Annotated in this window: 103 protein-coding genes (2 of these 103 only partly in view); 35 read left to right on the top strand and 68 right to left on the bottom strand. The window is 63.9% G+C overall.

Annotation, left to right across the window (positions count from 1 at the left end; genetic code table 11):
* Both ASE26_RS23170 and ASE26_RS23165 read left to right on the top strand, forming a co-directional pair.
* A protein-coding gene (locus ASE26_RS23170) for a metalloregulator ArsR/SmtB family transcription factor (RefSeq protein WP_055924846.1) crosses the window boundary here: on the top strand, positions 1 to 298 show its 3' portion. Its footprint begins 323 nt before the window's first position; only the last 298 of its 621 coding nucleotides appear in the window; its start codon lies beyond the left edge, outside the window; it ends in the stop codon at positions 296 to 298.
* Positions 299 to 348: 50 nt separating this feature from the next.
* Positions 349 to 606 (top strand): hypothetical protein, encoded by a 258-nt coding sequence (locus ASE26_RS23165; RefSeq protein WP_055924842.1) that lies wholly within the window; start codon positions 349 to 351, stop codon positions 604 to 606.
* On the opposite strand, the gene ASE26_RS23160 is transcribed toward ASE26_RS23165, so the two are convergent.
* Entirely contained in the window at positions 576 to 1778 is a 1203-nt protein-coding gene (locus ASE26_RS23160; protein ID WP_057247016.1) for a multidrug effflux MFS transporter, read from the bottom strand. The two genes, ASE26_RS23165 and ASE26_RS23160, sit on opposite strands and share 31 nt — an antisense overlap.
* A gap of 126 nt (positions 1779 to 1904) precedes the next feature.
* On the opposite strand from ASE26_RS23160, the gene epsC reads away from it, so the two are divergent.
* The gene (gene epsC, locus ASE26_RS23155) at positions 1905 to 2822 is read left to right on the top strand and encodes a serine O-acetyltransferase EpsC (RefSeq protein WP_055924837.1); all 918 of its coding nucleotides are present in this window, start codon (positions 1905 to 1907) and stop codon (positions 2820 to 2822) included.
* Here epsC and ASE26_RS23150 read toward each other — a convergent pair.
* From ASE26_RS23150 to ASE26_RS23115, 8 genes are read right to left on the bottom strand one after another with little or no spacing between them, the layout of a single operon-like run.
* Positions 2819 to 3547 (bottom strand): ABC transporter ATP-binding protein, encoded by a 729-nt coding sequence (locus ASE26_RS23150; RefSeq protein ID WP_055924833.1) that lies wholly within the window; start codon positions 3545 to 3547, stop codon positions 2819 to 2821. The genes epsC and ASE26_RS23150 overlap by 4 nt on opposite strands.
* Positions 3540 to 4400 (bottom strand): ABC transporter permease, encoded by an 861-nt coding sequence (locus ASE26_RS23145; RefSeq protein WP_082591458.1) that lies wholly within the window; start codon positions 4398 to 4400, stop codon positions 3540 to 3542. Before ASE26_RS23145 ends, ASE26_RS23150 begins: the two co-directional genes overlap by 8 nt.
* Positions 4397 to 5380, bottom strand: coding sequence for an aliphatic sulfonate ABC transporter substrate-binding protein (locus tag ASE26_RS23140; RefSeq protein ID WP_055924830.1), 984 nt, complete (start codon positions 5378 to 5380; stop codon positions 4397 to 4399). Before ASE26_RS23140 ends, ASE26_RS23145 begins: the two co-directional genes overlap by 4 nt.
* Entirely contained in the window at positions 5377 to 6765 is a 1389-nt protein-coding gene (locus ASE26_RS23135) for an LLM class flavin-dependent oxidoreductase (RefSeq protein WP_055924827.1), read from the bottom strand. The genes ASE26_RS23140 and ASE26_RS23135 overlap by 4 nt, the downstream gene beginning before the upstream one ends.
* A 4-nt stretch (positions 6766 to 6769) precedes the next feature.
* Positions 6770 to 7597 carry a MetQ/NlpA family ABC transporter substrate-binding protein gene (locus ASE26_RS23130; protein WP_057247015.1) on the bottom strand — a complete coding sequence of 276 codons (828 nt, stop codon included), beginning with the start codon at positions 7595 to 7597 and terminating at the stop codon, positions 6770 to 6772.
* Positions 7598 to 7609: 12 nt separating this feature from the next.
* Positions 7610 to 8272: a methionine ABC transporter permease gene (locus tag ASE26_RS23125; RefSeq protein ID WP_055924822.1), complete on the bottom strand. Its 663-nt coding sequence runs from the start codon at positions 8270 to 8272 to the stop codon at positions 7610 to 7612.
* Positions 8265 to 9071 (bottom strand): methionine ABC transporter ATP-binding protein, encoded by an 807-nt coding sequence (locus tag ASE26_RS23120; protein WP_055924817.1) that lies wholly within the window; start codon positions 9069 to 9071, stop codon positions 8265 to 8267. The genes ASE26_RS23125 and ASE26_RS23120 overlap by 8 nt, the downstream gene beginning before the upstream one ends.
* A gap of 3 nt (positions 9072 to 9074) precedes the next feature.
* Complete coding sequence (locus ASE26_RS23115; RefSeq protein ID WP_057247014.1) at positions 9075 to 10262, bottom strand: acyl-CoA dehydrogenase family protein; 1188 nt, start codon at positions 10260 to 10262, stop codon at positions 9075 to 9077.
* Between the two features lie 130 nt (positions 10263 to 10392).
* On the opposite strand from ASE26_RS23115, the gene ssuE reads away from it, so the two are divergent.
* The 8 genes from ssuE (at position 10393) to ASE26_RS31725 (ending at position 17504) form a co-directional block, all read left to right on the top strand.
* On the top strand, positions 10393 to 10953 hold the full coding sequence (ssuE, locus tag ASE26_RS23110; RefSeq protein WP_057247013.1) for an NADPH-dependent FMN reductase: 561 nt from the start codon (positions 10393 to 10395) through the stop codon (positions 10951 to 10953).
* Between the two features lie 8 nt (positions 10954 to 10961).
* A complete protein-coding gene (locus ASE26_RS23105; RefSeq protein WP_055924808.1) occupies positions 10962 to 11942 on the top strand; it encodes a sulfonate ABC transporter substrate-binding protein in 981 nt (326 codons plus the stop codon).
* 10 nt (positions 11943 to 11952) lie between these two features.
* Positions 11953 to 13101, top strand: a complete 1149-nt coding sequence (gene ssuD / locus ASE26_RS23100) for an FMNH2-dependent alkanesulfonate monooxygenase (RefSeq protein WP_057247012.1) — start codon at positions 11953 to 11955, stop codon at positions 13099 to 13101.
* 1 nt (position 13102) lies between these two features.
* Complete coding sequence (gene ssuC / locus ASE26_RS23095; RefSeq protein WP_057247011.1) at positions 13103 to 13861, top strand: aliphatic sulfonate ABC transporter permease SsuC; 759 nt, start codon at positions 13103 to 13105, stop codon at positions 13859 to 13861.
* Between the two features lie 9 nt (positions 13862 to 13870).
* On the top strand, positions 13871 to 14677 hold the full coding sequence (locus ASE26_RS23090) for an ATP-binding cassette domain-containing protein (RefSeq protein WP_057247010.1): 807 nt from the start codon (positions 13871 to 13873) through the stop codon (positions 14675 to 14677).
* A gap of 126 nt (positions 14678 to 14803) precedes the next feature.
* Positions 14804 to 15370: a YceI family protein gene (locus tag ASE26_RS23085; protein ID WP_055924797.1), complete on the top strand. Its 567-nt coding sequence runs from the start codon at positions 14804 to 14806 to the stop codon at positions 15368 to 15370.
* 5 nt (positions 15371 to 15375) lie between these two features.
* A complete protein-coding gene (locus tag ASE26_RS23080) occupies positions 15376 to 17136 on the top strand; it encodes an amidohydrolase (protein WP_057247009.1) in 1761 nt (586 codons plus the stop codon).
* Between the two features lie 164 nt (positions 17137 to 17300).
* The gene (locus tag ASE26_RS31725; RefSeq protein WP_082507069.1) at positions 17301 to 17504 is read left to right on the top strand and encodes a hypothetical protein; all 204 of its coding nucleotides are present in this window, start codon (positions 17301 to 17303) and stop codon (positions 17502 to 17504) included.
* Positions 17505 to 17790: 286 nt separating this feature from the next.
* Here the strand turns inward: ASE26_RS31725 and ASE26_RS23070 are convergent, their stop codons facing one another.
* From ASE26_RS23070 to ASE26_RS23060, 3 genes are all read right to left on the bottom strand, one after another.
* Positions 17791 to 18489, bottom strand: a complete 699-nt coding sequence (locus ASE26_RS23070) for a hypothetical protein (protein ID WP_229207032.1) — start codon at positions 18487 to 18489, stop codon at positions 17791 to 17793.
* A 293-nt stretch (positions 18490 to 18782) separates the two neighbouring features.
* Entirely contained in the window at positions 18783 to 19400 is a 618-nt protein-coding gene (locus ASE26_RS23065) for a hypothetical protein (protein ID WP_055924789.1), read from the bottom strand.
* Positions 19397 to 21031, bottom strand: coding sequence for an ATP-binding protein (locus ASE26_RS23060; RefSeq protein ID WP_255356974.1), 1635 nt, complete (start codon positions 21029 to 21031; stop codon positions 19397 to 19399). The genes ASE26_RS23065 and ASE26_RS23060 overlap by 4 nt, the downstream gene beginning before the upstream one ends.
* A gap of 179 nt (positions 21032 to 21210) precedes the next feature.
* On the opposite strand from ASE26_RS23060, the gene ASE26_RS23055 reads away from it, so the two are divergent.
* Positions 21211 to 21840: a LysE family translocator gene (locus tag ASE26_RS23055; protein ID WP_055925319.1), complete on the top strand. Its 630-nt coding sequence runs from the start codon at positions 21211 to 21213 to the stop codon at positions 21838 to 21840.
* Here ASE26_RS23055 and ASE26_RS23050 read toward each other — a convergent pair.
* On the bottom strand, positions 21824 to 22390 hold the full coding sequence (locus ASE26_RS23050) for a YceI family protein (protein ID WP_229208205.1): 567 nt from the start codon (positions 22388 to 22390) through the stop codon (positions 21824 to 21826). The two genes, ASE26_RS23055 and ASE26_RS23050, sit on opposite strands and share 17 nt — an antisense overlap.
* Positions 22391 to 22657: 267 nt before the next feature.
* Positions 22658 to 23860, bottom strand: a complete 1203-nt coding sequence (locus tag ASE26_RS23045) for an ISL3 family transposase (RefSeq protein WP_082591456.1) — start codon at positions 23858 to 23860, stop codon at positions 22658 to 22660.
* Between the two features lie 348 nt (positions 23861 to 24208).
* On the opposite strand from ASE26_RS23045, the gene ASE26_RS23040 reads away from it, so the two are divergent.
* From ASE26_RS23040 to ASE26_RS23030, 3 genes are read left to right on the top strand one after another with little or no spacing between them, the layout of a single operon-like run.
* Positions 24209 to 24907 carry a glutathione S-transferase family protein gene (locus tag ASE26_RS23040; protein WP_057247008.1) on the top strand — a complete coding sequence of 233 codons (699 nt, stop codon included), beginning with the start codon at positions 24209 to 24211 and terminating at the stop codon, positions 24905 to 24907.
* A gap of 24 nt (positions 24908 to 24931) precedes the next feature.
* The gene (locus ASE26_RS23035) at positions 24932 to 25555 is read left to right on the top strand and encodes a glutathione S-transferase family protein (RefSeq protein ID WP_057247007.1); all 624 of its coding nucleotides are present in this window, start codon (positions 24932 to 24934) and stop codon (positions 25553 to 25555) included.
* Positions 25556 to 25558: 3 nt separating this feature from the next.
* Positions 25559 to 26350, top strand: coding sequence for an ABC transporter substrate-binding protein (locus ASE26_RS23030; RefSeq protein WP_055924776.1), 792 nt, complete (start codon positions 25559 to 25561; stop codon positions 26348 to 26350).
* On the opposite strand, the gene ASE26_RS23025 is transcribed toward ASE26_RS23030, so the two are convergent.
* Genes ASE26_RS23025 through ASE26_RS23000 form a run of 6 tightly spaced genes read right to left on the bottom strand, consistent with a single transcriptional unit; the run spans position 26319 to position 31897 of the window.
* Entirely contained in the window at positions 26319 to 27386 is a 1068-nt protein-coding gene (locus ASE26_RS23025; protein ID WP_057247006.1) for a branched-chain amino acid ABC transporter permease, read from the bottom strand. The two genes, ASE26_RS23030 and ASE26_RS23025, sit on opposite strands and share 32 nt — an antisense overlap.
* A 1-nt stretch (position 27387) precedes the next feature.
* Positions 27388 to 28362 carry a branched-chain amino acid ABC transporter permease gene (locus ASE26_RS23020; RefSeq protein ID WP_055924770.1) on the bottom strand — a complete coding sequence of 325 codons (975 nt, stop codon included), beginning with the start codon at positions 28360 to 28362 and terminating at the stop codon, positions 27388 to 27390.
* A gap of 14 nt (positions 28363 to 28376) precedes the next feature.
* A complete protein-coding gene (locus ASE26_RS23015) occupies positions 28377 to 29099 on the bottom strand; it encodes an ABC transporter ATP-binding protein (protein ID WP_055924767.1) in 723 nt (240 codons plus the stop codon).
* Positions 29092 to 29841, bottom strand: coding sequence for an ABC transporter ATP-binding protein (locus ASE26_RS23010; RefSeq protein ID WP_229207048.1), 750 nt, complete (start codon positions 29839 to 29841; stop codon positions 29092 to 29094). The genes ASE26_RS23015 and ASE26_RS23010 overlap by 8 nt, the downstream gene beginning before the upstream one ends.
* Positions 29842 to 29854: 13 nt before the next feature.
* Entirely contained in the window at positions 29855 to 31027 is a 1173-nt protein-coding gene (locus tag ASE26_RS23005) for a substrate-binding domain-containing protein (protein WP_055924761.1), read from the bottom strand.
* A gap of 3 nt (positions 31028 to 31030) precedes the next feature.
* Positions 31031 to 31897, bottom strand: coding sequence for an alpha/beta fold hydrolase (locus ASE26_RS23000; protein WP_055924757.1), 867 nt, complete (start codon positions 31895 to 31897; stop codon positions 31031 to 31033).
* Between the two features lie 137 nt (positions 31898 to 32034).
* Between ASE26_RS23000 and ASE26_RS22995 the strand changes: the two genes are divergently transcribed.
* Entirely contained in the window at positions 32035 to 32937 is a 903-nt protein-coding gene (locus ASE26_RS22995; protein ID WP_055924754.1) for a LysR family transcriptional regulator, read from the top strand.
* Here ASE26_RS22995 and ASE26_RS30895 read toward each other — a convergent pair.
* The 5 genes from ASE26_RS30895 to ASE26_RS22975 form a co-directional block, all read right to left on the bottom strand.
* Entirely contained in the window at positions 32823 to 33431 is a 609-nt protein-coding gene (locus ASE26_RS30895) for a hypothetical protein (protein WP_156397822.1), read from the bottom strand. The genes ASE26_RS22995 and ASE26_RS30895 overlap by 115 nt on opposite strands.
* Before the next feature lie 2 nt (positions 33432 to 33433).
* Positions 33434 to 34312: a DUF692 family multinuclear iron-containing protein gene (locus ASE26_RS22990; RefSeq protein ID WP_055924751.1), complete on the bottom strand. Its 879-nt coding sequence runs from the start codon at positions 34310 to 34312 to the stop codon at positions 33434 to 33436.
* Positions 34296 to 34550, bottom strand: a complete 255-nt coding sequence (locus tag ASE26_RS22985; RefSeq protein WP_055924748.1) for a hypothetical protein — start codon at positions 34548 to 34550, stop codon at positions 34296 to 34298. The genes ASE26_RS22990 and ASE26_RS22985 overlap by 17 nt, the downstream gene beginning before the upstream one ends.
* 149 nt (positions 34551 to 34699) lie before the next feature.
* Positions 34700 to 37348, bottom strand: coding sequence for an AAA family ATPase (locus ASE26_RS22980; protein WP_055924745.1), 2649 nt, complete (start codon positions 37346 to 37348; stop codon positions 34700 to 34702).
* A 66-nt stretch (positions 37349 to 37414) separates the two neighbouring features.
* The gene (locus tag ASE26_RS22975; protein ID WP_055924742.1) at positions 37415 to 39751 is read right to left on the bottom strand and encodes a TonB-dependent receptor; all 2337 of its coding nucleotides are present in this window, start codon (positions 39749 to 39751) and stop codon (positions 37415 to 37417) included.
* A 213-nt stretch (positions 39752 to 39964) separates the two neighbouring features.
* Here ASE26_RS22975 and ASE26_RS22970 point away from each other — a divergent pair, with 213 nt between their 5' ends.
* Entirely contained in the window at positions 39965 to 42196 is a 2232-nt protein-coding gene (locus ASE26_RS22970) for an alpha-galactosidase (protein ID WP_055924739.1), read from the top strand.
* Between the two features lie 40 nt (positions 42197 to 42236).
* Here the strand turns inward: ASE26_RS22970 and ASE26_RS22965 are convergent, their stop codons facing one another.
* From ASE26_RS22965 to ASE26_RS22935, 7 genes are all read right to left on the bottom strand, one after another.
* Positions 42237 to 43034, bottom strand: a complete 798-nt coding sequence (locus ASE26_RS22965; protein WP_055924737.1) for an SDR family NAD(P)-dependent oxidoreductase — start codon at positions 43032 to 43034, stop codon at positions 42237 to 42239.
* 27 nt (positions 43035 to 43061) lie between these two features.
* On the bottom strand, positions 43062 to 43496 hold the full coding sequence (locus ASE26_RS22960) for an SRPBCC domain-containing protein (RefSeq protein WP_055924734.1): 435 nt from the start codon (positions 43494 to 43496) through the stop codon (positions 43062 to 43064).
* The gene (locus ASE26_RS22955) at positions 43489 to 43848 is read right to left on the bottom strand and encodes a helix-turn-helix transcriptional regulator (protein ID WP_055924731.1); all 360 of its coding nucleotides are present in this window, start codon (positions 43846 to 43848) and stop codon (positions 43489 to 43491) included. Before ASE26_RS22955 ends, ASE26_RS22960 begins: the two co-directional genes overlap by 8 nt.
* A 59-nt stretch (positions 43849 to 43907) precedes the next feature.
* Positions 43908 to 44756, bottom strand: a complete 849-nt coding sequence (locus tag ASE26_RS22950) for a CheR family methyltransferase (protein WP_055924728.1) — start codon at positions 44754 to 44756, stop codon at positions 43908 to 43910.
* Positions 44756 to 49651, bottom strand: coding sequence for a HAMP domain-containing protein (locus tag ASE26_RS22945; RefSeq protein ID WP_057247005.1), 4896 nt, complete (start codon positions 49649 to 49651; stop codon positions 44756 to 44758). The genes ASE26_RS22950 and ASE26_RS22945 overlap by 1 nt, the downstream gene beginning before the upstream one ends.
* Positions 49652 to 49881: 230 nt before the next feature.
* Positions 49882 to 51948 (bottom strand): prolyl oligopeptidase family protein, encoded by a 2067-nt coding sequence (locus ASE26_RS22940; protein WP_057247004.1) that lies wholly within the window; start codon positions 51946 to 51948, stop codon positions 49882 to 49884.
* Between the two features lie 17 nt (positions 51949 to 51965).
* Positions 51966 to 52844, bottom strand: coding sequence for a neutral zinc metallopeptidase (locus ASE26_RS22935; RefSeq protein ID WP_057247003.1), 879 nt, complete (start codon positions 52842 to 52844; stop codon positions 51966 to 51968).
* Positions 52845 to 52918: 74 nt separating this feature from the next.
* Between ASE26_RS22935 and ASE26_RS22930 the strand changes: the two genes are divergently transcribed.
* On the top strand, positions 52919 to 53596 hold the full coding sequence (locus ASE26_RS22930) for a hypothetical protein (RefSeq protein ID WP_156409998.1): 678 nt from the start codon (positions 52919 to 52921) through the stop codon (positions 53594 to 53596).
* On the opposite strand, the gene ASE26_RS22925 is transcribed toward ASE26_RS22930, so the two are convergent.
* Positions 53583 to 55013, bottom strand: coding sequence for a CehA/McbA family metallohydrolase (locus ASE26_RS22925; protein WP_229207029.1), 1431 nt, complete (start codon positions 55011 to 55013; stop codon positions 53583 to 53585). The genes ASE26_RS22930 and ASE26_RS22925 overlap by 14 nt on opposite strands.
* Before the next feature lie 321 nt (positions 55014 to 55334).
* On the opposite strand from ASE26_RS22925, the gene ASE26_RS22920 reads away from it, so the two are divergent.
* The 4 genes from ASE26_RS22920 to recD are packed head-to-tail and all read left to right on the top strand — an operon-like array spanning position 55335 to position 67416.
* Positions 55335 to 58397: a CHASE domain-containing protein gene (locus ASE26_RS22920; RefSeq protein WP_057247001.1), complete on the top strand. Its 3063-nt coding sequence runs from the start codon at positions 55335 to 55337 to the stop codon at positions 58395 to 58397.
* A gap of 48 nt (positions 58398 to 58445) precedes the next feature.
* Positions 58446 to 61844, top strand: coding sequence for an exodeoxyribonuclease V subunit gamma (gene recC / locus ASE26_RS22915; protein WP_057247000.1), 3399 nt, complete (start codon positions 58446 to 58448; stop codon positions 61842 to 61844).
* Positions 61841 to 65473, top strand: coding sequence for an exodeoxyribonuclease V subunit beta (gene recB, locus ASE26_RS22910; protein WP_055924705.1), 3633 nt, complete (start codon positions 61841 to 61843; stop codon positions 65471 to 65473). The genes recC and recB overlap by 4 nt, the downstream gene beginning before the upstream one ends.
* The gene (gene recD, locus ASE26_RS22905) at positions 65470 to 67416 is read left to right on the top strand and encodes an exodeoxyribonuclease V subunit alpha (RefSeq protein WP_057246999.1); all 1947 of its coding nucleotides are present in this window, start codon (positions 65470 to 65472) and stop codon (positions 67414 to 67416) included. The genes recB and recD overlap by 4 nt, the downstream gene beginning before the upstream one ends.
* On the opposite strand, the gene ASE26_RS22900 is transcribed toward recD, so the two are convergent.
* Together ASE26_RS22900 and ASE26_RS22895 are read right to left on the bottom strand one after the other, a co-directional pair.
* A complete protein-coding gene (locus ASE26_RS22900) occupies positions 67396 to 69726 on the bottom strand; it encodes a histidine kinase dimerization/phospho-acceptor domain-containing protein (protein WP_055924699.1) in 2331 nt (776 codons plus the stop codon). The two genes, recD and ASE26_RS22900, sit on opposite strands and share 21 nt — an antisense overlap.
* A gap of 33 nt (positions 69727 to 69759) precedes the next feature.
* A complete protein-coding gene (locus ASE26_RS22895) occupies positions 69760 to 70626 on the bottom strand; it encodes a serine hydrolase (protein WP_057247046.1) in 867 nt (288 codons plus the stop codon).
* Positions 70627 to 70827: 201 nt separating this feature from the next.
* Between ASE26_RS22895 and ASE26_RS22890 the strand changes: the two genes are divergently transcribed.
* The 3 genes from ASE26_RS22890 to ASE26_RS22880 are packed head-to-tail and all read left to right on the top strand — an operon-like array spanning position 70828 to position 77785.
* Positions 70828 to 72330: a cache domain-containing protein gene (locus tag ASE26_RS22890; RefSeq protein ID WP_156409997.1), complete on the top strand. Its 1503-nt coding sequence runs from the start codon at positions 70828 to 70830 to the stop codon at positions 72328 to 72330.
* A gap of 9 nt (positions 72331 to 72339) precedes the next feature.
* Complete coding sequence (locus ASE26_RS22885) at positions 72340 to 76635, top strand: response regulator (RefSeq protein WP_057246997.1); 4296 nt, start codon at positions 72340 to 72342, stop codon at positions 76633 to 76635.
* A gap of 1 nt (position 76636) precedes the next feature.
* The gene (locus ASE26_RS22880; protein WP_055924691.1) at positions 76637 to 77785 is read left to right on the top strand and encodes a two-component system response regulator; all 1149 of its coding nucleotides are present in this window, start codon (positions 76637 to 76639) and stop codon (positions 77783 to 77785) included.
* Positions 77786 to 77788: 3 nt separating this feature from the next.
* On the opposite strand, the gene ASE26_RS22875 is transcribed toward ASE26_RS22880, so the two are convergent.
* Positions 77789 to 78799, bottom strand: a complete 1011-nt coding sequence (locus ASE26_RS22875; RefSeq protein WP_055924687.1) for a sulfate ABC transporter substrate-binding protein — start codon at positions 78797 to 78799, stop codon at positions 77789 to 77791.
* A gap of 173 nt (positions 78800 to 78972) precedes the next feature.
* On the opposite strand from ASE26_RS22875, the gene ASE26_RS22870 reads away from it, so the two are divergent.
* Both ASE26_RS22870 and ASE26_RS22865 read left to right on the top strand, forming a co-directional pair.
* A complete protein-coding gene (locus ASE26_RS22870) occupies positions 78973 to 79491 on the top strand; it encodes a GNAT family N-acetyltransferase (RefSeq protein WP_055924684.1) in 519 nt (172 codons plus the stop codon).
* Positions 79449 to 80237: a ThuA domain-containing protein gene (locus ASE26_RS22865; protein WP_055924681.1), complete on the top strand. Its 789-nt coding sequence runs from the start codon at positions 79449 to 79451 to the stop codon at positions 80235 to 80237. Before ASE26_RS22870 ends, ASE26_RS22865 begins: the two co-directional genes overlap by 43 nt.
* Here the strand turns inward: ASE26_RS22865 and ASE26_RS22860 are convergent, their stop codons facing one another.
* Complete coding sequence (locus tag ASE26_RS22860; RefSeq protein WP_055924679.1) at positions 80238 to 80462, bottom strand: 2-hydroxymuconate tautomerase family protein; 225 nt, start codon at positions 80460 to 80462, stop codon at positions 80238 to 80240. It abuts the gene before it with no gap.
* On the bottom strand, positions 80450 to 81814 hold the full coding sequence (locus ASE26_RS22855; RefSeq protein ID WP_055924675.1) for an MFS transporter: 1365 nt from the start codon (positions 81812 to 81814) through the stop codon (positions 80450 to 80452). Before ASE26_RS22855 ends, ASE26_RS22860 begins: the two co-directional genes overlap by 13 nt.
* A 95-nt stretch (positions 81815 to 81909) precedes the next feature.
* Between ASE26_RS22855 and ASE26_RS22850 the strand changes: the two genes are divergently transcribed.
* Positions 81910 to 82776, top strand: a complete 867-nt coding sequence (locus tag ASE26_RS22850) for a LysR family transcriptional regulator (RefSeq protein WP_055924672.1) — start codon at positions 81910 to 81912, stop codon at positions 82774 to 82776.
* 94 nt (positions 82777 to 82870) lie between these two features.
* Here ASE26_RS22850 and ASE26_RS22845 read toward each other — a convergent pair whose 3' ends face one another.
* The 4 genes from ASE26_RS22845 to ASE26_RS22830 all read right to left on the bottom strand — a co-directional run bounded on the left by ASE26_RS22845 (position 82871) and on the right by ASE26_RS22830 (position 87357).
* Positions 82871 to 85099, bottom strand: a complete 2229-nt coding sequence (locus ASE26_RS22845) for an NADP-dependent isocitrate dehydrogenase (RefSeq protein WP_055924663.1) — start codon at positions 85097 to 85099, stop codon at positions 82871 to 82873.
* A 121-nt stretch (positions 85100 to 85220) separates the two neighbouring features.
* Positions 85221 to 86057 (bottom strand): sterol desaturase family protein, encoded by an 837-nt coding sequence (locus tag ASE26_RS22840; RefSeq protein ID WP_057246996.1) that lies wholly within the window; start codon positions 86055 to 86057, stop codon positions 85221 to 85223.
* 44 nt (positions 86058 to 86101) lie between these two features.
* Positions 86102 to 86860 carry a helix-turn-helix transcriptional regulator gene (locus ASE26_RS22835; protein ID WP_055924659.1) on the bottom strand — a complete coding sequence of 253 codons (759 nt, stop codon included), beginning with the start codon at positions 86858 to 86860 and terminating at the stop codon, positions 86102 to 86104.
* A complete protein-coding gene (locus tag ASE26_RS22830) occupies positions 86845 to 87357 on the bottom strand; it encodes a DUF1697 domain-containing protein (protein ID WP_057246995.1) in 513 nt (170 codons plus the stop codon). Before ASE26_RS22830 ends, ASE26_RS22835 begins: the two co-directional genes overlap by 16 nt.
* Position 87358: 1 nt before the next feature.
* Here ASE26_RS22830 and ASE26_RS22825 point away from each other — a divergent pair, with 1 nt between their 5' ends.
* Both ASE26_RS22825 and ASE26_RS22820 read left to right on the top strand, forming a co-directional pair.
* Positions 87359 to 87649: a 2Fe-2S iron-sulfur cluster-binding protein gene (locus ASE26_RS22825; protein ID WP_082591454.1), complete on the top strand. Its 291-nt coding sequence runs from the start codon at positions 87359 to 87361 to the stop codon at positions 87647 to 87649.
* Positions 87650 to 87741: 92 nt separating this feature from the next.
* Positions 87742 to 88329, top strand: a complete 588-nt coding sequence (locus ASE26_RS22820) for a DUF882 domain-containing protein (RefSeq protein WP_055925307.1) — start codon at positions 87742 to 87744, stop codon at positions 88327 to 88329.
* A gap of 29 nt (positions 88330 to 88358) precedes the next feature.
* On the opposite strand, the gene ASE26_RS22815 is transcribed toward ASE26_RS22820, so the two are convergent.
* Positions 88359 to 88544 (bottom strand): DUF3460 family protein, encoded by a 186-nt coding sequence (locus tag ASE26_RS22815; protein ID WP_055924650.1) that lies wholly within the window; start codon positions 88542 to 88544, stop codon positions 88359 to 88361.
* Positions 88545 to 88579: 35 nt separating this feature from the next.
* On the opposite strand from ASE26_RS22815, the gene ASE26_RS22810 reads away from it, so the two are divergent.
* The 4 genes from ASE26_RS22810 to ASE26_RS22795 are packed head-to-tail and all read left to right on the top strand — an operon-like array spanning position 88580 to position 92692.
* Positions 88580 to 88984, top strand: coding sequence for a hypothetical protein (locus ASE26_RS22810; protein ID WP_057246993.1), 405 nt, complete (start codon positions 88580 to 88582; stop codon positions 88982 to 88984).
* A 10-nt stretch (positions 88985 to 88994) separates the two neighbouring features.
* Entirely contained in the window at positions 88995 to 89765 is a 771-nt protein-coding gene (locus tag ASE26_RS22805; RefSeq protein ID WP_055924641.1) for a transporter substrate-binding domain-containing protein, read from the top strand.
* 2 nt (positions 89766 to 89767) lie between these two features.
* Entirely contained in the window at positions 89768 to 90430 is a 663-nt protein-coding gene (locus tag ASE26_RS22800; RefSeq protein WP_057246992.1) for an amino acid ABC transporter permease, read from the top strand.
* Positions 90431 to 90472: 42 nt separating this feature from the next.
* The gene (locus tag ASE26_RS22795; RefSeq protein WP_229207028.1) at positions 90473 to 92692 is read left to right on the top strand and encodes a bifunctional diguanylate cyclase/phosphodiesterase; all 2220 of its coding nucleotides are present in this window, start codon (positions 90473 to 90475) and stop codon (positions 92690 to 92692) included.
* A gap of 13 nt (positions 92693 to 92705) precedes the next feature.
* Here the strand turns inward: ASE26_RS22795 and ASE26_RS22790 are convergent, their stop codons facing one another.
* The 13 genes from ASE26_RS22790 to flgB all read right to left on the bottom strand — a co-directional run bounded on the left by ASE26_RS22790 (position 92706) and on the right by flgB (position 103515).
* Positions 92706 to 93560, bottom strand: a complete 855-nt coding sequence (locus tag ASE26_RS22790) for a transposase (RefSeq protein ID WP_055924636.1) — start codon at positions 93558 to 93560, stop codon at positions 92706 to 92708.
* Between the two features lie 81 nt (positions 93561 to 93641).
* The gene (locus ASE26_RS22785) at positions 93642 to 94676 is read right to left on the bottom strand and encodes a hypothetical protein (protein WP_055924632.1); all 1035 of its coding nucleotides are present in this window, start codon (positions 94674 to 94676) and stop codon (positions 93642 to 93644) included.
* A gap of 5 nt (positions 94677 to 94681) precedes the next feature.
* Positions 94682 to 95593 carry a flagellar hook-associated protein FlgL gene (gene flgL / locus ASE26_RS22780; RefSeq protein WP_055924629.1) on the bottom strand — a complete coding sequence of 304 codons (912 nt, stop codon included), beginning with the start codon at positions 95591 to 95593 and terminating at the stop codon, positions 94682 to 94684.
* Positions 95594 to 95603: 10 nt separating this feature from the next.
* The gene (gene flgK / locus ASE26_RS22775; protein ID WP_055924626.1) at positions 95604 to 96995 is read right to left on the bottom strand and encodes a flagellar hook-associated protein FlgK; all 1392 of its coding nucleotides are present in this window, start codon (positions 96993 to 96995) and stop codon (positions 95604 to 95606) included.
* An 85-nt stretch (positions 96996 to 97080) separates the two neighbouring features.
* Complete coding sequence (locus ASE26_RS22770) at positions 97081 to 97488, bottom strand: rod-binding protein (RefSeq protein ID WP_082507063.1); 408 nt, start codon at positions 97486 to 97488, stop codon at positions 97081 to 97083.
* The gene (locus ASE26_RS22765) at positions 97488 to 98579 is read right to left on the bottom strand and encodes a flagellar basal body P-ring protein FlgI (RefSeq protein ID WP_055924623.1); all 1092 of its coding nucleotides are present in this window, start codon (positions 98577 to 98579) and stop codon (positions 97488 to 97490) included. The genes ASE26_RS22770 and ASE26_RS22765 overlap by 1 nt, the downstream gene beginning before the upstream one ends.
* Before the next feature lie 10 nt (positions 98580 to 98589).
* Positions 98590 to 99249: a flagellar basal body L-ring protein FlgH gene (flgH, locus tag ASE26_RS22760; RefSeq protein WP_055924620.1), complete on the bottom strand. Its 660-nt coding sequence runs from the start codon at positions 99247 to 99249 to the stop codon at positions 98590 to 98592.
* Complete coding sequence (gene flgG / locus ASE26_RS22755) at positions 99249 to 100040, bottom strand: flagellar basal-body rod protein FlgG (RefSeq protein WP_200953743.1); 792 nt, start codon at positions 100038 to 100040, stop codon at positions 99249 to 99251. Before flgG ends, flgH begins: the two co-directional genes overlap by 1 nt.
* 13 nt (positions 100041 to 100053) lie before the next feature.
* Positions 100054 to 100782 (bottom strand): flagellar basal-body rod protein FlgF, encoded by a 729-nt coding sequence (gene flgF / locus ASE26_RS22750; protein ID WP_055924618.1) that lies wholly within the window; start codon positions 100780 to 100782, stop codon positions 100054 to 100056.
* Between the two features lie 11 nt (positions 100783 to 100793).
* Positions 100794 to 102041: a flagellar hook protein FlgE gene (locus tag ASE26_RS22745; protein WP_055924615.1), complete on the bottom strand. Its 1248-nt coding sequence runs from the start codon at positions 102039 to 102041 to the stop codon at positions 100794 to 100796.
* Between the two features lie 15 nt (positions 102042 to 102056).
* A complete protein-coding gene (locus ASE26_RS22740) occupies positions 102057 to 102725 on the bottom strand; it encodes a flagellar hook assembly protein FlgD (protein ID WP_055924611.1) in 669 nt (222 codons plus the stop codon).
* A complete protein-coding gene (flgC, locus tag ASE26_RS22735; RefSeq protein WP_055924610.1) occupies positions 102725 to 103141 on the bottom strand; it encodes a flagellar basal body rod protein FlgC in 417 nt (138 codons plus the stop codon). The genes ASE26_RS22740 and flgC overlap by 1 nt, the downstream gene beginning before the upstream one ends.
* 11 nt (positions 103142 to 103152) lie before the next feature.
* Positions 103153 to 103515 (bottom strand): flagellar basal body rod protein FlgB, encoded by a 363-nt coding sequence (flgB, locus tag ASE26_RS22730; RefSeq protein ID WP_055924607.1) that lies wholly within the window; start codon positions 103513 to 103515, stop codon positions 103153 to 103155.
* A 54-nt stretch (positions 103516 to 103569) separates the two neighbouring features.
* Between flgB and flgA the strand changes: the two genes are divergently transcribed.
* Positions 103570 to 104286, top strand: a complete 717-nt coding sequence (gene flgA / locus ASE26_RS22725) for a flagellar basal body P-ring formation chaperone FlgA (protein ID WP_229207027.1) — start codon at positions 103570 to 103572, stop codon at positions 104284 to 104286.
* On the opposite strand, the gene ASE26_RS22720 is transcribed toward flgA, so the two are convergent.
* From ASE26_RS22720 to fliJ, 12 genes are all read right to left on the bottom strand, one after another.
* Positions 104246 to 105061, bottom strand: coding sequence for a glycoside hydrolase family 73 protein (locus tag ASE26_RS22720; protein ID WP_156409996.1), 816 nt, complete (start codon positions 105059 to 105061; stop codon positions 104246 to 104248). The genes flgA and ASE26_RS22720 overlap by 41 nt on opposite strands.
* Positions 105048 to 105449, bottom strand: a complete 402-nt coding sequence (flgN, locus tag ASE26_RS22715; protein ID WP_055924601.1) for a flagellar export chaperone FlgN — start codon at positions 105447 to 105449, stop codon at positions 105048 to 105050. The genes ASE26_RS22720 and flgN overlap by 14 nt, the downstream gene beginning before the upstream one ends.
* Positions 105450 to 105472: 23 nt before the next feature.
* Positions 105473 to 105745, bottom strand: a complete 273-nt coding sequence (gene flgM / locus ASE26_RS22710) for a flagellar biosynthesis anti-sigma factor FlgM (protein WP_055924597.1) — start codon at positions 105743 to 105745, stop codon at positions 105473 to 105475.
* A 22-nt stretch (positions 105746 to 105767) separates the two neighbouring features.
* Positions 105768 to 106754: a flagellar motor protein MotB gene (locus ASE26_RS22705; protein WP_055925292.1), complete on the bottom strand. Its 987-nt coding sequence runs from the start codon at positions 106752 to 106754 to the stop codon at positions 105768 to 105770.
* Positions 106738 to 107652, bottom strand: coding sequence for a flagellar motor stator protein MotA (gene motA, locus ASE26_RS22700; protein WP_055924594.1), 915 nt, complete (start codon positions 107650 to 107652; stop codon positions 106738 to 106740). The genes ASE26_RS22705 and motA overlap by 17 nt, the downstream gene beginning before the upstream one ends.
* Positions 107653 to 107692: 40 nt before the next feature.
* The gene (locus ASE26_RS22695) at positions 107693 to 108409 is read right to left on the bottom strand and encodes a FliA/WhiG family RNA polymerase sigma factor (protein ID WP_055925289.1); all 717 of its coding nucleotides are present in this window, start codon (positions 108407 to 108409) and stop codon (positions 107693 to 107695) included.
* Positions 108410 to 108414: 5 nt separating this feature from the next.
* Positions 108415 to 108870, bottom strand: a complete 456-nt coding sequence (locus tag ASE26_RS22690; RefSeq protein ID WP_055924591.1) for a flagellar basal body-associated FliL family protein — start codon at positions 108868 to 108870, stop codon at positions 108415 to 108417.
* Positions 108871 to 108877: 7 nt separating this feature from the next.
* On the bottom strand, positions 108878 to 110110 hold the full coding sequence (locus ASE26_RS22685) for a flagellar hook-length control protein FliK (RefSeq protein ID WP_057246990.1): 1233 nt from the start codon (positions 110108 to 110110) through the stop codon (positions 108878 to 108880).
* Positions 110111 to 110112: 2 nt separating this feature from the next.
* A complete protein-coding gene (locus tag ASE26_RS22680; RefSeq protein WP_055924585.1) occupies positions 110113 to 110424 on the bottom strand; it encodes a hypothetical protein in 312 nt (103 codons plus the stop codon).
* The gene (gene fliS, locus ASE26_RS22675; RefSeq protein ID WP_055924582.1) at positions 110417 to 110803 is read right to left on the bottom strand and encodes a flagellar export chaperone FliS; all 387 of its coding nucleotides are present in this window, start codon (positions 110801 to 110803) and stop codon (positions 110417 to 110419) included. The genes ASE26_RS22680 and fliS overlap by 8 nt, the downstream gene beginning before the upstream one ends.
* A 12-nt stretch (positions 110804 to 110815) precedes the next feature.
* The gene (gene fliD, locus ASE26_RS22670) at positions 110816 to 112207 is read right to left on the bottom strand and encodes a flagellar filament capping protein FliD (RefSeq protein WP_055924578.1); all 1392 of its coding nucleotides are present in this window, start codon (positions 112205 to 112207) and stop codon (positions 110816 to 110818) included.
* Between the two features lie 88 nt (positions 112208 to 112295).
* On the bottom strand, positions 112296 to 112679 hold the 3' portion of the coding sequence (gene fliJ, locus ASE26_RS22665; protein WP_055924575.1) for a flagellar export protein FliJ. The gene runs 48 nt beyond the window's last position; the window shows 384 of its 432 coding nt (coding positions 49–432); its start codon lies off the right edge, out of view; the stop codon is at positions 112296 to 112298.

Genomic DNA, 112679 nt, shown 5'->3' with positions numbered 1-112679 from the left:
GGCCTTTTACCGCGAGGCCATCGGCGACGGTGCGACGCTGCCGGAGCGGGTGCAAGCCCTGGCCCTGGCGCGCGACGTGGAAGGGTATATGGCCGAAGTCGCGCCGCAAAACGACGGCACGCTGCTTCTGCTCGAAAACCATTGCCCGATCTGCGCCGCAGCCCGCGAATGCCAGAATTTCTGCCGCTCGGAACTCGAGGTGTTCCAGCGTGTGCTGGGCCCCGGCTGCGAGGTACGGCGCGAGGAGCACATCCTGGCTGGCGAACGCCGTTGTGCCTACCGGATCAAGCCTGTGTGACAGCATTCCCGCCACTGGTGTAGAGTAGGGGAAACCCAACGGAGGCACCAATGGACGATGAAACCAGGCGGAAATTTGTCACCGAAGTGTGGAAGCGGTTTGTCGAGGTGCAGAACTGGGCCATTGCCAACTGGCCGGACAGCGAACATCCGCTCAGCTCTTCCGATTTTGTCGAGGGCAGGAAGGAAATCCTCGGCCTTGGCCTGCCCGCCAACCTCAGGCTGGGCCACGAGAAGCCCCAGCCAGCTCCCGAGCCGGAACAGGGCGGCCCACAATATCAGGAAGTGACGCCCGCCCCCTGGCCCTGATGTTGGCCATGCGTGGCGCCGCGGTAGGTGGCATAGCTCACCACCAGGCATGCCACCAGGCCGAGCGCCAGGTGCAGCGCGCTGTCGAACAGCAGCGGCGCAACCAGGCCTGACACCAGCGCAAACAGCATCATCTGCAAGAAGGACTGCATCGACGCGGCCAGGCCGCTATTCTGCGGGAACAGGTTCATGCCGGCCAAGGTCAATGGCGGCATCGCCAGGGCCAGTGAGAACGAGAACAGGAAAAGCGGCAATACGGCCCAAGGAATGGTCGCGGCGAAGAACCAGTTGTAGCCCACGTTGAGCGCAGCAGCGATGGCCATCAGGCCGAAACTCAGGTTGATCAATGTCGACGGCGCCATGCGGTGCGCCAGCTTGCCGCTTACGGTGGCGCCCAGCACGTGGCCGCTGATCAAGGGGATAAACAGCCAGGCGAAGGCCGTCTCCGGCAGCTTCAGGATGTGCATGATGAAGTACGCGGCGGAGCCGATATACAGGGCAAATCCGCCGAAGGCCGCCCCGAGCGACACCGACAGCAGCAGGAACTGGCGGTGCTTCAGCACCATCCAGTAGTTGCGTGCGATGGCGCCCAGGTGCAGCGGGTGGCGCTTTTCCTGCGGCAGGCTTTCCGGCAGCCAGCGCCAGACGGCAACCCACATCAGGACGCCAAAGGCGGTCAGGAACCAGAAGATGGAGCGCCAGCCGAAGGAAACCTGCAGCCAGCCGCCCAGCACGGGAGCAATGGCTGGCGCCAGGCCGAACACCATCATGATGTTGCCCAGCATTTTCTGGGCTGCCATGCCCTCAAAGCGGTCTTGCACGATGGCGCGGCCGATCACCGAGCCGGCTCCGGAAGCCAGGCCTTGCAGGATGCGGGCCCCGAGCAGGAAGCCGAACGAACCGGCCAGGGCGCCCCCCAGCGAAGCCAGGACGTACAGCACCAGGGACCAGAGGATGACCGGGCGGCGGCCAAAGCTGTCCGACAGGGTGCCGTAGAACAGCATCATGAAGGCGAAAGTGAACAGGAACAGGCTCAGGGTCTGCTGGATCGCCATCGGGCTGGCGTTGAAAGTCTGAGCAATCGCCGGGAAAGACGGCAAATAGGTGTCGATTGCCAGCGGGCCGACCATGGTCAGGCCGGCAAGCAGCAGGGTAAGCAGGATGTTCTTCATGTGGTGCCCGAGAGTGAGCGCGCTATTTTAAGGGAATCCCGAACTATCTGCTTATGACTGGAAAGCATAAGCTTGTGCAAACAGTTTCTTTCGCTTCTTAATGTAATTTCGATATTCTTGTGCCTTATGGCTATCGACTCTTACGGCGCCTCGAGCGGCGCAGCGCGTTGGGACCTCGACGAGGTGGTTAACCAATTGCGCGTGTCGCGCGAAGCGACCCACAATATCCGACACCAGCGCAGGGTGCGCGAGCTGCCTTCGCGCGCGGAGCTGGTGCAAATCCTCGAAGGCTTGTCGGCGGCCTTGTTCCCCACGCATTACGGGCGCCCGAACCTGACCGACGAGAGCATCGACTATTTCGTCGGCGATACGCTGAATACCACGCTGGACCGCCTGCATGAACAGGTTCGGCGCGGCCTGCAGTTCGGCGCCGCGGTGGCGGAGACCGAGGAGGCGCAGATCGCCACTGCGCAGGGCATTACGCGGGCGTTCGCTGCCTCATTGCCGCAGATCCGCGCGCTGGTCGTGTCGGACGTGCAGGCCGCCTATGCCGGCGATCCTGCGGCCACCTCGATTGCGGAAATCCTGCTGTGCTACCCGGGCATGGTCGCCATTCTGCATTACCGCCTGGCGCATAGCCTGCACAAGCTCGGCGCCCCCTTCATCGCGCGCATTGTCAGCGACATCGCCCACTCGCGCACCGGCATCGACATCCACCCGGCGGCGCAAATCGGCGCCAGCTTCTTCATCGACCATGGCACCGGCGTCGTGATCGGCGAAACCACCATCATTGGCGAGCGCGTGCGCCTGTACCAGCATGTCACACTTGGCGCCAAACGCTTCCCGGCCGACGAATCCGGGCAGTTGATCAAAGGGACGCCGCGCCATCCGATTGTGGAAGACGATGTCGTGATCTATGCCGGCGCGACAGTGCTGGGCCGGATCACCATCGGCGCCGGTTCCACCGTCGGCGGCAATGTCTGGCTGACCCAGAGCGTAGCGCCGAACAGCAATGTCTCCCAGGCCCAGATGCGCAGCGACTAATCCGCTTGCTCTGCAAGGTTCAGCAGCTCGAGGATGCGGTGCTTCAGCGGCTGCAGGCTGGCGTCGCCGCGGCTGCGCGGCCTGGCCGGTGGAAGGCGGAACTCCCCGCGCAGTGGGCCGCCGCCGCCCGGCAGGACCAGGATGCGGTCGCTCAAGTAGAGCGCTTCGTCGATATCGTGGGTGACCTGCAGGATCGTCAGGTGGTGGTGGGCTGCGATGCGCAGCAGGAGGTCCTGCAATTTCATCCTGGTGAACGCGTCAACGGCCGAAAACGGCTCGTCCAGCAGCAGCAAGCGCGGGCGGCGCATCAGGCCGCGCGCGATGGCTGCACGCTGGGCCTGGCCGCCTGATAGCTGCTTGGGCAGGCGCCGGCCCAGGCCTTGCAAGCCGGTTTCTGCCAGCAGCAATTCAAGTTCGCAGCCGCAATCGTCCGCGGAGGGCAGACCGAAACGCAGGTTCTCGGCTACCGTCAGCCAAGGGAACAGGCGCGGCTCCTGGAATACCAGGCTGATGGCCGGGTGCACGCCCTGCAAGGGGGCGCCGTTCAGTTGCAAGCTGCCGCGCCATTCCCGATCCAGTCCAGCAAGGATAGAGAGCAGGGTGCTTTTGCCGCTGCCGCTGGCGCCCAGCAGGCTGACGACTTCGCCCTGTTTCAATTGAAGCTGCAAGGGTCCCAGCACTTGCTGGTCGCCGTAAGATTTGCTGTCGATGCGGATATCAAGCATGGCTGGGGCTTTCAAAACTGTCGCGCCAGGCGAGCAGGCTTTGTTCGAGGCGGAGCATCAAGCTGTCGCTGGCCTTTCCAAGTATGGCAAGCAGCAGGATGGCTGCCAGCATGATGTCGGCGCGGCCGGTTTCGCGGCCGTCGCTAAGGAGGTAGCCCAGGCCCCTGCTTGCAGCGATCAATTCTGCCGCCACCATGAACATCCAGGCCAGGCCCAGGCCATTGCGCAGGCCGGTCAGGATGGCAGGCAAGGCGGCAGGAAGCAGCACCTGCCTTGCCTGTTGCGAGGGTGACAGGCGGTACAGCCGTGCCACTTCAACCAGCTTGCGGTCCACGCCGCGGATGCCGGCGCCGACGCCCATGTAGACTGGGAAAAAGGCGCCGATGGCAATCAACACCAGTTTCGGCGCCTCGTCGATGCCAAGCCAGAGCAGCAGCAACGGCACCCAGGCGAGCGAAGGAATGGCGCGCAGGGCCTGCACCGTCGGGTCGAAAATGGCGTGGCTTGGCCGGTGCAATGCGGTGGCAGCGCCGAGCAGGATCGCGGCCAGGGCGCCGGCCGCGAAGCCGATGGCCACCCTGGCCGCGCTGGCGGCGACGTGGCCAGCCAGCCCGCGCTGCGCCAGCTCCGCAATGGTCTCCAGGATGGCGCTTGGCGGCGGAAGCAGGTTTGGCGCCAGGATGCCTGTGCGCACTGCCAGTTCGGCGCAGGCCAGCAGTGTGGCCGGCAGCAGCAGGCCAAGCAGCGGGCCTGGGAGGGGCCGGCGGCGGGCGGGCAGGGGCGGGCCGCCTTCGGTCGCTTGGCCCGCGTGGGAGCCACCTTGGCCGAGGTGGATTGCTGCCTGGTCGCTCATAAGCGTGCGGTCAGTGCTTGGGCGAAGCGGGTATCGACCAGCTCCGCGATCAGGCGCGGCAAGTCGCTACCGGGCTTGACCAGCGCTTCCTCCAGCAGGATCGGCGCCGCTGCCTGCAAGGCCTTGACATGCTCGCTGGATGGTTGCGGGGTGGAGAAGTCGGTGCGCAGCTTGAGCTGCAATAGCGCTATCGGCAGCGAAACCTTGGCCTCTTCTGACAGGATGCGCGCTGCTTCGCCCGGGTTGGCGCGAATCCAGCCACGTGCCTTCTCATAGCCCTGGATCACGCGGCTGACAGCACCCGGCTGGCTGGCCAAAAACTCTTCCCGCACATTGAGGAAGCCGTAAGTATTGAAGCTTATATTGCGGTAAAGGAGGCGCGACCCGCCTTCCAGCTCGCTGGCCGCCATATGCGGGTCCAGCCCCGCCCAGGCATCCACCTTGCCCTGCTCGAGCGCCGCGCGGCCATCAGCGTGCTGCAGCGAGACGTGCTCGATGTCGCTGCGCTGCAGCTTGACCGAATGGAGGGCGCGCAGCAGGAAGAGGTAGGGATCGGTACCCTTGGTCGCTGCGACCTTCTTGCCTTTCAGGTCGGCCAGGTTGCGGATCGGGGAATCCTTGCTCACCACCAGCGCAGTCCATTCCGGGCGCGAGAAGATGTAGGGCGTGCGGATAGGGTTGCCGTTTGCTTTTGCCAGCAGGGCCGCAAGCCCCGCGCTCGAGCCGATATCGATGCTGTTGGCATTCAGGTACTCGAGTGCGCGATTGCTGCCCGCGCTGAGCACCCATTTGACTTGCGTGCCGCTGGCCGCGAAGTCCTGCTCGAGCCAACCGAAGCGGCGTAGTACCAGGCTGGCTGGCGAGTAATAGGCGTAATCGAGCCGCAGTTCCTTGAGCGGCGCGGCCGCGTGCGCAAAACGCGGTACGACATTCAGGGCCGCACTGGCGGCAGCGGCTTGCAACAGGGTCCTGCGTTTCATGGTGCTTCCTCGGCTGACAGGGTGGAAATGGCAACTTGGGTGCCGGGGTGGCTGGCGGCCAGGCGCGGGCCGTGGCCTGCCAGCTTGTGGCGCAAGGTGCCTGGCGTGTAGGCCGCTCGGTAGCGGCCGCGGCGCTGCAGTTCGGGCACGATGTAATCAACCACGTCGCGCATCGATTCATGGGCGACGGCAAAGGCCAGGTTGAAGCCATCGATACCGGTGCTGTCGACCCAGTCTTCCAACTGGTCGGCCACCTCGCCGGCGTCGCCAACCAGCACCGGGCCGCGCCCGCCCAGGCCGATGAAGCGGGCGGCGTCGCGTACCGTCCATTGGCGGTCGGGATCGGCGCTGGTAAATGAGGCGAGCGCCGAACGGCCGGCATCGGAATCGATGTAATCGATCGTCGCGTCCAGCGGCACCCGGCTGAAGTCGACGCCGGTCCAGCCCGATAGCAGGGCCAGGGCGGCTTCAATGTCGACATGCTCCAGGTACTCGGCATGCCGCTCGCGTGCCTGCTGGCTGCTCGCTGCGGTGATAATCAGCGCTTGTCCATACACCAGCAAGCCAGCCGGGTCGCGCCCGGCTGCGGCTGTCGCGGCGCGCAGCTTGTCGACATAGCCTTTGACCACGCCTTTGCCCGGGCCGCTGACGAAAGCTGCTTCGGCATGGCGTCCGGCAAACACGTTGCCGCGCGGCGAACTGCCGGCCTGGTACAGGAAGGGAGTGCGTTGCGGCGACGGTTCGCTGAGGTGGATGCCGGGAACGCTGTAATAGCGGCCCTCATGCCCGATGGGATGCACGCGGCGCGGGTCGGTATAGATGCCGCCAGCCTTGTCGCGCAGCACAGCGCCGTCCTCCCAGCTCTTTTCCCATAATTTGTAGACCACCTCCAGGTATTCGTCGGCAAGGTCGTAGCGCTCGTCGTGCGCCAGCTGGCGTTGCCGGCCGAGGTTGCGCGCCGCGCTGTCGAGGTAGCCGGTGACGATGTTCCAGCCGATGCGGCCCTTGGTCAGGTGGTCCAGCGTCGACAGGCGACGGGCGAATGTGTAGGGATGTTCATAGGTGAGGGCGGCCGTCACGCCAAAGCCAAGGTGTTCGGTGACGCTTGCCATGACGGGAACCAGGGCCAGTGGGTCGTTGAGCGGCACCTGCACGCCGCGCGCCAGGGCCGTCTCGTGGCTTTGCTTGTAGACGTCGTACACGCCCAGTACGTCGGCCAGGAATACGGCGTCGAACAGGCCGCGCTCCAGCAGCTGCGCCAACTCGGTCCAATACTGCGGGTCGGTATAGCGGTGGCTGTTGTCGCGCGGGTGCCGCCACAGTCCGGGCGACTGGTGCCCGGCCGTGTTCATCTGGAAGGCGTTGAAGCGGATTTTCCTGGTCATCGTGCTACTGCGCCTTTTCCAGGGCGAGCTGGTAGTCGGTCTTGGCGTAGTCCCGGAAATGCTTATTGGTCACGGCAAGGAATTCCTTCGACTTGTAGGCAGCTTCGATATCGCGCGCAAACTGTTTGTCCTTGTCGGCGGTGCGGACCGCGACCAGGTTCACGTAGTTGGGCGAAATCTTTTCAGTAATCAGGGCTTCGTTCAATTTGAGGCCCGACGCCAAGGCGTAGTTGCCGTTGATGAAGGAATAGTCGGCATCCTGCAGCGAGCGCGGAAGCTGGGCCGCTTCCAGCGGCAGCAGCCTGACCTTCTTCAGGTTCTGTGCAACGTCACGCTCGGAGGCCCGCAGAGGATCGACGCCTGCCTTCAACTTGAGCCAGCCAAGCTGCTCCAGCAGCACCAGGGCGCGTGCCTGGTTGGCTGGATCGTTGGGCAGGGCTACGGTGCTGCCGTCGCGGACTTCGGTCAACGCCTTGTGCTTCCTGCTGTAGATGGCGATCGGCGCGGTCGGGATGGTAACCAGCGGCGACAGGGCGAGCTTATGTTCGGCCGCAAACTTGTTCAGGTAGACGATGTGCTGGAATACGTTGGCATCCAGCGAACCCTCGGCCAGCGCAATATTCGGCTGCACATAGTCGTTGAACTCCACCAGTGTGACCTGGTAGCCCTGCTTTTCGAGGATGGGTTTGATGCCAAGCTTGATCTGGTCGGCATAGGGACCGGCGCTGGTGCCGATCACAAGTTGCTTCGGGTCTTTGGCGGCTGCGGTGCCGCCAGCGAGGGTCAGTGCGGCCAGCGCGGCCAGCAGTACGGAACGTCGTAATACAGTCATTTTCACTCCTTGTTATCGTTTATCGAGGCGGCGCGCCAGGCGGTTGCCGGCGAACTGGATTGCCTGCACCAGCACCACCAGCAGGGCGACGGTGGCGAACATCACGTCGGTCTCAAAGCGGTAATAGCCATAGCGGATGGCGAGGTCGCCGATGCCGCCACCGCCCACCACCCCGGCCACTGCGGAATAGGACAGGAAGCTGATTGCCAGCACAGTCAGGGCCAGCACCAGGCCTGAACGCGATTCGACCAGCAGCACGCGCAGCACGATCTGCAGCTCACTGGCGCCTATTGCATGGGCCGCCTCGATCACGCCGCGCGGCACTTCGCGCAGGTTCTGTTCGACCAGGCGCGCGAAGTAGGGAATGGCTGCCACCGATAGCGGCACGGCTGCCGCCAGTGGGCCGATCGAGGTGCCGGCAATCGCCCTCGTAAACGGCACCAGAGACACCAGCAGTATGATGAAGGGGAAGGAGCGCACCGTATTTACCAGCCAGCCGAGGAGGGCGGACAGGGGCCGGTTCTGCAGCGACTGGCCGTCTCCGACCAGGAACAGCAGGATGCCGAGTGGGCCTCCCAGCAATACCGCCACCGACAAGCCGATGCCAAGCATGGTGCCCGTTTGCGTCAGCGCTTCGGCCAGTTCGGGCAGCAGCGAAAGGAATTTTTCAAACATGAACTGGCTCCTTGCGCAGGGACACGTCGGTGGCCAGCGCAGCTTGCGCCGACAGGGCTGCGAGTTCGCGGCCGAGCGCGGTCCGGCGCGGAGCCTGCCAGTCCGCGACGCGGAACTGTTCGGCGACGACTCCATTCTCGATGACTGCAACGCGCTGGCAGATCGAAGCCAGCACATCGAGTTCGTGGCTGACGATGACGATGGTCACGCCGAGCCTCCGGTTGACGTCCTGTAAGGTCGCCAGCAGCGCGCGAGTAGTTTCGGCGTCCAGCGCCGAGGCAGGTTCGTCGCAAAGCAGGACTGCCGGTTTGCTGGCCAGGGCGCGGGCAATTGCCACCCTTTGCTGCTGCCCGCCGGACAGGCGCGAAGGGTAGCTGCTTGCCTTCTCTTCAAGGTCCACCAGGGCCAGGCATTCCTGCACGCGGAGGGCAATCTCCTGCGGGCTTTGAGCACCGTGGATACGCAAGGGGAAAGCGACGTTCCCGGCCACCGTTGCGTTTCGCAGCAGGTTGAATTGCTGGAAGATCATGCCGATATTCTGCCGTGCAGTGCGCAATTCGCGCTTGCCCAGAGCAGTAAGGTCGTCACCATCCACCACGACACGGCCGCTGTCGGGGCGCTCCAACAGGTTGATCATGCGCAGCAGCGTCGATTTGCCGGCGCCGCTCTTGCCAGCCAGGCCGAATATTTCACCGCGCTGTATTGACAGGCTGATGCCGCGCACTGCATGCAGGCGCTCGCCAGGCCCGTGCGCAAAACTGCGCTCGACCTGGTCCAGTTGAATAAGTGGTGTGGTCATGGATCAGGAATAGGCAGTCGGTTCCGGCAAGGTGCGGTGCAGGGCGTAGCGCCCGAGGTCGCGGTATTTGTAGTCGATCGGGTCGTGCAGGGTATGCACGCGCACGTTGCGCCAGAAACGGTCCAGGCCCAGCTTGTTGGAAGTTGCACGGGCCCCGGTCAGCTCGAACAGCTGGTTCGATACTTCGATGCCGGCGCGGTGCGACAGGACCTTGGCTTCGGCCACGGAGATGGCCAGTTCGCCGCGTTCACGCTCGGTCAGCAAAGCGCCTTTGCCCAATGCCGCATCGAGCTCGTGCGCGGCATGGTCCGCCAGTACGGCGGCGGGGCGCAGCAGCGTCCATAACTCGCCGTAGCGGTGCTGAACGAACGGATCTTCGGTGGCGGCGGCTACGTTGGATGCGAACCAGGGCCGTGATTGCTCGCTGGTGAAGCTGCGGGCCGCTTCGAACGCGCCTTCTGCGATGCCGAGGTAAAGGTTGGTCATGATCAGTTGCGCTACCTGCGAACGCAGGGTGGCGCGCGGCGCCGGTTTTTCGCCCGGCGGCAGCAGGACAAGGCTGGCCGGCAGCGCGACATCGCGGAATTCCACGGTACCGCTATCTGTCTGCTTCTGGCCGAAGGCATCCCAGTCGGCGCGGATCGAAACTCCTGCGGTGGTGCTGGGGAGTACTCCGATCAGCGCACTTTGTGTTGGTGCATGCCATGCCGAGATCGTGAGCCAGTCCGAACCCACCGAGCCTGAGCTGAAGCTTTTCACGCCCTTCAGCACAAATCCATCACCCTGTTCGTTCGCGACGGTGCGCTGGTCGAGCGGGTTCAGTGCATTGCCCCAGAACAGGCCTTGCTCAACAGTGGCCGTTAGCAGTTCGCGCTGCTGGCGCGCATTGCCGTACAACTGGATGCCCGCAAGTTGCAGGTGGTGGAAGCCGAACAGGTGAGCCAGCGCGCTGTCGGCGCGCGCCAGGATGCGGATCACCTGGTTCACCGTGCTCCAGTTGGCGCCGGCGCCGCCGAATTCGCGCGGCACAGAGAGGGTAAGTAGTCCGGATTCGCGCAGCAGGCGGCGTTCGCGTGCCGCATGGCCGCCCTGGCGGTCGCGTTCTACGGCGCTGGCAGCGAAGGTGCTTGCCAGCTCCTCGGCAATTTGCAGGGGATCGGGTGGTTGCGGCTTGAATAGAGCGCTGGTCATGGGATGTCTTTCGGGTTGCGATGCTTTTTAGTATTGCCTCCGACGCAAGCAAGCGTCCACGAAGAAAATTGAATAACCATTTGCGAAACAATTCGTTTGCCTTGCGAACCGTGCGCCTTACGCTAGGCCCATGACTATCTTGCTTATCAGCGGCAGCCCCGCACAACCATCCAGTTCCAGCCGCCTGCTGCAGCACATCGGCGAGCGACTCGCAGTGCTCGGACACCGGTATAACCGCATCCACGTCCGCGACCTGCCGCCGCGCGCCTTGCTGCATGGGTTGACGGAAGATCCTTCCGTACAGCGTGCCTTGCAGGCAGTGCGCGATGCCGATGCGGTGGTGATCGCAACGCCGGTGTACAAGGCTTCGTTTGCCGGCATACTGAAGGCCTTCCTCGACCTGCTGCCGCAGGACGGGCTGGCAGGCAAGGTGGTGCTGCCCATCGCGACCGGCGGCAGCCAGTCCCATTTGCTGGCCCTCGATTACGCGCTGCGGCCCGTACTGCAGGCCCTGGACGCGCGCCATGTTCTGGCCGGTATTTTCGCCACGGCGCAGCAGCTGCAATGGAACGAAGAGCACGGCCTGCTGCTCGCGCTGCCGATAGCTGCGCGGGTCGATGGCGGTGTTGCGGCGCTCTCGCAAGCATTGCTGCCGCGGCACGGTGAACTCAACGATTTTCAATCTGCATAAGGAATGCCATGAACCAGTACCAGCTAGCACGGGTGGCGCGCCGCCGCACCCTTGGACTCTTTGCCGTGGGCATTTTCCTCGCCGGCGTAGCGGCCGGCCTGCTGCCTTCCGCCGCGCTGGCGCAAGACAGGCCTGTGCTGCGCATCGGCTACCAGAAATACGGCACGCTGACTTTGCTCAAAGGCCGAGGCACACTGGAGACGCGCCTTGCGGAGAAGGGCGTCGATGTGAAATGGACCGAGTTCCCGGCCGGCCCGGTGTTGCTGGAGGGCCTGAACGTGGGCAGCATCGATTTCGGTACGGTTGGCGAAGCGCCGCCGATTTTCGCGCAGGCCGCAGGCGCCAACCTGGTCTATGTCGGCAATGAGCCGCCATCCCCGGCCAGCGAAGCGATTGTCGTGCCGAAGCAATCCACGTTGCGCAGCGTGGCCGATTTGAAGGGCAAGAAGATCGCGCTGAACAAAGGTTCGAATGTCCATTACCTGCTGCTCAAGGCGCTCGAGAAGGCCGGCCTGCAATACAAAGACGTGCAAACCGTGTTCCTGCCGCCAGCCGATGCACGTGCCGCATTCGAGCGTGGCAGCGTGGATGCCTGGGTCATATGGGATCCCTTCCTTGCCGCAGCCGAAAAGCAGCTGGGCGCACGTGTGATCGCCGATGGCAAAGGCCTGGTGGCCAACCACCAGTTCTACCTGGCGTCGCGTGGCTATGCGCAAAGGAATCCTGAAATCGTCGGCATCGTGATCGACGAACTGGCCAAGGTGGATGCATGGGGCGCAAAGAATACGAAGGAGGTGGCGGCCATTCTGTCGGCGCAGACGGGCCTGGCGCCGCCTGTCGTTGAACTGGCAGCAACCCGCTATGCCTACGGCGTGCTTCCCGTGACCCCGCAAGTCATCCAGGAACAGCAGAAGGTGGCAGATGCCTTCGCCGCGCTCAAGCTGATTCCGAAACCGATCATTGTCAGGGAAGCCCTGCTCAAGCCTTGAAGGACAACAAATGACTTCCGATATTTTCTGGTTCATTCCAACCCACGGCGACAGCCGCTACCTCGGCACTGCGCAAGGTGCGCGCGCGGTCGATGCCGATTACCTGCGCCAGGTCGCCGTAGCGGCCGATACCTTGGGTTATGACGGCGTGTTGTTGCCCACAGGCCGATCCTGCGAGGACGCCTGGGTGGTCGCCTCCACGCTTATCCCGGTGACGAAACAGCTCAAATTCCTGGTCGCGGTGCGCCCTGGCCTGTCCACGCCTGGCCTGGCCGTGCGAATGGCTTCCACCTTCGACCGCTTGTCGAATGGCCGCCTGCTGGTAAACGTCGTCACCGGCGGCGACCAGCAGGAACTGGAAGCAGACGGCGTATTTGCCGACCATGCGCAGCGCTATGAGATCTCCGACGAATTCCTGCGTGTCTGGCGCGCCGCGCTGGCAGGCGAGGGCGGAGAGGCGGGCTATGACTTCGACGGCAAACACATTACCGTCAAAGGCGCGCGCACCTTGTACCCGCCGGTGCAGAAACCCTACCCGCCGCTGTATTTCGGCGGCTCCTCCGAAGCGGCGCACCAATTGGCGGCGGAGCAGGTCGACGTTTACCTGACCTGGGGCGAGCCGCCGGCAGCCGTGGCCGAAAAGATCGCCGATGTGCGCGCCCGCGCCGAACGCCATGGCCGCAAGATTCGCTTCGGCATCCGCCTGCATGTGATGGTGCGCGAAACCAATGAGGAAGCCTGGGCCGCTGCCGACAAGCTGATCAGCCACCTGAGCGACGACGTCATTGCCAAGGCGCAGGCGGCATTCGGCAAGATGGACTCGGTGGGGCAGCGCCGCATGGCAGCACTGCACAGTGGCAGCCGCGACAAGCTTGAAGTCTCGCCGAACCTGTGGGCTGGCGTGGGCCTGGTGCGCGGCGGTGCGGGAACTGCATTGGTAGGAGATCCGGAAACCGTGGTGGCGCGCATTCGCGAATATGAAGCGCTCGGCATCGAAAGTTTCATCTTCTCTGGCTACCCGCACCTGGAAGAATCCTACCGCTTCGCCGAACTGGTATTCCCGCTGCTGGGCAAAGGCAAGGCGCCTGGAGAACAGTCGCTGAGCGGTCCATTCGGCGAAGTCATGGCGTCGAACATCGTGCCAAAAAAGGCGGCCTGAGATGGACTGGCGCAAGGCGCTGGCGCCCTGGGCACTGCCGCTTGCTTTGCTGCTGGCCTGGGAGCTGGCGGCGCGCATCGGCTGGCTGTCCAGCCGCATCCTGCCCGAACCGCTGGCGGTGGTGCAAGCCTTCTGGACGCTGGCAGTATCGGGCGAACTGTGGCAACACCTGAAAACCAGCTTATGGCGCGCCACCAGTGGCTTCGCCATCGGTTCCAGTGCAGGCCTGGCGCTCGGCCTGCTGACCGGGACCTGGCGCCTTGCCGAGACGCTGCTCGATATCACGCTGCAGATGGTGCGCAACATTCCCGCCCTGGCCCTGATACCGCTGGTGATCCTGTGGTTCGGCATCGATGAGACGGCCAAGCTGTTCCTGCTGGCGGTAGGGGTGTTCTTCCCCGTCTACCTGAACACCTTCCACGGCATCCGCTCCACCGATGCCGGACTGGTTGAAATGGCGCGCAGCTACGGATTGCGCGGCTGGCCGCTGTACCGCGAAGTGATCCTGCCGGCGGCCTTGCCTTCGATACTGGTTGGAGTTCGTTTCTCGCTTGGACTGGTGTGGGTGCTGCTGATCGTTGCCGAAACTATTTCCGCGCAAGCCGGCATCGGCTACATGACGATGAATGCGCGTGAATTCCTGCAGACCGACGTGGTACTGGTCGGCATCCTGCTGTACGCGGTGCTGGGCAAGCTGGCCGACATGCTGGCGCGCGGACTCGAAAAATACTATTTGCGCTGGAACCCAGCCTACCGATAAGGAGCACCCATGTTGCTGGCACCCACCTCCATCGACTGTGATCTGCTGGCCTATGCGCGCCAGGAAAATTCCCCGCCTGAGCGGAAGCCAGTAGCGCGGCTGGGTGCAAGTATCGCGCTGGAAGGACTGGGCAAGGCCTACGGGGCGCGGCGCGTGCTGCACGGCGTCGACCTGCACCTGAAGGCCTGTGAATTCGTCGCAATAGTAGGGCGCAGCGGCTGCGGCAAAAGCACGCTGCTGCGCGCAATTGCCGGCGTCGAAAAGGCCGACGAGGGCACCGCCCATGTCGGTAACGGCGTCGCGGATGCCAGCCTGCGCATCATGTTCCAGGAACCGCGCCTGCTGCCATGGAAGACGGTGCTGCAGAACGTCGCGCTCGGGCTGCCATATGGCCTGGGGCGCGCCGCTGCAGCGCTTTCCACCGTAGGCCTGGCTGAACGCGCCGACGACTGGCCGGCCGAACTGTCCGGTGGCCAGCGTCAGCGCGTGGCATTGGCGCGCGCGCTGGTGCACGAACCGAACGTGCTGCTGCTGGACGAGCCGCTGGGCGCGCTCGATGCACTGACGCGTATCGAAATGCAGCAATTGGTCGAATCCCTGTGGCGCCAGCGCGGGTTCACCGCCGTCCTGGTGACGCACGACGTGCAGGAGGCGCTGGCCCTGGCCGACCGCGTGCTGCTGGTGGAAGACGGCCGCATTGCCCTCGACCTGCCGGTACCGTTGCCGCGTCCCAGGCAGCGCGGCGGCGCCGCCTTTGCCGCCCTCGAGCAGCGCTTGCTGGCGCGCCTGCTGCAGCCCACTACCTCGAAAGGGTGATTGTTTTTCGCTCCAGGCTAGTGCCTACTATCGAAAAAGCCGATCAGTAGCGCGCACATTATGCGTTTTACACTGATCGGCAGTCGTCGCATAATGGGCCACCATCCCCTACTTGGAGTCTAGACAATGAAAAAACTGATCGCCTTTGCCCTCGCCGCTGGTTTCTCGCTCGCCGCATCGGCCGCCCCTGAAACCTACAATATCGATCCAACTCATTCCTTCTCGCGCTTCGAATACAGCCATTTCGGCTATTCGACCCAGGTGAACAAGTTCAATAGCACCACCGGCAAGATCCAGCTCGACCGCGCCGCCAAGACCGGCTCGGTGGAAGTGAGCATCGACCCGAAATCGGTCAATACCGGCTCCGACCTGTTCAACGGGCACCTGCAAGGTCCTGACTTCCTCGATTCGGCCAAATATCCCGCCATTACCTACAAGTCGACCAAATTCCTGTTCAACGGCGACAAGGTGGTCGGCGTGGAAGGCAACCTGACCATCAAGGGCGTGACCAAGCCAGTAAACCTGGAAGTGACTTCCTTCCAATGCATGCCGCACCCGATGGTGAAGAAAGACGCTTGCGGCGCCAATGCGATCGCCAAGATCAAGCGCTCCGACTTCGGCGCCGGTAAGTACGCACCGCACGTCAGCGACGACTTGACCCTCGGCTTCTCGATCGAATCGATCAAGGAATAAAGTCCATGACCAGACCGTTGCTGGCCGCAGCCTTGCTGGCTGCCGGCCTGTCGCATGCCCATGCGACGGACATCATCATCACCAATGGCAAAGTCGCCACGATGGCGCGTGAAGGCAGCTTCGCGCAGGCAGTAGCCGTCAAGGGCGGCGTGATTGCCGCGGTGGGCAGCAATGCCCAGGTGCTCAAGCTGAAGAAGCCGGGCACGCAGGTAATCGACGCCGGCGGCCGCACGGTCATTCCTGGTCTGAACGACTCCCACCTCCACATCATCCGCCAGGGCCTCAACTACAACGCCGAGCTGCGTTGGGATGGCGTCACCTCGTTGAAACGCGCCATGCAGATGCTGCGCGAGCAGGCGGCCCGTACGCCGGACGGTGCGTGGATCAAGGTGGTGGGCGGATTCAATGAATTCCAGTTCGAAGAAAAGCGCCTGCCGACGCTGGAAGAGCTGAATGAGGCGGTGCCGGATAAGCCGGTGTTCATCCTCTACCTGTACGGCCTTGGCTTTGTGAACAGGAAGGGCATTGAAGTCCTGGGCTACGACAAGGACACCAAATACAAGGACGGTGTGGTGGAACTGGGCGCCGACGGCAAGCCGACCGGCCTGTTGGTGGCCAAGCCGAACGCTATGGTGCTGTACTCCACGCTGGGCAAGACCGGCGCGCTGCCGCGCGAGCAGCAACTGAATTCCACCGTCCAGTACTACCGCGAGATGAACCGACTTGGCGTGACCAGCGCTATCGACGCGGGCGGCGGCGGCCAGGCCTATCCCGACGATTACGCAGTCAGCCTGGAGTTGGCCAAGGGCGGCAAGCTGACAGTGCGCACCTCCTACTACCTGTTCGCGCAAAAGCCGGGCAAGGAGCTGGAAGACTACCAGCGCTGGCTGGCCATGACCAAGCCTGGCCACAACGACCATATGTTCTACCCCAACGGCTACAACACCGAAGGGGCGGGGGAGAACCTGGTGTGGAGCGCAGCAGACTTCGAGAACTTCCTCGAACCGCGTCCCGACATGCCGGGCCATATGGAAAGCGAGCTGGAACCCGTCTTGCGGCTGCTGGTGAAGAACCGCTGGCCGTTCCGCATCCACGCCACGTATGGCGAATCGATCGAACGCGACCTGGCCGTGATCGAAAGGGTCAACCGCGACATGCCGTTCAACGGCTTGCGCTGGTTTTTTGATCACGCCGAGACCATCACCGACGAACAGCTGGCGCGTGTGAAGAAACTGGGCGGCGGCGTCGCGGTGCAGGACCGCATGTACTTCCAGGGCGAGCATTACTGGAAACGCTATGGCGAGCAGGCGCGCCAGATGCCGCCGATCCGCAAGATGCTGGAGATGAAGATCCCCGTCGGCCTCGGCACGGACGGCACGCGCGTGTCGAGCTACGGGCCATGGCCCTCGATCTACTGGGCGGTGACCGGCAAGACCGCGGGCGGCCTGCCGATGTGGCAGGCCAAGGACCGCCTGAGCCGCTACGAAGCGCTCAAGCTGATGACCCAAGGCAGCGCCTGGTTCAGCGGCGAAGAAAAGCTGAAGGGCCAGATCGGCAAAGGCCAATATGCCGACCTGGTGATCCTGCCGAAGGACTATTTCAGCATTCCCGAAGCCGAGATCAAGACACTGGAAAGCGCGCTGACGGTTGTGAATGGCCGCATCGTCCACGCCGGCGCCGACTTCGGCCAATACGCCCCCGAACTGCCCCCCGTGCAGCCGGAGTGGAGCCCGGTCAAGCACTATGGCGGTTACCAGAACCGCTAAGTCTCCACGGCCCCGGCTGTTATACGGCTGGGTTCGTGTCACACCTAGGGTGTGACCCCATGGTGTGACACGGCCTCGGCTGTTGGTGTTGCGGGCGGGCTATTGACTTATTGGCGTCATGGTCAATACTTCCCTGACCGCCCATCCCGCCTGAAGGTGTCCTTATGGATCTGTTGCAATTCCTGCCTCGCGTCGATTCTGCGCGCAGTGAAATCGTCGACCGTGGCATTGAGGTGCAAGCCAGTTTCAGCACCTTGTGCGCAGTCGAGTATATGAAGTCCCATAACATCGCTCCCCACATCATCCAGCGCGTCCTGCTGCAACCCGCCCAACGGCGTACAGCTGCTCAGGTTATGCACAAGAATTGACGACAAGTAACGAGCGACTTTAATTAGTTAAAGAACGCTTGTGATAATTCGTGAGATTTTAAGTCGTTGATTTTTAAGGTGATTTTTTCTGCACATTGAACAGGCAGTTTGTTGGAAATGGCGTCGTTGAGGGCTGTTTGCCTTGTCAAGACCCTCTTATCAACAAAGATATCCACAAACAATGTGGATAATCGGAAAAGGCCTTTTCAATCCGCCACTTACGGCAACTTGCCGGGTATTCGAGGGCAAATCACTGCAGGATAGCTACTGTACGTGCATACAGTGATTACTTCAGGATGTGCCCGGAGGCCTTGAAACTGCCCGATTCGGCGCCCGGCTGGACCTGGATATCCACAGTTGAGGCAGGCTGGCCGATCACGAGCTGGCCCGACCAGGCTTCACCCTTCTGCAGGCCTTGCAGGATCGCCGCGAACTGTTCGCGGTGCTGGTTGTACTTGGCCAGTTGCGACTGCAGGATTTGCAGGTCGGAGTAGTTGCGCAGCGAAGAAATCACCGTGGTGAACAGCTTGCGCGTGGTGAGGTCGGTCTTGCACCAGAAATCGTTGATGTCGTAGTCGAGGATAATGCTGTGCTCGAGCGCCTGGCCCGGCTGGCCGGTACGCAGCACAATGCGCACCAGTTCATTTTTCAGTTCGGAGCGGATCTGGTTCGCCACGCGCAGGCCGGCATCGCTGGTTTCCATGATCACGTCGAGCAGCACCAGGGCCACGTCGGGATTGTTGCGCAGGGTAGTCAAGGCTTCTTCGCCGGAGTAGGCATGCAGGAAGCTGAGGCGGCGCCCCATGAAGCATGCATTGCTGAGCGAGAATTTCGTGACCACGTGGACGTCGACGTCGTCGTCAACGATCAGCACCCGCCACGGGGCGGGATTGGCGCCTGGAGCCTGCTCGGCGGAGCTGGCTTGCGCCTCGTCGTCGATCATCCATCCTTCGCTTGAATCGTCGTCAGGAACTTTCACGTCCATGCATTTTCCTTTGTCGGTTGTGGACACACTATTCCGCGCCAGAACTTTTGTCAAAATATTTTCCGAAGGCTCAGTGAGTTGCAAAATGGCATGCACTCGACTTGGCTAAGTCATTGATTTTATTGATACTAATCGATTGCCAAAGAATTGGGCAATTTATTGAAAGCCGCGCCGTTACAGGCGAAACGGGCTGTCAAGCCCGGCTTCTCCACACGTTTATCCACAGTAGAAGTGGATAACTGTAATTTCGTCTTTAAAAACTTCGTATTACAGCAATTTTATCATCCGGACTATCAAGCTGCCGCCTTGAGCCGGTTCAGTTCGTCGAGGAAGCGCTCGCAGGCCAACCCTGGCGGCCAGGGCTCCCACGCCGGCTCGCCGTACAAGGCCTGCAGTGGATCTTCAGCGAGGGGCACGGCGGTGATTTTCAGTGTGCGCCGCACTTCCTCGTCGCTCCAGCCCACCACGTGGACCGCTTCGCTGGCGGCGGCCAGGCGGTCGGCACGCTTGTGGACCTGGTATTCCTTCGGCGTCCAGGCCGGCAAGCCGTAGCGCAGGAATACGGCCTGTTCCAGGCGTTGGCTCAGTTCGCGGAAGCTGTCGCCGAGGAAGGGTTTCAGCACCGAGATGCAGTCAAAGCCCAGCAAGCCTTCTTCCGCATCGTGCAGCAGTTCGCGCAAGGAGCGCAGCGGGTCGAGCGGGGTGGGCGACCATAGGCGCCGCAATTGCAGTACCGTGATCGAATGCTGGGCGACGGAGAGCGGCAAGGGCCAGGCCGAGTGGCCACCCCAGCGATAGGTGCGCGCCAGGCCCAGAGCGAGGTCGGCGTCGTCCCAATCGAAGGGCGTGGGGTCCAGCAAGTCCAGCCGGCGGCCGGATGGCATGCGCACCCAGGCGCGTTGTGTCGTCATGCAGCTATCGTATCGTCGCGACGCAGGTCGGCGCAAGCTTGCAGGATCAGTGTCCCGAGTTCCGGCAACAGGGCGGTGGCTGCTTCCAGGTCGCCGGCCGCGCTGGCCTTTTCCATTTGATGGCACAGGGTGTGCAGTTCGGGGGCGCTCAGGTAGCCGCAACTGCCTTTCAGGGCGTGGAAGGCGCTGGTGGCGCCCTCGCCATCGCCGTTCTGCAGCGCCAGGCGGCCTTCGTCGAGCCGGCGCGGGGCTTCTTCCAGGAAGGCTTGCGCGATGCGCTGCTGGTGGCGCGCGGTCATGCCGCTGAGCGGCAGGATGTGGATGGCCGGGCTGGCTGGCTCCACGCCGAACATGTCGTCCAGTTCCGCCAGGGTGGGCGTGGTGCGCGGCAGGCTGCGGCCGCGATTGAGCAACTGGGTGATGGTTTTTTCAAGCTGGTCGAACAGCAGCCGTTCGTCGACCGGCTTGCTGAGGAAGGCGTCCATGCCGGCCGACAGGTAGCGTGCGCGATCGAGGTCGCTGGCATTGGCGGTGAGGGCGATGATCGGTATCAGCGGGTCGCGTGAGGGGTAGTCCTGGCTGCCGCCGCGGCGTATCAGGCGCGCCGCCTGTTCGCCGTCCATTTGCGGCATGCGGCCATCCATCAGCACCACGTCGAAGTCCTTTTCATTCAGGGCACGCAGGGCTTCCAGGCCGTTTTCGGCGACAGTTACTTCGTGGCCCATGCCTTCCAGCAGGGTGCTGATGATGATCTGGTTGGTGCGCACGTCTTCCGCGCACAGCACGCGCAAGCGGTAGGCATGGCGCAGGTGGGCCGGGATCTTGACCGGATCCTGCTCCGGCGGTCCGCCCAGGGCCAGCGGCAGCGAGAAGCGCAGCGTGGTGCCTTTGCCGAGGCGGGTATCGGCTTCGATCTGGCCGCCCATCAGGTCGACCAGCTCTTTGCAGATGGCCAGGCCCAGTCCTGGGCCGTCGGCGCGGCGGGTGGACGAGAGGTCGGCCGGCTCGAATTTGCGGAACAGGCGCGGCAGCATTTCCAGCGGGATGCCGGGGCCGGTATCGCTGATGCTGAAGCTGACGCGTGCCAGGCCGTCGGTCGTCTCGCCGGAGGCGCGCAGCCTTACTTCGCCGCGTTCCGTGAATTTGATGGCGTTGCCCAGCAGGTTGAGCAGGATCTGGCGGATGCGGTTGGGGTCGCCCTGCACGTGGCGCGGCAGGCCCGGCGCCAGCTCGCAGCGCAGCAGCAGGGCCTTGGCATCGGCTTGCGGGCGCAGGATGGTGATGGCTTCGTCGATGATGTCGATCAGGTCCAGGTCCTGGGTGTTGATCGACAGGCGGCCGGCGTCGATGCGGGAGAAATCGAGCAGGTCGTTCAGGATGGCCAGCAGGGCTTCGCTGTTCTTCAGGCCGATGCGCAGGTATTCTCCTGTGCGGTCGGCGATGGTGCGGTCGCGCAGGGCAAATTTCAACATGCCGATCACGCCGGCCAGTGGCGTACGGATGTCGTGGCTCATGGCCGCCAGAAAGTCGATGCGGTGGCGGCCCAGTTTCTCATTTTGAATCTGGGTTTGCCTCAGCGCGGCTTCCCGCGCTTGTAATTGCTTCTTTAGGCTGCGGTTCTCCCATATCAACAGGATAAGCGCCGCCAACCCCAGAATTAATAAGAGGGGCGCAACTAGTTCAATAGACGATGCAAACGAAGAAAGCAAAATATTAATGATCTCCTCAATAGTAATTATTGTAATGGACAAATAAACATGGTGTGATACTGAATTGTTATGCCCCGGCGCACTCGTGTATGATCCCGGCTATGTTAATTACTCCTGAACAAGGGCTGGCCTTCCTGGCCGCCGCCATGCTGATTACTGTTTCCCCAGGGCCGGATAACCTGATGGTATTAAGTATGGGCATGTCTCGTGGACGCCAGCAGGGCGTGGTTTTCGGCCTGGGCTGCGCCCTGGGTTGCCTTAGCCATACCCTGCTGGCTGCGCTGGGCGTGGGCGCGCTGATTGCCGCATCCCCGACAGCGTTTACCGCGCTCAAGGTTGCGGGTGGACTCTACCTGATCTGGATGGGTTATGGCGCACTGCGCAGCAAGGGCGGTGCGCAGGTGGGCCAGGTGGCCTTGCCGCAGGAGTCTTTGGGCAAGCTGTTTGCCAAAGGTTTGTTCGCCAATGCGATCAATCCGAAGGTGGTGCTGTTCTTCCTGTCCTTCCTGCCGCAGTTCGTGGTGGCAGGGCGCGGAGATGCCAGCTGGCAGACCGCCCAGCTCGGCCTGGTCTTTACTTTGCAGGCTTGCCTGCTGTTCGGGATGCTGGGCTACTTCTCCGGCGCCGTGGGCAAGTGGATCAACCGCAACCCGCGCGCCGGCTTGTGGCTGGATCGCGGCGCCGGTGCGATTTTTGTCGGCCTGGGCCTGCGCCTTATCGTCGCGCGCTGATCGCGAATCTCAGTTCCAGCTCGTCTTTCACGGCCAGTGCCCCGCCGAAGACGGCAAACGGCGTGATGCCGAAGTCCGTCTGCCTGACTGTGAAGGTGCCGCTGGCCAGCACTGTGGCGCCTTCTTCGCGCAGGTGCAGAGGCACTTTGTACTCGCGCGTCACGCCGTGCAGGGTGATTTCGGCGCGCAGCCTGTCCTTCGTTCCCGCTTCAAATGCGGCGCGCACCAGCACCCAAGGGTGGGCCTGCGCTTGCAGCACCTTGCTGAACATGTTGCGGCGGGTGCCATCGATGGCATCGAGCGACGGTTGTGTATCCAGCCCGGCTTCCTTGCGCAGCGCGGCCTCATCCACAGTGAGCTGGTCGAGGCGGAAGCGCAGTTCAGTACGGCCCTGGTCCAGGTCCACGAAACCTTCAAGCTGGCGGGTGGCGACGACGTGATCGTGGCCCATGCGCGCCAGAGGCCCGCCGCGGCGAACGGTGATGGCGACCAGCGAGTCGCCGGCCACAATGCGGTGCGCGGACTGGCTGGCCTGCAGCGCCGGAATCACCGCTGCAGCTTGGGCGGCAGGTGGCGCGGGCGGCTGTGTAGCGCAAGCGGAAATGGCCAGAACTGCCGCTGAAATCGCGGCTCGAAAAGTCCATTTGCAAATTTTTTTTCGCATTGTGACTATTGGAGAGTTTCTATTATAAAAATTGTACTATCTTAAACGAAGTCGTGATGTTTTCGCTGTTGAGAATATCCCCCTTGCACTTTCAAATCTCTCCCGATTTGAATTCTTTTACCCGCGCAAAGACGCGGGTATTTTTTTGGTTCATCACGGATTTCCGGGAAACGCGGCTTTGATTTTCATAAAGAAGAATTCTGAGTCGCGGTATCCGTAAGCCATCCTCTTCATCACCTTAATCCGGTTGTTGATACCCTCAAGCTGGCCGGTATGCATCGGCCAGTACATGCGTGCCAAGATGCCGCGCCAGTACAAGCCCAGGCGTTTGGCGAAGCGCTGCAGGGATTCAATGCCACTGGCTTGGGCCATTGCCAGCCAGTTGCGCCACGCCGCTCGCCAGCGCCAAGGGCAGGTTGGCTGCCAGAGCTCCTTAAGGCTCGCCTTCATGACATAGACGGTCATCAGGTCGCGGTTTGCCGCCAGCAGTTTCTCCAGCACGGGCACTTGATCAGCAGGCACATTCTGCGGATTGCGTAACACCAGCCAGCGGCCACGTTTGACAAATTGGCGCGCCGGCTTATCGTTTCGATGTCGGTTGGCCTCATCGACACGCACACGGTCGATCACTTCACGGCCATATTTGGCAATAACATGAAACAGGTCATACACGACCTTAGCCTTACGGCAGTGTTTCTTGACCTCCAGGTCGAAGGCTGTATTCATGTCCATGGCGACGGCCTGGATACGGGCGCAGCGCTCAGCGCCCAGCCATTCAAAGAAGGGGCGAATTGCTTGTCGGCTGCGTCCTTCGCCGACCCAAAGCACTTGTCGTGAATCGCCGTCGAGTACCACGGTGGCGTAGCGATGGCCCTTAAAGAGCGCGAATTCGTCCATTACCAGCTTAGTTGGCTGAGCCTCTGGCAGGGCGTCCAACTGCGTGGTCAGGCGCTGCCGCTCGATACGACGCACGGTCTCCCAATGCAGGCCCGTCAGCTTGCAAACGTGGGCCACGGGCAGCTTGTCGCACCACATGCCGGTAAAGTCAGCCAACCGTTTGGTTACTCTCGCGTGTCGATCAAGCCAGGAGACGCGCTCGGCGCATGTGCCGCACTGGCTACATTTGACTCGGCGCAGCCGTACCTGGAGCCAAACTGCTTCGCCAAACATGGGCATCTCGCGCACGGTGCGCCAATAAGTGCCATGCACCTGATCACAGCGAGCATCGCACTTCGAACAATTAGCTGGGGTATTCGGCTGGGGTACGAGGGAAATCCAGATTCCGTCTGCTCGACGGTCGAAATTCCATACCCCAAAACCTTCCCAGAACGGGAGGTCGAGATTATTATCCTGCATGAAAGCGGTGGGTTAAGTTGAGAACTGTTGGTCGCACAACAAGTCTAACTTTTCTTCACCGCTTTCCTGCTTTCTGGCTCAAATCACAGCAATCCGTGAAGAACCATTTTTTTGCCGGGTTTATTTATTCCTTAATGAACTCCTAAGCCTTGGGCGCGGAAAAGCTGGCAAAGTACGTCCATAGCGTACAGCATCCCTGTACGCCGGGTTGCCGGATTCCTCAATCCGGCACGATTTCTTCAATCCCCACGCCCTGAAAAGCGTTTTCACCGGCCGCTCCAAATTGGCCGGTTTTTTTTTGCCTGTGCGGGTTATCCTTTGCGCCTCGACGCGAATTAAGGATTCACGATGATCGACCTGTATACCGCTGCAACGCCGAACGGCCATAAGATTTCTATCGCGCTGGAAGAGCTGGCGCTGCCTTACGAGCTGCACCTGCTCGAACTGGGCAGGAATGAACAGAAGGAGCCATGGTTCACGGCCATCAACCCGAATGGCCGCATCCCGGCGATCATCGACCGCGCGAACGACAGCTTCGCGGTATTCGAATCCGGCGCCATCCTGATCTACCTGGCCGAAAAGACGGGACGCCTGATGCCGCAGGACGCCAAAGGCCGCTCGCTGGTGCTGCAATGGCTGATGTTCCAGATGGGCGGGGTCGGCCCGATGATGGGCCAGGCTAATGTGTTCTACCGCTATTTCCCTGAAAAGATCCAGCCGGCTATCGACCGCTACCAGGGCGAGTGCCGCCGCCTGTTCCGCGTGCTGGACGACCGCCTGGCGCGTCACGAGTTCCTGGCCGGCGACTATTCAATCGCCGATATCGCCAATTGGGCCTGGGTGCGTACCCACCGCTGGTCCGGCGTTGAAACCGAAGGCTTGCCGCACCTGCAGCGCTGGATTCGCCAGATTCGTTCCCGTCCTGCCGTGCTGCGTGGGATCGAGCAGCCGCCCAGCAATGTGTTGGAACGGGCGGACAGCCAGGATAAAGTCGAGCAATTTGCCGCCGAGGCGCGCAAAATGCTGGAAACCGGCCAGTCGCGCTGATTAATTAAAGCAAAAGGAGACTTGATGAAGCTGTACACCGCCCCCCGTGCCCCCAATCCGCGCCGCGTCGCCATGTTCATGGCGGAAAAGGGCATCGAACTGGATTCGCAAGCGGTCGACCTGGGCAAGGGCGAACATCGCGGCGACGCTTACCTGGCGGTGAACCCATTCGGCCGCGTGCCGGCGCTGGAGCTGGACGACGGCCGCATCCTGTGCGAAACGCGCGCCATCTGCACCTACCTGGAAGGCCTGCATCCGGCGCCGAACCTCATGGGAGAGGGCGCCGAGGAGCGTGCCTTCATCGAAATGGCCGACCGTCGCATGGAACTGCACCTGTTTGCCATCGCGGCCAACAGCATCCGCCACTCGCATCCCGGCTTTGCGCCGATCGAGAATCCCCAGTTCCCGGATTTCGGCGCATCGCAGGGCGAGAAGTTCCATGAGAACGCGAAGTGGCTGGACGGCGTGCTGGCCAGGCAGCCCTTCGTGGCGGGGCAGCGTTTCACGATTGCCGACATCACCGGTTTTTGCGCAATCGAGTTTGCGCGCGGGCTGATGAAATTCCGTCCGTCCGACTACGGTCTGGCGCACTTGCAGGCCTGGCGCGACCGCATCGCCGAGCGTCCAAGCGCCACTGCCGGGGCCTGAGCGATGAAAGCGGCGCAGCGCCGGCGCTGGCTGGGCCGCATGGCCCGCTGGTCCGGCGCTGCCGCTTCTTTTGCTGCAATGGCGGCGGCAAGCTGGCCGCTGCGCGCTGTCGCCAAGCCGCGGCCATTGCGCGCCGTGGCCTTGGCCATAGCTCCTTTCGCCATGCTTGACGCGAGCGGCCGCAAGACCGGCCTTTTCGTGGAGGCCATTGAGTTGATCGGCCGCGAGTCGCAGCGCCAGATCGAAATCACTGTCGCCCCGTACGCCCGCGCCGTCGCCATGCTGCGTTCGGGCGAGGCCGACCTGATGATCGCGACATCAAATTCCGCCATTGCGGGGACGGCCGAACCCATGGGCATGCTGTGGACCACGGAAGTCATCGCCATCGGCCGCGCGGGCGTCAAGCTGGAAGGCTTGCAGGACCTGCGGGGCCGCACGGTGGGCATGCTGCGCGGCTCGGATTACGGCGCCGCCTTCCTGGACGACCGCGAATACCGCAAGCACGAAATTACCGACCAGCTGCAGGGTGTACGCATGCTGCTGGAAGGCCGGCTCGATGCATCGATCGGTACCCGCCTGGCGCTCTTCCACGCCATGCGCCTGCTGGGCGTGCCGCGTGCGCGGCTGGGGGCCACGCTGGCGGTGCAATCGCGTGAAATCCACCTGCACCTGAGTCGCCATAACGCCGATGAAGCGCTGGCGACGGAGTTGCGGCGCGCGGTACATGAATTGCGCAGCAGCGGCAAGGCCGATGCTCTTCTGGCTAAGTACCTTGCCGGGCTGCCTTCTGCCTGAATTTCCCGACAATCCCGCTGGGGAAGAAGTAGATGGCCAGGATGAACAGGATGCCAAGCCACAGCAGCCAGCGATCCGGATGCAGGGCCGCTTCCAGCAACGGCACGCCGGCCACGGCACCCGCTGCTTGCGCCATCAGGGACTTGAGGTAATTATTCGCCAGGATGAACAGGGCGGCGCCGATCACCGAGCCATACAGGGTGCCCATGCCGCCGATGACGACGATCAGCAGGATGTCGGTCATCACTTCAAAGCCCAGCGTGGTCCTGGGGCCGACGTAGCGCAACCACAGCGCCATCAGAGCGCCGGCCAATGCCGCGGCGACCGCGCCAATGCAGTTGGCGGCGATGCGGTACACCACGGTGCGGTAGCCCAGCGCTTCGGCACGGAATTCATTTTCGCGGATGGCCTGCAGCACGCGCCCGAACGGCGAGTTCACCACCCGCAGCAGGGCCAGGAAGATCAGCACCGCGCAGACAAACACGATGTAGTAGGTCAGCACCTTGCCGTCCACGATGCGCCCCATGAATTCGCCGAACTCGTTGGCCGGCGATAGCAGGTCGGGCACGTCGAAAGTCTTGCCGTCTTCGCCGCCGGTCCATCCAGACATCTGCGATGCCAGGACGGCAAACGAAGACGCCACCGCCAGTGTAATCATGGCGTAGAAGATGGCGCGCACGCGCAGAGCAAACAGGCCGATGATGAGAGCCATGACCAGCGTCAATGCCAGCGCCGCGACAACGCCCAGCGCCATGGCGCCCCAGGCTGGCGTCGGGCTGTCGAACCCGAGCCCGACGCCGTAGGCGCCAATGCCGAAGAACATGGTATGTGCGAAGGACACGATGCCAGTGTAACCGATCAACAGGTCGTACGAGGCTACCAGCACGATGTAGATGCAAATGGTGGCGGCGGTGTTGAGCGGGCGCGCGCCGCTGGTGATGAAGGGCGCCAGCGCGAGCCCCAGTACGACCACGAGCAGCAGTATGGACAAGGTTCGGCTGCGCGGCAGGTCGCCGGAGAGCAGGGAGTTCAGCATTTCATTTCCTCGACAGGCCGGCGGGACGCCACATCAGGATGGCGATCATCAGCACGATATGGGACACGAGCGCCAGTTTGGGCGCCAGGAAGCCGGCGTAGTTGGCGCTCAGCGCCATCAGCAGCGCGCCGATGAAGCAGCCTCCGACCGAACCGAGGCCGCCAATAATGATGGTGATGAAGACCATGACCATCACTTCACCGCCCATGGAGGCGGTCAGCGTTTCCTTGTACAGGCCCCACATCACGCCGCCCAGGCCGGCCAGTGCGGAGCCGGCTGCAAACACCGCCACGAACAGGCGGCGGATGCGGTAGCCAAGTGCTTCGACCATTTCGCCATTTTCGACGCCGGCGCGTATCAGCAAACCTAGCTTGGTGCGGTTCAGTACCAGTGTCAGTGCAATGAATACCAGGATGCCGACGGCGACGGCCAGCAGGCGGTACTTTTCGATGGCGGCATCGCCCAATACAAAGGCCCCGCGCAGGGCGGTTGGCAGCGGCATTGGTTTATGGTCGGCGCCCCAGACGACGTGGATCAATTGCTCAACCACGATCATGCCGCCCATGGTGACCAGGATCTGCTTCAGGTGCTGGCCGTAGACCGGCATGATGATGATGCGCTCAAAGACCAGGCCCAGTGCCGCGGTCACGGCCATCGCCATCGCTATTGCCAGGCCGAGCGCAGCGAGGTTCATGGCGAGCGAATCGGCCTCCATCCAGCCTTGCATCGGCACCAGTACCAGGGTGGCGGCGAAGGCGCCGACGGAAACGAAGGCGCCGTGGCCGAAATTGAGCACGTCCATCAGGCCGAACACCAGGGTCAGGCCGCTGGACATGATGAAGATCATCATCCCCATCGCCAGCCCGGCCACGGTGAGCGTGATCCAGGTCGGCATGCTGCCCACCAGCGGCAGCATGGCCAGCATCAGGACCGGCACCAGCAGCATGGGAATGTAGTCGCGCGGGACCGTAGGCATTGTCGAACGACTCCTTATTGGTGTGAATCGAGGGCCAGGCCGAGCAAGCGCTCTTGCAGGGCGCGGTCGGCAGCCAGTTCGGCCATGGAACCGCTGTGGACGATGCGGCCGTCGTCCATCACGGCCACGGTGTCGCCGAGCTGGCGTACAAAGTTGAAATTCTGTTCGACCAGCAGCACCGTGGCCTGGCCCTTGAGCTGACGCATCGCATCGGCCAGGCTTTGTATGATGGCGGGGGCCAGGCCCTTGGTCGGCTCGTCGATCAGCAGCAGTTCGCGCGGTTCGATAATGGCGCGCGCGATGGCCACCATCTGCTTCTGGCCGCCGGACAGGTTGCCGGCCGGGTAATTCCAGAACTTCTTCAGTGCGGGGAAGAACGAAAAAATCCATTCCAGGCGCGCGGTATCCATTGGGCCGCTGCGCGCAGCAAGGTAGAGGTTTTCGCGTACTGTCAGCTCGCTGAACACGGCCATCGATTCCGGTACGTAGGCGATGCCGGCCTGCGCGATGTCGGGCGTGCGCAGCTTGCTGATGTCGCGGCCATGGAATTCGACTTTGCCGGCGCTGGCCTGCCACAGGCCCATGATGGTACGCAGCGTGGTGGTCTTGCCGGCTCCATTGCGGCCCAGCAGGACTGCCAGCCCACCGCGCGGCACGGCCAGGTCGACGCCTTGCAGGATGTGGTATTCGCCGATGTGCGTGTGCACGCCGGATAGTTTGAGCAGGGCGTCAGTCATGGCTAGCGGTTCCCAGGTAAGCTTCCTGCACGATGGCCGAGGACATGACCGTGGCCGGTTCGCCATCGGCCACCAGGGCGCCGTTGTGCAGTACGATGATGCGGTCGGCCAGCGCGCGCACTACGTCCATCTTGTGCTCGACCAGCAGCACAGCCTTGTTGCGCTCCGCCTTCACCTGGTGGATCAGGTCCAGCACCACCGGCACTTCGTCCACGCTCATGCCGGCGGTCGGTTCGTCGAACATCATCACTTCCGGCTCCAGGGCGAGCATGATGGCCACTTCCAGCTTGCGCTTGTCGCCGTGCGACAGCGCCGCCACCGGCGTATCGCGCCGCGCAGCGAGCGACACGCGTGCCAGGTAATGGTCGGAGCGCTCGATCAGCTCCTTGTGGCTGGACCAGATCGACCACAGCTTCATGCCGGCGTTGGCGCGCGCCTGTACCGCCAATCGTACGTTCTCGTGGACGCAAAGATGAGGGAACAGGTTGGTGAGCTGGAAGGCGCGGCCGATGCCTTTGCGGGTCCGGGACGCCGGGCCGCTGCGCGTGATATCTTCGCCGCGCAGCAGCACCCGGCCGCTGGTGGCCGGCAACTGCCCCGACATCAGGTTGAAATAAGTCGTCTTGCCGGCGCCGTTCGGGCCGACGATCACCGTCAACTGGCCCGCATGGAAATCGGCGCTGACGTTGTCAACGGCCGTGTGGCCGCCGAAGCGGATAGTCAGCCCGCGTGTGGACAGCAATGGAGTCATCAGGTCAACGCCGCTTGTTCTTGATTGGGACCGGCAACTCGGAGGCCGGAATCTCGCGCACCAGTTCCAGCAAGTCCCATTCGGTCTTCTGGTCCTTCCTGATGCGGAAGTGGTACATCGGCTGCATGGCCTGGTGGTCGTCCTTGCGGAAGCTCATTTTCCCCTTGGGGGTGTCGAACTCCATGCCCTCCATGGCGGCGATCATCTTCTGCGTATCGCCGCCGCCGGTCTTGGCAAGGGCGGTGTAGACCGCGCTGGCTGCCGTGAAGCCGCCTGCCGTGAACATATCCGGCGGTTTCCCGTAGCGTTTCCGGTGTTCGGCCACGAACCAGTCGTTCATTTTATTTTTCGGAAAGTCGTAGTAGTAATAGATCGTGCCTTCGGTGCCGCCGAACGACTTCCAGGTCTTCAGCACCGGCAGGATATTGCCGCCCGGCGCCAGTGTGATGCCGTAGCGCTCCGGCTTCATGTCGGCGATCTTGTTCATCGGGTTGGGACCGGCCCAGATGATCTGCAGCACGCGCGGCGGCGGCGCATCCTTCAGCTTGTCGAACAGGCGCTGCGCCGAAGCGGTGAAATCGGTCGCATTCTGCGGCGCGAATTCCTCGTGCACGATGTTGGCTTTGGATCCGGTCAGCTGGAGCGCTTCACGCGCGGCCGCCACGGCATCCTTGCCGAAAGCATAGTCCTGCGCCAGGAAGGCGACGCTGCCTTGCTTGAACGTGGAGGCCGCGGCCAGGCCGTCCTGCATGGAATTGCGGGCGGTGCGGAAGATGTATTTGTTCCATTTTGCGCCGGTGATCGCGTCGGCCACTGCAGGTTCCACGATCAGGATCTTTTTGTACTCCGCCGCGATGGGCAGCATGGCGATGGCCGAGCCGGAGGAGCTGGTGCCGACAGCGATATCGACCTTGTCGTCGCCATAGGCCTCGGCCAGCAGGGTGCGGCCCTGGTCCGGCTTGCTCTGGTCGTCCTTGACCAGGACTTTCAGTTTGCGCCCGTTGATCTCCATCCTGCCGTTGGTCAGGTACTCAAGGCCCATCATGAAGCCGGCCTCGGTTTCCTTGGCGTATGGCTCGAGGATGCCGGTTTTTCCGGCGATGAGTGCGACTTTGAGTTCCTGTCCTGTGGCCGCGAGCGGCGCCAGGGCGAGCGCCAGGGAAATCAGTTTTTTCATCAATCAGTCCACACTGGCGAGGAAGTTGCGCAGCGCTTCTTGCGCAGCGGGCTCGGACAGCATCGGCGCGTGGCCGACGCCGGGCACCTCAGCATACAGCATGCGCGGGGCTGCTGCGCGCATCGCATTGGCCTGCGCCGGTTCGATCAGGTCCGACAGCGCGCCGCGAATCAGCATGGTCGGGCGGCGTCGCGCCAGCCGGCGGAAAGCGAAGTGCGCAGCCATCGACGTGGAGCGCAGTTTGTTGGCGCGGATAGGCACGGCGATATTCGGGTCGTAGCGCATGGCCAGCGTGCCATCGCGCTCTTCGCGGAAGGCGCGGCGCGCCCAGCGCTCCCATTCCTGGGCGGTATTGTGGGGGAAGGCGACCGCGTTGATGCCGCTGATGTAATCGGCCGCCTGCCGCCAGCCGGTAAACTGTTCGTCCTTGCCGGTATAGCCCCGGATGCGCGACAGGCCGCGTTCGGACAGCGTGGGGCCTACGTCGTTCAGGACCGCAGCTGCGATCAGGGTCGATTTGCGCAAGGCCAGGGTCATGGTAATCAAGCCTCCCATCGAGGTGCCGATGAATACGGCGCGCTCGATGCCCAGGTCGCGCGCCAGCTTGACCACGTCGTTGGCGTAGACCACGGGCGTGTAGCGGTCCGGCTGCGAATCGTATTCGGAATTGCCCCGGCCGCGCACGTCGACGGCGATCACGCGCCGGCCCTGGGCCGCGATCCACGGCGCGACGTCTTCGAAGTCGGCGGAATTGCGCGTCAGGCCGTGGATGCAGATCACGGGCAGGCGCGCAGGGCCGCTGGCGGCCGGGTAGTCGCGCGCATACAGGCGCAGGCCGTCTTCGCTGGTGTAGCTGATCTCGGAATACATAGTCCTCGTGGGCAGCGTTGCAGGAGCGTGCAGTGTGCAAGAAATGCATCAAGGCGGGAACCGGAGGCGGCGCCCACTGTGTGTGCAATTTTGCACAGCGGCACTGCGGGGCGGGAAAATGATGCACAATAGGCCGCATGAAAACACTGCCCGAATGGACTGACCTGCGCTTCTTCCTGGAGCTGGCGCGCTCCGGCACCCTGTCCGGGGCGTCGCGCCGGCTGGAGGTGGAGCACACCACCGTCTCGCGCCGCATCGACCGCCTGGAACAGCAGTTGGGCACCACGCTGTTCGACCGCTCGCGCGAAGGCTATGAACTGACGGAAATGGGGCATGCGGTGCTGCCGCATGCGGAGGCGATGGAAAGCGCGGTGCTGGCCGCGCAAGGCCAGTTGTCCGGCACCGAAGTCGCGATTCGCGGCGTGGTGCGCCTGGGCGTGCCGGAAGCCCTGGGCGTACGCTTCATCACGCCGCTGCTGGCGCAGTTCCTGCAGGACTATCCTGAGCTGTCGGTCGATCTGCTGGTGCAGCCGCGCTTCGCCAACCTGGCCAGCCGCGAGGCCGATCTTGGCGTGACGCTCGATGCGCCCAACACCGGGCGCTATATGGTGACGCGCCTGGCGTCCTTCCGCCTCTATGTGTACGGCTCGCCCGACTACCTGGCGCGCCACGCGCCGATCCTGAAGCGCAGCGACCTGGCAGGGCACGACTTTGTCGACTACGTGCAGGACCGGCTGGCCAGCAACGAGCTGAACTTCCTCGATGAACTGGGCGTGAATCCGCGCCGCCGCCTGTGCTGCACCGGCATGCTGGCGCAGGCCGAAGCCGCCGCCGCCGGCCTGGGCCTGATGATGGCGCCGCCGTATATGGCGACCGATGGCCGCCTGGTGCCGGTGCTGCAGGACGAAGTGTTCGTGGAGCGCGCTTACTGGCTGGTGGCGCCGGTCGACTTGTACAGGCTGCCGCGCGTCAGGGCCGTGTGGAATTTGCTTCGCTCGTTCGCCGAATCGCGCGCCAGCCTTTTCATCTCGAACAAGTAAGGCAGTTCGCCCGAGATCTCGGTCCGGTGCAGGTCGGGCTCGGCCCGATCCGGCAGCGCCTCCCGCTGCGCCAGCGCTTGCAGGATCGGTGCGGGGTCGTAGCTCCAGTCCACCATGTAGCGGCAAGGATCTCCTTCGCGCACCTTCATCAGGGCCAGTTCGAACCGGGATACCGACACCACCAGCGGGTCTTCGTGGCCGGCCAGGAAATCGAGGAAGGCCAGCGGCTGGTATTCGCGGAACGGCGAAATGTTTTCCTGCCGGATGAAAGCTTGCAGCGCGTCTTCCAGCAAATCGGCCTGGCGCAGCAATTCGACTGTCAGCACGCAAGTGCGCTCCAGCACATAGATGCGCCATAAGAGCACGTTGCCGCGCGCTTCCTGCAAGTCCGGTGACCCTGCAATGCGGTGGTAATAGGGCGCGTCGGCGGCGCCGGGCTGGTAAGTGGCGCGCATCAGGCCAAGCAGGATGCGCTGGTGGCTGGCCAGGTCCATGTCTACCTCCATTCTCGTTGCCGCATATGCTGCAGGGTGTTTGCGATAGCCGCATTGCCCAGGCCGGGCACGGCTTCCGGCATGAATTCGTACACGATCACCTCCGCCTCGGTCGCCACTTCGCGCAGTACCTGCTGCGCCAGGTCCATGGTGCAGGGGCGCGGCAGGCGCGAATGCACGTCCAGCATCAGGCCGTTATGCTGCACGCCGCAGGCGACATGCAGCTCTTTCACATGGCGGCCATCGAGTTCCGCGAGGAAGGCGTGGATATCGAGCGCGTGGTTATGTTCATCGCATTCCAGGTTGTACACGTCCAGGATCAGCCCACAGCCGCTGTCGCGTGCAACCGCGTTCAGGAAGCCGGCATCGCTGTAGTCGGCAGGGCAGTCGGGAACCACGTGCACGATGTTCTCCAGCAGGAAGGGCAGGCCGTAGCGTTGCTGCAGGCACCAGGCCCTTTGCGCCACCAGCTCCGCGGCCTGCTCGGTGCGCGGCATGGCCAGCATGATGCCGAGGTGTTCGCCGTCGACCCGCGTGTAGCCAAGGTGTTCGCTGTGCCAGCGCACCCGCACCTGGTCCATCAGTTCATCCAGTAAATGAAGGTAGGTCGGCGACCAGCCGTCATGCGAGCCGATGGACAGGCTGACCCCATGCACCACGATGGTTTTCTCGCGGTCGATATTTTTGAGTTCCGCCAGGATGCCCTGGTCCAGCGAAATCCTGTCGCCGTCGGCCACCGACATGGTTTCCGGCGTCACTTCGATGATGTCGACGTGCGGCAGCATCATCTCGAGCAAGGCCGGATCGCGCCCCTCGTAGCTGACGCCCACGCCCAAGGCAGGGCGTGGGGCAGGCGAAAGCAGTTCAGCCGCGGAATTCATTTTCCAGCACCGCGCCTTCGATGTGCGGCACCTCGCGCAGCACGCGGCCGATCGACGGGTCGCCGCGCAGGAAGGTCAGGTCGAAACCCGTCAGGCCGCAGTTGCAACCGCCCTTGGGCACCATCTGGGCAACGGCGATATCGAGTGCCTTATGCAGTTCTTCCAGTGTGACCTTGCCTTCGCTGACGACGATTTTGATATGGTTTTTCTTGGAATTGATGTGGCGCAGCTCTTCCATGACGTTCTCCAGTCGGTCCGGTATTGAAGAGGGGCGGGCCCTTCGGACCAGGCTATGGACCGCGCCCCGTGCTTTCCATGGAAGTCACTTTAGGCGCAGGGACGGCGCGGCGAATTGGTACTGGCACCCAGATTCCGGGGCGCCAGCACCTAAATTTTATGTAGTGGGGCTGGCGAGCGGCGCAGCAGGTCAAGGCGCGTGGTGGCGCCCAGTTTGCCAAGCAGGGTTGAAACGTGGTGTTCGACGGTGCGTTCGGAGCGGCACAGGCGCTGGGCGATCTCGAGGTTGCTGAGGCCATCGAGCAGCAGCTCCAGCACCTGGGCTTCGCGGCGCGTCAGGCCGCTCGGGTGTTCGCGTGCCGCCGCATACGGGCCGCGCCGCGACTTGGGCAACTGCGCTTGCGCGCCGCAGGCGCGGGCGCGCTGCCGCGCCAGCGCAGCTGCCGGCGCGGCGCCGATCTGTTCCAGCAGCGCGACGGCCTTGGGCATGGCCTGCGCGGCAGCATCGCCAGGCAGGTCAAGCAGGGCAAGCGCCGCCTCGAACGGCAGTCCCAGTGCCAGCCAGTTGTCGCACGCGGCCTGGCCGTTGCCGGCTGCCTCCGCGGCGCGCGGCGGCGGGGCTGCTGCAGCCTGTTCGCCATCTGGCCGGGCTGCCACGGCCACCCGGCGCCGCCAGGCACCGACTTCCGCCAGGTCCCATGCGTTGACGCCGGACAGGTCGAATTGCCCGATTTCGCCCAGCCAGCGGCGGCAGCTCTCCAGGTCCTGCACTTGCCAGGCCGCTTCGGTGAGGGCCAGCAGCACCGGCAGCAAGCGTTGCGATTCGCCCGTGGCGCGCGCCCATTGCAGTGCTTCCTGCAGGCAGCGCACGGCATCCTGCCCGCCCTGGCGCGACAGGGTACGCCCGAGTACCGTCAATGCCGGCAGCCGCATCACGAGGCTCAGGTCGGGCAGGGCGAGCACCTGCCGTGCCAGCGCGGCGGCTTGGGCAAATTCGCCCTTGTCGAGGTGGAGTTGCGCCTGCCAGCCCGTCAGGTAATGCACCCAGGCGTCCAGCTCATGCTCGCAGTGATAGGCCAATCCTTCGGCCAGCAGGCGTTCGGCCAGTGCAAACTGCTTGAATACGACAGAAAATTCAACCCAGTTGCTGTAAATGCGGGCCGCGTGTTCGTGCAGGTGCTGCTCCAGGGCGCATTGCAGTCCCTCGGCCAGGTCTTGCTGGCCGCTGTCGTCGCCCAGGAACAGTTTTGCGCTGCCGATATTGGTCAGCGCATGGACGCGGGTGTCATGGTCATCGAGCGCCGTCGCGAGTTCCAGCGCCAGCCGGCCCCACTCGATGGCCGATGCGGGATGGTCCTGCAACAGCTGGTGCTGGGAACGCATGCTGTAGGCCATGGCCAGCTCTTTGCTGTTTGGCAGTTGCTCGAGCGTGCGGATCGCCTCCAGTCCATAGCGCTCGGCTTCTTTCGCTTCGCCGCGGTACCAGTGGGTGCGCGCCAGCCAGCGCAGGTTCAAGCCGACCTTGTCCGGGCGCTCCACGCTTTGCCACAGGGCGATGGCTTTCTGCCGTGCTTCAATCAGGCGCTCGTCGATGCGCAGCAGGCCCGCTTCGTAGGCCCAGTCTTCGTAAAGCTGGGCAGCTTCGCCGGTCCAGCCTACCGCGTCGACGAATTGCAGGGCGCTGGCCAGGTGGGCCGCTGCCTGGCGATGTGCGCCCAGCCGTGCCGCCTGGCGGGCTGCACGCGGCGCCAGTTGCAGCACCATGTGCGCATCCTGGGCCCCGGTCGCATGATGCACCAGCCGTGCCAGTTCAATGCGCGCATGGGCCGGCGCCTGTTCGGTCAAGGCCTTGCACAAGCGCTTGTGCAGGGCGCGCGTGGCGCCGGGACGCAGGCCGCTCAACACCGCCTGGCGCGCCAGTTCGTGGCGGAACGACAACAGGCCGGGACTGGCGCGCTGCAGCAAGCCGCTATCGACGCTGGCGTCGATCACGTCGTGTCCATCGTCGCCCAGCAAGGTTTCCAGCAGGCGCTCCTCCAGGGCCACGGGACTGACGCTGACCAGTTCCAGCACGGTGCGCACCTCAGCCTCCAGACGGGATGTGCGTGCCCAGACGGCGTCGCGTACCGAGGCAGGCAAATGGCCGGGATCACGGCTGCAGTCGGTCAGCAGTTCGGAGAGGAAGAAGGGGTTGCCGCCGGTGACGCGGTATAACTCGCAGGGATCGCAATCGGTGTCGCGCGCCAGCGTGGCGACAGCGTCGGGCGACAAAGGCGGCAAGTCGAGGCGTTGGGTGCTGGCTGGCGGCAGGTCGCCGGCCCAGCGCCAGAAGGCGTGGTCGGGCGGCAGCTCGTCATTGCGGGCGCTGGCCAACAGCATGATGTGCTGGTCGGCGATGCGGCGGGCCAGGTATTTGAGCAAGTCCAGCGTAGCCTGGTCGGCCCAATGCAAATCCTCGCACATCACCAGCACCGGCCGCGGTTGGGCGGCCAGGTGGCCCAGCAGCATAGGCATCAGGATATCGGGGCTGGCCGCGTTATCGATGGTGGACACCACGTCCGCACCCAAAGCAGGCGCGAAGTCGCGCAAGGGGCCGAGCACGCGCGGCGTGGACAGGTCTTCGCAGGCGCCTTGCAGGACGAAGAACTCGCCCTTCAACGGCGCAGCAAAGGCTTGCAGCAATGAAGACTTGCCGATGCCGGCTTCACCCAGCACCAGGGCCATTCCGCCCGCACCTGAGCTAACGCGGCTGGCAAGCCGCTGCAAATCCTGCAATTGCCTTTCGCGCTCGAGCAGCATCTGGCTCTCCTCACTGCCATCATATTCCTGTCAGCGCAAAAGGATTCTCACCAATCGTAACGCGCGTTAGAACTTGTACGAAGCGGTCAGCTTGTAGGTGCGTGGATCGCCGTAATACGTTGTAACGGTGTTGAAGAATCCGCCGAAGGCATAGCCGGCGACCTTGTAGCGCTTATCCGTCAGGTTGCGGCCGTGCAGGCCGATCTGCAGGCGGCGGTCGGCACTCGTCCATACCAGGCCGGCGTCCCACAAGGTGAAGCCGCCTTGCGCCAGCATCAGGTTTTGCGCTACCAGTGCGTCCATCGATGCGATCCCGGTCGGGCGGACAATCTCGGCCTGGTACACCTTGTCCTTGTAGGACAGGCTGTTGTTGAAGCTCATGGTGCCGCCGCGGCCGAACAGGCTGACCGGCCATTCATACGTCGCGCCGACGTTGGCCGACTTTTTCGGCGTGTTCTGGAACTCCGCACTTTTCGCCACATTGACCAGCGTTGCCCCGCTGGCCACCATCCATTCCTTGTACTCGGCATCGATGTAGCTCAACATGCCGTTGAGCGACAGACCATCCGTCACGCGGGCAATCGCTTCCAGTTCCAGGCCTTTGAGCTTGGCCTTGCCGGCGTTGGTCAGGGTGCCGGCGAAGCCGTTAACCTGGCCTTGCGCATTGAAAGTCGGGATCGAGCCGGGGATCTGCACATTCTTGTAGTCGGTATAGAACACGGCCGCATTGGTCTGCAGGCGGCCGCCGTTCAGCGACGATTTCAGGCCCAGTTCAACCGAGTCGACCTCCTCCGGATTCACACCCTTGCGCTTCTCCAGCGAGGCCGGGGTATTCGGGCCGCCGGTTGCCGCCAGGTCCATGCGCGGGTCGAACATGCCGCCTTTGAAGCCGCTCTGGTAGGTGCCGTACACGTTGTGTTCCGGCGACAGCTTCCAGCCAAAGCCCAGTTTCGGGGTGAATTTCTTGTCCTTGCGCCGCAACTCGCCCTTGCCGAGGTCCGTGTTCGGCGCCAGGCCCACGGCTGCAGGGTTGCCCAGGTTGGGCGAACCGGCCAGGCCGAGGTAGGTGCGCTTGAAAATGGCGGCTTCGCGCTCGTCATCGGTCCAGCGGCCGCCTGCGCTGACGCTGAAGGTGTCCGATACGCTATAGCTGGCGTCGGCATATACGGCCCAGGTTTTGGAGTCGATATCGTCGCGGGTCAGCAGCGACAGGCCGCCGGCGGCGTTGTACAGCACATCGAATTCGTTGAAAGCGTTGGTTTTCATGTAGAACAGGCCCGCCACGCCTTGCCATTTGGAGCCGCTATAGGTGAGCTGAAATTCCTGGCTGTCCTGCTTGTCGCTGTAGATGGCGGGCGCTTCCCACAGTGGCGCGCTCAGGGAATCGAAATCAATCGGCGCATACGACTTGGACGAGCGGTGCGCGGTCACCGATTTGAACATCGTTTCGGCGTTGATGCTGTAGTCGATGGTCAGCGAAGCGCCCTTTGTGGTGACCTGCTGCTCATGGCCATTCACTTTATAAAGGTTGGCGCGCGTGTCGTAGGCGCCTGCCAGCGGCGCCTCATTGCCCGGTGGCGGGCCGTTCAGCAGGCGGTAGCCTTGCTTCGGCTCTGAATCGTCCTTGGTGTAATCGGCGGCGAGGCGGATAAACAGGTCGCTGTTCGGTACCAGTTCAGCGCTGATGCGGGCGGCGTTGACGTCTTTGTTGTAGTTCTCGCGGCCGTTGATCACGTTTTTGCCGAAGCCGTCGCGGTTGAAGGTACCCACCGTGCCGCCGACGCGCAGGATATCGCTGAGCGGGGTGCTGCCCTTCAGCACCAGGTCGCGCTGGCTGTGGTTGCCCAGCGCTCCCTTGATTTCAAAGGTCGGGTTGGGCGACAGCTTGCGGGTCACGTATTTGACCGCGCCGCCAATGGTGTTGCGTCCGTACAGGGTGCCTTGCGGGCCGCGCAGGACCTCGATACGCTCCAGGTCATAGATGTCGGTCAGCGCGCCTTGCGGGCGGGCCAGGTAGACGTCATCGAGGTAGATGCCTACGCCTTGCTCGTAGCCGGCCACCGGGTCTTGCTGGCCGATGCCGCGAATGAAGGCGGTGAGGGTGGTGTTGGTGCCGCGTGAAGCCTTGAGCGTGGTGTTGGGCACAATGTCGGTCAGCGCGGTAATGTCAGGCAGCGCCTTTTTTTCCAGCTGCGCGCCGGACAATGCGGTCACGGCGCCCGGTACGTCCTGGATCAGCTCTTCGCGCTTGCGGGCGGTGACGATAACCCGGTCCATCGCGCCTTCGGCTTTCTCACCGCCGGCGCTTTGCGCCAGGGCAGGGTGGGAATAAATGGCGGGAAGCGTCATCATCACCGCTGCTACTGAGCGTCGCAGCATGAAATTATCTTTCGACACACGCATCAAAGTCTCCTCAGGTTTTGTTATGCGAGGAGTGTGCATGTTTTGCCAACTGTGCGAAACTGACAGGGTTGCACTCACGTTGTGCAATTTTGCACAGATTCGCCACTAGTGATATTTCAAATTCAGAAAGAGCTAATCCGTCCTGATATAGCTGGGAGTTTGCGGTATGCCCGCTTGCTATCCTCTGCCGCAAATACATGGCGGAGGAGGCATATGGCGGCGACAAATGAAACCCGGCGCAAGCTCTTTCTGGGCTTGCTGGGCGGGGCCGCAGGCCTGGGCTTCGGCGGTGGTGCCGCGGCCCGCGTGCTGGTCGATGAAGCCAGCAAGGTATTCCGCCTGGACGGTGGCGGCGTGACCTATGCTTTTGGCGTCAATGCGGTCGGACAGGTGCAAACACTGTATTGGGGGGCCGCGCTGGCTGCCAGCGACAAGCTCCCGGCGGCGGTCCTGGCCGAAGGCAATTCGTCGAACGAGATGCCGGTGAGCGTTTCGCCCTACGAGTATGCCGGTTTTGGCGGCGGCTTGACGACCGAGCCGGCATTGAAGGTACGCTTTCCGGACGGCGTGCGCGACCTGGACCTGCGCTATGCCGGCCACCAGGAGCAGGGCGATCGCCTTATCCTGCAATTGAAAGACATGAAACGGGCAGTCCACGTCGCATTGACTTACGCGATGGATGAGGCTACCGGCATCCTGGCTCGCTCCGCCGTGGTGGAAAACAGGACCGGCAACTGGCTTCAGGTAGACCAGATGGCCGCAGCCTGCCTGAACCTGCCTTACAGTGATGATTACCATTTATCCTTCCTGTCCGGCAGGTGGGCCGGCGAATTCATGCTGCAATCCCGCGCGATGTCGCCGGGCGCATTCGTGCTGGAGAGCCGCAAGGGCGTCACCTCGCACCAGGCCAATCCATGGATCGCAGTGAGCCATGCCGCGACCGGCGAGGAATCCGGTGCGGTATGGTTCGCGGCGCTGGGTTGGAGTGGCAGCTGGCGTATCCACGTTGAGATGGATGCAATGGGCGGCGTGCACGCAAGCGCCGGCTACAATCCATTCGACTTCAATTACCGCCTGAAGCATGGCGAGAGCCTGGCATCGCCCGTCTTCCACGCTGGCTTTTCCGATGAAGGTTTCGGCGGTGCGTCGCGTGTTTTCCATCGCTACCAGCGCGAGAAGATCCTGCCGCACGCGCCAACACCGCGCTTGCGCCCGGTGCTTTACAACTCATGGGAAGCGACTTTCTTTGACATCACCGAAGCAGGGCAGATGGCGCTTGCAGAAAAGGCGGCCCGCATCGGCGTTGAACGCTTCGTCGTTGATGACGGCTGGTTTGGCGAGCGCAATAGCGACAGGCAAGGCCTGGGCGATTGGGTGGTCAACCGCAAGAAGTTCCCGAATGGACTGACGCCGCTGATCAAACGCGTCAATGACCTCGGTATGCAGTTCGGGCTCTGGGTTGAGCCGGAGATGGTAAATCCGGACAGCGAGCTGTATCGCGCCCACCCGGACTGGGTCATCAACTTCCCCGGCCGGCAGCGCTCCGAAGCGCGCAACCAGCTGGTGCTCAACCTGGCGCGCAAGGAGGTCTGCGAGCATTTACTGAAAGTGCTCGATGGGCTGCTCGCCAGCCACAATATCGCGTATCTGAAGTGGGACCATAACCGGGCCTGGTCGGAACCCGGCTGGCCGCAAGTAGCACCTGACGAGCAGCAGAAGCTTTACGTGGCCTACGTGGATAACCTGTACCAGCTGCTGGCCCAATTGCGGCGCCGCCACCCGACGCTGGAAGTCGAATCCTGCGCCAGCGGCGGCGGGCGTGTGGACCTGGGAATCATGCGGCTCACCGAGCAGGTCTGGACCTCGGACAATACGGACCCCTATGACCGCCTGGTGATCCAGGATGGCTTCAGCCACGCCTACGCCCCAGCGGCGATGATGGCATGGGTGACTGATTCGCCGAACTTCGTAAACAAGCGCGAGACTTCGCTGGAGTACCGCTTCCTGTCGGCGATGCAGGGCGGACTGGGAATCGGAGCGAACCTCAAACACTGGGGCGAAGGGGATTTCGCGACGGCCAGCCGTATGGTCGGGGAATACAAGCGGATCCGCGCCACGGTGCAGTTGGGGAACCTGTACCGCCTGGTGTCCCCCGGGAACGGTTCGCAGCGCTCAGCCACGCTTTCGGTTTCGCAGGACCGGCGGCAGGCGGTGTTATTCACCTTCCTGCATTCGAGCACGATGCGCAGCGCGCAGCACATCATCCAGTTGCGCGGGCTGGAGCCTGGCACCCTCTACTCTTTGCGCAGCATCGCCGGCGCTGCTGCGCCCAGAACGGTGGGCAAGGCCAGCGGCGCGTATTGGATGGGGCATGGCATCAAGGTGATGCTGGAGGGGGACTTCCAGGCTGCGGCCTTCGTGCTGGAAGCGGATCCGGTTGCATGACTGGGCGCTGGCATGAGCGGTGCTCCTCTCATCGGGAAGGCTAATCCGGCAAGGAGCCGCAGGTAAGATTGGCAATGGCGCCGGTCATAGCGCCCGCGCCGTCGGATGCCGCGAAAGCCGCGAATGCGCCGATCTGGGCCAGCGTGGGCAAGCGCCCGAGCAGGGTGGCGCTGTCCGCGCGCGCCTGCAGGAACTCTGCCACGCTGATGCCCATCTTGCGCGCCATGCCCTCGAAAGCTGCCCTGGCATGGGAAACGGGAACGGCCTCCGGGATGGCATCGGAACGGATGCATACCACCCGGATTCCCTGGTGCCCCAGTTCGCCGGCCAGGATGCGCGACATGGCTTCGACCGCCGCGCTGCTCGTGCCGTTGCCGAGAAAACCGGCCCCTGAGAGACGTGCACCCGGCGTGGACAGGGTCAATATGACGCCCGACTGCCGCGGTGCCATATAAAACGCCGCCGCCTGCGCGGTGAGGAAGATGGTGCGTGTGCAGGCTTGCACTGGCAGTTGGAAATCATCGTATGACAACTCCGCAAACGGAATGCCCTGGACATGGGGGAAGCCTACCGCATTGAGCATGACGTCGATGCCGCCAGCCTGTTCGGCGACGGCACGGGCGTGCAGCCGGACCGATTCCTGATCGAGCGCGTCGACCCGGGCGGCGTGGACGCTGCCGCCTTCAGCTCGCAATTCCCGTGCTAATGCTTCGAGTTTCTCCAGTGTGCGGCCGGCCAGGAACATTTGGCCGCCTTCGCGCGCAAATGCGCGCGCAACAGCACTGCCGATGGCGCCGGCGGCGCCGTGGATGATGCAGCGTTTGCCTTGCAAGATCATGGCGGCCTCCAGGATGACAGGCGTGCTTCAGTGTGGGAGCAGTTGGGCAAGCAGTATCAGCACATCGCCCCATCCATCGATATGCGATTCATATGTCTGGCCTGGGAGCTGGCGATGGGTGACGACGACCTCGGTGGAGCCGGCGTGGCCGAAGAATTCGACAGTGACAAGCGAATCACGCTGGCCGGTAGCGGGTGAGCGCCAGGTGAATACCAGCTTGTGCGGCCTGTCGATAGTGAGGTATTGGCCGCTATGATGTATTGCGCCATCGGGCGCGTGCATCACGATCTCGAATGCCCCCCCTTCGCGGGCGTCGCATTCGGCGGTGGCATGCGTAAAGGCGCGGGTCTTCATCCATTGCGCCAGCAAGTTGGCATCCAGCCAGGCATCGAACACTTCCGCCGCCGGTGCGCCTATCGTGTGGCGCACGCAGACCTGGTGCCGCGCTGCATGTTCAGCCATGTGCCTTCCCCTTCGCCCGCTTGCGGCGAGCGCTGACCAGGTGATCAAGCGCAGCCAGGCGCTCTTCCCAGAAACTTTCGAAGTGTCTTACCCAGTGTGCCGCTTCGGCCAGCGGCGCAGCGTTCAACGACAGCAGGTGGTCGCGTCCGTGGATGGTACGGATGACCAGGCCGGCCCGCTCCAGGATCTTGATGTGTTTCGAGGTGGAGTTGAGGGAAATGGGAAACTCGCGCGCCAACTCCGTTACCCGTGCGCTTTCATGGGTCAGCCGCGCCAGGATCGCGCGCCGGGTCGGGTCGGCCATCGCGGTGAACATATTATCGAGCCGCTGGTCTGCATTATATTCATCCATATGGGTGAATTTAGGCCGCCCAATGGCGCATGTCAAGCAGAATGCGCGGCCGGACTCGATCAGGCGACGCGCTTATACCATGGCTGGCCGGCCTGAAGCAGCTGGTAGTCGGAACCGATGGATTCTGAAGGGTCAAGTTCGCGGTCCAGGCCGAGGGAGCCGAACGGGACCAGGCTGTCGTGGAACAGTTGCAGTACGCGCTGGCGCAGCAATGGACCGAAGTCGGGTAGGGCGCGCTGGCAGGCAATCAGGTTGAATTCGTTGAACGAAGCGTCGGTGACCAGGTTGTACTGGGCCCAGGTGATGTGGCTGCGCAGCGATGGCGCCAGGATGGCGCGGCCGCCCTGGAGGTTGAAGTAATTGGCCAGCCGGCCTTTTCCGCCAGCCAGGACGTAGCGCTCCTGCGCCCGTTCGAGGTCGGTTTCAGGGAGCCATGCCGAGGTGGCTTCGTCCAGCATGTCGTCGCTGGCAACAGTGGCGTGGATTTCGGCGTGGGACAGCAGGCCCATTTCCGCCAGGATGATGGCCAGCGTCCAGGCTTGTCCGGCCCCGGCGCAGTCGGCCAGCCAGATGCGGGGCAAGGCGACGCCGCGCAAGGAATGCTGGGCGGCTTCGCGCAGCATCAGCACTTCCGCCGCATCGTCGAACATGCCGGAGGGCGGCACGTGCAGGGCGCGCAGCAGGTCACCGGCTGTGGCAGGATCGTGCAGCACGCGATCCTGCAACTGCGACAAGGTGGAAAGCCCACGCTGCTGCATGAAGCCGAACAGCTTGCGTTTCAGCGGCGCGCGTTCGTGTAGCCGGAAGTCGAAGCCGAAGCGGCGCACAACCGCCTCCAGCAGCAGTTCCAGTTCGAGCTCCTCCAGGTCAGGCGCCGTGCTGCGGCGCAGTTCATCGTTGGCCCCCATCAGTGCAACCAGACGCGCATCAGGGACAGCAGCTGCGCCACGTCCACCGGTTTGGTGATGTAGTCCGAGGCGCCCGCGGCGATACACTTGTCGCGGTCACCCTTCATCGCCTTCGCGGTCAGCGTGATGATCGGCAGCGAGCGGAATTTCGGGATGCGGCGGATGGCGCGCATGGTGTCGTAGCCGTCCATCTCCGGCATCATGATGTCCATCAGGACGATCTCGATGGTCGGGTCGCGCTCCAGTACTTCGATGCCGTCGCGACCGTTCTCGGCAAAGGAGACCAGCATCTGCTGGCGCTCCAGCAGCGAGGACAGGGCAAAGATATTGCGCAGGTCATCGTCGACGATCAGCACCTTGCGACCGGCCAGGCCGGCATCGGCAGCATGCACTTCCTCCAGCATGCGGCGCTGGGCCTCGGGCAGGTTGGCCTGCGAACGATGCAGGAACAGGGCCGTTTCATCGAGCAGGCGCTCCGGCGAACGCGCATCCTTGATGACGATGGTCTTGGCGTAGCGCTTCAGCTTCGCCACCTCTTTGCGGTTCAACTCCTTGGCGGTGTTGATCACGATCGGCAGGTCGCGCAGGCGCTGGTCCTTGCCGATCAGGTCCAGCAGGTCGAAGCCGCTGATGTCGGGCAGGGTCAGGTCCAGCACCATGCAGTCAAAGTGCGAAGTATGCAGCGCCGCCAGCGCATCCTGGCCTGTGCCTACTGCCGTGATGTCGACGTCGGAGTCGCCAATCAGCTTGACGATGGCGTCGCGCTGGTTTTCCTCATCGTCCACCACCAGCAGGTTGCGTTTGCCGCCGATCAGGAAGCGCTGGATACGCATGAACTCTTCGTTCAGGTCTTCCTTGCTGACCGGCTTATTCAGGTAAGAGATGGCGCCGGAGCGCAGGGCACGTTCGCGCTCGCGCAGGCTGGACATCACGTGTACCGGGATATGGCGCGTGCTCGGGTCGCGTTTCAGGCGTTCCAGCACCGTGAAACCGTCGATATCCGGTAAATCCAGGTCAAGCAGGATGGCCGATGGCAGGTAGTCGCGGGCCAGGCTCAGGGCCCAGTCGCCCTGGTGCGTCACCACCCCCTTGAAGTTCTTTTCGCGGGCAAAGTCCAGCACCACCTTGGCAAAGCGTTCGTCATCCTCGACGATCAGGACCGAAGGGTCGCCCGGCGTGGTGATCCCGCGGTCATCGAGGGTGGAGCCATAGACCTGGTCGTCCTGCTCGACCAGCTGTTCCTGTGCCGCCGGCTTGTACACCACCGTCGGCGTCGTAATGATTGTCGATGGCAGTGAACCGGGCGCCGGCAGCCGTGGCATGGCCGGCTGGCGTGCGGTTTCGTAGTACACGAAACCGGAACGGTTATACGGCAGGAACAGGGTGAAAGTGGAACCGGCGCCCACCGTCGATTCCACGCGGATCTCGCCGCCCAAGAGGCGCGCCAGTTCGCGTGAAATCGACAGGCCCAGGCCGGTACCCCCGTATTTACGCGCGGTGGAACCGTCGGCCTGCTGGAATGCCTCGAAGATCAGCTGCAATTTGTCGCCTGCGATACCGACGCCCGTGTCATTGACCGAGAACGCCAGCACTGCATCGGCATTGCCCAGGTTAGGGTGGTCGGTGCTCCAGCCGCTGTGGACCAGCGTGATGCCCAGCGACACCTGGCCATGGTTGGTGAACTTGAACGCATTCGACAGCAGGTTTTTCAGGACCTGCTGCAAGCGCGTCGTATCGGTCATCAGGCATGCTGGCAGGTTCTCGCCCAGTTCCACCGTGAAGCCCAGGTGTTTGGCTTCCGCCATGTGGCGGAAAGTACGCTCCACATAACTGCGCAGGTTGGCGAAGCGGTACTCCGACACGTCCAGCGTAACGGTGCCGGATTCGATTTTCGACAGGTCCAGGATGTCATTGATCAGGGTAAGCAGGTCGGAACCGGAACCGTGGATGGTTTTCGCGAATTCCACCTGCTTGCCTGACAGGTTGCCCTCCGGGTTGTCGCCCAGTTGCTGCGCCAGGATCAACAGCGAATTCAAAGGCGTGCGCAGTTCGTGCGACATATTGGCCAGGAACTCGGACTTGTACTTGGAAGACAGCGCCAACTGGGTGGCTTTTTCCTCCAGCGCCAGTTTCGCCTGCTCCACCTCGCGGTTCTTGCGCTCCACCTCGATGTTCTGTTCGGACAGCAGGCGCGCTTTCTCGGCCAGCTCCTGGTTGGTCTGCTGCAGCTCCTGTGCCAGCGACTGCGACTGGGTCAGCAGCGATTCGGTACGGCTGTTTGCCTCGATGGTGTTCAGCACCACGCCGATCGATTCCATCAACTGGTCGAGGAAGGACAGGTGGGTCTCGGTGAAGCGGTCCAGCGAAGCGATCTCGATCACCGCCTTCACCTGCTGCTCGAACAGGATAGGCAGCACCACGATATTGGTTGGCGGCGCCGCACCCAGCCCCGAACTGACCACGATGTAATCGCGCGGAACGTCGGTCAGCCAGATCCGCATTTTCTCCAGCGCGCACTGGCCCACCAGGCCTTCGCCAGGCAGGAAGGAGGTCGGCAGCTTGCGTGAAGAGCGGTAGCCGTAGCTCGCGATCATGCGCAGGCGGGCATCGGCCAGTTGCGAGTCCATCATATAGAACACGCCGTGGTGCGCCGATACCAGCGGCGCCAGTTCGGACAGGATCAGTTTCGTCACCGCCTGCAGGTCGCGCTGGCCCTGCAGCAGACGGGTGAAACGTGCCAGGTTGGTCTTCAGCCAGTCCTGCTGCGCATTCTTCTGCGTGGTTTCCTTCAGGTTGCGGATCATCTCATTGATGTTGTCCTTCAGGTAGGACACCTCGCCGCGCGCCTCCACCTGGATGGAACGGGACAAGTCGCCGCGCGTCACGGCGGTCGCCACCTCCGCAATTGCACGCACCTGGTTGGTCAGGTTCGCCGCCAGCTGGTTGACGTTCTCGGTCAAGTCCTTCCAGGTGCCGGCCACGCCGGAAACGTTCGCCTGGCCGCCAAGCTTGCCCTCGGTACCCACCTCGCGCGCCACCCGGGTCACCTCCGAAGCGAAGGAGGACAACTGGTCCACCATCACGTTGATGGTGTCTTTCAGCTCAAGGATCTCGCCCTTCACGTCCACGGTGATTTTCTTCGACAAGTCGCCGCGTGCCACAGCGGTGGTCACCGCCGCGATGTTGCGCACCTGGCCGGTCAAGTTGGACGCCATGAAGTTCACGTTGTCGGTCAAGTCCTTCCAGGTGCCGCCGACGCCCGGCACATAAGCCTGGCCGCCCAGCTTGCCCTCGGTGCCCACCTCGCGCGCCACGCGGGTCACCTCGGAAGCAAAGGAAGACAATTGGTCCACCATCACGTTAATGGTGTTCTTCAGTTCAAGAATCTCGCCTTTCACGTCCACCGTAATCTTCTTGGACAGGTCGCCGTTTGCCACCGCTGTCGTCACCTCCGCGATATTACGCACCTGGCCGGTCAGGTTGGACGCCATGAAGTTCACGTTGTCGGTCAGATCCTTCCAGGTGCCGCCGACGCCGGACACGTTAGCCTGGCCGCCCAGCTTGCCCTCGGTACCCACCTCGCGCGCCACGCGGGTCACTTCGGACGCGAAAGAGTTCAACTGGTCCACCATCACGTTGATGGTGTTCTTCAGTTCAAGAATCTCGCCCTTCACGTCCACGGTGATCTTCTTGGACAAGTCGCCGTTTGCCACCGCGGTAGTCACCTCCGCGATATTCCGCACCTGGGAAGTCAGGTTGCCCGCCATTGAGTTCACGGAGTCGGTCAAGTCTTTCCAGGTACCGGCCACGCCTTTCACCTGCGCCTGGCCGCCCAGCTTGCCCTCGGTACCCACCTCGCGCGCCACGCGGGTCACTTCCGACGCGAAGGAAGACAATTGGTCCACCATCACGTTGATGGTGTTTTTCAGTTCAAGAATCTCACCTTTCACGTCCACGGTAATCTTCTTGGACAAGTCGCCGTTTGCCACCGCCGTCGTCACCGCCGCGATATTACGCACCTGGCCGGTCAGGTTGGACGCCATGAAGTTCACGTTATCGGTCAAATCCTTCCAGGTGCCGCCGACGCCGGGCACGTATGCCTGGCCGCCCAGCTTGCCCTCGGTCCCCACCTCGCGCGCCACGCGGGTCACTTCCGAGGCGAAGGAGCGCAGCTGGTCCACCATCACGTTGATGGTGTCTTTCAATTGCAGGATCTCGCCGCGCACGTCCACCGTGATCTTCTTGGACAGGTCGCCGTTCGCCACCGCGGTCGTCACCTCCGCGATGTTGCGCACCTGGGAAGTCAGGTTGCCCGCCATCGAATTCACGGAGTCGGTCAAGTCCTTCCAGGTACCCGCCACGCCCTTCACCTGCGCCTGGCCACCCAGCTTGCCCTCGGTACCCACTTCGCGCGCCACGCGGGTCACCTCGGAAGAGAAGGAGGTCAGCTGCTCCACCATGGTGTTGGCGGTCATGGCCGCGCGCAGGTACTGGCCCTTCAGAGGATGGCCATCGACCTCCAGCGCCATGGTTTGCGACAGGTCGCCCTTCGCCACGGCGCCGATCACACGCGCCATTTCGGTCGTGGGGCGCACCAGGTCATCGATCAAGGTATTGACCGCGCTGATGATGGTCGACCAGCCGCCGGATACGTGGACGTTCGCGCGCTGCGTCAGGCGGCCTTCGCGGCCCACCACGCGGCTGACCTCCGTCACCGCCTTGACCATGCGTTCGTTGGTTTCGATGATGTCGTTGAGGGTGTCGGCGATCTTGCCCGACATGCCGGTCCAATCGGAGGGCAGGCGCGCCGAGAAATCACCTTTTTTCAGGGCCATCAGGGTGGACAGGATCAGCTTAAGGTCCAACTCTTCCGGCAGTTCGGTCATGTCGTTCATTCAACGATACCTCAGGTATGAAGATGGAATGCGAGGGGAAGGCTTAATGTCACTCCGGCGGCTGCGACAGTCAAGTACAACCGTGGGCAAATGCTTCACTTTGTCAACTATGCAACACGCTGGGAAACATTTTCCTTAGCATAATGACGCGCAATTTTCCAACGCGCACGATTGAGGCGATCAGATTGAAAGTCGGGGTCAGGTCCGGTTGCCAGACCTGACCCCGACTTTCATTTCAGTTGCTTGAGGAGGAAGGCGTAGGTCAAGGCCCACATCTGGGCTTGCTGGTCGTTGTTGGCTGCGCCGGCATGGCCGCCTTCGGTGTTTTCCCAGTACAGCACGTCGTGGCCCTGGTCTTTCATCTTGGCTACCATCTTGCGGGCGTGGCCGGGGTGCACGCGGTCGTCGCGGGTCGATGTGGTGAACAGGACGCGCGGGTAATGCTTGTCCTTGAACACGTTCTGGTATGGCGAGTACTGGCTGATATAGGCCCATTGCTCCGGGTCGTCCGGGTCGCCGTATTCGCCCATCCAGGAGGCGCCGGCCAGCAGTTTGCTGTAGCGCTGCATGTCCAGCAGCGGTACCTGGCACACGACGGCGTTGAACAGGTCGGGGCGCTGGGTCAGCGCGGCGCCGACCAGCAGGCCGCCATTGCTGCCGCCCATGATGCCGAGGTGGCGGGGGCTGCTGATCTTGCGCTTGATGACGTCCTGCGCGACGGCGATGAAGTCGTCGAAGGCGCGCTGGCGGTTCCCTTTCAGCGCGGCCTGGTGCCAGCGCGGCCCGAACTCGCCGCCGCCGCGGATGTTGGCCAGCACGTAGGTGCCGCCTTGCTTCAGCCATGCTTCGCCGGTGGTGCCGCTGTAGAAGGGCTTCATCGAGACTTCAAAGCCGCCGTAGCCGTACATTACGGTCGGGTTCTTGCCGTTCAGCCTGGCCTTCCTGTCCATCAGGACGAAGTAGGGCACCTTGGTGCCGTCCTTTGATACGGCCATGTGCTGCTGCACCGTGTAGGGCTTGGCGTTGAAGTAGGCGGGCAGGGACTTCAGCGAGGTGCGTTCGTCGCTGCCGGCATGGGCCAGGTACATCGTGGTCGGGGTCAGGAAGTCCGTCACCGTCAGGAAGTATTGCTCGGATTCGATCGGGTCGAGCGCCTGCACGGCCAGCGTGCCGAAGGCTGGCGCATCGACCTCGCGCGCTTGCCATTTACCGTCCACGCGGCGCAGTTCGAGCAGGCGGTTCTTCACGTTGTCGAGCACGTTGAGCAGTAATGCCGAGCGGGTGGCGGAGACGCCGTCAAGCGAGCTGCTTGGCGTTGGCGCAAACAGTACCGCGAATTGCCGTTCGCCGGCCATGAAGCGCTTGAAGTCGGCCGCGAGCAGGGAGCCTTGCTTGTAGCTGGCGCCGTTGACGGTCCAGTCGGAGCGCAGGTCGATGATCAGCTGGTCGCGCACGGTGTAGGCGTTGGCGTCGTCCGGCTTGTCGACCTTGGCCAGCTTGTCGCCTTCGCGCACAAACAGTTCGCTGGCGTAGAAGCCGATCTGGCGATTGATGAACTGGTAGCTGTGGCCGGGCGTGAAGTCTTTGTAGGCGCCAACGCCGAGGTCGTCGGCCCTGGCTTCATACAGCGTGGCGGCTGCGGCCAGCGGGGTGCCGCGCTTCCATTCCTTGACGATGCGCGGGTAGCCGGAGGTGGTCATGCTGCCTTCGCCGAAGTCGGTCGAGACGAAGATGGTGTCGGCGTCGATCCAGCCGATATCGCTTTTCGCTTCCGGCAGGTTGAAGCCGTCGCTGACGAAGCGGCGCTTGGCGATGTCGAATTCGCGCACGACGTGCGCGTCGCCGCCGCCGCGCGACAGCTGCACCAGGCATTGCTCGCCTTTCGGGTACAGGCACGATACGCCGTGCCATACCCAGTTTTCGTTGTCATCGGCGGCCAGCTTGTCGATGTCGAGCACTGTTTCCCATTGCGGCTCGGCCTTCTGGTACTGCTCCAGCGTGGTGCGGCGCCAGATGCCGCGTGTATGCCGGGCGTCGCGCCAGAAGTTGTAGTAATAGTCGCCGTGCCTGGTGACGTAGGGGATGCGTTCCTGGGAATTGAGGATGGTCTTGAGGCGCTCGTGAATGCCGGGGTAGTCCGGCTGCGCTTGCAATTCCTTGAGGGCGGCAGCGTTCTGCTCCTTGACCCAGGCCAGCGCCTTGTCGCCGCCCACGTCTTCCAGCAAGAGATAGGGATCGGTTTTCTCAGCGTGCGCGCCGCCCGCCGCCGCCAGGCCAAGCACTGCGCCGGAGGCCATTTTCCGATACGCCGGCTTCACAGCTGGCGGGCCTCGAAGGTGTTGCACTGGGCAATTTCGCCCGATTCAATGCCGCGGTTGAACCAGCGCACGCGCTGCGCCGAACTGCCGTGGGTGAAGGAATCCGGCATCACTTCGCCGCCGGACTGCTTTTGCAGCGCGTCGTCGCCGATGGCGGTGGCGGCGTTCAGCGCTGCTTCCACATCGCCCTTTTCGATGATGCTGCGGGCGCGGCTGGCGTGATAGGCCCAGACGCCGGCGAAGCAGTCGGCTTGCAGTTCCAGCCGCACCGACAGGGCATTGGCCTGGCGTTCGGAAGCATTGCGCTGGGCGTTGTGCACCTTGTCGCTCAAACCCATCAGGTTCTGTACGTGGTGGCCGACTTCGTGCGCAACCACGTAGGCTTGCGCAAACTCGCCCGGTGCGTGGAAGCGTTGCTCCAGCAGGCGGAAGAAATCGAGGTCGATGTAAATGTCCTGGTCGCCCGGGCAGTAAAACGGGCCGGTGGCCGAGCGTCCGGCGCCGCAGGCGGTCTGGATCGCGCCGCTGAATACCTTCATCTTGGGCATCTGGTAGGTGCCGCCGTTGCGCCGGAACAGGTCCGTCCACACGTCTTCGGTGTCGGCCAGCACCACCTTCATCAATTTGTACTCGCGGTCATTGCCTTCGCTGCGCGGGCGCTGTTGCTGCTGCTGGCTTACCTGGACCGGGCCGCCGCCGCTCAGCAGGCCGAGGATGGTCATGGGGTTGACGCCCAAGACCCAGCCGCCAATCAATGCAACTACGATAGTGCCGATGCCGATCGATCGGCCGCCGAAACCGAATCCGCCGCCACCGCCGCCTTCGCCACGGTGATCTTCGACGTTATCGCTTTCCCGGTTACCTTCCCAACGCATTTTTTAACTCCTTGTTTGTTTTCGCTAAGTGTAACGCATTGGTGCGCAGCGCAGGCGCACGTAGAATGCTGGCCATGAAGATTGAACGCAAAACTATTGTCCTGCTGCTGGCCGCTGTGATGTTGTTGGCAACTGCGGCGGGCGCCTGGTACTACCAGCGCCAAAAGGAGCGCGGCAGCGTGCCGTGCGCACAGCAGCCGCCCTCCGGCTACAGTCCTTATTGCCTGGCACAGTCGCAGGCGGCCGCCGGCCGCGGCGACCGGGCTGCAATGGCGGCCCTGGTGGAATATTTCGAACCACGCCAGCCGGCGCAGGCGATTCTCTGGACCAGGGCTGCTGCAAAATTGGGCGAGCCGCGGGCGCTCAAGCGGGTGCTGTCTTCGTGCGGTACGGCGGGGCCGTTCACGCTCGAAGAGGCGCAGGCCTTGTTGCCGGCGGCGCCGGCCCTGGAGGCGCTGAATTTCCGCCTTGGCGGTTCATGTGCGCCGGCCGATATGGCGGCGGCGCGCGCCCTGGTGCCGGCCGACCTGCTGGCGGCCCCGGATGGGGCGGGCCTGTGCAAGGTGGCGCTGCGCTTTGGCATGCTGCGCCTGTCGCGCGACGGGGCGCAGCTCGATTCCCAGGCGGCGCAACAGCTGCTGGCTGAATGCGAGCGCCGCCAGCAGGTGCCGGCCTTTGTCCGCCAGGAGGCGGAAACCGTGCGGCAGATGCTGGCGCGCGAAATCAATCCGGTCCGCATCAGCGTTGATTGACCCAGACCGGGGCTGACCATAGCTGCTTGCCGTCGTCCTGGGTGAGGCGCGCGTAATAGAAGTGCGCGCCGGGCTGCGGCGTGAAGCTGTGCTGCATGCCGTTCACGCCGCGCACCGGCTTGACTTCGCCGTGGCGGCCGGGAACCCCTTCCATGATGTCCAGCGCGGCGATGCCGCGGCCTGTGCTGCTGGTGTAGTGCACTTGCAGCGTGAGCGGGCCGCTGTTGTCGATCCGGGCCCCCATCATGGTTCCATTGGCGGTGAGCGCAATGGCTGACTGCTTGTCCATCGTTGCAAACACGTGGCGGGCGCGGATGGCGTCGAGCAGGGCTTCGGCAGTGGGCGCGGCAGCGGCGGGCAGCAGGATGCCGGTGCGGTTGCTGTAGGCAGCGCCCCAGTTGGCGCAATGATTATCCTGGTTGCTGCTGAACGCCAGGCGGTAGCCCGCTTCCAGCAGTTTGTCGCAGGCTTCCTCGTAAAAACTGTGGCGAGTTTCGCCTTCATCCAGGCGTTTCGAGAAGGCGTTGCTGTTCATGACTTCGCACAGGGCCATGGCGGCGCCGCCGTCTTCGCTGAAGGCCAGCGGGACGCCGTCGATCGGGAACTGCCTGGCGCCCGGGTGGTTGAACTGGCCCAGCCAGCCTTGCTCCTTCATTACCGCGTACAACGCTGCGTAATTGTTCTTTGGCGTCACCACGTCGGCGAAGGGCTCGCCATTGGCGCTGCGTTCCCAGCCCAGCAGGGCCGGGCTGTTGAGGATGTTGAGGTGGCCACCGCCGCTGATCACGCCCCATTCCAGGCCGTACATCGCGACGAAGCCGGGGTGCCCGGTGCTGTACTGTTCGGCACTGGCAATGCCCAGCCGGTAAAGCTGCCGCGCCGCCAGCGGGTCGGCATGGGGATCGCTGCCGTCGCTGGCGTCATACATGTGGTTGTGTTCCGACACCAGCAGGAACTGCAAGCCGTGCTGCTGGGCGAACCGGTAAGCGTCATCGGGGCCGAAAGCGCCGGAGCGGGGCGCCTGGGCGCCGCGGCAGCTTGCCGGATCGCCGCCACCGTCGCTATGGTTGGTCTGGCTATGCAGGTTGCCGTAGACGATGTCGAAGCCGAGGCCGTCGATACGGGCCGGCGCGGCCATGCCAGCGCCATCCAGCGCGGCGCTGGCGGGCAACAGCGGCAGCGGCTTGCCGACTGCGACGGGCCGGTGCTGGAGAATATTGCCGGCTTGCAGGCGAAGCTGGTAGATCCCGGCGGACAGCGCAGGCGGAGCGTGCCAATGGACCACGGCCTGGCCGCTGCCGCCTTGCAAGACGTGGCGTCCGCGCCACTGGCGCAGCAGGCTGCCGTCGGCGCGATACAGTCCTAAAGTCCAGTTCACCTTGTGCGGCGCGATTGCACCGGGAAGTGTAAAGTGCACTATGAAAGTCCGATTTTTGCCTGTTGCCGGCGGCTGGAACGCGGCCTCCAGCATGGCATCGAATTCGCGGTGTTCCAATGCCGGCGCGGGTGGCGGGTGCCGTTGGCCAGCCGGCGCGGCGCCCGCAGCTGCGGCAAGGCAAAGTGCCGCGACACACTTGCAGGCTAAGAAATTCCGGCAAGCCCGGGATGCCGGTAAGATGTGGAATCCATTTTTCATGATGAGCCCTCCTGTCGCGCTTTGGACCAGGAGGATATGAATTGGTTCCGTTCAGGGCTGCTTTAATAGTATGCTGCTCAGATGCAAGACTTTTCTCAATGGATGAGGCGTAAGTTGCGTGGCCTGGTGAACGGGCGGGCTTTGCTATGGTTCCTCGGCCTGTCGCTGGCATCGGCAGTTGGCGCCACCTTGTTTGCCACCACGTCGAATACCGTGGAGGACGAGGCGCAGGCGCGCTTTGACAATTTGAATCGCGCTACCCAATACAGCATTTCGGCGCGCGTCAAGGCTTATTCGGACGTGGTGCGCGGCCTGGTGGCGCTGTTCCAGACTTCCGACCATGTGAGCCGCCTGCAATTCCGGCAGTACGTGACGTCGCTGAATATCGGCAAGCATTATCCGGCAATCGAGGCCATCAACTTTGCGCCGAATGTGCCGCAGGCGGAGCGCGATGCCTTTGTGGCGGCGGTGCGCGCCGACACCAGCCTGGCGCCTGGCGGCTATCCAAAGTTCGACATCAAGCCGCCTGGCAAGCGCGAACAATATTCGCCGCTGACCTACCTGGAGCCGATGGGCTTGATGATGGAAAAGTTCGGCGTCGACATTACTGCCAACCCCAATATTGAGCGCGCCATGCAATTGTCGCGCGATACGGGCGAAATCAGCGCTTCCGGCCAGCCGGTATTGCTCAAGCAGCCGCTGCCGCATATCGGGCTGGGCATGCGCCTGCCGGTCTACAGGCGCGGCATGCCGGTGGATGACGTGAGCAGCCGCCGTGCCAGCTTCATCGGTTCGGTGGGGATCGGCTTTTCGGTGTCGAAGCTGATCCAGGGCGCGATCGACGAGATGGCCGATCGCCAGGTGCACATGATCCTGTATTCGGACGCGTCGACCGATCCCGAGAAGCGCAACCTCACCATCGAGGCCGACGACCGTCTGCTGTTCAACGATAACGGTTCCATCGACAAGCCGGCCGCGCTGCCGGGTGTTGCGGGCGACTATTTCATTTCCGTGCTGCCGATCGATTTCAACGGCAGCCTGTGGAAGGCCCAGTTCTACGCGCGCAAGGACGCGATGATCGTCGGCTTTGACCGCTGGGTTCCGTACCTGGCGCTGATCACCGGCTTTGTCGGTACGCTGCTCATCTACGGCTACCTGTTCACCATGTACTCGCAGCGCCGCAACGCGCTGGAGCAGCGCCGCCTGCTGGATAGCGTGCTCGATAACGTCGAGGCGCACGTCTACATGAAGGACCAGGACCGCCGCTACGTCTATGTCAACGCCAAGATGGCGGAGGTGATCGGCCTGCCGGTGGAAGAAATCATCGGCCGCCTGGACGTGGAAGTCATGCATAAGCGCGATGCGGACCAGGCCTGGCAGGAGGACGGCGTGGTGCTGGCCGACCAGCAGAAGCGCTCGGGCGAGGCCAGTTATACCGACCGCCAGGGCGTGGTGCACCACCTGTGGACGGTGAAGGCCCCGGTGCGGCTGGAAAAGGATGTGACGGTGGTGATCGCACTTTCGACCGACGTCACCGAACTGCACATGCTGAAAGAGCAGGCGCGCGCGGCGAACCAGGCCAAGAGCGATTTCCTGTCCAACATGAGCCACGAAATCCGCACGCCAATGAATTCCGTGATCGGCATGGCGCACCTGGCGCTGAAGGGCGCATCCAATCCGAAACAGAAGGACTACCTGCAAAAGATCTACCATTCCGGCCAGCACCTGCTGGGCATCATCAACGACATCCTCGACTTCTCGAAGATCGAGGCGGGCAAGCTGGACCTGGAAGTACTGGACTTCGCGCTCGAGTCGCTGCTGACCAATATCTCGGGCCAGCTGGGCGACGCGGCCAACCGCAAGGGGCTGGAACTGGTGTTCGAGATCTGGCCTGGCCTGTCGCACCAGCTGCGCGGCGACCCGCTGCGCCTCGAGCAGGTGCTGTTGAACTTCACCAGCAATGCCATCAAGTTCTCGGAAAATAACCGGATCTATATCCGCGCGCGGCCGGTCGAGGACCGCGACAACTACACCGTCGTGCGCTTCGAGGTGCAGGACAACGGCATCGGCATGACGCCGGCCCAGGTGTCCAGCCTGTTCCAGTCCTTCCATCAGGGCGATACCTCGACCACGCGCAAATACGGCGGCACCGGCCTGGGCCTGGTGATCAGCAAGCAGCTGGCGGAGCTGATGGGCGGCACGGTGGGCGTGGAGAGCGAGCCGGGCAAGGGTTCGACCTTCTGGTTCACGGCCAAACTGCAGAAAGGCACGCACCTGCTGCAGGCGACCGATACCAATGCGCTGCAGCCCGATATGCTGGCGCCGATCCACGGTGCTTCGATCCTGCTGGTGGAGGACAACATCTTCAGCCAGCAAGTGGGGCAGGAATTGCTGGAAGATGCCGGCGCCACGGTGGTGGTGGCCAACAACGGCAAGGAAGCCATCGACCTGCTGGTCAAGGAGCATTTCGACTGCGTGCTGATGGACGTGCAAATGCCGGTGATGGATGGCTATGAGGCGACGCGCATCATCCGCGCCCATCCAAAACTGTCCGGCACCCTGATCATTGCCATGACGGCCAACGCCGGCCGCGAAGACCAGGCGCGCTGCCTGGCGGCCGGCATGGACGAATTCGTGACCAAGCCGATCGCACCGAACCTGCTGTTCTCGGTGCTGTCCAAGTGGATGAGCCAGCGCGCTGCAGAAGGGCGCATGGCGCAGGTGCGCAGCACGACCATGCCGGGCCAGCCGGTACCGGCGCCGACGCCGGTACCGGCTGCCGAGCCGGAAGCGGAGGGCGCCGCCGGCGCCGAGTCCGAGCTGTTCGATATGCGGGCGCTGGCCCAGACCTTCGGCAACAAGCCTGAAAAAATGCGCAAGTACGCCAATATGTTCCTCGACTCGGCGCAGGATGGCTTGCGCGAAGTGCAGGAGGCGCTGGAGGCGGGCGATATCGTGCGCTTGTCGGAGCTGGGGCACCGTATCAAGTCTTCGGCGCGGGCCGTGGGGGCCATGAGCTTTGCCGACCTGTGCCTGGCGCTGGAGAAGATGGCCCCGGGCGACGGCATCGACCGCGCGCGCGCCACCGTGAGCCAGATGCAGCCTTTGCTGGACCGCCTGCGCGAGCATATTGCGCAGGAAATGAACGTCAATATTCCCGGATAGCCGTCTTTGCGGCGATAATGGCACTCCACGCTATTTCGCTGCTTTTACATGGCTCAAAGCATCCAACCCGGACTCCTGATCTTGCACGGCAACCAGCTCGAAGAGTTGCGCAGCGCCGTGTTCCAGTGGTTGCGCGGGCAGCCGCTGGCGCCGCTGGAGCAGGAGATTTTCCTGGTGCAATCGAATGGCGTGGCCGAATGGCTGAAAATCGCGTTGGCCGAGGAGACCGGCCTGTGCGGCGCTACCCGCGTTGCGTTGCCGGCTCGGCTGCTGTGGGAAATCTACCGCGGCATGCTGGGCCATGCGCGCGTGCCGGCCGTTTCCGCCTTCGATAAAGGCCCCCTGACCTGGCGCCTGATGCGCCTGCTGCCGCAATTACTGGCGCAGGAAGCGTTTGCGCCGCTGCGTCATTTCCTGCGCGACGGCGATCCCGAACGGCGCCTGCAGCTTGCCGAGCGCCTGGCCGACTTGTTCGACCAGTACCAGGTGTACCGCGCCGACTGGCTGCAGGACTGGGCCGCCGGCCTTGACCAGCTGCGCAACGCGCGCGGCGAGGCGGCGCCGCTGGCGCCCGACCAGCGCTGGCAGGCCGAATTGTGGCGCGCGGTCGCGGCCAGCGTGCCGGAAGAAGAACGCGGCCTGGGGCGCGCCAGCGTGCACGCCACCTTCGTCGAAGCGGTGCAGCGCGGCGACATGCCGCTGGGCCGCCTGCCGCGCCGCATCGTGCTGTTCGGCGTCTCCGCGCTGCCGTACCAGACCTTGCAGGCCATGGCCTCGCTGGCCCGCTTCACCCAGGTGGTGATCGCGGTGCCCAATCCTTGCCGCTACTACTGGGGCGATATCATCGAAGGGCGCGACCTGCTGCGCGCGGCCCGCCACCGCCACGCCGCGCGCAAGGGCATCGACCTGTCGGCTGTGCCGCTGGAGGCGCTGCATGCCCACAGCCATCCGCTGCTGGCGAGCTGGGGCCGGCAGGGGCGCGACTACATCCGCATGCTCGACGAATTCGATACCGCCGGCGACCTGGAAGGGCGCGGCGACAAGCTGCGCGTGGACCTGTTCAGCGATGAAGCAGGCCAGAGCTTGCTGGCCCAGGTGCAGGCCGCCGTGCGCGACATGCTGCCGCTGGCCGAGCATGCGCGGCTGGCGCCGGAAGACAGCGACCGTTCGATCGAATTCCACGTGGCGCACAGCGTGCAGCGCGAAGTCGAGATCCTGCACGACCAGCTGCTGGCCATGTTCGCCGCCGATCCCTCGTTGCGCCCGCGCGATGTGGTGGTGATGGTGCCTGATATCGAGGTCTTCACCGCCTCGATCCGCGCCGTGTTCGGCCAGCACCGGCGCCACGACCCGCGCTTCATCCCGCACGAAATCGGCGACGTCAACGACCGCAGCGTCAATCCGCTGCTGGTGGCGCTGGAGTGGCTGCTGCGCCTGCCGCAGCAGCGCTGCCGCCAGAGCGAGGTGCGCGACCTGCTGGACGTGCCGGCCCTGGCGCGCCGTTTCGGCCTGGCCGAAGACGACTTGCCGACGCTGGGCCAGTGGATCGAGGGCGCCGGCGTGCGCTGGGGACTGGATGCCGGGCACCGTGCCGGCCTGGGCCTGGCGCCGGCCGGCGAGCAGAATGCCTGGATGTTTGGCGTGCGCCGCATGCTGCTTGGCTATGCCGCCGGCAAGGGCGAAGCCTTCATCGGTATTGAGCCCTATTCGGAAGTGGGCGGGCTGGATGCCGCGCTGGCCGGCTCGCTGGCGCAGCTGATCGAGGCCCTGCTGGCCTGGCGCGAACACCTGGGCGTGGCACGCAGTCCGGCCGACTGGGCCGAGCAGGCGCGCTTGCTGCTGGCCGGCTTCTTCAGCGACCGCGACGAAGCCGACCGCCTGACGCTGGCACGCCTGGACGATGCGCTGGACCAATGGCTGGCGACCTGCGAGGACGCCGGCTTTGACGAGGCGGTGCCGCTGGCCACCTTGCGCGAAGCCTGGATGGGAGGGCTCGACGAGCCGTCGCTGGAGCACCAGTTCGTTTCCGGCGGCGTCACCTTCTGCACCCTGATGCCGATGCGCGCCGTGCCGTTCCGCGCGGTGTGCCTGCTGGGCATGAACGACGGCGACTTCCCGCGCCGCGCCAGCCGCGCCGACTTCGACTTGCTGGCCATGCCAGGCATGGCGCGCCCCGGCGACCGCTCGCGCCGCGACGACGACCGCTACCTGATGCTGGAAGCGGTGCTGGCGGCGCGCGACAAGCTGTATGTGAGCTGGGTCGGGCGCAATGTGCGCGACAACAGCGAACAGCCGCCTTCGGTGCTGGTGGCGCAGTTGCGCGATTACCTGCAGGCGGGCTGGAACCTGGATCTCGCCGCCCGCACCACGATGCATGCGCTGCAGCCGTTCAGCCGCGCCTACTTCGAGCGCGGCGGCCTGCTGACCTATGCCGGCGAATGGCGCGCGGCGCATGATGCCGGCGGCAGCGACGCCGGCGCAGCCGCATTGCCCCCGTATGAGGTGGAAGAGACTTTCCGGCTGCGGCTCTCTACGCTGGCGGCCTTCCTGCGCCAGCCGGTACGGCATTTCTTCCGCCAGCGCCTCGGCGTCTATTTTGCGGAATCGGCGATGGTAGGCGAGGACGAGGAACCCTTCCAGCTCAATGGCCTCGAACGCTACAACCTGGAAGATGCGATGCTGGCGGACAGCGGCGAAGTGGAGGCGCTGGAGGACGTGCGCGCCAGCCTGCAGCAGCGCGGCCAGCGTTTGCGGCGCCAGGGCGTGCTGCCGATCGGCCTGATCGGCGACCGCGTGCTCGATGAGCTGGTGGAGGAACTGGTGCCGGTGCGGACAGCGTGGCTATCCCTGCGCGGCACCTACCGCGATGAAGCGCCCAAGCTGGCGGTCCAGCTGGAACTGGCCGGGCTGCTGCTGGAAGACTGGATCGACCAGTTGCATCGCGCCGAAGGGGCAACGGTCTGGCTGATGCAGATGTCTTCGCGCGTATGCGACAAATCCGGCGCACCGCGTGGCGAAAAGCTGATCCCGATGTGGCTGCGCCAGCTCGCCGCAGCCGCCCAGGGCCAGCCCGTGACCGGCTTCCTGGTGGCGCGCGATGCCATCGTCATCATGGCGCCGCTTGATCCCCAGGCCGCGCTTGCGGCACTGGCCCGCATCGTCGAACTGTGGCGGGCCGGCATGGACCGGCCGTTGCCCGTTGCCTGCAAGACCGGGCTTGCGCTGGTGATGGAGGGCGACCCGCGCAGCGTCTACGATGGCGGCTTTGAGCTCTCCGGCGAAAACGACGATCCGTGCCTGGCCCGCTTGTGGCCGGACTTCGCCGCCCTGGCCGGTGAGCCGGGCCATGCAGGCGACAGCCGCGCGCTGTACCAGCCGCTGGCGGACTGGCTGGCGCAATCGGTGCTGGTGCAGCCTATTGAGGGCGGCGCGGAGGGCGAGGAATGAGCATCGCGCTGAACCCGCTCGAATTCCCGCTGCATGGCTCGCGCCTGATCGAGGCCAGCGCCGGCACCGGCAAGACCTGGACCATCGCCGCCCTGTATGTGCGGCTGGTGCTGGGCCACGGCGGCGAGTATGCCTACCGGCGGGCGCTGATGCCGAACGAAATCCTGGTGATGACCTTCACCCGCGCGGCCACGCGCGAATTGTCCAACCGGGTGCGCGAACGGCTGGTGGAAGCTGCGGCCTACTTCCGTGCCGAGACGGCGCTGGCGCCGGATCCTTACCTGGACGCGTTGCTGGAAGAACTGCCCGGCCAGGCCGCGCGCCAGCAGGCCGCCTATCGCCTGCAGCTGGCGGCTGAAACGATGGACGAGGCGGCGATTTTCACCATCGACGCCTGGTGCCAGCGCATGCTGCGCGAACATGCCTTCGACAGCGGCAACCTGTTCGATGAAGAATTGCTCAGCGACGAAGCGGCGCTGTACGAAGACGCAGTGCACGATTACTGGCGCCAGCAAGTCTATCCGCTGGGCGAGCAGGCTTTGCGCGTGCTGCTCGGCGCTTGCCGCGACGTGTCGGCGCTGGGGCGCAGCGTGCGCGACCTGGCGCGCCGGCCCGATGCAGCCGCGCCGGCTGGCCGTGAGCAGCTGGGTGCAATGATCGGCCGCGTACAGCGCGAGCAGCAAGCGCTACTGGCAGGCCTCAAGCAGGGCTGGGCCGAGCGGGCCGGGCGCATGGAAGGCTGGATCGCGGCGCAGCGCGAAGCCAATCCGAAATGCTTCAATGGCACCAAGCTGCGTGCCGACTCGGTCGTCAAATGGTTTGCGGCCCTGCGCGATTGGGCCGGCGATCCCGCGCTGGCCGAGCCGGACATGAACGCCACGCCGTGGATGCGGCTGACGTCGGCCGGCCTGGTCGATGCCTGCGCCAAAGGCTTCGCTCCCGACATCCCGGCCGACTTTGACGAGGTCGCGCCGCTGCGGCGCGCGCTGGACGCTATCGAGCCGCTGCGCCACCATATCTTGCGCCATGCCGCCGCCACGGTCGCCGCGCGCATGGAGGAGTTGAAGCGCCAGCAGCGCCTGTTCGGTTTTGCCGACATGCTGGAGCGCCTGCGCAGTGCGCTGGAGGGGCCCAACGGCGCGGCACTGCGCCAGCGCATCGTCACGCAATTCCCGGTGGCGATGGTGGATGAATTCCAGGACACTGCCCCCAGCCAGTACCGCATTTTCAACCTGCTGTACCAGGTTGCCGCCAATGATCCCGAACTCGGCCTGTTCCTGATCGGCGACCCGAAACAGTCGATTTACGGCTTCCGCGGCGCCGACATCCACAGCTACCTCGATGCGCGGCGCGCCACCGAAGGGCGCCACTACCAGCTCGGCACCAACTTCCGCTCCACGGCGCAGCTGGTGGCTGCAGTCAACCAGATTTTCCTGCATGCGGAAGGCGTGGCCGGGCAGGGCGGTTTTGCCCGCGGCGCATTCCGCTTCCGCAGCGGCCAAGCCAATCCGCTGCCATTCGATGCGGTGGCTGCGCGCGGCCGTGCCGAGCGGCTGGTCGGCCCGGCGGGCGACATCCAGGCCTTGACAGCCGGCTGCACGCTGGAGCAGTTGGGGGCCGACGCTTACCGCGAGTTCTTTGCCGAGCAATGCGCCGAGCATATCGCCTGCCTGCTCAATGACCCCGCCACCGGCTTCCAGGGCGGCGACGGCTTCAGGCGCCTGCAGCCGGCCGATATTGCCATCCTGGTGCGCGACCGCCGCGAGGCGGCAGCCGTGCGCCGTTCGCTGCAGCGGCGCCTGGTGCCGAGCGTCTACCTGTCGGACAAGGATTCGGTGCTATCGAGCGACGAAGCGGCCGATATGCTGCGCTGGCTGGCGGCCGTGGCCAACCCCCTCGATGGGCAGCTGGCGCGGACTGCTTTCGCAACCCGCACCGCCAACCTGCCGCTGGCCGAACTGGCGCAGTTCTCCGCCGACGAGCTGGCGTGGGAAAGCCGCGTCGAACAGCTCAAGGAATTGCATGTGGTCTGGCAGCGCCAGGGCGTGCTGGCCATGCTGCGCCGCTTCATCCACGACCTCGGCTTGCCGGCGCAACTGCTGGCGCGCCCGGGCGGCGAGCGCAGCCTGACCAACCTGCTGCACCTGGCCGAGCTGCTGCAGCAGGCCAGCCGGCAACTGGAAGGCGAGCAGGCACTGATACGCTGGCTGGCCGAGCAGATCAACGATGAAACCGACGGCGGCGATGAACGCGTGCTGCGCCTGGAGTCGGACGCGGAGCTGGTCAAGGTCGTCACCGTACACAAGTCCAAGGGCCTGGAATACCCGCTGGTGTACCTGCCGTTTGCGGTCACGGTGCGCAAGGTCGATAAGCGCAACCGCACCTTTTTCGAGTACACCGATGCCGAGGGCGAGCGCCGCCTTGACATGCGCCTGTCCGACGAGGGCCAGGAAGCGGTGGAAGCCGCCCGCATCGAGGAAGACCTGCGCCTGCTTTATGTCGCGCTGACGCGCGCCCGGTATTTCCTGTGGCTCGGCGTGGCCGCGCTGCCGGCGCGCAAGAAGGATGAAAACACGCTGCACGATTCGGCCCTGGGGTATTTGCTGACAGGCGGGACACCGCTGCCCTCCGGCCAGTTGCTGGAAAGCTGGCAGCAGCTGCGCGCCGGCTGCGACGCTATTTCCGTCGCCCTGCTGGAGCCTGGCGTGCCGCTGACCCGCCTGGCGCGTGCGGTAGAACTGCCACCGCTGCAGGCGCCGCTGGGCTATCAAGGCAGTTTCGAGCGCGACTGGTCGGTTGGCAGTTTCACTTCGCTGGCAAGGCGCAGCAGCAGCGATGCGCTGCCGGCGCCGATGCACGCCGCGCAGGAAACGCTGCTCGAAGGCGAAAATGAGGGGGCTGCCCTGCGCATCGAAGACACGCCCTGGCACCGCTTCCCGCGCGGTTCGGTACCCGGCAACTTCCTGCACGACCAGCTTGAATCGCTGGCGCGCGACGGTTTCGCCTCGATCCACCAGGAGCATTTTGCGGAGCGCGCCGCGCGCCTGGTCAAGCGCGCAGGCTGGGGCCACCGCGAAGCAGATACCCTGGAATGGCTGCGGGTGATCGCCACCACCCGACTGCCGCCGCTGGGCGGCGCGCTGGACGCCATCGGGCAGTTGCTGCCGGAGATGGAGTTCTGGTTCCCAAGCGAGCGCCTGGACACGGGCCGGCTGGACCGCCTGTGCCGCCAGCACCTGCTGGACGGCATAGCGCGCCCCGGCCTGCCGCAGCGCGAACTGCACGGCATGCTGAAAGGGTTCTGCGACCTGGTGTTCGAACACCAGGGCCGCTACTGGGTGCTGGACTACAAATCCAACGCGCTGGGCGGCGGCGACGCGGCATACCACAAGGCAGCGCTGGCGCACGGCATGGCAGCCCACCGCTACGACGTGCAGGGTGCGATCTACATGCTGGCCCTGCACCGCCTGCTGCGCACGCGCCTGGGCGATGCCTACGACCCCGCCGCGCAACTGGGCGGCGCGATCTTCTACTTCCTGCGCGGCGTCGGCAACGAGCAGACGCGCGGCTGCTACCTGCTGCCGCCTGACCCGGAACTGCTGGATGGACTGGACGGGCTTTGCCAATGAGTTTTTACGAACATATCGACATGCTGGCCGAAGGCGGCATGCTGCGCCGCCTGGGCCCCGTCTTTGCACGCTTCGCAACGTCGCTTGCAGCAAGCGCCAGCGCGGCGGCGGGTAACCCGCTGGCCCTGGCCTGCCTGCTGCTGTCCGAGCTCGAGGGCCGCGGCCACAGTTGCCTGCAATTGTCGGCGCTGGCCGGCGATCCTTCGGCCATGCTGGGTTGGGGCGAGGACGATTGGCAAGGGCTGTGCACGGAAGCCGGCGAATTGCCGCAAGGGCTGGCGGCGTGGCACGAATTCCTGCAGGCTTGCCCGCAAGTGCTGGCCTGGCCGGGCGGCGCCGATCGGGGCCAGCCGCTGGTACTGGCCGGCGGCCGCCTGTACCTGCGCCGCTACTGGTCGGACGAAAATACCGTAGCCGATGCTGTGCGTTCAAGGACAGGTACTGGCGAGGCAGCCCGGGGCAATCCGGGGCCGTCGCCGGCGCTGGTGCGCCAATGGCTGGACCGCCTGTTCACCCATGCGACGCGCGAGGGCGGGGCGGACTGGCAAAAGATCGCCTGCGCGGTCGCCGCGCGCGGCGAGCTGGCAGTCATTACCGGCGGTCCCGGCACCGGCAAGACCTATACCGTGGCCCGTTTGCTGGCCCTGCTTTTCGCGCTGGCAGGCGAGAATGCCGGCCAGCTGCGCGTGGCGCTGGCGGCGCCGACCGGCAAGGCTGCCGCGCGCCTGAAGCAAGCCATTGACGGCGCCCTGGAAGACCTGGAGCAAAGCCTGGGAGGCGCCTTGCCGCTGCGCGAACTGGCGCAGCGCATGGGTGGCGCCCGTACCCTGCATTCCCTGCTTGGTGCGCGCCCGGATACCCGCGCTTTCCGCCACAACGCCGGCAATCCGCTCGACGTGGACGTGCTGATCGTGGACGAAGCCTCGATGGTGCACCTGGAAATGATGGCGGCCCTGCTCGATGCACTGCCGGACGGCGCACGCCTGGTCCTTTTGGGCGACAAGGACCAGCTGGCGTCGGTGGAGGCGGGCTCGGTGCTGGGCGACTTGTGCTACGACGCGCAAGCCGGCGGCTACGGCGCTGCGACGGCGGCCTTCGTGGAAGCGGCGTCCGGCCAGCGCATCCCGCCGGAATTCCTTGGCAATGCAGGCGCGTTGGCGCAGCAAACGGTCATGCTGCGCCAGAGCCGCCGCTTCGGCGGCCCGATCGGCCAGCTGGCCGTTGCCGTCAACGACGGCGATGCCGACGCTGCGCGCGCCGTGCTGCGCTCCGACAGCGGCGGGCAGCTGCACTGGAACGAGGCGGCGCAGCAGGAGGACATGTTGCAGCTGGCAGCCGAGGGCTACCGGCCTTTCCTGCAAATGGTCAAGCAAGGCGCCGGCACGGCAGGCCACGACGCCTGGGCTGCCGGCGTGCTGGCGGCTTTCGAGGGCTTCCGCCTGCTATGCGCCGTGCGCGAAGGGGAATGGGGCGTCTCGGGCCTGAACGACAGCATCGCGCAGCGCCTTGAAGAGCAGGATTTGCTGAAGCGGCGCGGCGACTGGTATGTGGGCCGCCCGGTCATGGTGACGCGCAACGACTACGCCACGGGGGTCTATAACGGCGATATCGGCCTGGTGCTGCCCGATCCTGCGCGCAGCGGCTCGCTGCGTGTGTACTTCTCGGACGGCGGCCAGGTGCGCAGCGTGCTGGCAACCCGCCTGCGCAATGTGGAAACCGCATTCGCCATGACGGTGCACAAATCGCAAGGTTCGGAGTTCAGCCATACCGTGCTGGTGCTGCCGCGCGAAGCGTCCAGCGTGCTGGCGCGTGAACTGGTCTACACCGGCATCACCCGTGCCCGCCAGCGCTTTACGCTGCTGACGCCGAATCCCGGCGTGCTGCCGGACGCAATCCGCCGCCGCACCGAACGCACCAGCGGCCTACGCAGCCTGCTCGCCTGATTCGCCGGCGCCTTGCAGGTCGGCGTGGATCGCCTGCAGCACCGCGTCCAGTGCCGGCGCCAGCTGCGCCAGCTCGGCTGCCAGCGGGCCGCCGGCGCGCAGCGCATTGATCACGCCTGCCGCGGCCTGCCGCAAATCTTCCATGCCCAGTTGTGCCGATAGTCCGGCCAGCGTATGGGCCATGCGCTGCGCGCGCTGGCGGTCGCCCTGCGCCACCGCATCGCCAATGGCGGCATGCAGCGCGGCCTGGCCTTGCAGGAACTGGCACAGCATCTTGCGCAGCTGCGTGCGGTTGCCCTGCAGGCGCACCATCGCCCCGGCCATATCCACGCCGAGGGCGCATAGGGCGGGGAAGAGGGTTTGCGCCGTCGCCTGCGCTTCGGCGCATGCGACGGCGCCCGGCAGCGGGTGGCGGAACAGGGCGGTGAAGACGAAGCGGTTGCCTTCGGCCGGGTCGCTCTCCAGCAGCAAATGGCCGCCCATCATGGCCGCCAGCTGGCGCGCCACCGACAGGCCCAGGCCTGCCGCCGAGTCGCCGGGGCCGACCGGTTCATATAGCTGGACTGCCGCGTCGCGCGCCGCGCCGCTGTCGCGCACTTCCCAGCGCAGCACCGTACCTTCCGCGCTGCCGGCGTCTTCGCGGCGCAGCAGCAGCTGCACCTTGCCCCGTTCCGTGAACTTGACCGAATGCGCCAGCAGGTGCTGCAGCAGTTGCTGCAGGCGCGCCGCGTCGCCCACCAGTTCTTCCGGCAGCGATGCCTCCACCGTACATTCGAGCTGCAAACCCTTGCCTTGTGCCGCCGCCTGCCATTCGGCGCAAGCCTGTGCGGCGGCGTGGCGCACGCTGAACACGCATTCCTCCATGCGGAATTTGCCCGCCTCGATGCGCGAAAAGTCGAGGATGTCGTTGAACATTGCCATCAGGCTGGCAGCCGCGCCGTCGACTTGCTCCAGGTAGCTGCGCTGGCGCGCATCGAGCGGCCCGCGCAGGGCCAGCTCGGTCAGGCCGATGATGGCATTCAGCGGCGTGCGCAGTTCATGGCCCATATTGGCCAGGAAGGCGCTCTTGCTGCGGTTGGCATGGTCCGCAGCTTCGTGGGCGGTCGCAATGGCGCGCTCGGCCTGGCGCAATTCGGTCACGTCGATACCGAAACTGAGCAAGGCGATTTCGCCTTCTTCCAGTGCGCTGTGATGCCAGGCGATGCGGCGTTCATCGCCTGATGCCGTATGCAGCAAGTGTTCCTGGCCGGCCGGCATGGCGCGGAACTGTTCCAGCTGTCCGCCTTCCGGCCATTGCGAGACGGCCGACATGGGCAGCAGCGGCAAGTCGCGCCACACGCGTCCCAGCACGCTGTCGCGGCTGCATCCGGTAACCCGGGCTGCCGTTTCATTGAAAATCAGCACCTCGCCTTCATGCCCAAGCCCGAGCACCAGCAAATCGGCGCTGTTCAACAGGCGCTCCAGCAGCTGGCGCGTGCAGCGCAGCTTGCGCTCCGATTCACTGCGGGCGGCGGCGGCGGCGGCAAGGCTCTCCTGCAGCGCATGCAGGGACGACAGCAGCTCGCCGGTTTCATCTTCGAAGGGCTGCGGGGCCGGCGACGACAGCTCGCCGCTGCGAACCCGCTGCGCTATGGCCAGGGCCTGCGCCAGCGGCTGCGTGATGCTGCGGCTGACCAGCCATGCCATGCCGGTTGCCAGGGCCAGCGAACCGGCCAGGATCGCCAGCAGCAGGGCGCTGTCGGAGCGGATGCGGTCGGCCGCCTTGACCTCGGTGAAACGGGCGCGGCTCGCCGCCAGGTCGACCAGGTCGTCCACCACCTGCCGGTGCAGTTCATAATGGCGCTGCATTTTCGCCAGCGCATGTTCGGCGCGCGGCCGCTCGCCCAGCTCCAGCGCCGGCACCAGCTGGCCGAAGGCTTCGTTATAGAAGGCCGTTGCCTGTATATTCGCCTGCTTGAGCGATTCCGCCAGGCTGCCGTCAAGCTGGCGGCTCTGCCAGTAATGTACGCGCGCCACCTGCTGCGCGTGCAGGGTGCGCAGGCGCTGCGCCAGCTGCTCGCGCTCCACCTGGCTGCTGGCCGCCGCCAATTGCTGCGCCACCAGGAAGGACTCGATGATGTACAGCGGCGGCGGCAGCACGTCCGCAATCAGGTCCTTGCCCTGTATCACGTCGCCATACAGCGGGCCGTTGACGCGCAGTTCATCGAGGGTACGGAAGGACCAGAACCCGTACAGCAGGAAGCCGCCGGCAAAGATCCCCACCAGGATCGCCAGGCGGCGTGCGAAGCGCAGGTTGCGCAGCAGGTCCATGGTGCCTCTCGGCAGCGAACCCCGTCAGGTGTTTTACATGCGGCGGCGACGGCGTTCCGTTGTGCGCACTGCTTTCTTGCGCGGGCTCGATGCTTTCATCACTTTGGGTGCGTTGTCGCCGGCCAGCAGGCGGCGGATGTTCAGCGCATCCATCAGGCGCGCCGAATTGCCCCCGGCGTTCAGCAGGACCAGGGTGGCGGCGCGGCCGGCTTCGGTGATGCGCATGATCAGGCAGCGGCCCGCTTCTACGGTATAGCCGGTCTTGGACAGGCCGATATCCCAGCCTTTGGCGCCGACCAGGCGATTGGTGTTGTGGTACTGCACCATGCGCCCTTTCATATTGATCACTTCCTCGGTATCGGTGGTGATGCGGCGGATCTCGGGGTACTGGGCGGCGGCCGCGGCCATTTTCACCAGGTCGGCTGCATTCGATGTATTGTTAGGCGACAGGCCGGTCGGTTCATCGATCTGTGTGCTGCTCATGCCAAGCTGCTGGATCTTGGCATGGACGGCGGCGGTAAAGGCGGCCGGGCCGCCCGGGAAGGTGCGCGCCAGCGCGGCAGCGGCGCGGTTATCGGAGGACATCAGCGCCAGCTGCAGCAATTCGCCGCGCGAAATGGTGGCGCCGACCGGCACGCGCGAGGTGCTGTGCTTGAGCGTATCGACGTCGTCTTTGTCGATGCTGATCTGCTCCTCCATATCAAGCTTGGAGTCGAGCACGACCATTGCGGTCATCAGTTTGGTGAGGGAGGCGATCGGAACAACGGCGGTGGCGTTCTTCTCGACCAGCACTTTGCCGGTCTCATCCTCGACGACAAGCACGGCTTGCGAGCCCAAAGGCACGGCAAACGCGGCTGCGGAGATCGACATCAGCAGGGCTGCGGTTATTTTCTTGAACATGGTCGGATTGGTGCGTTCGTTCGGGGCGGAATAATGCTGGATCAAGAGCAATATTCTAAATATGGACAATATCACTATCGGGTTAACTCGTCCAGCAAACGTCAATCATGCGCAACTGAACAATAAAAACCATGGCGTGCGGCACGCACGGCGGGAATACTGGTATTGTTATTCGATAATATTTCCTTCTTGAAATTTGCCATGTTGGTAATTGAGAGAATTGCAAAACATCCCTTGCGCGCCTGGGCCGTGGTCACGCTGCTGGCCATGGCGGCGGCCTCGCTGGCCGGCAGCCGCTACCGCGATAACCTGGAACGGGGACGGCTGGAATTATTGAATATCGATGTCCAGCGCGATGCAATTTCTGCCATGTCATTAACGCTGGACAGTAATTTGATGGGGGCGATTTCCCTGCTCGGATTGATTGAGCCGGATATCAAGAAGGAAAGCACCGAGCCAATTCCCCCCAACCAGCCGAATATATTGGCCTTATTGGAAAACGTCGCCCGCAGCCAGAAAATCCAGGGTTTATTCGTGGTGGGCCGGGATGGCTTCGTCAAATCGTCCTGGGACGAAAGCGGAAGACCGTCGACCGGCATCGACGTGCGCTTCCGTCCCTATTACAAGGAGTCGATGGCCGGGCGCAACAATATCTACGCCGCCGTCAGCCTGGCGCGCGGCGACCATGCCCTGTATTTTGCCGCGCCAGTGTATGCCGGCATGGCGCGCAGCGGCGATCCGGTTGGGGTGGTGGTGGCGCGCACCGACATGGAAAAGCTCGAGCGCCTGCTGGCGCGCAGCGGCCAGGCCGCCATCCTGCTGTCGCCGCAGGGCGTGGTGTTCGCCAGCAGCCGCCGCGAATGGCGCGGCATGCTGGCGGGCGAGGTGACGCTGGCCAGGGTGGCGCAAATCCGCGCCGTGCGCCAGTTCGGCAAGCTGTTCGAAGACAGGGAGCCGCGCCGGCTGCCGCTCGATATCGCGCCGGGCATGGTGACGGCTGAGGGCCGGCATTATGCGGTGGCTTCGGCTACCGTCGACTGGCACGATCCATCCGGCAGCTGGCAACTGGTGGTGCTGGAAGACCTGGGCCAGAGCGTGCCTGCGGGCAGCGGCGTGCCGGCCGCGGCCATGGCGGCGGCCGTGGTGGTCCTGCTCGGGGCGGCCGGCTTGCGCGCCGTGCGCAGCCAGGCGGCGCAGCAGCGCGCCCATGTCGAACTGGAACGCGTGGCGCAGGAGCAGGAGCTGCGCGCCGAACGCAAGATGCAGCTGGCCCAGGTGGCGCTGCAGATGCAGCAGGCTGAGGATCGCCAAGCCCGCCTTGCAGCCTTCCTCGATCAATGCCATCGGCTGTTTGGCGCCATGCAGGGCGCCATCTACGGCGCCGATGCGAACGGCCTGGCGCTGGCCGCCAGCTATGCCAGCACGGCGCCGCCGCAACACCTGGCGCTGGGCGAGGGCTTGCTTGGCCAATGCGCACTGGAACGCCAGGCGCGCATCGTCGGCGCCGGCGCCGCGGGCGCCGCATGGAGCATCCGCTCCGGCCTGGGCGGCGCAAACCCGGGCGCCCTGCTGCTGGCGCCAGTCCAGTTGCGGGGACGCCTGCTGGGCGCGGTGGAACTGGCGCTGCTGCAGGCGCCTGACGCCGCGGCGTATGAACAATTCCTGTCAGCGCTTGACCTGCTGGCGATCAATATGACTGAGTAGGGGGGGAGCGTGGCAGGCTTACTGACTCGACTTGAAAAACTCGGCCTGACGTGGAAACTCGCGCTGGGTTTCGGCGGCAGCCTGCTGATCACGCTGGCGTTCGGTCTGCACAACGTCACCACCCAGGCCCGCCTGCACGACGAGATTCTCGGCATCTACAAGAACGACCTGCTGGGCATTTCCGACGCCAAGGACGCGTTGATCCAGTTTGCCCAGCGCGGCCGCGCCTTGCAGCAAGCCCTGCTGGCGCGCGACAGGGCCGGCCGCGATTATGCCCTGTCCATGGTCGACGAGGCGCAGCGCCGGCAAGACCGTGCGCTGGAGGAGCTGCGCCCGCGCATCATCCGCGAGGAGAACCGCAAGAACCTGGCCGAGTTCGAAACAGCCTACGCCGGCTATCACCTGCGCGTTGACGAAACGGTGCGCCTGCTGCGCGCCGGCCAGACGGAGCAGGCGGCAGCCGTGGTGGCGGATCCAAAATTCCAGGAGCACGCCCTGCGCGCCAACAACGCCTTGACGCGCATTGCCGAAATCAAGGAAGACAGCGCGCGCCGCCAGATCGAAGAAATGCAGGCGCTGTCGCGCTATGAGAAGCAGCTCACCTACGCTTTGCTGGGACTGAGCCTGGTGCTGGGCGTGCTTTTCAGCTACCTGGTGGGGCGCTCGGTGCGCCTGCCTTCGGAGCGCTTGCGCAGCGCCGTGCAGCAACTGGCGAAGGGCAGGCTCAGCGCCGAAGTGCCGCTGACGGATTTTCCCAACGAGATGGGCAGCCTGGCGCGCTCGATCAAGGTGCTGCAGGAAGAAGCCTGCAAGATGGAGGCGCAGCGCTGGCTCAAGACCCACCTGGCGGCAATCGGCAACGACCTGCAATCGGCTGATAGCGCGCAAGACCTGGCCGCGCGCACGCTGGCGGCACTGGCGCCGCTGGTGCAGGCCGGCCACGCAGCCTTCTACCGGCATGAGGCGGAGGAGGGCAGCCTGGCGCTGCTGGCCGGCTACGCCATGCGCGGCAGGTCCGCGGCGCAGCAGCGTTTCCTGCTTGGCGAAGGCCTGGTGGGACAATGCGCGGCGCAGCGCAAGCCGATTATCCTGCGCCAGGCGCCGGCCGGCTACGTCCGCATCGGCTCCGCGCTGGGCGAAGCCGACCCGGCCAGTATCGCCATCGTGCCGGTGGTGCGCAATGAGCGCTTGCTGGGCGTGCTGGAACTGGCGACACTGGAGCCTTACGGCGACCAGGCCCAGTCGCTGCTGGATGGCGCACTGCCGGTGGTCGCCATGAACATGGAAATACTGGAGCGCAATGAACGCACCAGGGTGCTGGAGGAGCGCAGCCGGCTGGTGCTGGGTACGGTCAGCGACGGCATCGTCGGCCTTGACCTGGGCGGCCGCATCACTTTCGTCAACCCGGCGGCGCTGGCCTTGCTGGGCTACGCGGAAGGTGAAATGGTGGGCGCCGAATGGCAGCAGGACAGCGAGCAATTGAAGCGCAAGGACGGCAGCACCTTCCCTGTCGATTGCATGGACCGGCCCATGTACAAGGACGGCGCGCAAGTCGGATCGGTGGTGGTGTTCCGCGACATCACCGAGCGCAAGGTGCTGGAGGAGGAAATCAAGCGCAGCAACTTCCTGGGCGATATCGCGCTGGAAATGACCGACTGCGGCTACTGGGTGGTCGACTACAGCGATCCCGAATACTATACGCAGTCCGAGCGCGCCGCGCGCCTGCTGGGCGAACCGCCGCGCACCGATGGCCGCTACCACCTGCAGGACGAATGGTTTGCGCGCGTGGTGGAAGCCGATCCCGAAGGCGCGCTGCGGGTTGCCGCCAGGGTGCAGGGAGCACTCGATGGCAGCTGCGACAAGTTCGATGCCGTGTATGCCTACAGGCGCCCGCTGGACGGGCGCATCATCTGGCTGCACGCGGTCGGCACCGTGGTGCGCGACGAGGAGAGCGGCGCGCCGCGCTTCATGTATGGCGTGTACCAGGACGTCACCGCGCAAAAGGCCGCCGAGGACGAACTGCGCATTGCCAAGGAGCAGGCGCTGGCCGCAACGCGGGCCAAGAGCGATTTCCTGGCCAATATGAGCCATGAAATCCGCACGCCGATGAATGCCATCATCGGCATGTCGCACCTGGCCTTGCAGACCAACCTCGATAAGCGCCAGCGCAACTACGTCGAGAAGGTGCAGCGCGCCGGCGAAAACCTGCTCGGCATCATCAACGATATCCTCGACTTTTCGAAGATCGAGGCCGGCAAGATGACAGTGGAGCGGGTCGAGTTCGACCTCGACGACGTGCTCGACAACCTGGCCAACCTGATCGCCTTCAAGGCCGAGGACAAGGGCCTGGAACTGCTGTTCCAGGTGGCACCGGAGCTGCCGACCGGCCTGGTTGGCGATCCGCTGCGCATTGGCCAGGTACTGGTCAACCTTGCCAACAATGCGGTCAAGTTCACCGCCGATGGCGAAGTGGTGGTCGGTATTGAACAGTCGGGCCGGGACGAAGAGGGTGTCGAACTGCATTTCTGGGTGCGCGACTCCGGAATCGGCATGAGCGAAGCGCAAAGCGCCAAATTGTTCCAGTCTTTCAGCCAGGCCGATGCTTCGACCACGCGCAAGTACGGCGGCACCGGGCTTGGCCTGGTGATCAGCAAAAACCTGCTGGAGCTGATGGGCGGGCGCATTTGGGTCGAGAGCGTGGAAGGCAAGGGCTCCACCTTCCATTTCACGGCACGCTTCGGGCTGCAGGCCAATCCCAAACCGCGCCGCATGTTCCGCGCCGACGAGCTGCTCGGCGTGCGCGTGCTGGTGGTGGACGACAATGCCTCGGCGCGCGAAATACTCTCCACCGTTGCACGATCCTTCGGGCTGGCGGTGGATGTGGCGCTGAGCGGACAGCAGGCGCTGGACATGGCGGCGCGCTCGGAAGAACAGGCCATGCCTTACGACCTGATCCTGATGGACTGGAAAATGCCTTCGATGGACGGCGTTGAAACCGTGCGTCGCCTGCAGTCAGCGCCGGCCGGCCGCCTGCCTGCCGTCATCATGGTGACCGCTTATGGCCGCGAGGAAGCCTTGACCAGCGCAGAAGAACGCCGGGTCCAGCTCAAGTCCGTGCTGACCAAGCCGGTGACGCCGTCCGCTTTGCTGGAAGCGGTCGGCGAGGCGCTAGGCAAGGGCGTGCTGGTCGAAGGCCGCCGCTTTGCTGAGCGCGACCTGCACCAGGGCGAAATCATGGCGCGCCTGGCCGGCACGCGCGTCCTGCTGGTTGAAGACAACGAGATGAACCAGGAACTGGCAATCGACCTGCTGGGCAAGGCGGGTATGGAAGCGGTGCTGGCTTGCCACGGGCAGCAAGCGCTGGATATCCTGGCGCAGGATGCGCGATTCGACGGCGTGCTGATGGACTGCCAGATGCCCGTGATGGATGGTTTCCAGGCCTCGCGCGCGATTCGCGCCAATCCTGTCTTCGACAAATTGCCGATTATCGCCATGACGGCCAACGCCATGGCGGGCGACCGCGAAAAGGTGCTGGCCAGCGGCATGCAGGACCACATCGCCAAGCCGGTCAACGTGGCCGAAATGTACGCCACGCTGGCGCGCTGGCTGCGGCCGGAGCCGGATGGGGGGCAGGCCGCCGCGGTGGCGGCCGTGCAAAAGGCTTACGCTGCCTCCGCCGCTGCAGCGGGCGACAAGCCTGCTCCGCTTCCCGCGTTGCCGATGGTCGACGTGCGGGCAGGTCTCGCCACCTCCATGGGCGACGAAAAGCTTTACCGCCGCTTGCTGGTCAAGTTCCGCGATGGCCAGCAGGACTTTGCCGCAATGTTCGTGCAAGCGCTGATGGGCGGCGATGCGACGGCGCCCGAGCGCCTGGCGCATACTTTGAAGGGCGTGGCAGGCAATATCGGTGCGCGCAGCGTTCAGGAGGCCGCGCAGGCACTGGAGCAGGCTTGCCAGCAAGGCGTTCCACGGGCGGACCTGGAACGCCTGCTGGCGATGGTGCTGGTGGAACTGGACCCGCTGCTGGCCGCGCTGCGGGCGGTTAATGCGGAGACGCGCGGCGGTGCCGTGCACCCTGCGCTGGCGCCCGTCGTCCCGGCCGTTGCGCCGCCGCTTGACCGCCTGCGCCACCTGCTGGCCGATAGCGACTCGCAGGCAGCCGAGCTGTGGGATGCGGAACTGGCGCAATTCAAAGCTGCCTTGCCCGAGCACTGGCGCCGTATTGCAAATGGAATTGGTAACCTGGACCTTGAAGCCGCGCTGGCGGCGCTGGAGGAAGCAATGGTAAGCCTGGAGGGAAAGTGAGATGGAACTGGAACTGATCGCAAAGAAAACCGTGCTGCTGGTCGACGACTCGCCCGACAACCTGGTGCTGATGAACGACCTCTTGAAAGACCTGTACAAGGTCAAGGTCGCCAACAGCGGCGAGAAGGCCCTGCGCATCGCCACCACCGGCCAGCCGCCCGACGTGGTCCTGCTCGATGTGATGATGCCCGAGATGGACGGTTACGAAGTATGCCGCCGCCTGAAGGCCGATCCTGCCACGCGCGACATCCCCGTTATTTTCCTTACCGCGAAATCGGAGGTGGAAGACGAGGAACTGGGCCTCGACCTGGGCGCCGTCGATTACATCACCAAGCCGATCAGCCCGCCCATCACGCTGGCCCGCGTGCGCAACCACTTGATGCTGAAAGAGCACGCCGACTTCCTGCGCGACCAGAACGAATTTTTGGAGCAGGAAGTGCGGGAACGCACGCGTGAAGTGGTGGCGATCCAGGACGTCACCATCCTCGCCATGGCCTCGATGGCCGAAACCCGCGATTCCGAAACCGGCAACCATATCCGCCGCACCCAGTTCTACGTCAAGGCGCTGGCGGAACGCCTGAAAGGGCACCCGCGCTTCAGCGCCGTGCTGACCGACAGCTTTATCAACCTGCTGTTCAAATCGGCCCCGCTGCACGATATCGGCAAGGTCGGCATTCCCGACCGCATCCTGCTCAAGCCAGGCAGGTTCGAACCGCACGAATTCGAGATCATGAAGACGCACACCACGCTGGGCCGCGCCGCCATCGAGCATGCCGAACGGTCCCTTGGCACGCCGATGGCTTTCCTGTCCATCGCCAAGGAGATCGCCTGTTCACACCAGGAAAAGTGGGATGGTTCAGGTTATCCGGAAGGCCTGGCCGGCGAAGCGATTCCCGTCTCGGCGCGCCTGATGGCGGTGGCGGACGTGTACGACGCCCTGATCAGCCGCCGCGTCTACAAGGACGGCATGCCGCACGAGAAGGCGGTGCAGATCATCATTGAAGGCAAGGGGAAGCACTTCGATCCCGACATGATTGATGCATTCATCGGGTTGCAGGAGGAGTTCCGCGCCATTGCGGCGCGGTTCCATGATTCCGACCATGACATGGCCGAGAAGAAGGCGCAGATTGAGCGCCTGACGAAAGCGTGATGCTTACTTCGAAGTGTAGATCTTGTCGAATTCGCCGCCGTCATCGAAGTGCTTCTTCTGCGCTGCGCGCCAGCCGCCAAACACTTCATCCACGGTGAACAGCGAGATCGGCTTGAAGGTGGCAGCGTACTTCTTGAACACTGCGTCCGAGCGCGGGCGCAGGTAGTGCTTGGCGATGATCTCCTGCCCGGCATCGGAGTACAGGAAGTTCAGGTAGGCGGTGGCTTCCTTGCGGATGCCTTTCTTGTCGACCACCTTGTCAACCACGGCCACCGGCGACTCTGCCAGGATCGAGGACGATGGATACACCACTTCGAAGTTGTCGCCGAATTCAGCGCGCACCAGGTTCACTTCATTCTCGAACGTCACCAGCACGTCGCCGATCTGGCGCTGGGTGAAGGTGGTGGTGGCCGCGCGCCCGCCAGCATCCAGCACCGGCACGTTCTTGAAGATCTTGCCCACCAGTTCGCGCGCCTGTGCTTCATTGCCGCCTTTTTTCAGCACCGAACCCCAGGCTGCCAGGTAGGTGTAGCGGCCATTGCCCGCGGTTTTCGGATTCGGGATCACGACGGCCACGCCCGGCTTTGCCAGGTCGCTCCAGTCCTTGATCGCTTTCGGATTCCCCTTGCGCACCAGGTAGACCATGGTGGAATAGGCTGGAGCCGCATTGTTCGGGAATTTCCTGGCCCAGTCCTGCGCCACCAGGCCGCGGTCGGCCAGCATGTCGATGTCATTGGCCTGGTTCATGGTCACCACCGACGCTTCCAGGCCGTCGGCGACGGCGCGTGCCTGCTTGGAGGAGCCGCCGTGCGACTGCTTGACGGTGACGTCGACGCCGGTGCCTTTCTTGTAAGCGGCGGCGAAGGCGGGATTGATGTCCTTATACAGCTCACGTGCCACGTCATAGGACACGTTCAGCAGCGTCACTTCATTGGCCGCTGCCAGCGGGGCAAAACCGATGGAAGCCGCTGCCAGGGTGGCGCTGAGTGCAAATGCGAATTTGTTATAAGTCATGGCAATCTCTATTGTGAAAACAGATATGCATGGTCTAGAATCTCGCGCCGAAAGGAAACTACTTATTCGTTATAAGCTTAGTATCGGCCCCGGCTAAGGCTGTGCGCACGCGGCCTCGTACGGGGTTTTGGCTGCTGGTGTATATTCCGGTTATTGAATACCTGTGAGCACGCATGAGTTTTGAAATTCGCCGCGCGGAAGCGAATGACGCCACGGCCGCCTGTGAGGTGCTGCGACGCTCAATCGCCGAATGTTGTGTGCTTGACCATAAAAATGATCCCGCCGTCCTTGGCGCCTGGCTAGGAAACAAGACGCCCGAGACGGTGGCGTCGTGGTTCGCCTCGCCCACCAATTATTCGCTGGTCGCAGTCGAAGAGGGCGCGGTGGTGGGCGTCGCCTTGCTGACGGCCGCCGGCAAGCTGGCCCTGTGCTACCTGCTGCCGGAAGTGCGCCAGCGCGGCGCGGGCAAGGCGCTGCTGGCCTGCGTCGAACAGCAAGCCTGCAGCTGGGGCGTCAAAGCCCTGCAACTTCACAGCACCGCCACCGGCGAGGAATTCTTTGCCCGCCAGGGCTATCTGCGCGCGGGCAATGTCCGCTCCCCCTACGGCGTCGACACCGTCTTCTTCTGGAAGCAGCTTGACGGCACCGTATGCGACGTCAACAGGCCGAAGCGCTTCTGCGGCTGCAATTAAGGCCGGACCTGGTGAAAGCCCTGTTTGCCGCCATCATTTTACTGGTGGGCTGCTGTGCGCAAGGCGCCCAATTCAACGTGCTGGTGTTCTCGAAAACAGCTGGCTGGCATCACGACTCGATCCCGGCAGGCGTTGCGGCAATTCAGGAGCTGGGCAAGCTGCACGATTTCAGTGTGTTCTGGACCGAGGACGCCAATCGCGGTTTCAGCGACCAGGAACTGGCCAAGTACCAAGCCGTGATCTTCCTGCAGACGACGGGAGAGATACTCGATGCGAAACAGAAGGGGGTGTTCGAGCGCTACATCCGTTCCGGCGGCGGTTACGTCGGTGTGCACAGCGCCGCGGATACTGAATACGGCTGGCCGTGGTACACCAGGCTGGTGGGGCATATGTTCGACCATCATCCGGCGGTACAGAGCGCGATCCTGAAGGTGGAGAAGCGCGATTTCCCAGGGATGGAGCGTTTCGCTGCGCGCAACCTGGTAACGGAAGAATGGTATGCCTTCAAGCCGGCAACCAGTAAAGTCACCTACCTGCTGACAGTCGACGAGTCGACTTACAAGCCCGGCCCCAAGGGCATGGGCGCATTCCACCCGGTCAGCTGGTACCAGCATTACGATGGCGGCCGCGCGTTTTACACTGCGCTCGGCCACCTGGCGGGGACGTATGCCGACCCGCTGTTTCGCCATCACCTGTACGGCGGCATTTACTGGGCCGCTACGGGCATGGGCCCGGCGCCGGAATAGTCAGCCTTCCCTGGACTTGGCCGCTGCGGCCTTGGCGCGCAGTGTCGTCACATTGTCGTAGCCGATGCCCCAGTTATCGGTCTCCACTTCGTCGATGATGACGAAAGTCGTGGCCGGGTTCTTGTTCAGCACGCGCTGCAGCAGCTCGGTTGCGCCCTTGATCAGCTCCAGTTTCTGTTCTGCGGTTGCGCCTTCTTTAGTGATGCGGAAATTTACGTATGGCATAGTGAAGCTCCTTTGCTTGGAAGTGGGTGTTTGATGCAGTACCAGGCCAGCAGCGCGCCCAGCAACAGCAAGGTGGTTGAAACGGAAAGGGAAAACGCGATGTCCTGCATGGCGCCGAAGATGGCAACCCCCATCGCGCCGCCGACCTGGCGCGCGGTATTCAATACTGCGGAGGCGGTGCCGGCCTGGCTGCGCTCGACGGCCGAAAGGATCGAAGTCGTCATCGCCGGTACCGCCAGCCCCATGCCGGCGGGGATCAGCGCCAGGCCGGGCAGCATCTCGAAGAAAGTGGCATCGCTGGCGACACCAAAGAGTCCGAGCATGGCATAGCCTGCGGCAGCAATCAATCCACCGGCAATCATCGGCGTGCGAGAGCCCAGGCGCGCCTGCATGCGGCCGCTGGCGATATTCGAGATGATGAAAGTGCCGGTCAGCGGCAGGAATACCAGGCCCGCATGCAGCACGGAGAAGCCGCGCACCTTCTGCAGGTGGAAGCTGAGAACGAAGATTACACCGTAATAGGCAAAGTTGACCAGGACGCCAAACAGTACCGCGCCGGAGAAGCCGATGTCCCGGAACAGGCCGAGCGGCAGCATCGGCGCCGCGCTGCGCTGCTGGCTGCGCACGAACAGCACGGCCGACACCAGGGCCGCCAGCAACGCGCCCTGCACCAGGCGGCTCGAGGCGCCCAATGCATTGAACTCGATTACGGCGCCGATGAAGGCGCTCAAGCCGACGATGGCCAGCAGCTGGCCAACGAGGTCGAAACTGCGTGCCGGATCCTTGCCGCGCAGGGCGGGGAGCACACGCAGCGTCAGCCAGAAACCGAGTACGCAGAGCGGGATATTGACCCAGAAGATGCTGCGCCAGCCGGCCAGGCTCATCAGCAAGCCGCCCAGTACCGGGCCAGCCGCAATCGACACGCCGCCGGCAGCCGTCCACCAGGCGATGGCTTTGGCCAGCTGCGCGCGGTCGTGGGCGTAGGTCGCGTTCAGGATTGCCAGTGAACTCGGCACCAGCAGCGCGGCACCCACGCCTTGTACGGCGCGCGCCAGGTTCAGCGCCAGCGCACCCGGCGCCATCGCGCAGGCCAGCGAAGCAAGCGTGAACAGTGCAAAGCCCGACAGGAAAACGCGGCGCGCGCCAAAGCGGTCGCCCAGCACGCCGGCCGAGAGCAGGAAAACGGCAAATCCCAGCGTATAGGCATCAACCACCCACTGCAGCGCGCTGACGCTGGCGCCAAGTTCGCGGCCGATACCGGGCAAGGCCACATTGACGATGGTGACATCAAGCTGGACGATGATGAAGGCAAAACTGGCAGCCAGCAGAACGGCGGGCGACGGCTTGTTCATGGTGAAGCTCCTGTGTATGGCTTGAACTATAAATGTCTTCACGCATCAATAAAAATGAATAATAATGAATCTAGCCATCTCAAATGGAGAATCAAATGGAGCTCTCCTCGCTCAGGATATTCAAGACCGTTGCCGAGGAAGGCAGCGTGACCCAGGCAGCGCTCCGGCTGCACCGGGTGCAATCGAACGTCTCGGCGCGCCTCAACCAGCTCGAGGAATCGCTGGGCGTCACCCTGTTCAACCGCTCGGGGCGGCGCATGCTGATCACGGCCGAAGGAACGCGTTTGCTGGAATACGCCGAGCGCTTGCTGCGGCTGGCGGACGAAGCGCAAATGTCGGTGCGCGGCGGCCAGGCGCCATCGGGCCAGTTGCGTATTGGCTCGATTGAAACCACCGCCGCGGCGCGCCTGCCGCGCGTACTGGGCGCCTTCCATCGCAAGTACCCGCAAGTCGACCTGGTACTCGATACCGGACCGACCGACTATCTGCTGCAGGCCGTGGCCAACCACAAGGTCGACGTAGCGCTGGTGTCTGCGCCGATCGACCGTCCGGAACTGGAACAGGTGCCGGTATTCGTCGAAGAACTGGTGTTGTTGACGGACGCGCTGCACGGCCCCGTGAGCGGCCCGGCCGATGTTGCACGGCGCACACTGCTTGGCTTCCGCAGCGGCTGCTCCTACCGGCGCCGGCTGGAATGGTGGTTTGCCGACGCCGGCGTGGCCCACACCCGCGTCGCCGAATTCGGCACCTTCGAAGCCATCATCGGCTGCGTGGCCGCCGGCATGGGCGTCGCCATGATGCCGCGCGAAGTGCTGCGCCAGCGCGGCCTCGGCCGCACTGTCCAATGCCACACCCTGCCGCCCGAAGTAGCCGAGGTCGAAACGATGCTCGTCTGGCGCCGCGACATCCCCCACCACGCCGCCCGCGACGCCTTCATCGCCAGCTTCAGCCAAGCAAAATGAAAGTCGGGGTCAGGTCTGGCAATCGGACATTCGCTGCGCGAATGTCCGATTGCCAGACCTGACCCCGACTTTTAATTACGAAGCGGAGGGCGGCTTACAGGGCTGCCAGGGCTGCGTTGAAGGTTGCGCTTGGACGCATCACGGCGGCGGTCTTGGCTGCGTCAGGCTTGTAGTAGCCGCCGATGTCCGTGGCGACGCCTTGCACCGAGTTCAGCTCTTCCACGATCTTGGCTTCGTTCTCGGCCAGCGACTTGGCCAGCGGTGCGAACTTGGCTTTCAGTTCGGCGTCGTCGTTCTGCGCTGCCAGGGCCTGGGCCCAGTACATCGACAGGTAGAAGTGGCTGCCGCGGTTGTCCAGCTCGCCGGTGCGGGTCGATGGCGACTTGTTGTTGTCCAGCAGCTTGCCGGTGGCTTCATCCAGGGTCTTGGCCAGGATCTTGGCTTTGGCGTTGCCGGACTTGATGCCCAGTTCTTCCAGCGATACGGCCAGGGCCAGGAACTCGCCCAGCGAATCCCAGCGCAGGTGGTTTTCTTCCACCAGCTGCTTGACGTGCTTCGGTGCCGAGCCGCCGGCGCCGGTTTCGTACATGCCGCCGCCGGCCATCAGCGGGACGATCGACAGCATCTTGGCCGAGGTGCCCAGTTCCAGGATCGGGAACAGGTCGGTCAGGTAGTCGCGCAGGATGTTGCCGGTCACCGAGATGGTGTCCAGGCCGCGCGATACGCGCTCCAGGGTGTAGCGCATGGCGCGGGTCTGCGACATGATTTCGATATCCAGGCCGCTGGTGTCGTGCTCTTTCAGGTAGGTCTCCACCTTCTTGATCACTTCCGCTTCGTGCGGACGGTAGGTGTCGAGCCAGAACACGGCAGGCATGCCGGAATTGCGGGCGCGGGTGACGGCCAGCTTGACCCAGTCGCGGATCGGGGCGTCCTTCACCTGGCACATGCGCCAGATGTCGCCTTCTTCCACGTTCTGGGTCAGCAGCACTTCGCCGGTGGCCAGGTCGGTGATGTTGGCAACGCCGGCTTCCGGCACTTCGAAGGTCTTGTCGTGCGAACCGTATTCTTCGGCTTGCTGCGCCATCAGGCCCACGTTAGGCACGGTGCCCATGGTCTTCGGATCGAAGTTGCCATGCCATTTGCAGAAGTTGATCATCTCCTGGTAAATGCGGGCGAAGGTCGATTCAGGCATGACTGCCTTGACGTCCGCAGTGCGGCCGTCGGCGCCCCACATCTTGCCGCCGATACGGATCATGGCTGGCATCGATGCGTCGACGATCACGTCGTTCGGCGAGTGGAAGTTGGTGATGCCCTTGGCCGAATCGACCATGGCCAGCTTCGGACGGTTTTCCAGGCAGGCGTGCAGGTCTTTCAGGATCTCGTCCTTCTGCGACGCCGGCAGCTTTTCGATCTTCTCGTACAGGTTGGCCATGCCGTTGTTGACGTTCACGCCCAGTTCGTCGAACAGCTTGGCATGTTTTTCAAACGCTTGCTTGTAGAAGATGCGTACGCAGTGGCCGAACACGATCGGGTGCGATACCTTCATCATGGTCGCCTTGACGTGCAGCGAGAACATGACGCCGGTCTTGTAGGCGTCGTCGATTTCGCGCTCGTAGAATTCCAGCAGGGCTTTCTTCGACATGAACATGGAGTCGATGATCTCGCCGGCTTGCAGTGCGACCTTCGGTTTCAGCACGATGGTCTTGCCGGACTTGGTGATCAGTTCCATCTTCACTTCACGCGCCTGGTCCAGGGTCATGGACTTTTCGCCGTGGTAGAAGTCGCCGCCGTGCATGTGCGACACGTGGGTGCGCGACGCCTGGCTCCATTCGCCCATGGAGTGCGGGTTCTTGCGTGCGAATTCTTTCACTGCCTTCGGTGCGCGGCGATCGGAGTTACCTTCGCGCAGCACAGGGTTCACGGCGGAGCCGATGCATTTGCCGTAGCGGGCTTTGAGTGCCTTTTCTTCTTCGGTCTTGGCATCTTCCGGGTAGTCCGGCAGCTTGTAGCCGGCGGCCTGCAGTTCGCGCACGCAGGCGATCAGCTGGGATACCGATGCCGAAATATTAGGCAGCTTGATGATGTTGGTGTCTGGATTCTGGGTCAGGGCGCCCAGTTCGGACAGGTTGTCCGGCACTTTTTGCGCGTCGCTCAGGCATTCCGGGAAGGCGGCCAGCACGCGGGCGGCGACCGAAATATCGCTGGTCACGACGTCAACGCCGGCCGGTGCTGCGAATTTCTGCACGATCGGCAGCAGGGAATAAGTCGCCAGCAGTGGCGCCTCGTCGGTAAGGGTGTAGATGATTTTAGACTTTTGAGACATGTTTATTCCCTCAAATGCGGATGGTTTCCGCTGGATATTCTTGCCTGGGCCGGACGGATTCGACCGGCTCGGGGTGGATGGCGGGTGGCGATGGCCTACCGGACAAGCTTGACATTGTAGCTCACAGGAATGGCCGTAACAATTGGCGATGATACGTAGCCGGGGCGTCCGGGCTGTCCAGGCCGACATCGTCGCGCCCGATCCTGCCCGGCGGCTGGCGGTAGGTGCGGAACAGGTGGTCCCACAGCATCAGCCATTCACCGAAGTTGACCTGGGCGTCCGCGTAGTCCCGCTTATGGTGCCAGCGGTGGGTCTGGGCGACGCCGAACGCATGGCGCAGCGGGCCCAGCGAATAGTCGAGATTGGCGTGCTGGAAGGCCAGGTGGACGGACAGGATGGCCAGGCCGCTGGCAATCGTTGCTGCCGGCGCGCCCAGGACCAGCAGGACGGCCAAGCCCGGCGCACCCATCATCATGGCGTGCAGTGGGTGGCGCCGCTCGCTGTTCAGCCAATACAGGCGCTCGCTGCTGTGATGCGCCTCGTGGAACAGCCAGAGGCGGTAGTGGCGATGGCTTAGCCAATGCATAAAAAACAAGCCGAAGTCGAGCACGATCATGGCGGCGCCGACTTGCATCCATACTGGCCAGTGCATGGGCCAGGCGGCCAGCGCAGGCAGCAGGCCGCGCGCCCAGGACAGGATCTCGATGCTGCCGTACAGGACGCTCGCGTTGAGCAAGAAGTGCAGGCTGTCGGTCGCTGTGTCACCGTGGTCGGCCAGCCAGGCCTTTTCATACGGTTGCCATCGCTCGAGCAGGGCGACGCAGGCGATGGCCGCCAGCGCCATCAGCGGTATGGTTGGCCAGTAAGGCAGGCCGTGCGTGGCGGCCCAAAGAATTGCCGCGGCGGCGGCGCCGAAAACGAGCGGGTAGCTCAGGTATCGAATTGCCCATTGCTTCATATGACCTCCTTGTGTGAATGGAGGCCAGCCTAAAGGCGCCTGCGTCAGGCGGCTTGAACGAAAGAGCTATCCAGCACAATGCCCTGCAGCAGGGCCGCTGGGTTGAGGCCGAACATCTCACGGAAAGTGCGTGAAAGGTGGGCCGAGTCGGCGAACCCGGCTGCATGGGCGGCGTCGGTCAGGTTGCCGCCGTGCGCCAGCCGGTGCAGCGCGAGTTCGAGGCGCAGCCATTTGCGGTAGCTGCGCAAGGGAAGGCCGGTCTGCTCGACGAACCAATGGGAAAAGCGGCTGGGCGACAGGTTTGCCAGGCTTGCCAGATCGTCGCGCGCTACGCGGCCCATTGCAACGCCTGCGCGCAATGCGCCTGCCACGGCAGCCATGCGTGGATCCGGTACTGACGGGCGAGACAGGCCGCATGCAGCTCGCAGCGTGGCACGCAAGGACTGGCCTTCATCGGCTGCCGCCAGCAGCTGGCTGCAAAGGTCGGCGGCGAGGGGCAACGCCGTGGCGGCGCGCGGCGGGAACAAAGCCGCGCCTTCCGGCGTCAGCGGGTCCAGGTAGACCAGCAAGGCCTGTTCCGCGCAGACACAGTGCGCCAGCCCTGCAGGGATGGCAATGCCGGGCGCACGCAAGGGGCCGGAAGGGAGCGCCACGCCGACTTCTCCATTCAGCGCAATCACCAGCTGGTGCGCGTAATGTGCGTGCAGCGCGTTATCCCCGACCGTGCCGCGGAATGCGCCGAAGCCGGCCGACAGCAGGGCACTCCCCGACCAAAGCTGGACTGGCATCAGGCTGCGGCGCATTTGCGCACCGTGTCCCAGGTGCGGGTAGTGATGTCCTTGCCGAAGGTCTTTTCAATCAGGCGCATGAAGACTGGACCGTCGCTGCTGGGCAAATAGGTCGAAAACACCTGGTTTCCGATCACGCCCAGCATCTGCGCCCCGCTGACGGGCGGTGGCAGGACGGTCTTGGGCGGCGTGCCGCGCATAAAGCTGACCACGCGCTTCGCGGCCGGATCGGCACCAAGGGCGGGATAGGGGTCTTCGGCCAGCAAATCCTGCAGCTGCTTCTGCGCGCGGATGATGGTGTAAAAACTGCGGCCAAGCGCCTTTTCCATAGCAGCTTCAGCCTTGCGCTCGAGTGCCGCTTCCGAGGCGGAGCGGGCATCGAATGCTACATTGCCGCTTGATAGAAGCGTCTTGACGTTGGAAAATCCGGCACTTTCAAAGGCGGCTTTCAGTTCCGGCATCTTGCAGTTCATCGGGCTGACGCCGCGGAGCAGGGCAATATAGCGAGGCATTGTGTTTCAGATAAGAGTTGAGCCGAAGGGATTATCGTTCGAAACGGATGGCGAAGCCAGCCTGTTGCTGTCGGCTGCCCGCGCCGGTGTAGTGCTGCCCAGTTCCTGCCGCAATGGCACTTGCCGCAGCTGCATCTACCAGGTGCAAAACGGCACCGCGCGCCACCTGATTGAATGGCCGGGACTGAGCCGGGAGGAGAAGCGCCAGGGCTATATCCTGCCCTGTGTGGCGGTTGCAACGTCCGACCTGGTCATCGTGGCGCCTGGTGCCAAGTTTACGACAAATTGTTAAAGGGGTTTCTCAACTCATTCTCTATTGCTATAGTAATCGTTATTGCAATAGATGGAATCACCATGGCAACACGCAGAGACTTCCTCCACATGATGGCGGGTACCGCACTGGCGGGCTTGCCGCTGGTTGGCCGGGCCGGCCCGCAATCGGAACCGGAACCGCCGCCGGATATTTTCGACGCCCAGACGCTGGACCTGGAATTCTGGCTCAAGCCGCGCACCATCAGCGTGATCCGCCCGCAGAGCGGTGAGAAGGCCCGGCTGACTTACTGGAAGGATGGCGAGATCAACGACGCGGCCTACCAGGAACTGTGCCATTTGCTGCGCGATGTGAATGGCAAGGAGACGGCGGCGATTGATCCGAAACTGTTTGAGACGCTGTGGGGTGCGCAGGCCTTCGTGCAGCGCTTCGGGATCGAGAGTCCGCTGGAGATCCTGTCGGGATATCGCACGCCGGCTTCCAACAAGAAGCTGATCGAACAGGGGATTCCGGCGGCGCGGCAGTCGCTGCACATGAGCGGGAAGGCGGCCGATATCCGGATTCCGAATTTGAATGCGGAAGTGCTGGGGAGCCTGGTGCAGAGTTTCCGCCAGGGCGGGGTAGGCTTCTACTACCGCCAGGGGCCGCGTGGCGGATGGATTCATGCCGATACGGGGCTGCAGCGCAGCTGGAAAGGCTAGGACCGGCAGGCGGCTGCCGCGTATCGGTGTCAGTGGTAGTAATACGCCGGCGTCGGCACCGCATCCGTCCTGGCCACCCGCTCCGCCTCCAGGTCGACCTGATGATCCCACCAGATATTCCAGCCAACCCGCTGGTCTGCCACCATCTCCGGATGCTCATCCAACAGCTTGCCGAAGAACGCATCAAACTCAGATACATATTCGTTTACTTTCATACCGCCTCCTGACGTTTCGGTTACACTCCTGACCCATGTTTAATCACGATGACGAAGCGGCCAAGCCGCGCTTTCGCCCGGTGCCGTGGACCGCACTGGAAACGCCGCAGGACGTGGAGCTGTGGATCGCCGAGCACGACCTCGCGCTGAAGGAACACGTCGGCAAGCAGGAAACCGGTTACGGCGTGTGTTTCAGCCTGGCCGAAGGCGGCGAGATTTACATGCAGACCACCGAGGGCGCCGTTATCCTCGATGTTACTCCTGAAGCCGATTGGGTGGAGCCCTTGCTGTGCGCCATCGCCGGCTGCGAACCGCCCCAAGGCAGCCTCTGGACCCTGCCCGAGGACAAGCTGGTGCAGCTCATCCTTGGCATGTCCGTGCTGATTGCCAGCACCACCCTCGTAGTAGGTCATCATTTCGGCCGCCGCCGTTCTTACTGAAGGATTCCTGATGCGCAAACCCTTGATCGCCCTCCTGCTGGCCGCCGCCGCGCTGCAGGCCAATGCCGCTGACCTGCTGCAAACCGTCAAGGCGCGCGGCACGCTGAAAGTGGCGATGGAAGGCGTCTACCCGCCCTTCAATTTCAAGGAAAAGAATGGCGAGCTGGCAGGTTACGACGTCGACGTGGCGCGCCTGGTCGCCGGCAAACTGGGGCTGAAACCGGAATTTGTCACCACCGAGTGGGCGTCGATCCTGGCCGGCCTGGCCAGCAAGAAATACGATGTGATCATCTCGCAGGTCGGCATCAATCCCAAACGCGAGCAGGCCTTCGATTTCAGTACGCCCTACATCTATTCCTCGCCGATGCTGATCGTGCGCAAGGATGACAAGAACAACTGGACCGCGCTCGAGCAGCTGAAAGGCAAGCGCGTCGGCGCAGGGCAGGGCAGCGTGTACGAGATGCAGCTGAAGGCGGTGCCCGGCATCGACGTCAAAGGCTACCCGGCAGCGCCGGAAAACCTGACCGACCTGGCCCTGGGCCGCATCGACGCCGCCCTCAACGACAGCCTGATGACGGCCTACCTGTTGAAAACCACCAAGCTGCCGATCAAGGCCGGCGCCCGCGTCGGCGCCATCGAACGCATGGGCATTCCCTTCCAGAAGGGCAATCCCGAATTCAAGGCTGCGCTCAACAAGGTGCTGGCCGATGCCGCCGCCGACGGCAGCCTGAAGGCCATTTCCATGAAATGGTTCGGCACCGACGTCAGCAAGGCGCCGTAAGCATGGAGTGGCTGGAGCTGCTGCAGGAAGCCGCGCCCGTGATGCTGAAGGGTGCCGGCTACACCCTGGTGTTCGCGGTAGCGGCGATGGTGGGCGGTCTGGTGCTTGGCTTCCCCACCGCCGTGATGCGCATCCTGCCCTGGAAAGTGCTGCGCTGGCCGGCCAATGTGTACGTCAGCCTGATGCGCGGCACCCCGCTGCTGGTGCAGATGTTTGTCATCTATTACGGCCTGCCATCGGTCGGCATCGAATTCACGCCGGTGACCGCCGGCATCCTGGCGCTGAGCCTGAACGCCGGCGCCTACCTGTCGGAAAGCCTGCGCGGCGCCATCCTCTCAATCCATAAGGGCCAGTGGTCGGCCAGCTACAGCCTGGGGCTGGGCTATAGCCAGACCTTGCGCCATGTGATCATGCCGCAGGCCCTGCGTATTGCCGTGCCATCGATGAGCAACACCTTGATCAGCCTGATCAAGGATACTTCGCTGGTGTCGGTGATTACCATGACCGAACTGATGCTCTCCACCAAGGAAGTGATTGCCACCACCTTCCGTCCCTTGCCGCTCTACCTCGCGGCAGCCGTGATTTACTGGATTCTCAGCCTGGCATTCGAGCAATTACAACGCTTTGCCGAGCAACGCCTGAACCGCGCGCACCGGCAAAGTTAGCTGCTCGACATTGTCACAAGGTCATGCTAGGCTGGAACCCATATGGATAAAGACCAGCATGCCAGGCAGGCGGAGCAGGTGACCGCCATACGGCCCGCCGTCCCTGGACTGGCTGGGCTCGATGCACTGTTGCCTGGCGAAGCCGTGCTGGCAGCCATGGGCGGCACCCCGGCCGCCGCCTACAGCGGCCTGCAGCGCGCCACCGGCGGGCTGCAACTGGCCAACGACCAGGACTACTTCAACGACCTCTACCTCCTGGCCCCAGTCGGCTATTTCGTCCTCGCCAGCGACACCACCATCCTGCAAATGAACCTGGTCGGCGCCGACCTGCTCGGCCTGCCGCGCCAGAATCCCGACGGTATCCCGTTCCGCAACTATGTCGCGCAGCGCTTCGTGGCGGATTTCGACGCCTTCGTCAGTAACAGCCTGGCCAGCGAAGAGCCGCAGCGCCTGTCGCTGCAAATGACCCGTGGGCGCGGCGACCGCGGCTTTGCCGTCACGCTGCTGGGCGGCGGCATGCCGGGCATGTCGCAATTGCGCGTGGTGCTGGAGATGGCCGAGGGCAAGCTGGCAGCGCTGGAAAAGAGCGAGGAACGCTTCCGCCGCATCGTGCACAGCGCCGAAGAGGGCATCTGGGAAATCGACGCCGCGGCGCGCACCAGCTTCGTCAATCCCAAGATGGCCGCCATGCTCGGCTACACGATCGAGGAAATGCTCGAGCAGCCGCTGGTCAACTTCATGGATGATGAAGGGCGCGCCCTGCTGGAGCGCAATATCGCGCGCCGCCAGCAAGGCATGGCCGAGCGCCACGAATTCAAATTCCTGCGCCGCGATGGCAGCGATATGTGGGCCACGCTGGCTACCAACCCGATCTTCGATTCCGACGGCAGCTATCTCGGCGCGCTGGCGCTGGTCAGCGACATCACCGAGCGCAAGCTGTCGACCGAGCTGATCTGGCACCAGGCCAATTACGATTCGCTGACGGCCCTGCCGAACCGCAATATGTTCCAGGACCGGCTTTCGCAGGAAATGAAGAAAGCCCGGCGCGACGGGCTGTTCCTGGCGCTGCTGTTCATCGATCTCGACCAGTTCAAGGAAATCAACGACCGCCTCGGCCATGAAATGGGCGACGCCCTGCTGGTGGAAGCGGCAAGGCGCATTGGCGCCTGCGTGCGCGCCTCCGACACGCTGGCGCGGCTGGGCGGCGACGAATTCGTCGTGATCCTGCCCGGCCTTGACCATGTCACCAGCGCCGAGCGCGTCGCCCAGCAAATCATAGCCAGCCTGAACCGGCCCTTCCTCCTGGGCGACAGTTCCGGATCGGTATCGGCCAGCATTGGCATCGCCCTGCATCCCTCGGACGCCAACGACCCCGAGCAATTGCTGCGCAACGCCGACCAGGCCATGTATGCCGCCAAGAACGCCGGCCGCAACCGCTACAGCTACTTCACGCCGGACATGCAGGCGGCCGCCCAGCTGCGACTGCGCATCACGCGCGATTTGCAGATGGCCGTCGCCAACGAACAGTTCGAACTGCACTACCAGCCCATCGTCAACCTGCACAGCGGCATCATCGAACGCGCCGAAGCGCTGCTGCGCTGGCGCCACCCGGAGCGTGGCATGCTGAACCCGGTCGACTTCATCGGCAGTGCCGAAGCCAGTGGCGTCATCCTGGAAATTGGCGACTGGGTATTCCGCAACGCCGCCGACCAGGCCAAGCGCTGGCAGGGGGAACTGGGGCGGCCATTCCAGATCAGCGTCAACCAGTCACCGGTACAATTCCGCACCGGCCCCGAGTGCTTCGAAAAATGGATGCGCTACGTCGACCAGCTGCACCTGGCGCCGCGCAGCATCGTGATCGAGATTACCGAGCGCCTGCTGCTGGACGACAGCGCTCCCGTGGTCGAGCGCTTGCGCCAGTTCAAGTCGATGGGCTTGCAGGTCGCGCTCGACGATTTCGGCACCGGCCACTCCGTGCTGTCGCACCTGAAGAACTTCGACATCGACTACCTGAAGATCGACCGCAGTTTCGTGATGGACCTGGCTGGCGATTCCGGCGACCTCGCGCTATGCGAAGGCATTATCGTGATGGCCCACAAGCTGGGCCTGAAGGTAGTCGCCGAAGGCGTCGAAACCGAAGCCCAGCTCAACCTCCTGAAAGCCGCCGGCTGCGACTACGCCCAAGGCTTCGTCTACGCCCGCCCCATGCCCCCGGCCCAAATGACCGCCATGGCCCGCGGCCCCGCCCAATTGGCTTCGTGAATAAAAGTCGGGGTCAGCTCCGGCAATCAGACATTTTGCGATAGGCTTTCACTGCGCGGCCGACCGTTCGCGACGAAACGTCGCAGAAACCGGCGATCTCGGCCATCGTGTAATTATTTGAAAGGTAAGCTTGCGCCATCGCTGCATGCCGGTCCGGACAAAGGAGGAAGTAGTCTGCCAGCGGCGGTACAAGTGCACGTCGCTGCGTGCGCTTGATTTCCAGCAGGTTGCCGCGGGTTTCGCCGTGGGCGGCCTGCTCGCAAAACTCGTCGCTGCCCAGGAATAGCTGGTTGCGCACGGCTCGGAAAGGACTCTCCTGTCCAATTCCCGCCAGGACAAAATCTTCGAATGCACGAATGGCATCCGCGCGATTATTGCTGAACTGGGCGAGGACGGTATTGCGCTCGAGCCACGCAGGCGCATCGACTGTGCCGATTAACGCACCATAGCTGCTCCAGAGCCAGTGGCCCGGATGCTTCACCAGCCCAGCACGCACCGGGTTCAACACGGTGTAGCGAGACAGTTCCCTCAGGTATGCGCTCTCCTGGCAAAGTATGGCGTGGTAGCGCCCCTGGAAAACGTGCCCAGCCAATTGATGCTGCCGGTTGAAGTACTGGGAGTAGTTGCCGTTCAGGTAGCGCATGCCGCGAGATAACTTGCCTTGCCGGGTTTTCACAACGAGATGATAGTGATTTCCCATTTGGCAGTACGCAAGCACGGTAAAGTTGAAGCGCTCGCAAGTTTCTGCGAGCAGTGCGAGCCAGGTCAGGCGATCGCTATCGGTGCGAAAGATGGTTGAGCGCCTGTCGCCACGCGACGTCACGTGGTAACAGGCATTGTCGTGCTCGATTCGCAAAGGTCGGTTCATGGACCAAGCTTAGGTCCAGGCAGCGAAGCAAGGTTTGCGTCCGCGCAAGAAATGTCTGATTGCCGGAGCTGACCCCGACTTTTAACTTAGTCGTAACAGGGAGACGACGCGGTCGCGGTTGATGCCGACCAGGGCGGAGGTGAGGGAGACCAGGGCTGAGTAGCCGGGCTCGTGGGCGACATTGGCGAACACTTCGGCCATCTGGCCCATGCCGGCCACTTCGATCTCCGGCAGTTCGCTTTGCACGCGCTGGGCGGCGGCGGCCAGTTCCTGGCGGACCTTGGACAACGCGGCTTCGACGTGGGCCAGCGCCTGCGTCACTTGCTGCAGCGTGGCACGCATGGCTTCAAGGTCGCCGGTGCCCCAGCCTTCAGGCATCACCACCGGTGCTTCGGCATCGGCCTTGATGCGGTTGAGCTGGCCTGCCGGGAAGCGGATGCCCGAGCCTTGTACGGCCAGCGAATCGCGAATGGCGGGCCAGGCGCTTTCCGGTGCGGTGAACACCAGCTCGCCATCCTTGTTGAGCGACACGCGTACCCCGGCCGGCGCCATGGCCTGGTCGAAGCGGGAAACAATCTCGGCATCGGACAGGCTGGGCGCCAGATGCACCGAGCGCAGGCCGGCTGTGCCGCCGCCGACCGAGATGGCCAGCGTCTCGCGGGCGCCGTTGCGCAGGTTGGCCAGCGTCATGCCGCGTACGGTGAAGCGCTGGGTCGATGGCTGGTTGGAGTAGTTCAGTTGTGCGTCAAGCGTGCCGCCGGAGGCTTGCGTGCGTGCGCGCCAGGTTTCGCTGAACTGGCGCACGCGCTGTTCCACCTGGCCGTCGCGCATGGTGCGCGTGGCCAGCTTGGCGGCGATGTCGCTTTTCAGCGCGCGCAGCTGGGCGGCGCTTTGTTCGAGGAAATCAATCGCTTGCTGGGCGCCCGATACATCATTCTGCAGCGGCGCGTCCATATTGCTCAAGCCGCGGCGCAGGGGCGCTGGCGCCTTGCTCGGCGCCGCCTGGTCGATCGCCGCGGCCGCATCTGCCAGCGGCGCCTCGGCCTGGCCTGCCGCCGGATTGGCGGTGGCGCGGGCGGAGAGGCCGGTAGTACTGGAGCGCTGGGCGATTTCCATGATGTTTACAGTACGTTAAACAGCGACAGGCCGCTGACCTTCGAATAGGCCTGGTAGGTCGCTTGTAAGGCGCTATTGTAACCAGACAGCTGGGTGGCCGCGAGGCCGTAATCCAATTGTGCGATATCGGTGATCGCGATCTTGTTCGACAGGCTGACGTTGCCGTGGTTGTTGGCCAGGGTTTCCATGACGTTCTGCGCGCCGCCGAATTGGGCAATCTTGCTGGAAACCTGGTTCAGCGCGGTGTCGGTGCCATCCAGCGCGGTTTTCAACACGGCTTGCAGGGCCGGGTCGCTGGCGCTGACGGTTGGGCTGCCGAGCATGCTGATCGCCTGGTCCAGCTGGTTCAGGTAAGTGTCGATGCCTTGCACGGTGACATTGGCGGGCTGGGTGATGCCATTGCCCACCACCACTTCCTGGGTGCCGTTATTGCCGGTATAGCTGTAGCGCGCGCCCAGTGGCTGGGTCGCGTCGTACGACAGGGCGGCGGTCGAGGTCAGCGTGCCGGAGAAAATGAACTTGCCTTCCTGGTCTTTGGTATTGCCATTGAAGTACAGCGAGTCGCGCAGCGCCACCAGGCTGTTGACCATGGAGTTCAGGTCGGCCGGCGTGTTCGAGCCGTCCGAAGCCCAGACGAACAGGTCGCGCGCCGCGCCCATGTCGTCGACCATCGAGCCGAGGTAGGTTTCGTTCTTGGACAGGCGGATTTTTACCGCGCTGATGTTGTCGACGTATTGGCTGACGATGTTCTCTTCGCGGCGCAGGCGCGACAAGCGGACATTGGCGATCGGCTCGTCGGACGGCACCTGGATCTTGTTGCCAGTGGCCATTTGCTCGGTCAGCTTGGAGATCACCGATTGGTTGATCTGCAGCGAGCGGTTCATGGATGCCTGGAACTGGCTGGAAGCGATACGCATTTCGAATTCCTCAGAACAGCGCCAAGGTGGCGTCAAACAGGGTGTTGGCAACGGCGATCACTTTCATGTTCGCCTGGTACATATTCTGGAACTCGACCAGGTTGATGGCTTCTTCGTCTTTATTGACCGAGCTGGTCGCGGCCCAATCGTCTTCCGATTGCTGGCGGATGGTGTTGGCGGTGTCCAGCAGCGACTGGTTCTGGCCGCTATCGATGCCGAGCTTGCCCACCAATTGGGTGTCGGCGTCGCCGATCAGTACCGTGCCGACCGAAGCCAGGGTAATGGGCTGGCCCTTGATGGCGATCAGGTCTTGCAGGTTCTTGCTGTCGCCAGGCGCGCCATTGGACGAGAATGCCAGGTCCTGGGCCTGGATGCCCGGGACCAGTCCCAGGATGCCGCCGGCGCCGGTGGCGTTGAAGGCAAACAGGGCGCTGCCGGGCGTGGCGGTGATCGGCGGGCCCGGCAGGCCGTCCGGTTTGTAGCCCAGCGCCATGGTGTTATTCACCTTAGTCGCCAGCTGGTTGGCCATGTCGAGCAGCGACTGCTGCAGCGGCTGCAGGGTGTTCTTTTCGAAGTCGCCAATACCGCCGAGCTGGCCACCGACCTTGGTGTCGTCCAGGCCGAAGGTGGTGCCGGCAAATTTCAGCTCGAGCGTGGCGGGCGTGGTCGATGGATTCATCGACATGCTGCCGGCCAGGTTGCCCACCACCAGCGGCTGGCCGCTGCGCAGGGAAACGCTGCGGGTGCCGTCCGGCTGTTCCAGCACTTCCACCGATACCAGGTTGGCCAGCGAATCGATGGCGCGGTCGCGCTCGTCGACCAGGGCCGAGGTGTTGGTGCCGAGCGAACCGGCCTGGGTGATGCGGTTGTTCAGGGCTGCAATATTGGCGCTCAGGGTATTTAGCTGCGGCAGCATGGCGTCGCGCTGCTGCGTGATCGACACTTGCTGCTGGCGCGTGACGTTGTAAATGCTGTTGAACGATTGCGCCATGGCGTTGGCAGCCGTCAGCACCTGCTGGCGCAGCGGGGTCGATACCGGGTCGACGCCGGCCGCATTCAGGGCGCGGAAGAACTGGTCGACGCCATTCGACAGGCTGGTCTTTTCGTCGCCCATCACCCGTTCGAGCTGGGTGAAGTAGGGCTGGGACTGGGTGCGCGAACCGAGTTCGGAATTGGCGCGCCACAATTGCTGGCTCTTGTAGGAGTCGGAGAAGCGGATCAGCTTGCTCACTTCAACGCCGAAACCGGGACCGCCGGAACCGGACGCAGGGGCAACTGCCGACAGCAGCACGCCCTGGCGGGTATAACCCTTCGTTTGCAAGTTGGCAATGTTCTGGCTGGTCGTATTGATGGCGGCCTGGGCAGCCAACGATCCCGACAGTGCATTGTTGATAATCGACATGGTGCTTTCTTCCCTTAGGCTGGGCCGTTGCTCAATGGCATCTTTGCCCCGTTAACGAGTAAAGGCGACCGCGCCGGTGGGGAGATTAAGCGTCGGTCGGATTTTTCTTGGGTAAAACTGAAATTTCTTGCGGGGAAGCTGATGCGGCCGGGGTGGCCGGCAGCAGCTGGCGCAGGATGGCGTCGGCAACGCCGAAGGCGCGGCGCCCGGCCAGCTGGTCGGCCACCATATTGTCGGCCATGTCGAGCATGTCGCTGTTGATCGAGTCCTTATAGATGCTGTCGTCGTCGGCCATGGCCTTGGTGGCGTCACGCATCTTGTGCAGCGTCTGGGCGATAAAGAAGCTCTCGAACTTGACGGCGGCGTTGGTTGCCTTGTCGCGGTAGTGCGCTTCCTCGGTCTGCGGGGCAGGGGCGGGCTGGCCGATTTTCGGTTGTTCGGGCTGCCCGAGGTCCAGCTTGCGCACCGGCAGGGGGAGGAAGCGGCTGTCCATCAGATCACCACCAGTTCGCCTTCGATGGCGCCGGCCTGGTCGAGGGCTTGCAAGATTGCCATGATGTCGTCCGGCGTTGCGCCCAGGCTGTTGACCACGTCGATGATGGCTTGCAGCTTGGCGCCGGCTGGCCATTTGAACATTTGCGGCTTGGCTTCGTTCACCGCCACGTTCGATTGCGGCGTGACGGCCGTCTGGCCCTGGCTGAACGGCGCCGGCTGGCTCACTTTCGAGCTTTCCGAAATAACAACCTTGAGCGAACCATGGGTGACGGCGGCGGCTTTTACGCGCAGGCCGTCGGCAATCACCACGGTGCCGGTGCGCGAATTGAACACCACTTTCGGCACGTCCTGGCCGACTTCGATCGGCAGCGCTTCCAGCTTGGCCAGGAAGGCGACGCGCTGGGTTGGGTTCTCCGGCGCCAGCACGTCGATGCCGGTGCCGTCGGCCGTGCTGGCAACGTCGCCGAACTTGCGGTTGATGGCTTCCACGATATTGGTGGCGGTTTCGAAGTTCGGCTGCTTCAGCGACAGGTGGACCAGCGGTTTGGTGGCGAAGTCGGTGGCGATTTCGCGTTCGATCATGGCGCCGTTCGGGATGCGGCCGGCGGTCGGGGTGTTGACGGTGACCGAGGAGCCGCTCTTGCCGGAGGCCGCCAGGCCGCCCACCACCACATTGCCCTGGGCCAGCGCGTAGACTTCATTGTCGGCTGCTTTCAGGGGCGTCAGCAGCAGCGAGCCGCCGCGCAGGCTTTTCGCGTCGCCCAGCGAGGAAACCGTGACGTCGATCGGCTGGCCGCGGCGGTAGCCCGGCGGGAAGACGGCGGACACCATCACGGCGGCCACGTTCTTGGACTTGGCGTCGGCGCCGTCCGGCATTTTCACGCCGAATTGCTTGAGCATATTGACCACCGACTGGCTGGCGAACTTGACCTGGGTCGAGTCGCCCGAGCCATTCAGGCCGACCACCAGGCCGTAGCCGACCAGCGGATTGTCGCGCACGCCTTCAATGGCAACCAGGTTGCGCAGCTGGGGCGCGGCCGAGGCCGGAATCGCGATCGCCAGCAATAATGCTGCAAAGACTTTGAACATTCGCGTCACCTCAGAAAGGCATCAAAGGGCCAAGGAAGAAGCGCGTCAGCCAGCCCGGACGGTTGGTATCGGCCAGCGTGCCCTGGGCGCCGTAGGCAATACGCGCGTTGGCGATGCGCTGCGACGACACCATATTGTTGGCATCGATATCGGCCGCGCGCAGGAAGCCGCGCAGGCGCACGAATTCTTCGCCCTGGTTCAGGGTCAGCACTTTTTCGCCGGCCACTTTCAGCAAGCCGTTCGGCATCACTTCCTGCACGATCACCGTAATCGCCCCGCTCAGGGCATTTTGCTGGGTGCTCTGGGCATCGCCCTTGAAGCCGCGCTCCGCCGAGATATCGACGCCGGCTTTCGGGAACGTCTTGCCGAGCAGGCCAGGCGCGGCGATGCCGACGCTGGAATCCTTGGCCAGGGTGGTGCCGGCACTCTTCGATGCCTGCGTCGTTTCCTGCAGGATCACGGTGACGATATCGCCGACGCGGAAGGCGCGGCTGTCCGACACCAGCGAGATGCTGCTGTCCGGATTAAAGACGCCGCCCGAACTGCCGCGCGGCGGCGCGGAACGGGTCAGGGCGGGCGCCTCGTCGTGGGGCGCCGGGCGTACGGTCGGCTCCAGGCTGGAGCAACCAGCCAGCAGGAGCAGGGCCAGCGCGGGCAGGGCGGATTTCATCAGCGTGCAGCCTGTGCCAGGTACTGCAGCATATTATCCGCCGCTGTCAAAACTTTGGTGTTCATTTCGTAGGTGCGCTGGGCAGCGATCATGTCCACCATCTCTTCCACCACCTGCACATTGGAGCCTTCCAGCGCGCCCTGCTTGAGCTTGCCGAACTGGGCGTCGCCCGCGCGGCCTTCGGTCGGGGCGCCGGAGGCCGGGGTTTCGGCGAACAGGTTTTCGCCCAGCGCTTGCAGGCCGGTCGGGTTGATGAAGGAGGTCAGGGTCAGCTGGCCCAGTTCGGTCGGCGTGGTATTGCCCGGCACGGTGGCCGAGACGGTGCCGTTTTCGCCGATGGTGATGGCGGTGGCGTTGGCCGGCACGGTGATTTGCGGCACCAGCGGCAGGCCGGAAGCATTCACCAGTACCCCGTCCTTGTCCACTTGCAGCTGGCCGGCGCGGGTGTAGGCCGGTTCGCCGTTCGGGCGGCGCACCTGCAGGAAACCATTACCCATCACGGCCACGTCGAGCGCGTTATTGGTGGTTTGCACATTGCCATTGGTGAAGATCTTCTGGGTGCCGACCAGGTGGGTACCGTTACCCATCTGTACGCCGGACGGGTTCAGGGTGTTGTTGTCGGCCCGCTGGGCGCCCGGCTGCTGGTCGATCGAGTAGAACAGGTCTTCGAACACCACGCGGTCGCGCTTGAAGCCGACGGTATTGGCGTTGGCCAGGTTGTTGGCGATGGCTTGCAGCTTGGCGTCTTGCGCCTGCACGCCGGTCTTGCTGATCCACATTGCTGGATTCATCGGGATTCTCCTGTTAGCCGCTAATCAGTTTATTGCCCACCGAAGTCATGTCGTCGGCGGCCTTGAACAATTTCATCTGGATTTCGAAGGTGCGATTCAGGCTCATGGTGGCCACCATTTCTTCCACGGCCGTGACATTGGCGCCTTCCAGGTGGCCGGCCTTCACTTGCACGGCCGGGTCGGTGGCCAACAGCTGGCCGTCGCGCGCCACCAGCAAGCCCGCTTCATTCTTGGTCAGCTCGGACGCTTCGGCGCGCACCAGCTTGAGCTTGTCGATCACCTGCATTTCGGCATTGGCGGTCGGGCCCAGGATGGAGACGGTGCCGTCCTGGCCGATTTCCACCTTGCGGTGGATCGGCAGGGTGATCGGGCCGCCTTCACCCAGCAGCTGCATGCCGTTGACCGTCAAGGTGCCGTCGGCGTCGAGCGTGATGGCGCCGGCGCGGGTGTAGCCTTCGCCGCCCGGGCCCTGCACGGCAAAGTAGCCGGGGCCGGAAATGGCGACGTCCAGGTCGCGGCCGGTCTGGCGCAGTGCGCCCTGGCGGTCGGTCACGGCATTCGACTGCATCTGCGACATGTGGCGGTCGTCGTAGCCGTAGCCGGGCAGCTTGGCAGCCTGCGCCAGCTCGAGGTTGGCGCGGAAGCCGTTGGTGTCGAGGTTGGCGAGGTTGTTGGCGTGCACCTGCTGGCCACGCATGGCCCGCTCGGCGCCGCTCATCGCGGTGTAGATCAGCGCGTCCATTCGGTTTGCCTTTACAGTGCCTGCATCAGCGACTGCAGCATCTCGTTCTCCGCGGTGATGACCTTGGAGTTGGCCTGGTAGTTGCGCTGCGACGTCATCAGGCTGACCAGCTCCGACGTCACGTCGACGTTGGAGGTTTCCAGCGAGGCGACGGTCAGTGCGCCGGCGATGCCTTGTCCGGCTTCGGACAGGTTGGCGTTACCGGACTGGACGTTCGCGGTCCAGGACGTATCGTTGACCGGGTTCAGTGCATCTTCGTCCGGGAAGGTGGCAATTGCCAGGCGGGCAATCGCTTGCTTTTCGCCGTTGGAATATTTGGCCACCACATTGCCCGCCTGGTCCAGTTCCACGCCCACGTAGCTGCCGGCTGCATAGCCGTCGGCGGAATTGGTCGAGGTGGTCGACTCGCCTTTCTGGAACGTGGTGCCGGTATAGTCGATCTCGACGGTCATGGCAGCGGCCGGGGCTGCGGCGAAGCTCAGGTTGTGGGCGTAGGACGCGCCGCCATTGGCCGTCAGGTCGAGCTGGCCATTGGTGTCGAAGGTCAGGGTGTAGGGGGAACCGCCGGCGGCGCCCAGGTCGGTACCGTCCACTGCCGAATACACCTTGACGGTGCGCGCGGCAACGTCTTTCACGAAATACTGGGTCACCGTGTGTTCATTGCCGAGCGAGTCGTGCACCACGGTTACCTTGGACATGTTGTACATGTTCGCGTCCGGCACCACCGGCGGCACGGCTGCGGCATTCGGCAGCTTGGTGGTGATATTGCCGGTCGGTACGGTCCAGTCGGCCGACATATTGGCGACGAAATCGATATTGGTGGTGGCCTTGGCGGTCAGCAGGTTGGTCGGTACCTTGATGTCGCCCATCGGGCCGGCCACCAGGCTTGGCGGGGTCAGCTGGAAGCCCTGTACTTTGCCGCCGGCACTGTTGACCAGGAAGTCGGTGGCGTCCTTGGTGAAGATGCCGACGCGGGTGTAGTTGGTCTGGCCGGTGGAATCCTTGGCCACGAAGAAGCCGCGGCCATTGATCAGCGCATCGAGGCCGCGGTTGGTGGCCTGGATGCCGCCGTTCTGGCCGATCGACTGGGTGGTCGAACCGACGTGCACCCCGGTCGGCTGGGTACCCGCGTGCAGCGAGGCGAAGTTGGCGCGGCTGGACTTGAAACCGTAGGTCCCGGCGTTGGCGATATTGTTGGAAATCGTACCCAGTTGCTCATTGATGGCCTGGATGCCGGACAAAGCGATATCGAAACTCATGGCGAGGACCTTTCGTTAAATAGCGGTAGTCGGGGTTTTGCCCCGGAATGCGGTAATGGCGGAAGGCGACACTTCGCCCACGGTATCAATCTTGACGGTAACGCTACCGGCGGCGCCGACCTGAACGCTGTCGAGGCGGCCCAGCACGGCCAGCGGCGCGTTCGGGTTGCTCTCGCTGGCGATGCGCATCGAATAGCTGCCTGCGGGCAGGCCGAGCGCGACCGGGTCGATGCTGAACTGGTGGGTGCCTGCCGGCAGGGTGCCCATCACGATCTCGTATTGCTGGCCGTTGCTGCCGGTCAGGACCAGGCTGGTCTTGGCCGAGCTGCTGCCCAGGGTCGCTTCGCCCACCACCTTGTGGCCGTCGAGCGTAACCTGGCTGGACTGCACCATCACGTCGGAGCCGACCTGGGCGCCCATCGCCAGCACCTGCATCGACTGCAGCACGGAAGCGTTGGCGGTGGTCAGGCTGGCCAGGTTCTGCAGCGCTTCAGTCTGCGACAGCTGGGTCAACTGCTGAACGAACTGGGACGGGTCTTGCGGCGACAGCGGGTCCTGGTTCTTGATCTGGGCCACCAGCAGCTTGGTGAACATGTCGCGCCCTTCGTTGGAGGCGCCGTTCAGCGCCACGCCGGTCGGGTTGCTGCCCTGGGCAGCCGCGTTAGTGAACAGGTTGGTTTCCATCAGGACTCACCGAGTTTGAGCAGGGAAGCCTGCATGCCGCGGATGCGGCCCAGCACTTCCACATTGGTTTCAAAAGCGCGCGACGCCGACATCATGTCGGTCATCTCGGCCACCTGGTTGACATTCGGGTAGAACACCATGCCGTCGGCATTGGCCAGCGGATTGCCCGGCTCATAGACCTTGCGTAGCGGCTCGGACGACTCGACCACGTCCAGCACCTGCACCCGGCCGCCGGCGGCGGCGTCTAGGTTGTCGTCCATGACGGTGGCGAATACCGGCTTGCGGGCGCGGTAGGTCTCGGCTTCGCTGCCGGCTACGGAGTCGGCATTGGCCAGGTTGGAGGCGACGGTATTCAGGCGCACTGTCTGCGCCGCCATCGCCGATCCGGCAATTTGCGCAATATCTTTAAAGCTCATGGGAAATCCCTTTATTGACCGTTGATGGCTTTGGCAAGGCCACGCAATTTCATGTTAATGAAGGTCAAACTGGTTGCGAAGTCAGTTGCATTTTGCGAGAAAGCTGCTTGCTCCACGCCAATCTCGACGGTGTTGCCGTCGCCGCTCGGGTGGTAGGGCACGCGGAACTTGGTTTCGCCGTCTCCGTCGAGGATTGGCTCGCCGGAGAGCTCCGCTTCGACGCGCGCCAGCGACTCCTTGAAGTCGATATCCTGTGCTGAGTAGCCCGGCGTATTCTCGTTGGCGATGTTCGATGCCAGGATGCGCGTACGTTGCGCACGCAGCTGCAATGCATCCGCATGCAAACCTACCGCGTCCTTGAAATTAATGGCCATTGTTACTCTCCTCTGGTAATGTCCCAGCGAATTTACATACTAAAGGTATTGCCCATGTCCAACAATCCCATTGTACAGGTTTTCGGTGGATTATTGCTTTTGGGAATTTTAAATTTCCATGTTGCAACTGCTTCAACAATGGAAGAACTGCTAAGCAAAGTGAAACTAGCTGCAGAAAATCAATTGAAAAATAATGCAGAAAGTCAACGCTGGCTGGAGCCGAAGTTCGATGTCGAAGTCGTAAGGATCAATCGCGTGATCCCGGACTGTCCCTCTGAAGCGCGGGTCGAGAGCCTGGACCGGCGCGGCATTGCGCGCATGCGCTTCGTGGTGATTTGCCCAAGCTTGCAAGGTTGGCGTTATGAGTTCATTGCCAAGGGCAAGGTGTCGGCAAACGTTGCTGTTGCAGCCACCGATTTAATTTCCGGAAAAATTCTGTCGCCTTTAGACTTGTTGCGGGAGCGCCACGATATCACCTTGATTCCTGATGCTTTTTCCGACTTCGCCGAGCTGGAAGGGATGGCTGCGCGGCGTACCATCCGCGCCGGTGATGTGATCCGGGCCAATATGTTGGCAGCACCACAACTGGTCAGGCGCGGCGACCAGGTGCGCATCGTCGCCAGGCGCGAGCAGATCGAAGTGTCGATGGCGGGGGAAGCGCTGGACAATGGCACGCGCGGCGCCACCATCCGCGTAAAAAACAGCAGCGGCACCCTGATCCGGGCGCGCGTTATTGATGCTGGGACTGTTGAGCCTGCTGACTTGCCCTGATGCTGGCCGCCACCCGGCCCAGCTTGTCGGCATAGTCCGGATCGGTGGCGTAGCCGCCCGCCTGCAGCGCTTGCGCAAAGGCTTGCGCATCGCTGCCGGTGTGGAGGGCGCGGCGGTAGCGCGGATTGTCGAGCAGCATGCCGGCGTAATCCTCGAAGGAGCCGGCCATATCGCCGTAGCCGCGGAAACGCTCGTTGCGGGTTTGCGCCACGCCATCTTCCACTTCCATCGTCGCCAGCGCCTGCACCGCGCCTTGCCAGTTGCCGCCGGCCTTGATGCCGAACATATTGTTGCCTGGAGCGTGTCGGCCCCAGCCTGATTCCAATGCCGCGTGGGCGGCCACCAGTTCCGGCGCCACGCCAAGGCGGGCGGCAGCGGCTTCCGCATGGGGGCGAATCGCTTCCAGGAAGGCGTGCTGGGCTGCGTTGGGTACGCTGGCTTCGCCGCCCGCCTCGCCGTCCACGGCGCGCGCGGCAAGGCGGGCGCGCAAGGCAGCGCCGTCGGCAGTGAGCGCGCTGCCGGCGCCCGATGCGCCGGCCGGCGGGGTGTCGGCAGCGGAGATGTAGCGTGCGACTTCGGCGTGGACCTGGCGGAAAGTGGCGCTGCCGGCGCCAGCCGCGCCGGCCATGCCCGCATTCGCGGCCAGGGCAGGGGTGAACGGCGCCGGCAGCACGGGGCGCGTGGCGCTCATATTGCTCACGGTGGCCGCAGTGGCCCGGGTCGGCGCTGTGGCGGCTGTAAAGGCCCGGAAAGGCGTAAATTCAGACCGGCTCATAAGTTTGATCGTCGCCATGCAGCACGCGCTGCATGATGGTGTATTGTTCCGCCAGCAGGTCGGCATTGCGGCGGCCCATTTCGCGCGCCGTCTGCACCATGCCTTCCAATTGCGCCCAGTCGGCTTCGAGGCGCGCACGCGCTTCGGGCTTGAGCAAGGTAAATACTTGTTCCATGGACGGCTGGGAGCCGACCAGGCGGGTCGCCAGATCGACCCGCTGGGCACGCCGCGCTTCCAGCACATCGACCAAGGCCGCGATTTCTTTCGCGATGTCTCCCAGCCGTTCGCTCTGGTGGCGGATCGCCGCTTCAAACTGCTGGGCAATCAGGTCCAGCATCTGCTGGTAACTTTGCAAGTCCGCCTGGATGCCGTCGAGCAGCATCTTCATGGCGTCTTGCCTGGACAGCTCTTTCACTGTTCGCCCCGGTGGAACTTCTGGATCAGGCCGGCCAGCTTGCCGGCATCAAAGGGCAGCTCGCCCTTGGCCAGGGCGTCGCGCAACTGGGCGACGCGCTCGTGGTCGATGTCGCCCATCTCTTGCATGGCTTTCATGGCAGGCTGCAACACAGCCGACTCCAGCTCGCGCTGGGCTGCCGGGGCGGCGCTTGCGTGCGCCGCTGCGGCCGGCGCGCTGTCGGCCACGCTCTGTACCGGGGCGCCTGGGGTGGAACCGGAAATCCTCATACGGTTTCCTCTTGACTTAACATTAATTGCCATTGCTCTTCCCCTTGCCAGGCAGCAGTTGTTGTCTTAATTGCTGCAACAGGCCGGGTTCGGGCAAATCCGATTCCCGGATGATAGCAGTCTTGCTGCTTGGCATGCCAAACATATCGGCAATGGCTTTCGCCTGCGTAGTGGTCAGGATCAGCAATTCGATGCGGCGGTTGACACCAGCATCGGCCCGTTTGGCATCGAGCGGCGCACGGTCCGCCATGCCCACCACCTGCAGCACGCTGTCCTGCGGCATGCTGCCGGCCAGCAGCTGCGAGCGCGCCGCCATGGCGCGGTTGCTGGACAGGTTCCAGTTGGAGAAAGCCTTGTAGCTGGTGTCGGCGTATTGCGAAGAGTCGGTGTGGCCAACGATCAGCATCTGGTTTTCCATCTTCGCAAACAGCGGGCCCATGCTCTGCAGCAGGCGCGCGAACTTGTCGGTCGGGATCGCCGCGCCGCGCACGAACATGCCCTGGCTGTCGGTATCGTGCAACATCACGCGCAAGCCGTATGGCGTGATCACTGATTCAAGGTTGCTGGCCAGGCCAGTTTCCTCGCTCATTTTGGTGAGCGTCCTGGCCAGCAGCTTGAGGTCTTCCGGCGACTCGTAGCGCACCCGGTTTTCCGCAGTATTGGTGGGGCTCTTGTTGAAGCCCTGGGTGGCATTGCCGTCGACATCGGTATTGCCGGTGCGCGGCATCGGGAAGCGTTCGATCAGGCTGCCGCGCGGGCCGCCCACCTGTTCCGGCATCACGCCCTTGCCGACGTCGGTCTTGCTGCCGTCGGCCTGGGTCAGCACGTGTTCCAGCGATTCCTGGTTGCGCACGGCCATCAGCCACAGCACCAGGAACAGGCACATCAGGGCCAGGCAGAAGTCCGCAAACGCAACCTTCCAGGCGCCGCCATGTTCATCGTGCTTGTGCTTGCCACCGCCGCGCTTGACGATGGTCTGCTCATGGTGCTTGTCATGCGGCTTTAGCACGGCCACCTCCCCGGCGCGAGTTGGTCTCCGGCTCGTCGCCGCCCTCCATCGCATTGATCCAGCCTTCCAGCTGGGCGAAGCTTGGCTTGATGTTCAGCTGCACCAGGCGGCGCCCGGCGTCGATCGCCAGTAGCGGCGGCTTGCCGGCGACATGGGTCACCAGCACCACTTTCACGCATTCCATGGTGGACGCTTCCTGGCTGACCAGCTGCTTGAGCATGTTCGAAATCGGGTCCAGCACGCCGTAGCAGAAGAAGATACCGATGAAAGTGCCGACCATGGCCGCGCCGACGTGCTCGGCAATCTCGGCCGACGTGGCGCCTTCGCCCACCGTGCCCATGGTGATCACGATGCCCAGCACCGCGGCCAGGATACCGAAGCCCGGCATGGCTTCGCCGATTTTGCCCAGCGACTTGGCCGGCTGGGTCAGTTCTTCATGGATGGCCTCCAGTTCCTGCTCCAGCACGCCTTCCAGTTCGTGGGCGTTGATCTTGCCCATCGCCATCAGGCGGAAGTTGTCGACGATGAAGGCCAGCAGCTTGGGTTCGTCCAGGATCAGCCGGTAGCGCTGGAACAGCGGCGATTCGCGCGGCGCCTCGACGTGCGCGTCCAGGGCCTTCAGGCCGCCGGCCGCCAGTTGCAGCAGTTCATACATCAGCAGCAGCAGCTGGCGCTGGAATTCCGAGTCGTACTTCTTGCGCGACATCAGGTGCTTGCACTGGGTCATGGTCTCGGCCAGCACGTGGCGCGGATTGCCGATGACGAAGGCGCCAATGCCGGCGCCGGCAATGACCAGCAGTTCCAGCGGCTGCCAGATCGCGGTGAAATGGCCGCCCATCATGGCGTAGCCGCCAAATACCGAGCCAAACACGATCATGATGCCGAATAGTTGCTGCATGGTTTATGCCTTTCGATAGGTCTTTGAGGTGGGCCGCGGCTCAGGCCGCCAGCACCGCTTTCATCTTGTTCAAGGCCTGCTTGTTCAACTGGCAGACGCGGGCGTCGGTCAGGTCCAGCACGGCAGCGATTTCTTTGTAGCTGAGCTCGAATTCGTAATACATCTGGATCACGCGCTGCTCGCGTTCGTCCAGGCCGGTCAGCGCCTGCTCCAGGCTGCGCCGTATCATCAACTGCTCTTCCGGGCCGGCCACGCTGCCGGTGTCGGCCAGCGTGTCCTGCAGGATTTCATCGAAGCTGGCAATGGTTTCCGCATTCTCGTCCAGCAGGTAGGCCTGGTAGCTGTCAGTATCGAGGCCGAGCGCGTTCATGGTTTCCTGCTCGCTCGGTTCGCGGCCCAGCTTGCGCGTCAGCTCGCGCACGGCATCGCGCATCTTGTGACTTTGCTGGCGCACCGCGCGCGGGCGCCAGTCCTGGCGGCGCAATTCGTCGAGGATGGCGCCGCGCACGCGCAGCGCGGCATAGCTGCCGAAACCGGTATCGGGTTCGCCGTAGCGGCGCAGCGCTTCGAGCAGGCCCATCAGGCCGATCTGCTCCATATCGTCGCGGTCGATCGCGCCCTGCACCTGCGAGTTCAGCTGGCGCACGATGCGCTTGACCAGCGGCGCATAGGCGAGCAGGTGCTTCTGCTCGTCGGCTATGCTGACTGCCGCGTAGCTTTCGGCATATGGCGCTGCAACCGTATCCACCAAGCCCATGGCCATTACTCCAGGATCAACTTGCCGATCATTACCTGTTCGAACGGGCGTTCGCGCACTTCCTTGGCGTAGGCTTCATCGTAAGCCTTGTTCAATTGTTCGACAAACTGGTCAATGGTCATCATGGACGCTTTTTCCATCGGCAGGGCCGACAGCGAGCGCACGGCCACGCTGCGCAGCAGCGGCAGCGCTTCCTTGGCTTCCTTCTCCTGCTTGGCCGTGGTCGCGATGACGAGGTCGGCCGACATATAGTGCGGCACCGTGTCGCCCGGCTGGCGGCGCAGCATGACTATGACTTTTTCGATGGTCAGGTACTTCAGCGGCTCGCCCGGTTTTTTCTCCTCGGCAGCCGCCTTGGCTGGCTCGGCACTCTTGCCTTTCATGAACCAGACCGCGCCGCCGGCGGCGCCTGCGCCTACCAGCAGCACGGCTGCCACGATCAGAACCAGTTTCTTATTCATCTATCGCTTACTCCCGTTCGCCCAGCATGGCAAATGTGGTGGTGCCGCCATCAGTGTCTTCCAGGGCGCGGCCTGGCTGGCGCTGATGCTCGGACTGCTGTTGACGCTGTTGTTGGCCGCCATCGGCCAGGTTGCGCGCGCTGCTTGAAGAAACGGTGACGGCCACCTCGCCGAACTGGCGCTGCGACAAGTCCTGGCGCATGGTGTCGCCAATGGTGTTGAGCTGGCGCAGCACTTCGCTGTGGCTGGCGGCAATATTCACCTGCAGCGTGCCGCCGCTGTGGCGCACGGAAATTTCCACGCTGCCCATATTGGGCGGTTCAAGGCGGATCACGGCGCGCTCATCGTTGCGCGCCAGTTGCAATTGCAGGCGGTCGCCGAGGGCGGCGCGCAGCGGCTGCTGCCATTGCTCCGGGCTGCCGCTCAGTTGCAGCGTATCGGAAGCCTGGGCGCCGGCTGCGGCATTGGCCAGCACGCTGCGAAAACCAGGCAGGGCGCCGGCATCGGCTGGCTGGTGCTGGCTGTCGGCCAGCAGGCTGGCGCTGTCCTTGGCCGCCAGCGGGGCGGCCGTGCTGTCGGCGGCCTGGCCCTGCAGGGCACCGAGGGCGGCCGTCAGGGCTTCGCTGCTGCTGCGTGGGCCTGGCGCAGGGCTGGCCGCCGGCGTTGCCGGGGCTGCCGCGCGGCTGGCCACGGCCAACATGGCGGCACGGGCATCGAGCAGGCTCGTTTGCGGCGCTTTGGCCGCTTCGGCCCGGGCGCCGGCACCGGCTTCACGGGCGGTCAGGGCGCTGGCCTGGGCCTGCTGGCGCAGCAGCAAGGCGCTGTCGCTGGCCGGGGCTTTGGCGGCCGGCGCAGTCAGGGCCGCGGCCACCGCGGCCACGCTGTGCGGCGTGGCGCCCGGCGTGCCGCCGGCCAGTGGCAGGCTGCCCATGGCAGGCAGCATGGTTGCCACAGCTTGCGCAGCAGCCAGCTTGTCGTCGGCCTGGGCTGGCGCGCCTGCTTCGTCGCTGGCGCTGCCGGTCATGGCGCCCAGCAGGGCCCCGAACGGCGCCGGCACGATGGCAACGCCGACCTCCTGCAAGGCAGCGGCCAGGCCGCTGGCCGGGGCGGCGCTGTCCGCCGTGGCAGCGGGACGGGCGGCATCGGCCACCGCGGCGCCATTCGCGGCCGGAGGCGGCAGGCCGGCGTTGCCGGCTGCAGGTTGGGCGGGGGCGGCAGGCGCCGCAGGCAGGTTGATCATGCTCAGGTTCCGGTTGCAGCGCTATCGCTGTCGAGGGCATAGGCGAGCCAGCCCTCTCTGTTGTTGGTCATATCGCTCAGGTGCTGGCCGGTCTCGATGGCGGCGCCATCGACTTTTGCCACTGCCGCGACGTGCAAATCATGCAGCGCCGCCAGCGCTGCACGCTCGGGCGCCGTCCACGCCCCCTGCGCTGCCAGCGCCGGCAGGGTGGCGGCCATCAAAGTATTCATCGCCGCCAGTGCCGTCCAGTCGCTGGCGGCAGTGGCGGCGCTCAGCTGCTGCGCGAGTTGCAGCAGCGCCTGTTGCCTATCCATGTTTGTCTTGCACTCCCTGCCAGCCGGCGCGGATCGTGGTCAGCAAGCCCACCACTTCGTCGATGACGGCAGGGTCCATGTCGACGCCGGCGCGGTACAGGCGGGCAGCGCAATAATCGTACAGGCGGCCCAGGTTGGCCACCACCTCGCCACCCTGCTCGAAGTCAAGCGAACTGGCCAGGCCGTTGATGATTTCGGTGCACTTGTCGAGGCTGACCGCCTTTTGTTCGTAGCGCTTGCCAAGGATGTGGGCGCGCGCCCGGGCCAGCTCTTCCAGCAGGCCGTCGGTCAGCACCAGCACCAGTTCGATCGGCGTGGCGCGGGCCGTCTGTGCTTCCAGGTTGGTGGCGTGATAGCTGCCGTAGGCGTCATGATCCATTGTTCAGGGCTTTCAGGAATCGGAGTTGCTGAACATCGCTTCAAACATGCTGCTGGTTCCGCTCATCTGGGACTGCAGGGATTGCAGCTGGGTGAACTGGTTCAGGTAGCGCTTGTAGGCGTTGTCATATTGGGTTTCCAGCACGGCCTGGCGGGCCACCAGCTGGGACTGCAGTTTGGTGTTGGCATCCTTGCGCGTGGCAAGCTGCCCGGTACCGGCCTTGGTCCAGCTGCTGACCAGGGTGTCGAGGTTGCCCAGCACGCCGCTTGGCATGGTGCCGGTCTTGCCCAGGATCGCGTCCAGGCCGGTCGGGTTGGTGGCCAGGGTCTTCTCCAGGCGCGTCTTGTCCAGCGCCAGGGTGCCGTCGCGCTGGGCGCTGACGCCATAGTTGACCAGGCTGACGCCGCCGACCGCAGTGCGCAGCAGCGATTGCATGCGCGATTTCAGCGTAGCGAGGCCGGCGTCGGAGGCATAGATGCCGCTGGCCGTGCCCTTGGCGACGTTGCCGGCGGCCGTCAGTTCGCCGATCGAGGCCAGCATCTTGTTCCACTGGTCGACAAAATTCTGCACATTGGTGGCGGTGGCGCTGCTGTCGCGCGCCACGCTCAGCGTCACCGGCACGCCGCCGGTCTGGGCTTTGGTAAATGTCATCGCGACGCCATCGACCACGTTGAAGGTGTTCGAGGCTTGCGTGATCTTGTTGCTCGGATCGCCGCCCGGGGCGCCGACCCAGACCACGGCATCGCTGCCGTTCTGCAGTACGCGGTTGGCATCGGCCAGCTGGGCCTGCAGCGCCGGGTCGCCCAGGCCGGTGGTGTCGATGCCGGCCACGCCATTGGCCTGGCCAGTCACGTTCGAGGTCAGCACCAGGCGGGTCTGGCCGTTGACGGTCAGGGTGGAGGCGGTCACGCGCGAGTTGTTGGTCGCCTCCATATTGATGGCAGCGGCAATCTCTTTCGCGCTCAGCGCGTTGTTCAGGTCCTTGTCGCCATTGGCCAGGCTGACGGTGAAGCTGCTGCCGTCGGCCAGTTTCACGGCCAGGCTACCGGCTCCCGCGCCGGTCACGCCGGAATCGGTCATGCCGCTGTACGAGACCTGGCCCACGGTGGCCAGCTGTTCGACGTAGAACTGGTAGTTGCCGGCAACAGCCGAGGCATTCGCGGTGGCAGTGCCGACATCGGAGCTGAAGCTTGCTTTATTGGCCACAACCGAGCCGGACGCGGTGGTGCCCGACAGGGCGCTGCGGAAGGTGCCCAGGGCCGAGCTGAGTTTGCTCAGCGCCTTGTCGATCGCCGTCGCGCTGGCGGACTGGCTGTCGAGCATCGACTGGCGGCCCTGGATATACATCTGCGCCAGTTGGGCGGCCGTGGTCTTGGGATCGTAGGTGGGGACGGAAGTTGCCATTTCTCATGCTCCGAAGAAATTAAAATGAAGTGTACCAAGGTAAGAGGCGACCAAAGTAATGACTTCATGAAATATTCGGTTCAGCCTTTCATTTATGTCCGCGGTACCACAGTTGGGTTGCCAGTTCGTCATGCCGCTTGCGCTCTTGCGCCCGCTGCGCCGTGGCTGCCGCATCCTGGTGGCGCTCCAGCACCTGGCCCAGCACCTCGCGCTTGACGAAGGCGGCGGTCAGGGCGCGCTGCGACACGGCCATGTCGGCTTCATGCATGTGCAGGTTGAGGCGCTGGCTGTCGGCCATGGCCATCACGCCCTGCTTGTAGTCGCCGCAATTGAGCGCCAGGGCCATCGGCAGCCGGCCGGACGGGCCGCTGCTCTCGTACAGGCTGGTCAGCTTGTCGAGGGTCTTCTGGTAGCGCTCGCGCACGCTTTCCTTGGCGGCCATTTCCGACTGCAGTTTGTCGACTTCGTTGCT

Source organism: Duganella sp. Root198D2 (genome assembly GCF_001428585.1).
In the GTDB taxonomy this organism is placed as follows: domain Bacteria; phylum Pseudomonadota; class Gammaproteobacteria; order Burkholderiales; family Burkholderiaceae_D; genus Rugamonas.
This window is presented reverse-complemented; position numbering and strand designations above follow the sequence as displayed.

Excerpts from the sequence above, each read along its gene's own strand:
- ASE26_RS22805 (WP_055924641.1), top strand. The coding sequence starts at position 88,995 with ATGCGCAAACCCTTGATCGCCCTCCTGCTGGCCGCCGCCGCGCTGCAG.
- ASE26_RS22690 (WP_055924591.1), bottom strand. The coding sequence starts at position 108,870 with ATGAATAAGAAACTGGTTCTGATCGTGGCAGCCGTGCTGCTGGTAGGC.
- ASE26_RS23120 (WP_055924817.1), bottom strand. The coding sequence starts at position 9,071 with ATGACCACACCACTTATTCAACTGGACCAGGTCGAGCGCAGTTTTGCG.
- ssuD (WP_057247012.1), top strand. The coding sequence starts at position 11,953 with ATGACTTCCGATATTTTCTGGTTCATTCCAACCCACGGCGACAGCCGC.
- flgC (WP_055924610.1), bottom strand. The coding sequence starts at position 103,141 with ATGAGCTTTAAAGATATTGCGCAAATTGCCGGATCGGCGATGGCGGCG.
- ASE26_RS22900 (WP_055924699.1), bottom strand. The coding sequence starts at position 69,726 with ATGGACCTGCTGCGCAACCTGCGCTTCGCACGCCGCCTGGCGATCCTG.
- ASE26_RS23140 (WP_055924830.1), bottom strand. The coding sequence starts at position 5,380 with ATGAAACGCAGGACCCTGTTGCAAGCCGCTGCCGCCAGTGCGGCCCTG.
- ASE26_RS23145 (WP_082591458.1), bottom strand. The coding sequence starts at position 4,400 with ATGAGCGACCAGGCAGCAATCCACCTCGGCCAAGGTGGCTCCCACGCG.
- ASE26_RS23015 (WP_055924767.1), bottom strand. The coding sequence starts at position 29,099 with ATGACTGACGCCCTGCTCAAACTATCCGGCGTGCACACGCACATCGGC.
- recC (WP_057247000.1), top strand. The coding sequence starts at position 58,446 with ATGGCTCAAAGCATCCAACCCGGACTCCTGATCTTGCACGGCAACCAG.
- flgB (WP_055924607.1), bottom strand. The coding sequence starts at position 103,515 with ATGGCCATTAATTTCAAGGACGCGGTAGGTTTGCATGCGGATGCATTG.
- recB (WP_055924705.1), top strand. The coding sequence starts at position 61,841 with ATGAGCATCGCGCTGAACCCGCTCGAATTCCCGCTGCATGGCTCGCGC.
- flgM (WP_055924597.1), bottom strand. The coding sequence starts at position 105,745 with ATGAGGATTTCCGGTTCCACCCCAGGCGCCCCGGTACAGAGCGTGGCC.
- ASE26_RS23040 (WP_057247008.1), top strand. The coding sequence starts at position 24,209 with ATGATCGACCTGTATACCGCTGCAACGCCGAACGGCCATAAGATTTCT.
- ASE26_RS23045 (WP_082591456.1), bottom strand. The coding sequence starts at position 23,860 with ATGCAGGATAATAATCTCGACCTCCCGTTCTGGGAAGGTTTTGGGGTA.
- ASE26_RS23125 (WP_055924822.1), bottom strand. The coding sequence starts at position 8,272 with ATGTTTGAAAAATTCCTTTCGCTGCTGCCCGAACTGGCCGAAGCGCTG.
- ASE26_RS22740 (WP_055924611.1), bottom strand. The coding sequence starts at position 102,725 with ATGGAAACCAACCTGTTCACTAACGCGGCTGCCCAGGGCAGCAACCCG.
- ASE26_RS22830 (WP_057246995.1), bottom strand. The coding sequence starts at position 87,357 with ATGCCTCGCTATATTGCCCTGCTCCGCGGCGTCAGCCCGATGAACTGC.
- ASE26_RS22855 (WP_055924675.1), bottom strand. The coding sequence starts at position 81,814 with ATGAACAAGCCGTCGCCCGCCGTTCTGCTGGCTGCCAGTTTTGCCTTC.
- ASE26_RS22985 (WP_055924748.1), bottom strand. The coding sequence starts at position 34,550 with ATGGAAGAGCTGCGCCACATCAATTCCAAGAAAAACCATATCAAAATC.
- fliS (WP_055924582.1), bottom strand. The coding sequence starts at position 110,803 with ATGGATCATGACGCCTACGGCAGCTATCACGCCACCAACCTGGAAGCA.
- ASE26_RS22695 (WP_055925289.1), bottom strand. The coding sequence starts at position 108,409 with ATGGGCTTGGTGGATACGGTTGCAGCGCCATATGCCGAAAGCTACGCG.
- ASE26_RS22765 (WP_055924623.1), bottom strand. The coding sequence starts at position 98,579 with ATGTTCAAAGTCTTTGCAGCATTATTGCTGGCGATCGCGATTCCGGCC.
- ASE26_RS22980 (WP_055924745.1), bottom strand. The coding sequence starts at position 37,348 with ATGCTGCTCGAGCGCGAAAGGCAATTGCAGGATTTGCAGCGGCTTGCC.
- motA (WP_055924594.1), bottom strand. The coding sequence starts at position 107,652 with ATGCAGCAACTATTCGGCATCATGATCGTGTTTGGCTCGGTATTTGGC.
- ASE26_RS23105 (WP_055924808.1), top strand. The coding sequence starts at position 10,962 with ATGAACCAGTACCAGCTAGCACGGGTGGCGCGCCGCCGCACCCTTGGA.
- ASE26_RS23090 (WP_057247010.1), top strand. The coding sequence starts at position 13,871 with ATGTTGCTGGCACCCACCTCCATCGACTGTGATCTGCTGGCCTATGCG.
- ASE26_RS22745 (WP_055924615.1), bottom strand. The coding sequence starts at position 102,041 with ATGAGTTTCGATATCGCTTTGTCCGGCATCCAGGCCATCAATGAGCAA.
- ASE26_RS22995 (WP_055924754.1), top strand. The coding sequence starts at position 32,035 with ATGAAAACACTGCCCGAATGGACTGACCTGCGCTTCTTCCTGGAGCTG.
- ASE26_RS22680 (WP_055924585.1), bottom strand. The coding sequence starts at position 110,424 with ATGGATAGGCAACAGGCGCTGCTGCAACTCGCGCAGCAGCTGAGCGCC.
- ASE26_RS22845 (WP_055924663.1), bottom strand. The coding sequence starts at position 85,099 with ATGTCTCAAAAGTCTAAAATCATCTACACCCTTACCGACGAGGCGCCA.
- ASE26_RS23115 (WP_057247014.1), bottom strand. The coding sequence starts at position 10,262 with ATGACCAGCGCTCTATTCAAGCCGCAACCACCCGATCCCCTGCAAATT.
- ASE26_RS23030 (WP_055924776.1), top strand. The coding sequence starts at position 25,559 with ATGAAAGCGGCGCAGCGCCGGCGCTGGCTGGGCCGCATGGCCCGCTGG.
- ASE26_RS22795 (WP_229207028.1), top strand. The coding sequence starts at position 90,473 with ATGGATAAAGACCAGCATGCCAGGCAGGCGGAGCAGGTGACCGCCATA.
- ASE26_RS23150 (WP_055924833.1), bottom strand. The coding sequence starts at position 3,547 with ATGCTTGATATCCGCATCGACAGCAAATCTTACGGCGACCAGCAAGTG.
- flgA (WP_229207027.1), top strand. The coding sequence starts at position 103,570 with ATGTCCAACAATCCCATTGTACAGGTTTTCGGTGGATTATTGCTTTTG.
- epsC (WP_055924837.1), top strand. The coding sequence starts at position 1,905 with ATGGCTATCGACTCTTACGGCGCCTCGAGCGGCGCAGCGCGTTGGGAC.
- ASE26_RS22970 (WP_055924739.1), top strand. The coding sequence starts at position 39,965 with ATGGCGGCGACAAATGAAACCCGGCGCAAGCTCTTTCTGGGCTTGCTG.
- ASE26_RS22990 (WP_055924751.1), bottom strand. The coding sequence starts at position 34,312 with ATGAATTCCGCGGCTGAACTGCTTTCGCCTGCCCCACGCCCTGCCTTG.
- ASE26_RS30895 (WP_156397822.1), bottom strand. The coding sequence starts at position 33,431 with ATGGACCTGGCCAGCCACCAGCGCATCCTGCTTGGCCTGATGCGCGCC.
- ASE26_RS23055 (WP_055925319.1), top strand. The coding sequence starts at position 21,211 with ATGTTAATTACTCCTGAACAAGGGCTGGCCTTCCTGGCCGCCGCCATG.
- ASE26_RS23005 (WP_055924761.1), bottom strand. The coding sequence starts at position 31,027 with ATGAAAAAACTGATTTCCCTGGCGCTCGCCCTGGCGCCGCTCGCGGCC.
- ASE26_RS22930 (WP_156409998.1), top strand. The coding sequence starts at position 52,919 with ATGAAGATTGAACGCAAAACTATTGTCCTGCTGCTGGCCGCTGTGATG.
- ASE26_RS22770 (WP_082507063.1), bottom strand. The coding sequence starts at position 97,488 with ATGGACAGCCGCTTCCTCCCCCTGCCGGTGCGCAAGCTGGACCTCGGG.
- ASE26_RS22950 (WP_055924728.1), bottom strand. The coding sequence starts at position 44,756 with ATGGGGGCCAACGATGAACTGCGCCGCAGCACGGCGCCTGACCTGGAG.
- flgH (WP_055924620.1), bottom strand. The coding sequence starts at position 99,249 with ATGAAATCCGCCCTGCCCGCGCTGGCCCTGCTCCTGCTGGCTGGTTGC.
- ASE26_RS22835 (WP_055924659.1), bottom strand. The coding sequence starts at position 86,860 with ATGCGCCGCAGCCTGATGCCAGTCCAGCTTTGGTCGGGGAGTGCCCTG.
- ASE26_RS23020 (WP_055924770.1), bottom strand. The coding sequence starts at position 28,362 with ATGCCTACGGTCCCGCGCGACTACATTCCCATGCTGCTGGTGCCGGTC.
- ASE26_RS22790 (WP_055924636.1), bottom strand. The coding sequence starts at position 93,560 with ATGAACCGACCTTTGCGAATCGAGCACGACAATGCCTGTTACCACGTG.
- ssuC (WP_057247011.1), top strand. The coding sequence starts at position 13,103 with ATGGACTGGCGCAAGGCGCTGGCGCCCTGGGCACTGCCGCTTGCTTTG.
- flgG (WP_200953743.1), bottom strand. The coding sequence starts at position 100,040 with ATGAATCCAGCAATGTGGATCAGCAAGACCGGCGTGCAGGCGCAAGAC.
- ASE26_RS22880 (WP_055924691.1), top strand. The coding sequence starts at position 76,637 with ATGGAACTGGAACTGATCGCAAAGAAAACCGTGCTGCTGGTCGACGAC.
- flgF (WP_055924618.1), bottom strand. The coding sequence starts at position 100,782 with ATGGACGCGCTGATCTACACCGCGATGAGCGGCGCCGAGCGGGCCATG.
- ASE26_RS23035 (WP_057247007.1), top strand. The coding sequence starts at position 24,932 with ATGAAGCTGTACACCGCCCCCCGTGCCCCCAATCCGCGCCGCGTCGCC.
- flgK (WP_055924626.1), bottom strand. The coding sequence starts at position 96,995 with ATGTCGATTATCAACAATGCACTGTCGGGATCGTTGGCTGCCCAGGCC.
- ASE26_RS22870 (WP_055924684.1), top strand. The coding sequence starts at position 78,973 with ATGAGTTTTGAAATTCGCCGCGCGGAAGCGAATGACGCCACGGCCGCC.
- ASE26_RS23165 (WP_055924842.1), top strand. The coding sequence starts at position 349 with ATGGACGATGAAACCAGGCGGAAATTTGTCACCGAAGTGTGGAAGCGG.
- ASE26_RS22955 (WP_055924731.1), bottom strand. The coding sequence starts at position 43,848 with ATGGATGAATATAATGCAGACCAGCGGCTCGATAATATGTTCACCGCG.
- fliD (WP_055924578.1), bottom strand. The coding sequence starts at position 112,207 with ATGGCAACTTCCGTCCCCACCTACGATCCCAAGACCACGGCCGCCCAA.
- ASE26_RS23135 (WP_055924827.1), bottom strand. The coding sequence starts at position 6,765 with ATGACCAGGAAAATCCGCTTCAACGCCTTCCAGATGAACACGGCCGGG.
- ASE26_RS22960 (WP_055924734.1), bottom strand. The coding sequence starts at position 43,496 with ATGGCTGAACATGCAGCGCGGCACCAGGTCTGCGTGCGCCACACGATA.
- ASE26_RS22865 (WP_055924681.1), top strand. The coding sequence starts at position 79,449 with ATGCGACGTCAACAGGCCGAAGCGCTTCTGCGGCTGCAATTAAGGCCG.
- ASE26_RS23025 (WP_057247006.1), bottom strand. The coding sequence starts at position 27,386 with ATGCTGAACTCCCTGCTCTCCGGCGACCTGCCGCGCAGCCGAACCTTG.
- ASE26_RS22895 (WP_057247046.1), bottom strand. The coding sequence starts at position 70,626 with ATGTTCAAGAAAATAACCGCAGCCCTGCTGATGTCGATCTCCGCAGCC.
- ASE26_RS22820 (WP_055925307.1), top strand. The coding sequence starts at position 87,742 with ATGGCGGGTACCGCACTGGCGGGCTTGCCGCTGGTTGGCCGGGCCGGC.
- ASE26_RS22785 (WP_055924632.1), bottom strand. The coding sequence starts at position 94,676 with ATGGAAATCGCCCAGCGCTCCAGTACTACCGGCCTCTCCGCCCGCGCC.
- recD (WP_057246999.1), top strand. The coding sequence starts at position 65,470 with ATGAGTTTTTACGAACATATCGACATGCTGGCCGAAGGCGGCATGCTG.
- ASE26_RS22935 (WP_057247003.1), bottom strand. The coding sequence starts at position 52,844 with ATGCGTTGGGAAGGTAACCGGGAAAGCGATAACGTCGAAGATCACCGT.
- ASE26_RS23130 (WP_057247015.1), bottom strand. The coding sequence starts at position 7,597 with ATGACTGTATTACGACGTTCCGTACTGCTGGCCGCGCTGGCCGCACTG.
- ASE26_RS23070 (WP_229207032.1), bottom strand. The coding sequence starts at position 18,489 with ATGGACGTGAAAGTTCCTGACGACGATTCAAGCGAAGGATGGATGATC.
- ASE26_RS22975 (WP_055924742.1), bottom strand. The coding sequence starts at position 39,751 with ATGCGTGTGTCGAAAGATAATTTCATGCTGCGACGCTCAGTAGCAGCG.
- ASE26_RS31725 (WP_082507069.1), top strand. The coding sequence starts at position 17,301 with ATGGATCTGTTGCAATTCCTGCCTCGCGTCGATTCTGCGCGCAGTGAA.
- flgL (WP_055924629.1), bottom strand. The coding sequence starts at position 95,593 with ATGCGTATCGCTTCCAGCCAGTTCCAGGCATCCATGAACCGCTCGCTG.
- ASE26_RS22810 (WP_057246993.1), top strand. The coding sequence starts at position 88,580 with ATGTTTAATCACGATGACGAAGCGGCCAAGCCGCGCTTTCGCCCGGTG.
- ASE26_RS22945 (WP_057247005.1), bottom strand. The coding sequence starts at position 49,651 with ATGAACGACATGACCGAACTGCCGGAAGAGTTGGACCTTAAGCTGATC.
- ASE26_RS22875 (WP_055924687.1), bottom strand. The coding sequence starts at position 78,799 with ATGACTTATAACAAATTCGCATTTGCACTCAGCGCCACCCTGGCAGCG.
- ASE26_RS22890 (WP_156409997.1), top strand. The coding sequence starts at position 70,828 with ATGTTGGTAATTGAGAGAATTGCAAAACATCCCTTGCGCGCCTGGGCC.
- ASE26_RS23080 (WP_057247009.1), top strand. The coding sequence starts at position 15,376 with ATGACCAGACCGTTGCTGGCCGCAGCCTTGCTGGCTGCCGGCCTGTCG.
- ASE26_RS22850 (WP_055924672.1), top strand. The coding sequence starts at position 81,910 with ATGGAGCTCTCCTCGCTCAGGATATTCAAGACCGTTGCCGAGGAAGGC.
- ASE26_RS23000 (WP_055924757.1), bottom strand. The coding sequence starts at position 31,897 with ATGTATTCCGAGATCAGCTACACCAGCGAAGACGGCCTGCGCCTGTAT.
- ASE26_RS22815 (WP_055924650.1), bottom strand. The coding sequence starts at position 88,544 with ATGAAAGTAAACGAATATGTATCTGAGTTTGATGCGTTCTTCGGCAAG.
- ASE26_RS22860 (WP_055924679.1), bottom strand. The coding sequence starts at position 80,462 with ATGCCATACGTAAATTTCCGCATCACTAAAGAAGGCGCAACCGCAGAA.
- flgN (WP_055924601.1), bottom strand. The coding sequence starts at position 105,449 with ATGAAGATGCTGCTCGACGGCATCCAGGCGGACTTGCAAAGTTACCAG.
- ASE26_RS22685 (WP_057246990.1), bottom strand. The coding sequence starts at position 110,110 with ATGATCAACCTGCCTGCGGCGCCTGCCGCCCCCGCCCAACCTGCAGCC.
- ASE26_RS22940 (WP_057247004.1), bottom strand. The coding sequence starts at position 51,948 with ATGGCCTCCGGCGCAGTGCTTGGCCTGGCGGCGGCGGGCGGCGCGCAC.
- ASE26_RS23160 (WP_057247016.1), bottom strand. The coding sequence starts at position 1,778 with ATGAAGAACATCCTGCTTACCCTGCTGCTTGCCGGCCTGACCATGGTC.
- ASE26_RS22720 (WP_156409996.1), bottom strand. The coding sequence starts at position 105,061 with ATGAGCCGGTCTGAATTTACGCCTTTCCGGGCCTTTACAGCCGCCACA.
- ASE26_RS22920 (WP_057247001.1), top strand. The coding sequence starts at position 55,335 with ATGAGGCGTAAGTTGCGTGGCCTGGTGAACGGGCGGGCTTTGCTATGG.
- ASE26_RS22800 (WP_057246992.1), top strand. The coding sequence starts at position 89,768 with ATGGAGTGGCTGGAGCTGCTGCAGGAAGCCGCGCCCGTGATGCTGAAG.
- ASE26_RS23065 (WP_055924789.1), bottom strand. The coding sequence starts at position 19,400 with ATGACGACACAACGCGCCTGGGTGCGCATGCCATCCGGCCGCCGGCTG.
- ssuE (WP_057247013.1), top strand. The coding sequence starts at position 10,393 with ATGACTATCTTGCTTATCAGCGGCAGCCCCGCACAACCATCCAGTTCC.
- ASE26_RS22840 (WP_057246996.1), bottom strand. The coding sequence starts at position 86,057 with ATGAAGCAATGGGCAATTCGATACCTGAGCTACCCGCTCGTTTTCGGC.
- ASE26_RS23085 (WP_055924797.1), top strand. The coding sequence starts at position 14,804 with ATGAAAAAACTGATCGCCTTTGCCCTCGCCGCTGGTTTCTCGCTCGCC.
- ASE26_RS22965 (WP_055924737.1), bottom strand. The coding sequence starts at position 43,034 with ATGATCTTGCAAGGCAAACGCTGCATCATCCACGGCGCCGCCGGCGCC.